89 protein-coding genes and 1 pseudogene (1 of these 90 running past the window's edge) are annotated in these 115343 nt (G+C 41.2%); 46 read left to right on the top strand and 44 right to left on the bottom strand.

Translation table 11 applies throughout. From position 1 onward, the window contains the following. Positions 1-1252, top strand: the 3' portion of a protein-coding gene (locus tag HUS61_RS13805) for a prolyl oligopeptidase family serine peptidase (protein ID WP_175082748.1). 1616 nt of this gene lie to the left of the window's left edge; only the last 1252 of its 2868 coding nucleotides appear in the window; the start codon falls outside the window, past its left edge; the stop codon is at positions 1250-1252. A gap of 85 nt (positions 1253-1337) precedes the next feature. Further along, positions 1338-2195, top strand: coding sequence for a GyrI-like domain-containing protein (locus tag HUS61_RS13800; protein WP_175082747.1), 858 nt, complete (start codon positions 1338-1340; stop codon positions 2193-2195). A gap of 254 nt (positions 2196-2449) precedes the next feature. Here HUS61_RS13800 and HUS61_RS13795 read toward each other — a convergent pair whose 3' ends face one another. Further along, on the bottom strand, positions 2450-4582 hold the full coding sequence (locus HUS61_RS13795; protein WP_175082746.1) for a TonB-dependent receptor: 2133 nt from the start codon (positions 4580-4582) through the stop codon (positions 2450-2452). A 104-nt stretch (positions 4583-4686) separates the two neighbouring features. Then, positions 4687-5538 carry a universal stress protein gene (locus HUS61_RS13790; RefSeq protein ID WP_175082745.1) on the bottom strand — a complete coding sequence of 284 codons (852 nt, stop codon included), beginning with the start codon at positions 5536-5538 and terminating at the stop codon, positions 4687-4689. A gap of 267 nt (positions 5539-5805) precedes the next feature. Between HUS61_RS13790 and HUS61_RS13785 the strand changes: the two genes are divergently transcribed. Next, complete coding sequence (locus HUS61_RS13785; protein WP_105181137.1) at positions 5806-6996, top strand: MFS transporter; 1191 nt, start codon at positions 5806-5808, stop codon at positions 6994-6996. 46 nt (positions 6997-7042) lie between these two features. Here HUS61_RS13785 and HUS61_RS13780 read toward each other — a convergent pair whose 3' ends face one another. Both HUS61_RS13780 and HUS61_RS13775 read right to left on the bottom strand, forming a co-directional pair. Beyond that, positions 7043-7234, bottom strand: coding sequence for a helix-turn-helix transcriptional regulator (locus tag HUS61_RS13780; protein ID WP_054551820.1), 192 nt, complete (start codon positions 7232-7234; stop codon positions 7043-7045). Further along, entirely contained in the window at positions 7231-7581 is a 351-nt protein-coding gene (locus tag HUS61_RS13775) for a hypothetical protein (RefSeq protein WP_181447765.1), read from the bottom strand. The genes HUS61_RS13780 and HUS61_RS13775 overlap by 4 nt, the downstream gene beginning before the upstream one ends. A gap of 478 nt (positions 7582-8059) precedes the next feature. On the opposite strand from HUS61_RS13775, the gene HUS61_RS13770 reads away from it, so the two are divergent. The 4 genes from HUS61_RS13770 to HUS61_RS13755 all read left to right on the top strand — a co-directional run bounded on the left by HUS61_RS13770 (position 8060) and on the right by HUS61_RS13755 (position 15501). Beyond that, positions 8060-11314: a winged helix-turn-helix domain-containing protein gene (locus tag HUS61_RS13770; protein WP_175082744.1), complete on the top strand. Its 3255-nt coding sequence runs from the start codon at positions 8060-8062 to the stop codon at positions 11312-11314. 23 nt (positions 11315-11337) lie between these two features. After that, the gene (locus HUS61_RS13765; RefSeq protein WP_175082743.1) at positions 11338-11715 is read left to right on the top strand and encodes a DP-EP family protein; all 378 of its coding nucleotides are present in this window, start codon (positions 11338-11340) and stop codon (positions 11713-11715) included. Positions 11716-11865: 150 nt separating this feature from the next. Beyond that, the gene (locus HUS61_RS13760) at positions 11866-12846 is read left to right on the top strand and encodes a sensor domain-containing diguanylate cyclase (protein ID WP_082423014.1); all 981 of its coding nucleotides are present in this window, start codon (positions 11866-11868) and stop codon (positions 12844-12846) included. A 135-nt stretch (positions 12847-12981) separates the two neighbouring features. Further along, positions 12982-15501 (top strand): TonB-dependent siderophore receptor, encoded by a 2520-nt coding sequence (locus tag HUS61_RS13755; protein WP_175082742.1) that lies wholly within the window; start codon positions 12982-12984, stop codon positions 15499-15501. A 63-nt stretch (positions 15502-15564) separates the two neighbouring features. Here HUS61_RS13755 and HUS61_RS13750 read toward each other — a convergent pair whose 3' ends face one another. Continuing rightward, on the bottom strand, positions 15565-16434 hold the full coding sequence (locus tag HUS61_RS13750) for an intradiol ring-cleavage dioxygenase (RefSeq protein ID WP_175082741.1): 870 nt from the start codon (positions 16432-16434) through the stop codon (positions 15565-15567). A 231-nt stretch (positions 16435-16665) separates the two neighbouring features. Here HUS61_RS13750 and HUS61_RS13745 point away from each other — a divergent pair, with 231 nt between their 5' ends. Genes HUS61_RS13745 through HUS61_RS13735 form a run of 3 tightly spaced genes read left to right on the top strand, consistent with a single transcriptional unit; the run spans position 16666 to position 19488 of the window. Then, a complete protein-coding gene (locus HUS61_RS13745) occupies positions 16666-18183 on the top strand; it encodes an ATP-binding protein (protein ID WP_175082740.1) in 1518 nt (505 codons plus the stop codon). A 1-nt stretch (position 18184) separates the two neighbouring features. Beyond that, complete coding sequence (locus tag HUS61_RS13740) at positions 18185-18880, top strand: response regulator (RefSeq protein ID WP_175082739.1); 696 nt, start codon at positions 18185-18187, stop codon at positions 18878-18880. Positions 18881-18939: 59 nt separating this feature from the next. Beyond that, positions 18940-19488 (top strand): hypothetical protein, encoded by a 549-nt coding sequence (locus HUS61_RS13735; RefSeq protein ID WP_175082738.1) that lies wholly within the window; start codon positions 18940-18942, stop codon positions 19486-19488. Here HUS61_RS13735 and HUS61_RS13730 read toward each other — a convergent pair. From HUS61_RS13730 to HUS61_RS13720, 3 genes are all read right to left on the bottom strand, one after another. Further along, complete coding sequence (locus HUS61_RS13730; protein WP_175082737.1) at positions 19485-20390, bottom strand: lipopolysaccharide assembly protein LapB; 906 nt, start codon at positions 20388-20390, stop codon at positions 19485-19487. The two genes, HUS61_RS13735 and HUS61_RS13730, sit on opposite strands and share 4 nt — an antisense overlap. Positions 20391-20457: 67 nt before the next feature. Beyond that, the gene (locus HUS61_RS13725; protein ID WP_175078572.1) at positions 20458-21195 is read right to left on the bottom strand and encodes a hypothetical protein; all 738 of its coding nucleotides are present in this window, start codon (positions 21193-21195) and stop codon (positions 20458-20460) included. Positions 21196-21289: 94 nt separating this feature from the next. Continuing rightward, positions 21290-22933 (bottom strand): amidohydrolase family protein, encoded by a 1644-nt coding sequence (locus HUS61_RS13720; RefSeq protein ID WP_175082736.1) that lies wholly within the window; start codon positions 22931-22933, stop codon positions 21290-21292. A 107-nt stretch (positions 22934-23040) separates the two neighbouring features. Here HUS61_RS13720 and HUS61_RS13715 point away from each other — a divergent pair, with 107 nt between their 5' ends. After that, positions 23041-23940 (top strand): LysR family transcriptional regulator, encoded by a 900-nt coding sequence (locus HUS61_RS13715; protein ID WP_175082735.1) that lies wholly within the window; start codon positions 23041-23043, stop codon positions 23938-23940. On the opposite strand, the gene HUS61_RS13710 is transcribed toward HUS61_RS13715, so the two are convergent. Further along, positions 23937-25289: a magnesium transporter gene (locus HUS61_RS13710; protein WP_054560666.1), complete on the bottom strand. Its 1353-nt coding sequence runs from the start codon at positions 25287-25289 to the stop codon at positions 23937-23939. The two genes, HUS61_RS13715 and HUS61_RS13710, sit on opposite strands and share 4 nt — an antisense overlap. 261 nt (positions 25290-25550) lie before the next feature. Between HUS61_RS13710 and HUS61_RS13705 the strand changes: the two genes are divergently transcribed. From HUS61_RS13705 to HUS61_RS13695, 3 genes are all read left to right on the top strand, one after another. Next, complete coding sequence (locus HUS61_RS13705; RefSeq protein ID WP_175082734.1) at positions 25551-28310, top strand: cadherin-like domain-containing protein; 2760 nt, start codon at positions 25551-25553, stop codon at positions 28308-28310. Positions 28311-28597: 287 nt separating this feature from the next. Next, positions 28598-31249 (top strand): TonB-dependent receptor plug domain-containing protein, encoded by a 2652-nt coding sequence (locus HUS61_RS13700; RefSeq protein WP_175082733.1) that lies wholly within the window; start codon positions 28598-28600, stop codon positions 31247-31249. Beyond that, positions 31242-32312 carry a cytochrome-c peroxidase gene (locus tag HUS61_RS13695; protein ID WP_175082732.1) on the top strand — a complete coding sequence of 357 codons (1071 nt, stop codon included), beginning with the start codon at positions 31242-31244 and terminating at the stop codon, positions 32310-32312. Before HUS61_RS13700 ends, HUS61_RS13695 begins: the two co-directional genes overlap by 8 nt. A gap of 36 nt (positions 32313-32348) precedes the next feature. Here HUS61_RS13695 and HUS61_RS13690 read toward each other — a convergent pair whose 3' ends face one another. Together HUS61_RS13690 and HUS61_RS13685 are read right to left on the bottom strand one after the other, a co-directional pair. Then, positions 32349-33347, bottom strand: a complete 999-nt coding sequence (locus tag HUS61_RS13690; RefSeq protein ID WP_175078576.1) for an AraC family transcriptional regulator ligand-binding domain-containing protein — start codon at positions 33345-33347, stop codon at positions 32349-32351. Beyond that, complete coding sequence (locus HUS61_RS13685) at positions 33331-34248, bottom strand: sensor domain-containing diguanylate cyclase (protein ID WP_130166939.1); 918 nt, start codon at positions 34246-34248, stop codon at positions 33331-33333. The genes HUS61_RS13690 and HUS61_RS13685 overlap by 17 nt, the downstream gene beginning before the upstream one ends. 284 nt (positions 34249-34532) lie before the next feature. Between HUS61_RS13685 and HUS61_RS13680 the strand changes: the two genes are divergently transcribed. Both HUS61_RS13680 and HUS61_RS13675 read left to right on the top strand, forming a co-directional pair. Beyond that, positions 34533-36833 (top strand): TonB-dependent siderophore receptor, encoded by a 2301-nt coding sequence (locus HUS61_RS13680; RefSeq protein WP_175082731.1) that lies wholly within the window; start codon positions 34533-34535, stop codon positions 36831-36833. 57 nt (positions 36834-36890) lie between these two features. Beyond that, positions 36891-38819, top strand: coding sequence for a phytase (locus tag HUS61_RS13675; protein WP_175082730.1), 1929 nt, complete (start codon positions 36891-36893; stop codon positions 38817-38819). A 57-nt stretch (positions 38820-38876) separates the two neighbouring features. Here HUS61_RS13675 and HUS61_RS13670 read toward each other — a convergent pair whose 3' ends face one another. The 3 genes from HUS61_RS13670 to HUS61_RS13660 form a co-directional block, all read right to left on the bottom strand. Then, positions 38877-40463 (bottom strand): L-lactate permease, encoded by a 1587-nt coding sequence (locus HUS61_RS13670; protein ID WP_175082729.1) that lies wholly within the window; start codon positions 40461-40463, stop codon positions 38877-38879. 81 nt (positions 40464-40544) lie between these two features. Continuing rightward, a complete protein-coding gene (locus HUS61_RS13665) occupies positions 40545-41129 on the bottom strand; it encodes a YqaA family protein (protein WP_055021262.1) in 585 nt (194 codons plus the stop codon). A 59-nt stretch (positions 41130-41188) separates the two neighbouring features. After that, the gene (locus HUS61_RS13660) at positions 41189-42097 is read right to left on the bottom strand and encodes a GGDEF domain-containing protein (protein ID WP_175078581.1); all 909 of its coding nucleotides are present in this window, start codon (positions 42095-42097) and stop codon (positions 41189-41191) included. A 236-nt stretch (positions 42098-42333) separates the two neighbouring features. On the opposite strand from HUS61_RS13660, the gene HUS61_RS13655 reads away from it, so the two are divergent. Both HUS61_RS13655 and HUS61_RS13650 read left to right on the top strand, forming a co-directional pair. Beyond that, on the top strand, positions 42334-43566 hold the full coding sequence (locus HUS61_RS13655) for a TMEM143 family protein (protein ID WP_175078582.1): 1233 nt from the start codon (positions 42334-42336) through the stop codon (positions 43564-43566). Positions 43567-43707: 141 nt separating this feature from the next. Then, on the top strand, positions 43708-45747 hold the full coding sequence (locus HUS61_RS13650; protein WP_175082728.1) for a S9 family peptidase: 2040 nt from the start codon (positions 43708-43710) through the stop codon (positions 45745-45747). 33 nt (positions 45748-45780) lie between these two features. Here HUS61_RS13650 and HUS61_RS13645 read toward each other — a convergent pair whose 3' ends face one another. Continuing rightward, a complete protein-coding gene (locus HUS61_RS13645) occupies positions 45781-46911 on the bottom strand; it encodes an ROK family transcriptional regulator (RefSeq protein ID WP_175082727.1) in 1131 nt (376 codons plus the stop codon). Between the two features lie 155 nt (positions 46912-47066). Here HUS61_RS13645 and fucP point away from each other — a divergent pair, with 155 nt between their 5' ends. The 8 genes from fucP (at position 47067) to HUS61_RS13605 (ending at position 56739) form a co-directional block, all read left to right on the top strand. Next, the gene (fucP, locus tag HUS61_RS13640) at positions 47067-48356 is read left to right on the top strand and encodes an L-fucose:H+ symporter permease (RefSeq protein ID WP_175082726.1); all 1290 of its coding nucleotides are present in this window, start codon (positions 47067-47069) and stop codon (positions 48354-48356) included. 80 nt (positions 48357-48436) lie between these two features. Then, entirely contained in the window at positions 48437-48787 is a 351-nt protein-coding gene (locus tag HUS61_RS13635; protein ID WP_175082774.1) for a hypothetical protein, read from the top strand. Further along, positions 48787-49167, top strand: a complete 381-nt coding sequence (locus tag HUS61_RS13630; RefSeq protein ID WP_054560682.1) for a hypothetical protein — start codon at positions 48787-48789, stop codon at positions 49165-49167. The genes HUS61_RS13635 and HUS61_RS13630 overlap by 1 nt, the downstream gene beginning before the upstream one ends. An 84-nt stretch (positions 49168-49251) precedes the next feature. Next, complete coding sequence (locus HUS61_RS13625) at positions 49252-50007, top strand: ABC transporter substrate-binding protein (RefSeq protein ID WP_175082725.1); 756 nt, start codon at positions 49252-49254, stop codon at positions 50005-50007. A gap of 2 nt (positions 50008-50009) precedes the next feature. Further along, positions 50010-52226, top strand: a complete 2217-nt coding sequence (locus tag HUS61_RS13620) for a tetratricopeptide repeat protein (protein ID WP_175082724.1) — start codon at positions 50010-50012, stop codon at positions 52224-52226. Positions 52227-52386: 160 nt separating this feature from the next. Beyond that, positions 52387-54270 (top strand): propionyl-CoA synthetase, encoded by a 1884-nt coding sequence (locus HUS61_RS13615; RefSeq protein WP_175082723.1) that lies wholly within the window; start codon positions 52387-52389, stop codon positions 54268-54270. A 112-nt stretch (positions 54271-54382) separates the two neighbouring features. Then, positions 54383-56050, top strand: coding sequence for an asparagine synthase-related protein (locus tag HUS61_RS13610; RefSeq protein ID WP_175082722.1), 1668 nt, complete (start codon positions 54383-54385; stop codon positions 56048-56050). Between the two features lie 119 nt (positions 56051-56169). Next, positions 56170-56739, top strand: a complete 570-nt coding sequence (locus HUS61_RS13605; RefSeq protein ID WP_175082721.1) for a DUF2799 domain-containing protein — start codon at positions 56170-56172, stop codon at positions 56737-56739. On the opposite strand, the gene HUS61_RS13600 is transcribed toward HUS61_RS13605, so the two are convergent. Together HUS61_RS13600 and HUS61_RS13595 are read right to left on the bottom strand one after the other, a co-directional pair. Then, positions 56725-58407, bottom strand: coding sequence for a sensor domain-containing diguanylate cyclase (locus HUS61_RS13600; protein WP_175082720.1), 1683 nt, complete (start codon positions 58405-58407; stop codon positions 56725-56727). The genes HUS61_RS13605 and HUS61_RS13600 overlap by 15 nt on opposite strands. 115 nt (positions 58408-58522) lie before the next feature. Next, positions 58523-59836 carry a DASH family cryptochrome gene (locus HUS61_RS13595; RefSeq protein WP_175082719.1) on the bottom strand — a complete coding sequence of 438 codons (1314 nt, stop codon included), beginning with the start codon at positions 59834-59836 and terminating at the stop codon, positions 58523-58525. 234 nt (positions 59837-60070) lie between these two features. Between HUS61_RS13595 and HUS61_RS13590 the strand changes: the two genes are divergently transcribed. After that, complete coding sequence (locus tag HUS61_RS13590) at positions 60071-61711, top strand: hypothetical protein (RefSeq protein WP_175082718.1); 1641 nt, start codon at positions 60071-60073, stop codon at positions 61709-61711. Here the strand turns inward: HUS61_RS13590 and HUS61_RS13585 are convergent. From HUS61_RS13585 to HUS61_RS13575, 3 genes are all read right to left on the bottom strand, one after another. Further along, the gene (locus tag HUS61_RS13585) at positions 61708-62181 is read right to left on the bottom strand and encodes a VOC family protein (protein WP_175082717.1); all 474 of its coding nucleotides are present in this window, start codon (positions 62179-62181) and stop codon (positions 61708-61710) included. The genes HUS61_RS13590 and HUS61_RS13585 overlap by 4 nt on opposite strands. 139 nt (positions 62182-62320) lie before the next feature. Continuing rightward, a complete protein-coding gene (locus tag HUS61_RS13580; RefSeq protein WP_175082716.1) occupies positions 62321-65881 on the bottom strand; it encodes an ImpA family metalloprotease in 3561 nt (1186 codons plus the stop codon). Between the two features lie 306 nt (positions 65882-66187). Continuing rightward, positions 66188-67441, bottom strand: a complete 1254-nt coding sequence (locus HUS61_RS13575) for an MFS transporter (RefSeq protein ID WP_175082715.1) — start codon at positions 67439-67441, stop codon at positions 66188-66190. 252 nt (positions 67442-67693) lie between these two features. On the opposite strand from HUS61_RS13575, the gene HUS61_RS13570 reads away from it, so the two are divergent. The 3 genes from HUS61_RS13570 to HUS61_RS13560 all read left to right on the top strand — a co-directional run bounded on the left by HUS61_RS13570 (position 67694) and on the right by HUS61_RS13560 (position 71874). Further along, positions 67694-70063 (top strand): TonB-dependent receptor domain-containing protein, encoded by a 2370-nt coding sequence (locus HUS61_RS13570; protein ID WP_175082714.1) that lies wholly within the window; start codon positions 67694-67696, stop codon positions 70061-70063. A gap of 154 nt (positions 70064-70217) precedes the next feature. After that, on the top strand, positions 70218-71138 hold the full coding sequence (locus tag HUS61_RS13565; RefSeq protein WP_175082713.1) for an alpha/beta fold hydrolase: 921 nt from the start codon (positions 70218-70220) through the stop codon (positions 71136-71138). Between the two features lie 43 nt (positions 71139-71181). Next, entirely contained in the window at positions 71182-71874 is a 693-nt protein-coding gene (locus HUS61_RS13560) for an ATP-dependent Clp protease proteolytic subunit (protein WP_175082712.1), read from the top strand. A gap of 14 nt (positions 71875-71888) precedes the next feature. On the opposite strand, the gene HUS61_RS13555 is transcribed toward HUS61_RS13560, so the two are convergent. Beyond that, the gene (locus HUS61_RS13555) at positions 71889-73256 is read right to left on the bottom strand and encodes an alkaline phosphatase PhoX (RefSeq protein ID WP_138599908.1); all 1368 of its coding nucleotides are present in this window, start codon (positions 73254-73256) and stop codon (positions 71889-71891) included. Positions 73257-73514: 258 nt separating this feature from the next. Here HUS61_RS13555 and HUS61_RS13550 point away from each other — a divergent pair, with 258 nt between their 5' ends. Together HUS61_RS13550 and HUS61_RS13545 are read left to right on the top strand one after the other, a co-directional pair. Continuing rightward, a complete protein-coding gene (locus HUS61_RS13550) occupies positions 73515-73985 on the top strand; it encodes a DUF4920 domain-containing protein (protein ID WP_175082711.1) in 471 nt (156 codons plus the stop codon). Next, on the top strand, positions 73978-74547 hold the full coding sequence (locus HUS61_RS13545; protein ID WP_175082710.1) for a PepSY-associated TM helix domain-containing protein: 570 nt from the start codon (positions 73978-73980) through the stop codon (positions 74545-74547). The genes HUS61_RS13550 and HUS61_RS13545 overlap by 8 nt, the downstream gene beginning before the upstream one ends. Positions 74548-74605: 58 nt before the next feature. Here the strand turns inward: HUS61_RS13545 and HUS61_RS13540 are convergent, their stop codons facing one another. Continuing rightward, positions 74606-75415 (bottom strand): hypothetical protein, encoded by an 810-nt coding sequence (locus HUS61_RS13540; RefSeq protein ID WP_175082709.1) that lies wholly within the window; start codon positions 75413-75415, stop codon positions 74606-74608. A 98-nt stretch (positions 75416-75513) separates the two neighbouring features. Next, positions 75514-75963 (bottom strand): Lrp/AsnC family transcriptional regulator, encoded by a 450-nt coding sequence (locus HUS61_RS13535; RefSeq protein ID WP_054551870.1) that lies wholly within the window; start codon positions 75961-75963, stop codon positions 75514-75516. 99 nt (positions 75964-76062) lie between these two features. On the opposite strand from HUS61_RS13535, the gene HUS61_RS13530 reads away from it, so the two are divergent. Together HUS61_RS13530 and HUS61_RS13525 are read left to right on the top strand one after the other, a co-directional pair. Next, complete coding sequence (locus tag HUS61_RS13530; RefSeq protein ID WP_175082708.1) at positions 76063-76653, top strand: LysE family translocator; 591 nt, start codon at positions 76063-76065, stop codon at positions 76651-76653. A 155-nt stretch (positions 76654-76808) separates the two neighbouring features. Continuing rightward, positions 76809-77944 (top strand): annotated as a pseudogene (locus HUS61_RS13525) (GGDEF domain-containing protein). On the opposite strand, the gene HUS61_RS13515 reads toward HUS61_RS13525, so the two are convergent. Together HUS61_RS13515 and HUS61_RS13510 are read right to left on the bottom strand one after the other, a co-directional pair. Continuing rightward, positions 77941-78462, bottom strand: coding sequence for a cytochrome b (locus HUS61_RS13515; RefSeq protein ID WP_175082706.1), 522 nt, complete (start codon positions 78460-78462; stop codon positions 77941-77943). The pseudogene HUS61_RS13525 and the gene HUS61_RS13515 sit on opposite strands and share 4 nt — an antisense overlap. An 82-nt stretch (positions 78463-78544) precedes the next feature. Continuing rightward, positions 78545-79348: a LytTR family DNA-binding domain-containing protein gene (locus tag HUS61_RS13510; RefSeq protein ID WP_175082705.1), complete on the bottom strand. Its 804-nt coding sequence runs from the start codon at positions 79346-79348 to the stop codon at positions 78545-78547. A 167-nt stretch (positions 79349-79515) separates the two neighbouring features. Between HUS61_RS13510 and HUS61_RS13505 the strand changes: the two genes are divergently transcribed. The 3 genes from HUS61_RS13505 to dps all read left to right on the top strand — a co-directional run bounded on the left by HUS61_RS13505 (position 79516) and on the right by dps (position 81769). Next, on the top strand, positions 79516-80526 hold the full coding sequence (locus HUS61_RS13505; protein WP_175082704.1) for a substrate-binding domain-containing protein: 1011 nt from the start codon (positions 79516-79518) through the stop codon (positions 80524-80526). Positions 80527-80605: 79 nt separating this feature from the next. After that, a complete protein-coding gene (locus HUS61_RS13500; RefSeq protein WP_175078603.1) occupies positions 80606-81025 on the top strand; it encodes an HPP family protein in 420 nt (139 codons plus the stop codon). A gap of 225 nt (positions 81026-81250) precedes the next feature. Then, positions 81251-81769 (top strand): DNA starvation/stationary phase protection protein Dps, encoded by a 519-nt coding sequence (dps, locus tag HUS61_RS13495; protein WP_175082703.1) that lies wholly within the window; start codon positions 81251-81253, stop codon positions 81767-81769. Positions 81770-81829: 60 nt separating this feature from the next. On the opposite strand, the gene corA is transcribed toward dps, so the two are convergent. From corA to HUS61_RS13465, 6 genes are all read right to left on the bottom strand, one after another. Continuing rightward, the gene (gene corA, locus HUS61_RS13490) at positions 81830-82786 is read right to left on the bottom strand and encodes a magnesium/cobalt transporter CorA (protein WP_054560713.1); all 957 of its coding nucleotides are present in this window, start codon (positions 82784-82786) and stop codon (positions 81830-81832) included. 121 nt (positions 82787-82907) lie between these two features. Continuing rightward, entirely contained in the window at positions 82908-84137 is a 1230-nt protein-coding gene (locus HUS61_RS13485; protein WP_175082702.1) for a serine hydrolase, read from the bottom strand. Positions 84138-84165: 28 nt separating this feature from the next. After that, positions 84166-84780, bottom strand: a complete 615-nt coding sequence (locus HUS61_RS13480; RefSeq protein ID WP_062565021.1) for a hypothetical protein — start codon at positions 84778-84780, stop codon at positions 84166-84168. Positions 84781-84811: 31 nt separating this feature from the next. Beyond that, a complete protein-coding gene (locus HUS61_RS13475; RefSeq protein ID WP_054560716.1) occupies positions 84812-85024 on the bottom strand; it encodes a helix-turn-helix transcriptional regulator in 213 nt (70 codons plus the stop codon). 167 nt (positions 85025-85191) lie between these two features. Further along, the gene (locus HUS61_RS13470) at positions 85192-85575 is read right to left on the bottom strand and encodes a hypothetical protein (RefSeq protein WP_055021296.1); all 384 of its coding nucleotides are present in this window, start codon (positions 85573-85575) and stop codon (positions 85192-85194) included. 384 nt (positions 85576-85959) lie between these two features. Further along, a complete protein-coding gene (locus HUS61_RS13465) occupies positions 85960-86208 on the bottom strand; it encodes a hypothetical protein (RefSeq protein ID WP_054560719.1) in 249 nt (82 codons plus the stop codon). 156 nt (positions 86209-86364) lie between these two features. On the opposite strand from HUS61_RS13465, the gene HUS61_RS13460 reads away from it, so the two are divergent. After that, positions 86365-87135, top strand: coding sequence for a helix-turn-helix domain-containing protein (locus HUS61_RS13460; RefSeq protein ID WP_175082701.1), 771 nt, complete (start codon positions 86365-86367; stop codon positions 87133-87135). On the opposite strand, the gene HUS61_RS13455 is transcribed toward HUS61_RS13460, so the two are convergent. From HUS61_RS13455 to HUS61_RS13445, 3 genes are read right to left on the bottom strand one after another with little or no spacing between them, the layout of a single operon-like run. Beyond that, on the bottom strand, positions 87132-87338 hold the full coding sequence (locus tag HUS61_RS13455) for a helix-turn-helix transcriptional regulator (protein WP_054560721.1): 207 nt from the start codon (positions 87336-87338) through the stop codon (positions 87132-87134). The genes HUS61_RS13460 and HUS61_RS13455 overlap by 4 nt on opposite strands. Then, positions 87338-87895: a DUF2975 domain-containing protein gene (locus HUS61_RS13450; protein WP_062565018.1), complete on the bottom strand. Its 558-nt coding sequence runs from the start codon at positions 87893-87895 to the stop codon at positions 87338-87340. Before HUS61_RS13450 ends, HUS61_RS13455 begins: the two co-directional genes overlap by 1 nt. Beyond that, on the bottom strand, positions 87892-88746 hold the full coding sequence (locus tag HUS61_RS13445; RefSeq protein ID WP_181447764.1) for an alpha/beta hydrolase: 855 nt from the start codon (positions 88744-88746) through the stop codon (positions 87892-87894). Before HUS61_RS13445 ends, HUS61_RS13450 begins: the two co-directional genes overlap by 4 nt. 264 nt (positions 88747-89010) lie before the next feature. Between HUS61_RS13445 and HUS61_RS13440 the strand changes: the two genes are divergently transcribed. Beyond that, positions 89011-90159: a hypothetical protein gene (locus tag HUS61_RS13440; RefSeq protein WP_175082699.1), complete on the top strand. Its 1149-nt coding sequence runs from the start codon at positions 89011-89013 to the stop codon at positions 90157-90159. A gap of 57 nt (positions 90160-90216) precedes the next feature. Here HUS61_RS13440 and HUS61_RS13435 read toward each other — a convergent pair whose 3' ends face one another. The 6 genes from HUS61_RS13435 to HUS61_RS13410 form a co-directional block, all read right to left on the bottom strand. Beyond that, a complete protein-coding gene (locus tag HUS61_RS13435) occupies positions 90217-91803 on the bottom strand; it encodes an RICIN domain-containing protein (protein ID WP_175082698.1) in 1587 nt (528 codons plus the stop codon). Positions 91804-91919: 116 nt separating this feature from the next. Continuing rightward, positions 91920-93524, bottom strand: a complete 1605-nt coding sequence (locus HUS61_RS13430) for a diguanylate cyclase (RefSeq protein ID WP_175082697.1) — start codon at positions 93522-93524, stop codon at positions 91920-91922. A gap of 486 nt (positions 93525-94010) precedes the next feature. Next, entirely contained in the window at positions 94011-95012 is a 1002-nt protein-coding gene (locus tag HUS61_RS13425; protein ID WP_175082696.1) for a family 43 glycosylhydrolase, read from the bottom strand. Between the two features lie 263 nt (positions 95013-95275). Next, positions 95276-96772, bottom strand: coding sequence for a hypothetical protein (locus HUS61_RS13420; RefSeq protein WP_175082695.1), 1497 nt, complete (start codon positions 96770-96772; stop codon positions 95276-95278). A gap of 262 nt (positions 96773-97034) precedes the next feature. Next, on the bottom strand, positions 97035-98810 hold the full coding sequence (locus HUS61_RS13415) for a sodium:solute symporter family protein (RefSeq protein ID WP_175082694.1): 1776 nt from the start codon (positions 98808-98810) through the stop codon (positions 97035-97037). A 19-nt stretch (positions 98811-98829) separates the two neighbouring features. Then, positions 98830-99972, bottom strand: coding sequence for a Gfo/Idh/MocA family protein (locus tag HUS61_RS13410; protein ID WP_175082693.1), 1143 nt, complete (start codon positions 99970-99972; stop codon positions 98830-98832). 432 nt (positions 99973-100404) lie between these two features. Here HUS61_RS13410 and HUS61_RS13405 point away from each other — a divergent pair, with 432 nt between their 5' ends. Next, complete coding sequence (locus HUS61_RS13405; protein ID WP_175082692.1) at positions 100405-101190, top strand: IclR family transcriptional regulator; 786 nt, start codon at positions 100405-100407, stop codon at positions 101188-101190. Between the two features lie 313 nt (positions 101191-101503). Then, on the top strand, positions 101504-104302 hold the full coding sequence (locus HUS61_RS13400; protein ID WP_175082691.1) for a TonB-dependent receptor: 2799 nt from the start codon (positions 101504-101506) through the stop codon (positions 104300-104302). A gap of 138 nt (positions 104303-104440) precedes the next feature. Here HUS61_RS13400 and HUS61_RS13395 read toward each other — a convergent pair whose 3' ends face one another. Next, complete coding sequence (locus HUS61_RS13395; protein WP_175082690.1) at positions 104441-107518, bottom strand: Ig-like domain-containing protein; 3078 nt, start codon at positions 107516-107518, stop codon at positions 104441-104443. 155 nt (positions 107519-107673) lie between these two features. After that, positions 107674-108660, bottom strand: a complete 987-nt coding sequence (locus tag HUS61_RS13390) for a kelch repeat-containing protein (RefSeq protein WP_175082689.1) — start codon at positions 108658-108660, stop codon at positions 107674-107676. A gap of 172 nt (positions 108661-108832) precedes the next feature. On the opposite strand from HUS61_RS13390, the gene zigA reads away from it, so the two are divergent. The 3 genes from zigA to HUS61_RS13375 all read left to right on the top strand — a co-directional run bounded on the left by zigA (position 108833) and on the right by HUS61_RS13375 (position 111603). Next, entirely contained in the window at positions 108833-110029 is a 1197-nt protein-coding gene (gene zigA / locus HUS61_RS13385) for a zinc metallochaperone GTPase ZigA (protein WP_175082688.1), read from the top strand. Then, positions 110029-110697, top strand: a complete 669-nt coding sequence (locus HUS61_RS13380) for a DUF1826 domain-containing protein (RefSeq protein WP_175082687.1) — start codon at positions 110029-110031, stop codon at positions 110695-110697. The genes zigA and HUS61_RS13380 overlap by 1 nt, the downstream gene beginning before the upstream one ends. Before the next feature lie 432 nt (positions 110698-111129). Continuing rightward, complete coding sequence (locus tag HUS61_RS13375) at positions 111130-111603, top strand: YqhA family protein (protein ID WP_063529685.1); 474 nt, start codon at positions 111130-111132, stop codon at positions 111601-111603. A 179-nt stretch (positions 111604-111782) separates the two neighbouring features. Here the strand turns inward: HUS61_RS13375 and HUS61_RS13370 are convergent, their stop codons facing one another. Together HUS61_RS13370 and HUS61_RS13365 are read right to left on the bottom strand one after the other, a co-directional pair. Next, positions 111783-112937, bottom strand: a complete 1155-nt coding sequence (locus HUS61_RS13370; protein WP_175082686.1) for an iron-containing alcohol dehydrogenase — start codon at positions 112935-112937, stop codon at positions 111783-111785. Positions 112938-112980: 43 nt separating this feature from the next. Then, a complete protein-coding gene (locus HUS61_RS13365) occupies positions 112981-113814 on the bottom strand; it encodes a type 1 glutamine amidotransferase domain-containing protein (RefSeq protein WP_175082685.1) in 834 nt (277 codons plus the stop codon). 106 nt (positions 113815-113920) lie between these two features. On the opposite strand from HUS61_RS13365, the gene HUS61_RS13360 reads away from it, so the two are divergent. Beyond that, entirely contained in the window at positions 113921-114820 is a 900-nt protein-coding gene (locus tag HUS61_RS13360; protein WP_175082684.1) for a LysR family transcriptional regulator, read from the top strand. A 115-nt stretch (positions 114821-114935) separates the two neighbouring features. After that, positions 114936-115244 carry a hypothetical protein gene (locus HUS61_RS13355; protein ID WP_058585610.1) on the top strand — a complete coding sequence of 103 codons (309 nt, stop codon included), beginning with the start codon at positions 114936-114938 and terminating at the stop codon, positions 115242-115244. Positions 115245-115343: the final 99 nt, after the last annotated feature.

Below are 115343 nucleotides of genomic sequence, written 5' to 3'. Positions count from 1 at the left end.
TTTAAAAGATATTTCCCCCGTCTATCAGGCTACATCTTTAAAAGCCCCTGTTCTTCTTATTGCTGGCAAACAAGATGAAATATCGGGCTTTGAGCAAAGTAATCGCTTTTACTATGTTTTAAAGCGTTTAGGTCATGATGTTGAAAAAGCGTTTTTCGAACGCTCTGGGCATGGTCATCAGATTTGGTATTACGATCAAGTAGAAGCAGCTTTAGCTAACGACTTTCTTGAAAGAAAACTTAACCTAAACAGTACATTAACTAATTATACTGAATCAGAAAAGAAAGCAGTTCAACGTGATGCCATATTGTTAGCAGATACATTTGACAGTAAAACAATAGAAACTGATCGTACAAAAGAAAGCTTTGACTACTACCAATTAGCTGCCAACTTAGATCATGATCGAGCCATGTTTAATGTCGGTAGTTATTATCATCGTGGCGATAATAGGCCTATTGATATTAAAAAAGCTATTGAGTATTACAGCCGCTCGGCGGAATTAGGCTATGAGAATGCAAAAGAAAGACTAAGTTTTATCTATTCCTACAGTTTACTTGTGGAGCCTGACTTCAAAAAAGCTCAAAAGTACTCTCAAGAACTTTATGATAAAGAGCAAACTGCTAAAAACACATTTAACTTAGCAGTAGTCAATTGCATTGCTGATATTAAATTTAGAAATACAGAAAAGTGTTTAAGCTTAATAGAAGAGTATGCTGAAAAAGTTGGCAATAACTCAAACGGAGAAGTTAGAGAGCAAATAGCCCTGCTAATGCTGGAAGGTCAATACTCGACTCAAGAGCGAGAAAGGCTTCAAAAAGTAATTAAAAAACTATATGGGCTTGATTATCCAAATGCGATTTTAGAGTTAGAACGGGCTGGATTATTTAAACTAGTTTTATCTGAAAAATTTAATGGCCGTTCTAGTGTCGAGCAACTCAATGATGATACGGAATTTTCATATACACTGAACGAAAAACAGCGCTTTGGAATCGAGTTTTCAATGAACCGCGAGGGTATTGATAATCGTAAGGATCGCTTGGTTATATTTACCAAATGGCACTTCAAACCAAGCTCTCCTGAAGAAAATGAAAATGTTTATTACCAAACTTTATGGGGCAGCCCTCTTGATGAATGGTTTACCTACCGCACTTTAGATGAAACATCGACGCCAGGTACGTGGACACTAGATGTGATGGGCGCAAACCAACAGTTGCTCTATCAAAACACCTTTAAAGTGACGGCTATCAACTAAACTCAAAATGCGCAATTTCAATCAGGTAACGACTTAGGGGCCATGGCAAACTGGCCCCACTTCTGAAAAGCATTGACGAGTAACCATGAAAACGAAGCAACAACAACGCATTGAGTTAGTCTGTGACTACATTAGCCAGCATCTTGATGAGCCTTTATCACTGGAGACACTCAGTGAGGTGGCATGTTGTTCGAAGTATCATTTTCATCGTTTATTTGTCGCTGGAGTTGGCCTAAGCGTTACCAAATATGCGCAGCTTGCGCGCTTAAAGCGTGCCTCATTTCGACTTGCATTTGAACATCAACTTAAAATTATTGATGTTGCATTAGAAGCACAATTTGATAGCCCAGAAGCATTTAGCCGTGCTTTTAAGCGCACCTTTACGCAGTCGCCAAGCGAATTCAGAAGCAAACCAAACTGGCCTAATTGGCACTCACAGTTTGAATTTTCATTACCTGACAAAAAGGTTTGCCCTATGAATGTAAACATTGTTGATTTTAAAGCACAGCCGGTGGCTTTACTAACCCACCAAGGCGCTGCTAATACCCTGATGAATACCGCTGCACAATTTATTGAGTGGCGCAAAGAATCAGGCTTCTCACCTGTTAAAACCAGTAACACATATGGGATCCCGTATAGCGATCCGGCCACCACTGAAGACCATGCATTTCGTTTTGACTTTGCAGGCAGTATCACCTCACCGATTACTGAAAACCCGCAAGGTGTGCGAAATGGTGAAATTCCAGCAGGACGCTGCGCCGTTGTTCGTCATAATGGCTCTCATGACACCATTAGCGAAACAGTTTACTACTTATACCGTGAATGGCTGGTGCAAAGCGGCGAAGAAGTCCGAGACTTCCCTTGCTTCTTTCATTATCTCAACCTCATCCATGAAGTTGATGAATGTGATCTGCAAACGGATATATATTTGCCGATAAAATGATTGCGAGTTTCGAGGCAAAGATTGTAGGCGCGATTTTACATCGCGCAATATAAAAAGATAACGCGCGAAATAAATTTCACGCCTACAACAGCTTATTTCACATTTGTATCAAGCACGTGACCTGACTTGCTAACTTTACTCTCGTAACTAGAAACTCTGGTTTTATGATCTGAAAGCTGACGGCTGATAGCTGAGAGCTCTCTTTCCCCTAGCAGCTTGCTAACTTTACTCTAGCAACTCGCTAACTCCCTTCTCTAAAACCTATAACTCACACTGGCATTATACGAGCGGCCTTGCCCTGCAAGTTGTTCAAAGCCATTACTCATATCTTGCTTATAATTAGCAATGCTTACTCCGCCAAGTGGCTGTTGGTAATATTCATCAAGTAAGTTGGTAATTGCTAACTTAAAGGTTAAATTTTGCCACGTTTTCTGACTTGATATAGCCAATAGCTGATAACTGTCGGTTTGGTTTTCTAAACGGCGCTCATCAACATGGGTTTTACTATCAACCCATTGCCAGCTCAGTGCGTTTTGCCAGCCTTTGTATTCGTGCTCTAGGCTCAGCTCAGTGTGCAGTGGCATAATTTGATATAAGTCTTCATTGCTATCATCACGTTCGCCATGAGTACTGGTTAGTGAGCCTTTTAATTGCCACTTTCCTGCTTGCTTTGTGTTGTAAAGTTCAATTAAGCCTGCCAGTTTTGCACCGTAAAGAGTGGCATCTAAATTCGTAAAGGTAAGAATATTACGCTTGGTATGCGCCATGTCAGTGCGATTAAAGCTCTTAGTCACTTCAGCATCAATATAATCATTTACTTGCGTGTACCAAACATTTGCCGTTACTTGCCAGCTGTCGTCTTTGGCTAATTTGGTGTAGCTAGAGCTCAATGTGTGAGCTGTTTCGGCTTCTAAATCTGGGTTACCAATGTAACCATTACCATCGCCAAACCAACCAATCATGGTGGTTGCCATCGTACCTACACCCCAGCTGTAACGCTCATATAAATTAGGTGCGCGGTTTTTACGAGCTAAACCAAATTGCAGCTCATCGTTATTCGATAATTGATAGCGAGCAAGCAAGCTGATATCAACTAAAGTGTCGTCACGTTTACGGTCTAATTGGTTAAATTCCATCGCAGCTTGGGCGTCGGTTTTTGACATATCCATCATTGAGCCCATATTAGCCATGCCGCTCATGCCACCTTCGTTATAAGCCTGCACTTCGCCAGCATCTGTGGTGACTTGCTCAACTCGAACACCTGCCGACACCCACCATGCTTGGTTTACTTGGTTTTGGTACTCAGCAAATGCCGCAAGGCGGTCACGTTTGCCATCGTTAATGTTTACGTATTCATTTGGGCCCATCATCATTGACCCTGCAACCGCCGGCCACCAATCATCAATTCGATAACCGTAATATTCTTGCCCTAGCATTAATGATGACTGTTTTGATAAGTCAGTGCGCCAATGAACTTGGTAACTGTAATCTTGTGCATCGGTATTCATTGGCATCATGCCGGTTTTCTCATTACTGAAAAAACCCATTTCGTGTTTTACATCATGCGCATTCACTTGCACCTGCAAATCACCATTTTCAAGCTCACGTTGATACTGAGCCACAAAACCATAGCTGGTGTTATCGGTCATATCCATGTATTGATTAGGAAAGCCTTGGTAAGGAATTTTTTGATGCGTCAGTTTAACTACAAGTTGTTGTTTCTCACCACGAACAGCGCCCGTTAACGCATGATTTTGCACTCGATATAAGGTATCAAGTACACGCTCACCATGCCCATCATCATAGCTGTTCGCATCTTCAAAGCTGCCTTGGTAAGACAAGCTAAACTGTTTGCTCGCAAGGCTAGCACCTAGCGCGTATGCTTGGCTGTCGTTAACGCTTTTGTATGCTGCTGTCACATAGCCTGCGTGCCAGTTCACTGAGTCTGAATCACTAAATTCAGGGGCAATCGTATTTACCCTAATAACGCCGGCAATATTATCACCGCCACTGCTTACCGGTGATACACCAGCAACGACACTGTAAGAGGCAATTTGGTTTGCCGACACATATGAGAGTGGCGGATTCATTTGGTTAGCACACGCTGCTGTAACATCAGCACCATCAACTAAAACTTTAACTCTATCGCCCATCATGCCGTTCATCACCGGCAAGTTAGACACCCCTCCGGCCGCTGAAAAATCAACACCTAAATCTTTCAGTAACGCGTCTGCAGAGCCAACTAATTGATGGTTATTTTGGGCATGACCTTGTACTTCTATCACTTCAATAGAATCATCAGCAAAGGCCGAAATACTTAATAAACAGCTAAGTGCTGCAGCAATTTTAGAAAATAAAAAACCAGGGCGAGAAGATTGCGTGTTCATAACTCTTTTAAAATCAAAGCAAATTATTAATGACGCTGATTATAAAACTCATTAATTAGTCTGAACACGTGACATATTGTCGCACCCTGTCACAGGTAAATAACTTAGCGCAACACCACTAAAGGAATACGGCTATCTTCAAGCATTTTTAAGGTCGTGCTGCCTAAAAAGAATTGTCGCCATTTAGAGTGACCAAATGCGCCCATCACCATTAAGTCAACGGCGTGGTCACTTTTATATCGCCACAGCGCTTGGTAAACATCGCCATCGAGCATGCGCGCTCTCACATTAAAGCCGTTTTCAGCCAACCTTGCTGAGGCAGTATCGAGTTTGTCTTGGCAGTGACCGTCTTGTTTATCAACCATCACCAAGTGGCAATCTAAGCCGGATAAAATCCCGCCCTTGATAATTTGTGTAATCGCTTTGTCGGTACTTTCGCTGCCATCATAAGCCAGCATAAAGTTTGTGGGCTCATGAAATTGCGGCGGCACAATAGCAACCGGGGTATGCACCTGACGGATCAGCGTTTCAATATGTGAGCCCAGTACTTTAAAATCATCGTAATGGCCTTTACCAGAGCGGCCAATAATCATCACACGGGCATTGTCTTCATGTTCAAGTAAGGCATCAACAAGACTCATTGAAAGCTGCTGTTGCTCAATCTCGCTTAGGCCTGCATGCTCGGCTTTTTTCATTGCTTCATCTAGCAATAATTGACCATGCTGCGACGCTACTTTGTTGCGCTCTTGTTCAAGTTTTGCCAATTGCTCTAACAATGAGGTTTGCGAACCTAAACCAATAATTGCGGTTAAATCATCACTGCCCTGTGGCAAAGGTGGCTCTAATGCATGCAGAAAATTAATTGGATGGCTGGAGCGCTTAGAAATCCAAATAGCCGCTTCTGTCACCGCATCGGTCATGCATGAACCGTCGATACAAGCAAATATCTTTTTCATTACACTCTCCTTCAAACCAATTTAATTCACCAAGTATAGTTGGCTTTTTCTCTGTATTTATTTTGAACAGCAAAGACTTAAGAAGTTCAGGTTATTTTCTTATAGCAAACAAATATAGAACGTTCCAAAAAGTACTGTATCAACCCCGTTAATTTGTATTACAATAGCGCTGGGCACACATCTCTACTCCAGAACAAAGTATTTGTTACTGGCATTTTCAATTATCAAAAATCTATTTTGTTTTTAAATTTATTTTAAAGGAATTACATGACTAACGTAGCCAACTCCCAAGGCAACGCAAGCACGTTTACCATTCTGATAGTATTGGCTTTAGGCACATTCATTTTAGGCCTATCAGAGTTTTCTATGATGCCAATGTTGCCCCTGATCAGCGAAACATTTTCGTCTACGCCAGCGCAAAGTGGTTATGCCATTAGTGCTTACGCGATAGGCGTAGTCGTCGGTGCGCCACTATTTATGATTACAACCGCCAACATGCGTAAGCGCAATGCCCTGTTGATGTTTGTCACTATGATGTTTTTATTCAATGGCTTAAGTGCTTTTGCAAACTCGCTTGAGCAACTTATTTTATTTCGCTTTTTAAGTGGTTTACCACACGGTGCCTACTTCGCCGCTGCTATTTTATTGGCAGCCGACATTGCCCCTGCCGATAAACGCGCAAGCTTTATGTCAAAAGTATTTATGGGTTTAACCATTGCCACTATTGTTGGTGTGCCCATGGTCACCTTAGTGGGGCAAAACTTTAGCTGGCGTTATTGTTTGGCAGGTACCGCTGTACTTGCATTAGTTGCCTTGGTATTGATTGTGAAATACGTACCTAACGTAAAAAATACCGCGCCAACATCGATTCTCGATGAGCTCAGTGTATTAAAGAACAAGCTCGTATGGACCATTCTGGGTATCATCATTATAGGTTTTGGTGGTGTATTTTGTGTTTACACTTACATTGCCGACACTATTTTAGAAGTCACCCATACCCCTGCTTACACTATCTCTATTGCTATGATCATGTTTGGTATTGGCTGTACTTTAGGTAACTATGTATTAGGTAAAGCCGCCGACCACTCACCGCTGAAAACCACAGGCGCAGCGCTAATTGGTGCTGTAGTATTTGCAGCCAGTTATGTAAGCGCAAGCCATAATATTTGGCTGTTATACGCGGTGATTTTCTTTATTGGTTTTAGTGTTGGTTTAGGTACCGTGATCCAATCGCTATTAATGGATGTATCACCACAAGGGCATGCCATGATTGGTGCACTGGTGCAGTGTGCGTTTAATACAGCTAATGCGATTGGCCCTTGGCTTGGCGGTATGGCTATTGCCGAAGGCGCACTCCCTAGTCAAACAGGCTATGTTTCGGCCGCACTATTCTTAGGTGGTTTTTTAATGTGGTCGTTAAGTGCGATGCAGATGAAAAAACAAAGCTGTAAGCCTTAAGCTGTCAGCTGTAAGTCTGATCGCTGAAGGCTGAAGGCAATCAGACTTACTCATCCTGAAATATCTCTTCGATACTCAGGTTAAATAAACGCGCGGCTTTAAATGCTAATGGCAAACTTGGGTCAAATTTACCTTTTTCAATCGCATTAATAGTTTGCCTAGACACATCCAAAAGCTCTGCGAGTTTCGCTTGGGTATAGTTGTGCTCAGCACGGAGCACTTTCAAGCGGTTTTTCATTCTTCGCCCTCGTCGTTTAACTGCTTATTCATCATTAAAAGACTCACTAAATAGGTTAAGCCCATAAAGAGCACGAGGTGCGATATATCTTCTTTAAAGCTAATTAAACCGCTTGATTGCACCACCGAGTAAGCTAAACCAAATACCAAGCTTGCACCCAAGGTAATGGCCATTGCATTAAGCTGCATACGCTGCTGCAGCTCATCCATTCCTTGTAGTTGTCGTTTGTTCGATAAAATCATCATGATGCCAACTACTACATTAATTAAGATTGCCACAACACTAAAAACAGCCTGCTCTTGCCATAAAAGATGCGGCCCAAATGAGGCAATTGCTAAAGTAATCACCCATGCAGATGTCCATTTAGCGAGGTTTAGCGTGTTCTGCTTATTACGTTTTTAAAGGTTAATCCTGTTTGATTCATTATTCTCACCTTAAAAGTAAAGTAAACTTGACTAAAGATTAACCTAGCAACACAAAAAGTCAAACAAACTTTACAAAAAGTTTTATATAGACGACAACAATATGATTTTTTAATGTCAGAAAAGGCAAGGCGCTTGCTGTTAATCTCATAATATTGTATTAATCAAAGTGTTCCGTAATACCAATTTGCTTAATTAAGTGAGCTATTTTGAGGCAATAAAACCTCGTTGATAACAAGGCAAAAATTTTGTTGTTTAGTTGCTCTAAATGAGAAATTTTTAACGCAGTTAGCGACAGGTTTAATCCCTCAAAATGATTAAGTATTATTGCAAGTTGGTATGATCTTATAAAAAATCGGTCCACTCGGACTGCGTTTCTAACAATAACAATGAAGATAACACTATGAATACGGCACTGTTTTTCGTTGGCGAATGGCAAGTTACCCCGGCCACCAACTCAATCCGACGCGGTGAACAAACAAAGCATCTTGAACCAAAGGCGATGGATGTATTACTGCTGCTATGCGAAAAACAAGGTGAGCTACTAACAAGTGAAGAAATTATCAGCCATTGCTGGCCAAATGTAGCGCTGGGTGACAACCCCCTACATAAAGTGATCACCCAATTACGTAAAGCCTTTGACGATAAAGCAAGTGATCCGCATTACATAGAAACCATTCGTAAACGTGGTTATCGGGTTATTGCCGAAATCAACTTTCCACTCAACGAAGAACAAAAAGCCAGCCAAACCAGTTGGCAAGGTGATTCGCCCTTTGTTGGCTTAAGTGCGTTTGCACCAGAGCAAGCCGATGTATTTTTTGGTCGTCACAAACAAATTGCCACTTTGCTACAGCGAGTGTCGGCTCAAATAGAATTTGGTCGCGCATTTTGCTTAATTTTGGGAGCCAGTGGTTCAGGTAAATCGTCATTAGTTAACGCAGGTGTATTGCCCGCTTTAATGTCGAGTAATGGCTACGATGGCATTAGAGTACACAGTTACTGCCAACTCGACTTTGCCGATGTCAGCAAAGAGCGCTTACTGCTTGATTTAGCCTCAACCTTGCTCGATTTAGAAATAAACGACGCACCTGTACTTAGCGATATAAGCGCCGATGCGTTGGCTGAATTGTTACTAACAGATCCAGAACAGGTTATTTCTCGCTGTAAAGCAGCACTTGCAGCGCTAAATAAAGAGCGCACTACGCCCTTTTTATTTTTATTTATCGACAGGCTCGAAGTGCTATTGTCATCGCCGCTATTTAGCGATGACGAGCGCAACCAGCTGTTAGCACTTATTGAGCGCTTAGCAACAAGTGGCTGCATGATCATTTTTAGTGCCTGTCGTAATGACTTTTACCCGCAAGTAGTGAGTCAACCAAGTTTAATGGCAGGTAAAGCAAATGGCGCACACTTTGATTTATTAGCGCCAACTCGCTCTGAGCTAAAGCAAATGATCCGTTTGCCAGCACTTGCAGCAGGCTTAAGTTGGCAACATCACCCAGAGCATCACACACCGCTTGATGAACAACTTTGTAACGATACTGCCAATAACCCAGATGCATTGCCAATGCTGCAATACACCTTGCAGCAGCTTTACTTGCAGCGCAGCCCAGACAACGAATTATTGTTTTCTGAATACCAAGCGCTTGGCACCATCGAAGGAGCCATCGGCCAAAAAGCCGAACAGGTATTTTGCCAATTACCCAAAGACCAACAAACTGAACTTGCCGCAGTCCTTTCTAAACTGATCACCTTAAACCCAGATGGCGAAACGCTCACCAGCCGTGCAGCACATTGGAGCGAATTAACCAGCCCTGCTGCGACCAAGCTTGTTCAGGCTATGGTCGATAGTCGCTTGTTTGTGTCGCACCTTAAAAATGAGCAAGCCTGCTTTAGCCTTGCCCACGAAGCGCTGCTGCGCCATTGGCAACGCGCCATAGATTGGGTGCAAGAACACCAACAAAGCTTAGCAATTCAAAGCCGTGTGCAACTAGCCACCGAGCGCTGGCTGCTTGAACATAAACACAGCGACTTTTTATTAGCGCAAGGCAAACCGCTGCAAGAAGCACAAAGCCTTGTGAGTAACCCTATGTTTAGCTTATCGAGTGACGAACAAGCGTTAATTAAAGCTTCTAACAACAAAGCCAAACGTAAAAAGCGCGTGTTACAAATAACGGCGGCTGCACTTGTGTGCTTAACCTTTATTGCCACATTTATGAGCGTGCGCAGCTATCACGCCGAACAAGTAGCAAAACAAAAACGCCAAGAAGCGGAGAGTTTATTGGGTTTTATGGTTGGTGAATTTGCCGATAAACTCAGAAGCGTTGAACGTATGGATTTACTGGATGGTATCAGCAATAAAGCCCTTGAGTATTTTACCAACCAAGACGAAGAAACAGCGTCGTTGTTTGACTTTAGCGATAAACAAGCCCAGTTTAATAACCGTTTTCAATACGCTCAAACCTTAGAGGCCATGGGCGAAGTCGCCTACTCTCGTGACAAAACCGACGAAGCCTTCACCGCCTTTGAAAATGCGCGAACGCGCCTAGAATCATTACTAAAAATTCAACCCAACAACCTAGATGTTTTAATGCTCGCAGGGGCCAATGCTTTTTGGCTTGGTAATTTAACTTATGAGCAAAGTAATTATTTAGCGACTGAGCCAATGTTCAAACGTTACTTGGCTTACAGTGAAAAGATGTATCAACTTGCCCCTAATGACTTTAATTCAATTATGGAGCTATCTTACTCACACAATTCACTTGGCTCGCTGTATTTAAAACAGTTTAATTACGCACTTGCAAAACAAAGTTTTACTGAATCTTTAAAACTTAAAAACCAAGCTCTTGAGCTTAAACCTAATAACAAAAATTTATTACGCGATAAGACAGATACTATCAGCTGGATTGCAACCACAGAAGAAAGGCTCGGTAATTTAAACGCAGCACTCGAAATGCTTGAGCAAGCCTCTCAACAGCTAGTCAACATGCTTAAAACGTCACCTAATGATGCAAGTTTGCAAAGTCATTTAGCAAACACTTATATGCAGCAAAGCTTTTTATTGAGCTACTTCCCAAACAAGAAAGCGGCATTTTTAAAAGCAGAAAAAGCAACCAATGCGATTAATCAAGCAAGAATACAAGATCCAAAAAATCAAAACTTTCAACGCACCTTTTATAGAACGCTTGCATACCAATTAATGCTGTTAGATAAAAATAAAACTAGTGAAAGGGTAAAAGATGTTTTGAGTTACATTGATAACCAAGGGTTTTCAAATACAACTTTAATAAACATTCAAATAGGTGTCATTCATTATTTAATAAATAGAAATCTTTTAAGTGAAGCCGAATCCCATTTATTAAAACTAGAAAGAAACTCAGATTTCATTGAGAGATTATCTGATACTAAAAAAATAGAAAACAACTCTATTCTAATAAAGATTAACTTAATTAAAGCAAAGCTTGCTGAAGACAAAATAGCAAAACAACAAGCATGCCAAGAAGCTATTAATGCAATTGAAGAAAACAACAATGGTAATAAAAGCATAAAAAGAACTTACCCACTTATTCAAGCTTACACCTGTTTAAATAAGGTAAGTGAGGTAAGCGCGGTTAAAAATAAACTAATAGAGTTAGGCATTACTAACTTTGAACTATAAAAAACAACTAGAAGGTAATAACAATGAGCGAAAGTCAAACTTACAATTTTACAGTGAACGTTACACTTAACACTGAAAATGAAGCTGTATTCACATACTTCCAAGACGGTCAGAAAGTTTCTGGTGGCGGTACTGTCAATGAAAGAAACAGCCTAGGTATTTATACACTTGATAACGCAACAGTTGAAGCGGGCTTTCAATTTACAGGTGCTAAATTTGCAAACCTTGAAGGTAATTGCGAGCAAGACTTTAGCTTTAAAGTCACTAACAATGGTCAAACAATTGAGATTGCCGATACAGATGATAATAGCGGTACTGCGTGTATGATTTTCATCGTAGAGTGCAATGGCACAAGCTATGAAAGTGCCGACCCGCAAGTAAAAAATGATAAAGAAGACTAAATACCTCTCGTGAAAAGCTCCTTATTAGGAGCTTTTTTACATTACAAAACAACAAATTAAAACCAGAAGATTACCAGAAGGTTAATTTGCACTTTTTTAAGTAACTTTATAGACACCAAAACCGTTTGCATCGGCAAAAAGGAAACGAACGTGTCTACTAACAAAAATGAACAACCAAGCACTGCAAAACCAGAAGCGAAAAACGCACTACCGCAGTCTATCAATTCAGAGCAACTTGCGCTGATTGCCCAAATGTTTCAGAACATTCCTGAGGGAGTGTTTATCATTAATGGCCAAGGCACGTTTGAATTTGCAAACCCGATGGCAGCACAGCTTTTAGGTGACAACCAAGAAGCGTTAATCGGGCAAAACATTTTACATTACCTACACGACACCGACCGTGATAAATACATGTATACCCTACTCAGTTGGTTAGACCATAAAGACTCGCCGATAAGTCTTGGGCCAAACGAAGTTAAAATAAACCGCGCCGATAGTAAAACCCTTGAGGCGGATTTATGTATATCGAGCCTGCCAAAAAACATTGCCGTTGCAGAAAATTTATTTATTTGTGTATTACACGATTTATCATCACACAAAGAGCAATATAATCGTTTAATTAAACAGGCTACCACTGACCATTTAACCGGCCTTGCAAATAGATTAACCCTTGAGGAATCATTAAAAGAGCATTGGCAAGAAAGCGTACAAACCAACCAAGCTATTAGCACTATATTAATCGACATTGATTACTTTAAATTATTCAACGACCGATTTGGTCATGTAAAAGGCGATAAATGCTTACAAAAAGTAGCCAGTATAATCGCAGAATCACTCCCTTCTCGAGATTGTTTAGCTGCGCGTTATGGTGGTGAAGAATTCGCCATTATATTACCCCGCTGCCAAAAAGACACGGCCGCCGCCATTGCTAAACATATTCAAATAAAAGTAAATAACATGCCATTTACTGATATAGGTTTACCAAGTGATTTTAGAATAAGTGTAAGCCAAGGAATTGCTTGCGAATTTAATAATCAATATCGTACTTCAGAGGCATTAATTTGTGCAGCAGATACTGCTTTATACCGAGCAAAAACAGAGGGCAGAAATAAAATAAGCATTAGCGCTTAACCAAGTTAATATAATGTAAACACAGTGAGCTAAACAGCTTGTTTAGATAATCATATAGTATACTTTTATGTTATTTGTTTGTTCCTTTTTTATTGATAGACTGCGAAGCGAAATCAACGTCAGAAGGGATCAACAATGACATTTTTTAAAAAAGTACCTTTGCAACTCGCAATTGCAAGTACACTCGCTACATCAGTGACTGCAATCGCTGCTGAGCAAACAACTGACAACACCGCTCAAGATGTTGAAGTTATTTCTGTTACTGGTACTCGCCGAAGCCTTCGTAGTATTTCTGAAAGTACCGTGCCTGTCGATTTATTAACAAGCCGCGATTTATCAAGCACAGGTCAGCTTGATATGAGCCAAGTATTAGCATCACAGTTACCAAGCTTTAACTATCCAAGTGCCACCATTGCTGATGGTACTGACCACGCAAAACCAGCTGTTTTACGTGGCCTTGCTCCTGATCACACATTAGTGCTGATTAATGGTAAACGCCGCCATGCCGGTGCATTATTAAACTTAAATGGTACGGTTGGCCGTGGTTCAACGGCCGTAGATTTAAATAATATTCCGACTTCTGCGATTAAACGTGTTGAAATTCTGCGTGATGGCGCTGCAGCTCAATACGGTTCTGACGCGATTGCCGGTGTGATCAATATTGTATTAAAAGATGCCGATGAAGGCGGTAGCGTGAGCTTCACATACGGTGAATACGACACACAAATGGCAGGCTCTCCTCAGCTACTAAACACCACAACGGATAGCGAAGGCAACTTAAGCTTTGAAACTGGCAGCGACCGTGAAGTAAACGACGGCATTACGCGCACAGCAAGTGCTAATGCAGGCTTTGCACTAGGCGATAATGGCTTTATTAACGTGTCGATTGAGTCTCGTAATAACGAGCCAACAAACCGCTCTGGCTTTGATACACGTGAGCAATATAGCCGTGATGAGAATGGCGATTTAGATTCGCGTGAGTTTGACTTTGACCGCTATAACCACCGCTTTGGTAAAGCCGATATCGAAGACTTCGCACTTTTTTATAACCTAGGTTATGAGTTTGAAAACTCGCTATCGCTTTACTCATTTGCTAGTTACTCAAACCGTAAAGGTAACTCAGGTGGTTTTTATCGTCGCGCCAACGATTCTCGTAACTTAACTGAAGTGTATCCTGACGGTTTCTTACCACAAATTGATACCGATGTTGATGACTACTCATTTGCGATTGGCTTAAATGGCGAAACCAATAATTGGGCTTGGGATGTAAGCACCAATTATGGTCGCAACGATTTTGGTATTGGCGTAAGCAACAGCTTAAATACCTCGATGGGTGTTAGCAGCCCAACAGAATTTGATGATGGCTCGCTTGTTTATGAACAATACCTAGTGAATATGGATGCTAGCAACACACTAGATTTAGGTTTACCTGATGATGTGTTTGTTACGATTGGTGCTGAGTATCGTCACGAAAACTACCAAATTAAAGCAGGTGAAACAGCCTCTTACCTCACTGTATTAGATGGCGATGGTAACCCTGTTGCTGCCGGTGGCGCGCAAGTGTTACCTGGTTTCTCGCCAGAAAGTGCAACCGATAAAAGCCGTCATAACATTGCGGTGTTTGCAGAGTTTGATACTTACCTAACGACAGATTGGAACCTTGTTTTAGCAGGTCGTTTTGAAGATTACAGTGATTTTGGTAGTACTTTTACCTCTAAACTTGCTTCGCGCTACAGCATTAACGAGTCGCTGTCGCTACGTGGTGCAATTAGCACAGGTTTTAGAGCGCCTTCACTGGCCCAAACATCTTATAAATCAGTAAGCACTGTTTTTGAAAATGGTGTGCCAAATGAAGTGGGCTTATTCCCTGTTGATGAGCCAGCAGCGCAAGCACTGGGAGCTCGTGATTTAGACGCTGAAGAGTCAGTTAATATGACGGCGGGCTTCATCTTTACGCAAGGCGGCTTTAGCTTAACCCTAGATGCGTATCGCATTGAAATTGACGACCGTATCGTATTGTCTGAAAACTTAAGCGGCCCTGAAGTTGAAGCGATTTTAGCCGAAGCAGGCGAAGTAAATACGCAGCGCGTTCGTTACTTTACTAATGCCATTGATTCACGTACGCAAGGTGTTGATATTGTTGCGACCTACTCACTAGGCTTAGAAAACTATGGTGATTTACGCTTAAGTGCAGCGGTTAACTTTAACGACACTGAAGTAACACACGTTAAAGAAAATCCACCTGAATTAGAGGCGCTTGGCGATAGCTACGAGTATTTCTCTCGTCGCGAAATCACACGCTTTGAAAAAGGTACTCCAGCCGATAAATGGAACCTATCTGCAACATGGGATTATGAAAACTTCCAAACTACATTACGAGCAACTCGTTATGGTGAAGTAGTTGATACTGCAAGCAGTGAAGATGGTGATGAAGTACTTGATGCTAAATGGATTGCTGACTTAGAAGTGGCTTACCGCCCTGATGAGCAGTGGAAGTTTGCACTAGGCGCCAATAACCTATTCGATCAGTACCCTCAAGATACTGTAAGTAATATTGGTTACAGCGATTTCAACCAAATTTTCCCTTATAGTGGCTTTGCGCCATACAGCTTAGATGGCCGTTTTATTTACGGTAACATCACTTATAGCTTCTAAAAAAATAGGGCGTGAAAGCAGTAATTGCTAACACGCCCTAACCTACAATGATGAGTGAATAAATTAACTAATTTGAATAGTGTGATACGCCAATAAAGTGCCATCACTATTTTGTGCTGTGTTTAAAATAAACTGCTCATAATCACTACCAAACACGTTATCGATGCTAGCAAGAGTTGTATCTTGTTCACCGCGTGATTTGTAATCGCTGTGAGTGGTACAAATTTCTTTTGCAAACGCATCAGTAAAACAGAACTGGCTAATTACATAGTCGTTATTGTTGTTTGCTACTTTAAAGTGAATATGAATAGTACGGCCAGCATACCAACCTGGGAAATGCGTTTTAAAGTTCACACGACCACTGCTATCTGTGATCAATGAACCACGGTACCAAGTACTTGCCTCAGCTTCGGCATCGCCATCAGTACAGAAATCACCGGCAAAACGTGAGCTATCAGAACTACTGCTAGTATCGCCCGAGTAAATACCGCTGGTATCACAGTGCCAAACCGAGATTTCGTAATTTGCTAATGGGTTACAGTCGCTATCAATTAACTGTAAGCACAACATCATAGGTAAACCGGTTAAGCCATCCGAAATATCTTCGTCTGAATCAGCTTGGAAGTAACATGGGCCTTCGGTTGTTGCTTGAGTCAGAGCTAACACACATGCGGTTGATGTTTCAAAAATACTGTCATCAGGAAAGTCATCAGTAATAAGCGCTGTTGTGCCCGATACATAATCACTGTCGTTCGTGGTTGTTGTATCGTCTGTTTCTGTGCCTGTTGAAGTGTCTGTATCTGATGTTGTATCTGTTGACGATACTGTATCTGAGTTACAGCCTAAAAACGCCAACATAGGCACAGCAGCAACTGAAACACCTAATGTTTTAAGCATTTTTCTACGAGTATAAAGTTCAGGTTTTAAAGTCATCTTGTGCCCCTTCGCTAACATGAGTAATTAGCATCGAGTATAAAGAACAAATGTAGAGACTTTGTGTAGAAAAAGTGGTGCTTTTATAGAGTGACTAGGATGCGCATGCCAAAAAATAGACATTTATAGTATATTCATTTCTGGCTGTTACATTTTACTATTACATCTATGAAGTTAATTCACAAACTCTTAATTACCAATCTTATTATTACGTTATTGCTGGTATTGACCATGTTTGGTCTAAATGCAATTTCCAATAAGCGTATGCTCAATAATGTATTTGAAGATATAGATAACGAAGCATTTAACCGTATAGCCACTGAAATTAGCCTGCAGTATCAGCAAACGGGTTCGATTGGGATGTTTATCGATTCTAAAGCCCTGTGGTATGAATTAATTAACCGTAATTTTCATTCAAGCCGTTTATTGTTTTCGCCCAATAGCCCCAAACCAGGAGAGCCTGGCCCTTTTCCATTAAATGGCCCTCCTGAAAAGCATATGCAAAATGAGGCGATGCCACCCCCCGATGACTTTGCGATGCCACCATCGTTCGATCAGCCACCTGAATTTGACCCATCAACTGAGTTTAACGAGCTTGCAAACTTTGCTGACATGCGTGAGCCACCGTCTCGCAATAAACCCATGGCTGATGACTTTATACCCTTTGAAAAACGCCTAAGTTTACTTGATGCAAAAGGCGAAATACTGATTGCTGGCAATACCGAAACTGAGGTCGTGAACGAGCAACAAATCACCCATAATGGCGAGGTTGTTGCGGTGCTTCAGCTGCATGCTAACCGCAGTCATGTTAGCGCACTTACTCAGCATTACCTTAATACCCAAATTAATATCAGTTTGTGGACAGCAGGGATTGGTTTATTAATTGCGTTATTGTTTAGTTACTTACTCGCACGTCATTTTACTAACCCTATTTCGCAGCTGAAAAAAGGCGCAAAAGCCCTTGCTGAACGCGAGTTTGAGACCCAAATAACTGTCAACAGCAGTGATGAATTTGCGACCTTAGCGGATGATTTTAATCGTATTGCCACAGAGCTCAGACGCTTTGAATCGCTGCAAAGCCAATGGATCATGGATATTTCTCATGAGCTGCGCACGCCTTTAACTATTTTAGAGGGTGAACTAGAGGCTATTAACGATGGCATTATCGAACCAAACCAAAAAGCAATAAGCTCACTTCAAGAAGAAGTGGCGCTGTTAAGCCGACTTGTGAACGACTTACATAAAGTCAGCTCACTCGACAGACACAGCTTTAACTATCACATGGAAGCCATTGATTTTAATGCCTTAGTGGCCCTACAAGCGCATAAGTATGCGTTTAAATTTCAATCCAAAAACATCACGCTTAATGCCACCTTACCAGAGCAAACGGTAATGGTTTTGGCTGACCAAAATCGTATTACACAAGTTCTACAAAACATTTTAGAAAATAATTTACGCTACACCGATAAACAGCAAAAAGTCTGGTTAGATTTAACCGTGTCTAACCATCATGTATTTTTGTCGATAGAAGATTCAGGCCCTGGTGTTCCTGATGAAGCCCTTGAAAAACTATTTGATCGTTTATATCGCACCGATAGTTCTCGTAACAGAAAAACCGGCGGTTTTGGCTTAGGCTTGGCAATTTGCCAAACAATTGTTGAAGCCCACCTGGGAAAAATAAATGCAACTAAAAGCCGTTTAGGCGGCCTGTGTATAACGTTAAAACTCCCGCTTGCAGAGGCGCACTAATATGTCAGAAACCTTAGCTAAACAGCATATTCTCGTTATTGAAGACGAAGTTAAAATTGCCGAATTAATAGAAAAGTATTTATATCTTGAAGGGTTTAAAACAAGCCTAATTCACGATGGCAACTGCGCACTGGATGCTGTAAATGAGCTAAACCCTGATTTGATTATTCTCGATATCATGCTGCCTGGCACAAATGGCATCGAGTTGTGTAGCAAAATAAGACAATTCAGTGATGTGCCTATTATTATGCTTACAGCACGGGTTGAAGAAATTGATCATTTAATTGGTTTTGATGTTGGTGCCGATGACTATGTTACTAAACCATTCAAACCAAAAGAGTTAATGGCGCGTGTGAAAGCCATTTTAAAACGACGCCGAATGCCAAATAGCAAACCGAGTACATTCACAGCAGGCAACATTATTGTTGATCCGAGCGAATACAAAGTGTTGGTAAAAAATGAAGAACTGAAACTAACAATTAATGAATTTAGCTTGTTAAAAATATTAATTGCCTCTCCTAATAAGGTTTTTTCACGCCAAGATTTACTAACCATGACTCAAGGTAAGTACTTTGAGAGCTACGAGCGCAGTATTGATTCACACATTAAAAACTTGCGTAAAAAGCTGACTCAAGCCGACCCTGATAGTCATTACATTGAGTCAATTTATGGCGTGGGATATAAATTTAAAATTTAAACAACCTTTTTCACACTTGCGACGACTAACTAAATAACATAACCCATTAGGACATCATTATGAATTTAGTACGTATTAGCGTAAGTGCACTCTTAATCACGGCCACTACTGCTTGTATTGGCCTCTCTAATGCCAGCACAACAAACAACCAGGGTGATTATCGCGTTATCACTTTTAAAGACTGTAAAAAGGTAAGCGAAAGTCCCCTCAATAACGAGCAAATTGCAGCATACCTAGAGCTTGAGCGTGAACAAGTAAAACTTGAAGCACTTGAGCAACCAATTAATGACATAGAGCTACAAGTTACTGAGTACTCTGAGCAAATAGAAGCAATCACCGAAGAAGCAGTTGTTGAAGACGAGAACCACTTGCGAATTAATAAAAGTTTATTAAAAGAGCAAGATAAGCTGGCTAAAGAGCTTAATAAACTTATGGCTGCTCATGATGCCGATTTTAAAGCACTGGAACAGCAAGCAAAATTAATTGAACATGCCGCTAAGCAGTTTGATAAAACTATGAAGCCTTTGATGGAACAAGGTGAGTCAACCCATCTACAAATTTTAGCGCCAGGTGAAGAAGAAAAACTAGAGTGTTTTTACACTATCTAAAGCACGTTACCTAGGTGTGCATAAAGTTTCGCATGTGATTGCCGAATGTCTTCTTTATGCACTTGCTTAAACCATTTTAATGCTTGATCTTGCTTTCCTGCTTGCCAATTGATTTCAGCAAGACGTAACTTATAAATAGCAATCACATGTCGATCTGAATCTGTATCCATGTACTTAAGAGACTGTACATAAACTCCATCGGCTTGCTCATAATTTGCCAGAAGTTGGTGGGTACGAGCTAAATTACCTAAAGCAACAGAGATTTTGCGGTTATGGTTGGTTTTTAAAATCCAATCAGCGGCAGTTTTTCGATTTGCAAGTGCACCGTCTATATCACCTAATGAGTGATAAACATTTGCTTTATTCGAAGCCAGTTCAAAGTGGAAAATGGGATCTTTGCTTTTGCCAAAGCGTCGCTCTGCCCTATCAAGAATTTGCAATGCCGTTTCTTTGTTGCCAAACACGTATTGTAGATTAGCCAATTCAACCATACGCATAGGGTTACCAAAGGAGTCGAAGATTGCTTGCAGTTTTTCAAATGCTTTTGTGGCATATTTACGACCAGTTTCAAAGTCGCCTAAATAATGCATTGATTTGGCATAATAAAAGTAAACTTGCACCTGAAATACAACAGGTAACTCTTCACTGGTAATGAAAGGCTCAGTGCTATCTTTCAAGATTTGATATTCCATTTTGTCGTAGAAATAATCAAACTGATAAGATTTAATCTCATACCAACGCGCAGAGCCAAGCTCACTGCTTGCTAGCTGTTGATTAATGTAATCTAAGCAACTAATTTGTGATTGTTGCTCACAAAACATCTCATGATCACTAAAGTTTTCAGAGGCATTGGCATTAAGGCTCGATAATCCTAACAATAACAAGGCTAACTTTTTCTTCATGCTCTATTTTCTCAGCGATAACTCACTCAGAAAACTAACAAAATTTAACAGCTTATAACAGTAATTTTTAATTAAATTGATAAGTGTAACCCAGCACTAAGTTTTGATCTGAGCCGTAATCACTGTCTTCTGTTGCAGCAAATAGCTTGAAACTTTGTTGTTTATCAAATTGATAACTTGCACCAATGGCTGCGAAATAACCTGAATAATCGTTAGACCCCACCGAATACGCTGCGGCAGTCATTAATGTCCATTTTTCGGATAATGGCTTTAAAGCAAACGCCCCCAAATAACCACCATCACTACTGTTTGGAATAAGCACCCAACCTTCAGGGCCAGGTATTTCTGTTGTTAAACACGCCCCTTGCCCTGCTAAACACGCAATTTCACCATCAACATGGCTATAACCACCCATAGCGAAAATTTGCCAACCATAGGGCGCAATATCAAAGTAACTCAGTGGCATAAAGGTGCCAACACTATAGGTTGTACGCTCAGCTCCTTGATCATAACTTTGCTTACCAAAGTTAAAATTAACAATGCCAATATCAAATAGCCACGAGCCACCAACACGCCATTCATCGCCATTGGCACTCACACTGGCATTAAGCTTTTTAACTGCTCCCAAACTCAGCGAACCGGTGATCCTTAATTCATCTGAATAACTTGCACCAAACTGAGTAACGACCTTGGTGGGATCTTCACTCAGTTTAGTTTGTTCACCCGAAGCGGTTTGTGCTGCTGATGCGCTAAACACTGAAACTACCGATAAAGCAGCGAGTGCTGCTTTTTTACCTAATACCATATTAACGTCCTTTTAGTTTGACTGAGTCACAATTCATAATAACTGTGTATTAGGTAAATAAAAGTGTTTATTTTATGTTCGCTTAAAATTTTAGCTACAACGCAGCGATACACTCCACTTCAACCTTTGCGCCAAGTGCCAAGCCACTGGCTGCAAAAGCACTTCTGGCGGGTAACTTAGTAAAAAATGGCGTGTAGGCTTGATTGGCTAAAGGCCAGTCTTTTATATCTGCCAACATAAGAGTGCATTTAACAATATCGTTAAAATCTAAATTGTGATCTTGCAAAACCAAGCCAATGTTTCTCATTGCCTGCGTCATTTGGGTGCTGATGTCATTGCCAGCCAACGCCATGGTGGTTGGCAAGTTGCCTAATTGCCCCGATAAAAATAATAACCCAGCCGCTTCACGCGCCATCACAAACGGTAATTTTTCATTATCACCCAAATGGATAAACTGACCATTTTTAATTACATGAACAATATTTTGGCTGTTGGTGATTTCAATACTTGGGTCACTGTTAAGTACCACAAGATTCGCCGTTTTACCTGCCTTTATTGAACCAGTTTGCTTCTCAATGCCAATCACTTTTGCACCATTAATGGTTGCAGCCTGTAAAGCTTCTAAAGGTGTTAAACCTGCCCGTTCAACTAATAATTGCATTTCATGGTGTACCATAGGCATCACTGTATTAAACCTATCACTGGTCACATCGGTACCTGCAGCAATAGTTACACCGGCTTGATGAGCCAATTGCGTAAACAGCCCGCCCCACTCATTGAGCAATAACCCTTTTTCACCACGAGAGGCTTTGGTTTTATCAAATACCGTTAAGGTTGAGTCTAGAATTGTGCCCTTATTTTTCATCTGTTTTATAAGTGATTGATAAGCTTCTAGTTGCTTTGCATCGCTTTTTTGCTGCTCTGTTAAGGCAACATTTTTACGGCGCATTTCATAGAAATTTTCAATTACTTGCGCGGCAAAATCGGCAGCATGTGAAATTGTTTCAACCCCACCATTAACCGCTTCAAGCGGTGTTGCTGGGCCAATAAAAGCATGCGACCACACCTTGAGGTCATGTTTTTTAGCAGCTTGAGATAGCTTTGCTACTACTGTTCCTGGCACATTTGCATAAATTTTGATGCCGGTTGCCCCCAACCCTTTGCTACGTAGCATAATGGCATCAAAGTTACTGTGTTCATCAACGGCACGCATCCAGTCCACAGCACCGGGGATTTCACCTTTTGCAGAGGCGACTGTACGGGGGTCCGAAAAGAACGCTTTACCACCAATAATCACAGAATAATAAATATCCGGTGATTGAATAATATCGTTATCGGCTCGTCTTTTAAGTGAACTCAAAGCACGGGTATCACCACCCATATCACGTACACTTGTCACACCTCCCTGTAAAAGCTGACGCAAGCGAGTGCGCGTGATTTCATCATTATCTGAATCATCAGGCGAAGTAGCATGGTGCACATGAGTATCTATTAAACCGGGTATTACATACTTACCTGCTAAATCGATTTTAATGACACCATCGGCAAAGCGACGAGATCTTGAAGGAACAATATGTTTGATTTTGTCATCTTCTATGATGATGGTTTGTGCTTTATTAACCGACAAGGTTTCCACGTCGATTAGGTTCACATTTTGTAATGCAATGGTTTGAGCCATCACCGACGACGATAAACCCAATGCAATGCTGGCAAGTAATGTGTTGATGCCCGATTTCATAATCACCTCTTATTCTTGTTTTAACTCCCAACTTACACCTGAATTACTTGGTTTTACATCTCACAAAAGTTTATAGTGTATGAACTTATAGTTTAAAAATAATAACAATGAACAAACTAGAAGCCGTTAGAGCCTTATGCTTAGTCGCTGAATATAAAAGCTTTACGCGGGCTGCTAAGCAGATGCAGCTGTCTACCACCATGGTAAGCCGCCATGTTAAACAGTTAGAGCAAAACTTAGGCTGCTTGCTGCTAAAGCGAAACACTCGTAAAGTTTGCTTAACTGATGCAGGACAAAACTATGTTCTGCAAATGAAGCCTTTACTGAATAAATTTAATGAAGTTGATGAAGAGATAAGCGGGCTCAGTCAAGCGCCTAGCGGCAAGCTGGCTATTTCCGCCAGTATTGAATTTGGTTGCCAATATTTAACACCTTTGATCAGCCAATATCAGCATGCTTTTCCCGATGTTAAATTAGATATTGTATTGTCTAATACGCCCGTTGATTTATTTGATAGCCAAATTGATCTGGCATTTAGAGTTGCTCCTTCATTACCTGATGCCAGCCATATAGCGCAGACAGTTTGCCATTCATCATTATCTTTGTGGGCAAGTCCTGCCTACTTAAAAAAGCATGGCACGCCAATAGATATAGCGTCCTTATCTGAGCATAGATTACTGTTTTTCAGTCATCATATTCGTCATGACCAATGGATTTTTTTGCTAGATGGTCAGCATGTTTGCCGCAAGTTTAACTGGGCAATGACTTCTAATAATGGCCGATTTTTAAATGAAGCAGCGGCAGCGGGTGATGGGATCATTCAAGCCCCTCGTTATTCAGTAGCCCCGTTTATAAAATCAGGCGAATTAGTCGAAGTGTTAGCACAGCACACCCTAAATCCACTAACGATTGCTGCGGTTTATCCGCATAGGTATGCGCTGTCAAATCGGGTGAAATCATTTGTTGAGCTGGCTAAACACTACTTTAGCCAGCATCCGATCCCTTAAAGAAGGAGTAAACTACCTAAACCTAGGAAGGTGACAAAGCCAACGATGTCGGTGACTGTGGTCAGGATCACAGACCCTGAAAGGGCTGGATCGATTTTAAGCTTATCTAAAATCGATGGGATCACCACCCCTGATAACGAAGCAGCAACCAAGTTAAGTAAAATAGCGATAGTAATTGTTAAACTTAACATGCCATCGTTGAACCAAAAATAAGTAAGCACACCAATCACAAAGGCCCAAACACAGCCATTTAACGCCCCTACTCTTAGCTCTTTTTTCAGCAGTGCTCTACGGTTGGAGTCGGTAACCTGACCAAGCGCTAAACCGCGTACAATTACCGTTAACGTCTGACTACCTGCAATACCGCCCATAGAAGCGACAACCGGCATTAATACCGCCAGCGCAACCACTTGCTCGATAGTTGCACCAAACAAACCGATAAACCAAGAGGCCAAAAACGCCGTTGCTAGGTTAATACCAAGCCAAATACCGCGGTTTTTTGCCGATTTAGTGACGCTTGAGAACAGATCCTCGTCTTCACGTAGACCACCGGCTTTTGCAGCAGCTTCGTCGGTGACTTCTTGGCGTAATTCATAAGCTGATGACACTGATAACCGGCCTAATAGTTTGTTGTCGGCATTCACAACTGGCATCGCCATTTGCTCACTGTGAATAACCACTTCAGCTGCTTCGTATAAGTCGTCATCAGCATGTAAAGCCGATACATCAAGGTTCGCGTAATCCAGCAGGCTGTCGTTATCATTGGCTTTAAATAAAGCATTGATAGCCACTTCACCAATGAGAGTGCCCTTACGGCTGACTAAATAAATCACCTCGGTATATTGCGGTAAACCTTTTTGAAAAATTTTACGCGCCCCTGCCACTGTGAGTTTTTCTGACACTTTTAGCGCATCAAAATCGAGCCAGTGACCTAACTGCTCTGGATTATATTGCTGTGCAAGGTCGTACTGTTTTGTTTGAACTTCATCGAGTTGTCTGCGTGCATAATCAACAAAGCGCTCAGGAATAATTTCTTCAAGTTCAAGTAACTCTTCTACGCTTACTTCGTCAAGTAGCTTAAAGCCTTCGGCTTCTTCTAGACTTTGCAATAACCAGCGACAGCTATCGCCACCTAAGTTAATGAAGATTTCATGTTGTGTATCTTCATCGAGTAATTGCCAAATCTCTAAACGCTGTTCTTTAGGTAATGCTTCAAACAATAACGATAGATGTTCTGTAGAAAGCTTTTCTTTAGCATCAGCAAGTAACTTATTTTTGCGTGTTGTGGTGTCACACTGAAGCAAGTCATCAATTAACTGGGGAAGTTGGTCAACAGGATACTCAATCATTTGAGACCTCGGTTAATTACATCAATAACAATAGTCTAACGCAGCTCAGGAAAAATAACTGCTCTGAAAAGGTATATTTTTTGAAACCAAACAATTATCCCTAGCTGTAAAACATCGTTTTTAAATCACTGTTTCAAGCTAGAGAATCAAAATTGCATAAAAAAGCACACCCAAACACAATTAAGATCTATTATCATTCGCATTATAGTGATAACATTTCAGCCCTCCTTAACTTTCTCAATAATAAATACGGGTATCAGCATGAAAAACAGAATAAAGTATTTACCACTTGTGATTGCATTTGCACTCACTGGATGTGGTGGTTCAGATAGTAATAATGCACCTGAGTTCACCAGCAACTTAACATTCACATTAGATGAAGATACATCTATTACGGGCCAAGTTGTGGCAGCAGATGATGACGCTGTTAGCTATACCCTCGGCTCTGCAGCAAGTAACGGACTATTTGCTTTAAATGCTGATGGTACATTTACCTATACCCCAAAAGAAAATTTTGCAGGCCAAGACACAGTAACCGTTACCGCCACTGACGGCAGCTTAAGTACTGATGCAGTACTTACTTTTACGGTTAACAACGTTAACGATGCACCAACGCTTACGAGCCAGTCAATCACTGTAACCACCTCAACAACAACTGAAGGTTCATTAACTTTTAATGATGCCGACGGTGACACTGTAACTGTTTCTTTAGTAACGCCTCCTACCAACGGTACCCTTACTCTAGATGAACAAACAGGGGCATTTACATTTACCGCAGAAACGCTGTCAGAAATTAACGATAGTTTTGTTATTGAATTTACCGATGGCAATATTAGCTCGCCTATCAGCGCAACCATTGAATTAAAACCTTCGTATGTTACGAACGAAGATAAGCTCAATTACTACTACAGCTCAGATAAGTCTCATTTAAAACAAGCTGAAGCGATTAGTGAAAATATCAATGACGATGTGTATTTGAATACAATTAATGCAAGCTTAGGTCTTGGCTATGTTGTTGCTGGTTTCGAAGAAAAATCAAATCAACACTTTAATGCTATTACCAGCTTAGATGAAAAAGCCAGAGCTTACAGAAGCACATCTTCACAATATGACTCCTTTGGGGAGTATGACATAGCAGCCGAGTTTCGTGCTAAATCTGTCATAGCCTACAACCAGTACCTTGCAGAAAAAGGGCTAAATAATATCAGTTCAGACGATCCTGATTTTTATCAGAATGTCATCAAACTATATAATCGTGCAGGTCAAACAAATTTAGCAAAGGAATTACTCAATACCCTCACTACTTTTGCAAACGAAATAAAAAGCGATGAATACACAGTCGCATACGCAAAATATTTAGCTTCTTTTTACAAAACATCTAACTCATTAAGAGAAGACTACTACTCTGATAGAACAGAAGAAAAAAGACAGCAAGCAATTGAGAGCGTTATTGCTATGGGTGAACTAGCTGAGCAAACAGGTTACTTCATCGAAAAAAGTGGTGACTTTAAAGGCTTACCTAGTGATCGAATTAAAGCACTATACGTCTTAAGGGCAGCTGAAGCTTTATTGCGTCTAAACGAAACAGAGCTTGCCAAAAAGTATGTTAATTTAGCTTTATCACTATATGGTATTACAGGCTTAGATAGTAACTATGTGTACCAAGCCAGTCCCTACTATGAAGCAACCAAACATCAATATCAATTTCCCTTAGAAAGCCTTACAGGACTCATTCACGGCCTTTACAACATACCTCTCGACGAAAACCCTGCTTTGAAATTAATGACAAAAGAAGCAAATATAAGTGACGCACTTGAGTACAGTATGGGACAAGACATTGCTAAAAACCTCATTGCAGGTCAGGAAATTGACGATGCAGTATCATACGCAAAGACTTATTTTACAGAAGATAGCAAAGTTAATATAACCAGCTTTTACAAAGCTTTAACCTGGGAATCTAACCAAGATGGCGCTGTACTTGTACTTGAAGCTAGAGGAGAAAACGAACTCGCGTTGCAGGTTCTAGACTATGCTGCAGACATCTTATTTTCTGAAGCTTTCATTACAGAGCAAAAATATGCAAGATATATTACAGGCACTTATGGATGTGCAGGGATAGTACAAAAAGCTATCTCTTTAGGTGGCTTAGATCATGCTAAAAGTTATGCAAGCAGATGTAAAACTATGCTAGCGACTTATTTATCTCCGAACTCAGAGCTATTCACCACGAAAATGGCACTGGAGGCTTATCGTAATTTAATTAATATATACGACTTTATTAATGATAACTCTGAGCTAACAGCTGCATTAGAGATAATTAATCAACATATTGCATTACTCTCTGATGATAGTGAAAAAGTTAAAGCATACTTAGCGATCACTGGTTACTTAGTTAAAGCAGGCGAAGTAGAGGTAGCTAAGCAACAACTACTACAAACATATTTTATTATCTCAAATCTCAAAACATCTTTAGAATTTGAAGATTACATAGATTTAGTAGAAAAGGCGGCAATAGCCTCAATAAGTGATGCCCCAATAACTACAGGAGTTTATTATCAAGATTCGTTTGTTACATCTTTGAAAAAATACCAAACGTCCAACTCTCAATATTTGTCAATTTATAATGAAGTTATAGCTGCACTTCATGATTTAGCTAATGATGCAAATCAGGCATTAATGAAGCAATCTGAAAAATTAGTCATAGATAACACTGCTATGCTAGTCACTCTATTTGCAAGACTTGAAGACGATGCAGCAGTTACTGAGCTAATTAATCAATCTGTACTTGGTGAAGCCGATAAATTAGCGCTTTATGCAAATTTTGCTGCAATTCGAGCAACTAAAAATGACTTCCCTACATCTTCGATTGCGAGTATCGATACGGACCACGATGGTAAACCCAACTTCTTCTTATCAGGCGCATCAGAGCAAGCAATTGCCGACTCAGGTTTAATTGCAGATAACGATGCTGACAATGATGGTATTGAAGACAGTATCGATGTGACTCCTTTAGGAGAATAATACATCCATAATACGGCGAGGCAGCTCTGCCTCGCCCGCCATGTTAAACCCCAACAAATTCAAAATATACTCAACTATGGGAATTTAATATTCCTTAAAAAGTTAAAAACCCAACAAATGCAATTGAGATCTATTTATATTCGCGTTTTTAATTGATACAATCACCCGCTCTTACCTTTGTGCAAAATATGCAACAAATTAAGCTATTTAATAAAGGTAATTAACTATTGTCAGCTCTTAAGCGGCCTTCTCTTTAATCTAATTGGTACTATTTCAGGAGTTTTACCATGCAAATGCGCTACTTATCAGCGTGTTTGATGCTTTTACTTAATGCCCCTTTACACGCTAATGAAGTAAAGCAACAAACAACAAATCCTCAATGTAACGATAAGAACAATAAGCAATGCAAAGAGATAGAGCGCATTACTGTTAAAGGGCAATACATCGGAATTGAAGTACCTGAGGTGATAGGTCGTGCCTATTTAGATAGAAACTTTATCGAAGCAACCCCCAAAGGTAATGGTGATATCAACGAATTGATTGCCTTACTACCAGGCGTGCAATTAAGTGAAGACTACTACTCGATTGATAACCTTGCTGAAATTAGCGCCCCTGAAATAAGTATCTCGGGTGCAAAGCCTTGGCAAACAGGCTTTATGATTGATGGCATGAATTATAACAACCGTCTTGATCCTGCCAGTGCGAGCCGTATTGGCGCCTCTGAAAATGAGGTGTCAGGCGGTGTGCAGAGCATGAACATTAACAGTCAAATTGTTGAGTCGATTACTGTTTACGATCATAACATTCCAGCAGACTTTGGTGACTTTTCTGGTGGCGTTGTCGATGCCGAAACTATTTCACCTTTTTCTACAGATACTCGTGTGAGCTTTGGTATTCGTGGTAACCGCAGCGACTGGGGTGAATACCATATAATCGATAACGATGAGCCAGATGACACTACTGAAGGGCAAGACGCCATTGAACCACCGGTTTATGAAAAAACTAATATCGATTTTTCAATACAAAAAAAGTTAAATGAACAGCATGCTTTACTAATGAGCGTAAGCTATTTAAAAAGTGATATTTCGGATATTTCGCTCTCAGCACAGAAGGTAGAAAGTAGAGAAAACATCAACGCCCTACTGAAATACAGCTATCGCGATGGCTGGGTTGATTCACTTGATTTAAGCGTTATGTATGCCCCTTATACTTCAGACTCGTACTTGAAAGACGTTCTCAATAGTGACTATCAAGTTGAAGGGGGAAGTTTTGGTTTTACTGCAAATTTAGCTGAAGAAACTCGCTTTGGTCACTTCAGCAGCAAATTTAATATGAGTCAAAGTGATAACAACCGTACAGGGCCTGCGCATTTTTATACTTGGCTTCAAGCAAAAGGTAAAGAGTGGGGTCAATTAGCAGATCAAAGCGCCGACTCAACTCCTGTTTCAGAGTACGGCGGCTATGGCAATCTTGATAATACGCAAACCAGCTTTAATTGGCGAAATACCTTAACACTTGAGCGTAAAAAGTGGGGCAATACTGAACACGCAATTCGCGTTGGCGCTGAACTTAACCATCAAAACTATGAGCGTACTCGCCAACAAAACTATTATAAGTATGACTCGCCAATTCAATACTCATCAACCAACGAACAACTTAATTGTAGTGGCTATACCCTTGATTGTGTTGAGCAAAGCTTTTATGTCGATTTAGATACCCTTGCCGAACAATTAGGTGGCAGTATCGACTTTAATAACCCAGAGCACTTACTTGCCTACTCTAATAACGTAGCCACAACAGCCCAGTATTTTAACTCTCGTCTTGTCACACCAAGTGAAAATATCGATGTAAGCTTAAATAAAGCAGCCCTGTATGCTACCGATGTGATCACCTGGAAGCAGTTTGATTTTCATTTAGGTGTTAGATACGACTACGATGATTTTTTCAAAAATCACAATATCGCGCCACGCTTATCAATGGGTTATGACGTATTTAACGATGGCAATACACTACTGACTGCGGGTTTAAACCGTTATTACGATGCAGGCCTACTCGGTTATAAAATTAAAGAGCAACAAAAGTTCGCTTATCGTGAATACCGTCCTATTCAAAGTGGTTACTTACAAGCTTGGCTTCCTTCTTCTTACACAGGTAACTTTCGTTATATTTTTGACGATGTGAAAAGCCCTTACGATGATGAAATTGCGCTAGGTCTTCGCCATGCTACCGAGAGTTTCGGTAACTTTGCAGTGAAATACGTACATCGCGACAAAAAAGACCAGCTATCTAGAAATGAAGAAACCAACCTAAAAAACGATGGTTATCAATATATTACTATTTATAATAATGGTACTGGTGAAAGCGAACGTTACTCACTGTCTTGGGATGCAAAATTTGGCGACCATTCAATATGGGCCAATGCATCTTATAGTCAAAGTAGTGAAAGCAATAGTGACTACACTGCAACACCCGACAACACCCCTATTGAGTCACTGGTTTACTATGAGGGTGAGCTCATGAGCTTATCTGAGTTAGATACCCTAAAAGCGAATTTTGGTCGCCCAGTAACTGCTAACTTTGGTTGGAATACAGATTGGACTGATACTTTTTCAACTGGTTTAACAGCAACTTACAGCGGCAGTTACACAACTGCAATTAAGTCTAGTAGCGATCAACGAATTGGTATTGGTAGTGAGTGTACTACGTGTGAAGCAGTTGAAATATTTGTGCCAAAGTACGAAGCACATACCTTTGACTCTCGCATTATGTTTGCCTTAAGTAGCCGTTGGAATTATCAAATAAGTCAATCTCAATCTCTTGAAGTTCGCCTTGATATCAGCAACTTATTCAACGCACGTAGTCATGCTATTACAGAAGGGAACTCTGGTATTGAACCCGGTAGAATGTTTTGGTTAGGGGTGTCGTATAACTATGAATAAATGGTTATTTCTCTTTACGTGCAGCATTTTTACAGCGAGCGCCTTTGCGCAAGAGCAGTCATTACGAGAATTATACGCAAAGCCACAGCATGACTGGCCAGCTATTATTAGCAGTAAAGATGTGCCAGCTGCACCGCTCAAACCTTTAAAAGCCAAGCCGATTAATCAAAGTGATGAGATCATCGCATTAGGTGAAAAACTATTTAACGATACCCGTTTGTCGCGAGATAACACGGTAAGCTGCGCAAGTTGTCATGAGTCTCGTTTAGCGTTTTCAGACAGGCGAAAGTTAGCTGTCGGCATTGACGGTCAAGTCGGCACACGAAACACCCAAGCCATTATTGGTATTGATCATTGGCAAAGCTTCTTTTGGGATGGCAGAGCTAAAACTGCAGCTCAGCAAGCATTAATGCCAATTGAAAACCCAATAGAAATGGGCAGTTCGGTTGAGCTAGTGCTTAATAAAATAAACAGGGCTGAGGACTATAAAAAACCAATACTCAATGCCTTTGGCAAAGAAGCGCTTAATAAGGAGCTATTAGCTCTATCGCTTGTTGCTTTTGAACGTACGTTTGATGTTCCTGAATCATTATTCACGCGGTTTATCGATAAAGCGCAAACGAGTCCTAGTGAAGCTGTCGCACTTTTAGACGATCAACAACTTGAAGGCTTACATTTATTTAGAACCAAGGCGAGGTGTATGACTTGTCATGAAGGTGCTTTACTCAGCGACAATGAATTCCATGTTACGGGGCTACATTTTTATGGTAGAAAACTTCAAGATTTAGGCCGTTTTGATGCCACCCAAGACTCCGCTGATATTGGCAAGTTTAGAACCCCTTCTCTTTTAGCGTTACAACAAAGTACGCCTTGGATGCACCATGGTGGCTTTCAAAGTTTGCTAGGGATAGTCAACTTCTACAACGCAGGTGGAGCAAGGCCAAAACCGAGAAAAAAATTTAAAGATGATCCAAACTACCCACAGACAACTGAGTTACTGCATAAGTTAGAGCTCAGTAAGGATGAAAAAAATGCACTCATCGCATTTTTAGAAACCCTTTAACTGCACGCTCGCTCTTAGCGATAAGAGCGGGCTTTCTTACCCCTTCAATTGACTTGGCGTAAGCCCGGTCCAGCGTTTAAACGCTCGTCTGAAATTAGCAATATCATAAAATGATAAGCGCATGGCAACTTGCTCATTGCATTGTTCCCGTATGGCAAGCAGGTAAATCGCTTTGCGCTTACTTTGCTCATCATACAAGGTAGAAAAACGTACGCCATGAGCTTTTAATTTACGCTTGAAGGTTGCAGGGCTCATGGCAAATTGGCTGGCTACTTGATCTAAATTTAACGCCGGAGTTTGATAAATTAATCGGCTTACGGCTTCCACAAAAGTGCTATTTGCAGAATTTAATGCCGCTAGTTGCGAGTTAATTTGTGAGAACCTAAAACTACTAAACGCGGGGTTAGTGAGCCTAAGCGCGTTTTTATTCAATACCCAACGGGTTATGGGCTTTTCAAAAGCGACTTTAAGGCCCAAATACTGCTCGTATTCTTGGCTATGTCTGGCGCGTTTATAGGCAAACTCAAACTGACAAGGGACTCGCTCACCCGCCACCTTTTTTAGAACTTGGTAAAACGCGGCGCTGTAAATTTCCATTACGTACTGGCTTATTTCATCATCCAAGCCCACAGCATTTTGCAGCACAATGTAATACTGCTCGTTATGCACATAACTGTAACTAAATAACAAAGGTGCCAGTTGCATGCGCAAATTGTGTAACTGCTTTAAAGCTTGGCCGATGTGCGCTGCATGTAACACGCCTTGGGCGGCAACAGAGGTATCGTTTGCCAGTTGACTGCCTAATAAAAAACCGCTGTCGGCAGATTTCATCAACTGCTTAAACTGCGTCAATAAACGCACTTGCTGTGAAATACTAAACTGATGCTGCACACTCATTAAGTCTTGCTCAAACACCCCAGTGCCTCTGAGTAACTTATGCAGTGCAATGCCGCGACTTAAGGCCAGCTCCACCAGCGTGGTGATCAGGCCCTGTGCGGTGAGGTATTTGTCATCTTGATTAAGATACGGCTTCACAATGGCTGACTCTTTGTTGTTTTTGTTGTTGTAACTTAGCGTGTAAACGCGAGCTTAAACTTTGTGGTGTATCGCCTTGTATACTGCCTACTAAGGCCGCTGTTACATCTTGAAACTTTGCGTGTTTTGCACCTTCGACCTTAAATGCACAATGGCTCAGCGCCGAGGTAATTTGCGCCACCAGCTCTTTTGCTTGTACTGCGCTGGTATTTGGCATTAGCACCATAAAGCAGTCTCCTGCATAGCGACACACCACATCGCTAAGGCGGCAATTCATCAATAAAAGCTCGCTAACTTCACCCAGTAAGCGGTCGCCTTCGATAAAACCAAATTCAGCGTTAAAATCAGCAAAACCTCGAATATCAATGGCGGCCAGTTGCAGAGGCTGTGGCTCACTTAACTGCTCTTTTAGCACTGCTTGTAAATAATCAGCCTTATACAGCCCTGTTATTGAGCACACTAACTCATGCTCACGATGCTGTGCTTCACGGCGCTTTAACTGCCTATTCAGTACGTATTGCTCTTGATGCCACTGATAAAGCCCAAGGCTTGTAAAAATCATGCCAATCGGCGCAGGCAATGATTCAATCCAAGTAAGCCATGTGTTGGTGGGTTGATGTAACCACTCATCAAATAAATCAAGGGAAGCTGAAAACATAAAAAGCCCAAGCCCTAGCACTAAAAAGCTGGTGACTTTGCCGGGCGGCCTCGAAATAAGCAGCGCAGCTATCCAAGTAAGGGTCATTAGCACAATGCCACCCTCACCTAAAATATCTAACCACGCGATATCAGCAAGAGGCTTTAATTCTCCTGCTTGTGCGCTTAGCAAAAACGCAATTACAAACAGAGCAATAACTGCATTGGTTAAAAATCGATGATGAGTAAAAGGGTTATATCGCATTCTCAGTACCTAACAATAATTCACGCTGCCATGCTAACTCGTTAGCGTTTAAAGCAGCAGGGTCATATTAGCTCAATGATGTGACAGCAAAACGACAGTCAAACCTTGTTAAACCCTTTAAGTACTGTAATTGCCTTAAAAAGATGGGGTTATTGCAGCTCAAAAGTACTTTTAAATCCCTCTAATCACTTGTTTTTACTGGCTGTTAGCGATTTTCTGTCACATTTGCGTCATTTAAGCTGCGTACTTTGCTCATCAAACCAAGGACAACCAGGAGCAAACCCATGAAACAATTTAAAACGAAGGCGTTAGTAAGCGCCCTCGCCTTATGCCAATTTGCCGCTTACGCACAAGACGAACAAAGCAGCGATGAGAAAAAAGTAAAAGTCTCTGAAGAGCTTGTTGTATACGGTGAAATTGGTTATCGCAACCGCTCACAAGAGCTAGCACCGACGCTTGAATACTCACAAGAATACTTTCAACGTTTTGAACCGCTGACTGCCGGTGATGCATTAAAACGTGTACCGAGTGTGACGTTTTTATCGGATGTTTTAGAGTCTGATGGCGCGCGTATGCGTGGCTTAAGCCCAGCTTACACAAAGGTACTTATTAACGGTGAAGAAGTACCTGGTGCAGGTGCTGACCGCTCATTCTTTGTTGACCGTATTCCTGCTGAGCTAATTGAGCGTGTAGAAATTATTCGTGCTTCAAGTGCAAACCGCTCTGCCGATGCCATTGCCGGTACGCTAAACATTGTATTGCGTGACGGTTACAGCCTAGATGGTGGTTACCTTCGTGCGGGTGGCCTGCGTTATGACGATGGCGAATTAAAAGAAAGCTTTGCAGGTGTTTACGGCACTGAGTTTGCTGGCGGCCGTTTACTACTTGGTGCGAACTTACAAGGTCGTTATAACCCAAAACAAAAATCAAGCCTACGCTATGGCGACAGCCCAGAGAATAACGCTAATTACAAAACCGAAGAATTCGATAACCGCGAAGATCAATCAGATATTCGCGACGGTGACGACACCTCGCTAAACGCCAGCTACGAAATAGCTTTTGATGACGGCAGCAAGTTCGATATCAGCGCAATTTGGGTTGATACCGACCGTACTGAAGATGAGCGTTCATTTGAATATGACGATCCAACAGCAATCAATAACTCAATTGTTGAAGGCGGTAACCTTGAGACCGACAACGCCAATGTGTCTTTCATCGATCAAACCAACTACAACATCAACTCGGGTTATGAGTTACCCATTTTTGGTGGCACTAGTAAATTCAAACTTGGTTTTGCAAGCTTTGAAGAGTCTGTTTACGAGCAAGAAGTAGAAATCGATACCTCTGAGCTACCTATGGTTTTTGAGGAAGAAGAAGAAACCGTAGACCTTGATGACAAAGAATGGTCATTACAATGGCAACATAGCTTATTTGCAGGCGAGAGCAAAACGATTCAATTCGGTGCCTTTGTCCAAGGTAAAGAACGCGATACTGCGGTTTATCAAGCCGAAGGTGAAAGCGAACAAAGCTTTACCAGCTGGGATCAGTTCAGCAAAACACCACTGTCACTGGCAGGCTTTAACAACGAGTTTGAAGCAGCCGCTGGTGGCGTCAATAAACTCGAAGAAGACCGCCTAGATGTATTTGCATTAGTTAAGCACGAAGACCAAGACTTCTCGTGGGAGTTAGGTGTGCGCTACGAAACAACCGACTCAACCATTACTGACAAAGCAGAAGGTGTAAGCGCTAAAAACGATTATGACTTCTTCTTACCATCGGCACATTTACGCTACAACGTCTCTGAAAACGGCCGCGTCAGTGCATCGGTTGCTCGCAGCTTACGTCGTCCTGATTTTGATTACATCACCCCAGCTCTACTTGAAAAAGAGTTAGGCGATAACGACTTTTTAGGAAACCCAGACCTACAACCAGAATCATCGTGGGGTATGGACTTAGGTTATGAGTATCGCTTAGGTAAAAGCGGCGTCGTAGGTATCAATGTGTTCTATCGCGATGTCACTGACCTTATCGAAATAGCCAATACAGGCCAACAAGGTTCAGAAGGTGATGGTACTTACATTTTGCAACCGCGTAACACCGGTGATGGCAACGTAAAAGGTATCGAGCTTGATTTATCAACGCCGCTAAGCGCTATTAGCATGCCAAACACAGGGGTATTCTTTAACTACTCATGGCTTGATTCAGAAGTAGATGACACTTTCGGTAGCCGTAAATTCAACGACCAATCTGACTACGTGTTTAACGTTGGTTTTATTCAAGACCTACCTGATTTAGGCGCTTCGTTCGGTGCAACTTACCGTAAACAAGGTGATGCTTATGGCCGTATCGTGGGTGAAGAAGTAACCACACACTACGGCGCAGACCTTGAACTATTCGTAGAAAAACGCTGGCAAGACGTCACGCTTCGTTTAGTGGGCTCAAACCTATTAGATGCAAGTAAAGACGAAACCTTTAACAAGTTCGACACGGTTGATGACCAAATCAACCGCGACTTTGACGAGTATGAACTGGAGTCTGAAGAAGCAGGCCCTGTTATTCAGTTAATGCTGCGCTACGCATTTTAATACACAAAAAGTTATTAAGGCAGCGCATTGCTGCCTTGTAGTATATTTGGGGATCCCATGAATTTTAAAAAACCACTTAATCTTGTTGCCAGTGCAGTAATGCTAAGCACCCTAGCTGCGTGTAGCCAAACAACGGCAACCGAGGCACCAAGTAAAAACAAATTAACAGCTTTTAGCACAACTGAAAATATGCAAGGCTCACAAGCGGCAGCCCTTGCTGATGACGCTTGGCTATTGAGCTCACAAAGCCAAGGCCTGCAACTTATTGATGCCACAGGTAAACAGCACGGATTACAAAAAGGTAATTTCGAAGCGTTATCTGTTAAGGCGATCAACAAAAACAGCTATCTTGTTGCTAGTATCGACAACGAAGCCGACCAAGCGGTGATTTTTAGCTTACAAAAAGCAGCTAAATGGCAGCTAGCTGAAATTAGCCGTATCAGCCCACCAAAAGCAAAACCTGAGGCGGTGTGTTTATTTGCTAACCCGACAACTCAAGCAGTTTCGGCATTTGTGGCAGACGCTCGTGGTCTTATCCGCGAAACACTGGTGTTTGATATGGCAAACAAACGCGCATTAAACCTTGAATTACGTGAGTTTGCTGGCGTAAGTGAAACATCAGGCTGTGCGGTTGATGATAACAGTAAAACTCTTTATTTAAGTGAAGGCGAGCTAGGCATTTGGCAAATTAACGCAGATGCTGAATCGCGCGCCGATAAAAAGCCCGTGGCTTTGATGTCGCCATTTGGCAGCTTAGCGCCTGAAGTTGGCGGTTTAAGCACAACAGATGATGGTAGCTTATGGTTCACCACCTCTGAAGATAACCAATTACATCGCTACGAAAAGAGTACTAAACGTTTTAGCAGCTGGCAATTTGCTGGTGAACTGGCGATTGAATCTGCCGCAGTGCGCTTTAACAATAAGCAAGCTGATATCGTGTTATACGATGATGAATCAGGTCATTATGTAAAAGGTCAAATAGATGGGCAGGCTAAACAACATAATAGCGCTAAAACAGCCGCTGTTACTTACATCAATGCACAAGCGCAAACCGATGCAGTACGTGCTTTTGGTGATGCCGCCGATGACCCTGCTATTTGGGTAAACCCTAAAAATGCAGCAAAAAGCCTGATCTTAGGTACCGATAAACGCCGTGGTTTAATGGTGTATGACCTTGCAGGCAAAGAGCTACAAGCGCTAGAAACAGGCCGTTTAAATAATGTTGATGTGCGCCAACATGAAAGTATCAACAATGTAACGAATACCTGGATTACAGGTAGTAACCGTACTCACAACAGCATCAGTGTTTATAGCGTCGATACTCACAATCAGGTGCAACATCTTGCTGAGCTGCCAACGACTCTAAAAGAAATTTACGGTATGTGTATGTACTCATCAAACACAGGCAACTATGTGTTTATGAATGACAAATCAGGCCTATTTCAGCAATACAAACTAACTGGTAATAATGAGAGCGTATCAGCACAACTAGTGCGCGAATTTAGTGTTCCAAGCCAACCTGAAGGTTGCAGTGCAGATGATAAAACCGCACAGCTATTTTTAGGTGAAGAAGACGAAGGTATTTGGTTTATTGGCGCTGAGCCAACAGCAGGAAATAAACCTGTAATGCTGCAAACCGTGAACGATATGTTGGTTGATGATGTAGAAGGCATGGAAATTTACCACGCAAAAGATGCCCGCTATTTAGTGGTTTCTAGCCAAGGTGATTACAGCTATGTGCTTTATAAAATTATTGATGGCAATACCCCTAGCCTAGAGTTTGCGGGTAAATTTGCAATCAGCAATAACCTAGAGTTAGCAATAGATGGCGTATCAGAAACTGATGGCCTAACGGTAACACCGGCTGCGTTACCGGGCTACCCTGAAGGGGTGCTAATTGTGCAAGATGGTTACAACCGTATGCCACAGGCACCGCAAAACTTTAAGATTATTGACTGGCGCGAAGTAAAAAAAGCTATTCAATAAATTACTCCGTAAGGGTGCTCGGTTTATCTGGGCACCTTTTTATCTGAACATGTTTAATCAGTAAAAAAGATAACTAAAACACCCAACTATTGCACCGTAAATTAGCATAGGCAAAAAGGTTTTCTTAAGCACTGGCCCTTCTTGATTATTCACTCCAACAATACTGGCTACAGCAATAATATTGCTAATGCAGATCATATTCCCCATCGCCGCCCCCGTTGATTGCAACGCAAGCACTAAGGTTTCTGACAAGCCCACTTGCTGTGCAATACCATATTGAATACCGCCAAAGGTAAGATTAGACACGGTTGCAGAGCCTGAAAAGAAAGTACCGAGTGCCCCCAAGTACGAGGCAAATAACACCCAGTGTTCGCCGCTTAAATCAGCAAAGGTACTCGCCATATAAAATATGGGCGCATTATGGCCACCTTGCATTAAAACATTCACCATCACCAGCGCCCCGATCAAAGCAATACATGGCATAGCAATACGGCCTAAGGTGTCGGAGCACATTTGCTTTACTTGTGACTTGCTCATTTTAAGTAACGGCACACAGATCAACACCACTAATACAAACGGGATCAACGCTGGTACAAACAAGGTTTTATATGACCACCCCACTGAGGTGCCGAATATCTCATGTAAAGATAAGATCAGTGCTTTGCTTAATTCAAATTGTGCAAAGCCCAAATGAATACTCAGCCAGAGCGTTTCGTCGTTAAGCAATGCTTTAATGCCCAACTGATGAATACGGGTTATCACCAGCACAACTATCAAAAGTAATAATGGTAATAATGCTAAAAATAGCGCTTTGGGTGTGAGCTCAGCTTTGCCTTTCGTGCTTTGTGCATTTACAGCTGACTTATCTAACCCCACTCCCCTACTTGCTAAATAGATAGTCACTAATAGACCCACTGCACCACCTATCAACGATGGAAATTCATAGTTCCACTGGGCAAACAACCAATAAGGCAAAACACATGAAAACACACTCAAATAAATGAATACGCTATTTTGACGCACCTTTTTTAGTGGTAAAACAAGACACAGCGCAATCATAGGAATAACCAAAGCAGCAATAACATGACAAAGCGCCGTCCATCTTGAGATAGCCAGCACTTGTCCGTCATCTAAGTTTAGCGCCGAAAAGCCAAACCATGTTGGTGTGCCAACTGCACCAAAAGATACGGGGATCGAGTTTAAAATAAGAGTGAAAATAATCACTTTAAAAGGCGAGAAACCAAGCCCGACCAAAATAGGCGCCGCGATGGCCGCAGGCGTGCCAAAGCCCGATGCGCCTTCGAGCATAAATGCAAACGCCCAACCAATGATCATCAACTGCGCAACTTGATTACTGCTAATTGATTCGAGCCAGTGTTTTATCGTGGTTTCGGCCCCTGATATTGCCAACATGCGGTTAAGTAAAATAGCCCCTGCAATAATCGAAATGGGCGTCATAACAGACAACACACCAGCAAACGAATTAGCAAGCAACAGCCTTAAATCAGCTTGAAAGTAAAACAGTTGCAGTAAAGCAGCAAGTAGCGCTGTGATGGGTAAGGCAATATAAGAAGCGATGGGGCTGCGTTTTACCATCATCCAGATCAGTACCAAAATAGGCAGTGCAGCCACTAGGGTATTCATGGGTCATCCTGTTGTTTTTATTAAGCGCTTTCCTTAATTCAAAGTATAGACAGGATAACCATAATCAGTATTTTTTATTTATTAAATAAGAGTACTGAGCCACCAAAGTAACAGTACTAACACAGAAATAGCGACTAAAGCTTTGGTTTTGTGCTTTTGAATAACTCGCTCTGCCTGATTACCTGCGTAATAAACAACGGCAGCAAGGGCAAAGTAGCGGATTGAACGAGCAATAACCGTTGCCAGTAAAAATAGAAAAATTGAATACTTAGTTGCTCCAGCGGCAAGCATGGCAATTTGAAATGGGATGGGCACAATGCCGAGCGTCAATACAAACCAAAAGCCTTGTGCCTGCATTTTTTGCTTAACTTGCTCGAACTGCTCTGGGTTTGAGAAGGTATTAATCACCCAGTCCCCCACTACATCAAATAGATAGTAGCCGAGGGCATAACCAAAAATAGCACCAATAATACAACCAATGGTCGCCATTAATGCGATTAACCAAAGCTTTTCGCGACGGGCTTGCATTAACGGAACAAGCACAGCTTCAAGAGGAATAGGCACTATGGTTGACTCTAAAAATGATGCCACCGTTATTGATTTGAGCATATGTTTAGAGTCGATAAACTGCCGTGTTTTTTGCTTTAACTTTTTAGCAATTGCCATTATTCATCCCTTGGAGTTTTGTTGCGATATAGGTTACAACAAAAACCCTTAACCGTCCCTTACGGTTTATGAACATAACGGCTACGGCCTTGGTTTTTTGCCAAATAAAGCGCTTGGTCGGCACGTTTCATGGTGTTACTAAATGTCTCTGTGGCACGTTTTATAGCCGAACCCACACTCACGCTGAGCGTTTTACTCGGCGTCACCATCACATTATTAGCAAGGCTGAGCAGTTGCTCACAGGTAGCACGTAACTCATCAGCGTCGTCGGTGGCTACATAAAGTGCAAACTCCTCACCGCCGATTCGTGCAAATAGAATGTCTTCATCTAATGCTTGATGACACTGATAAACAAAATCTATCAATACCTGATCACCAACATCATGGCCATATTCATCATTAATCGCCTTAAAGTGATCGATATCAGCTATCACTAGGCTATGTGGCTTATCTTGGTTTTGCTGCACATAATGATAAAAATAACGACGGTTATACGCCTTTGTTAATACATCGGTTTTTAGTTCTTCTTCAAGCTGTTCGCGGGTTTTAGCTAAGTCTGTAAGGGCAAGATAAAGACCAAACCCAGTTACTAGCATCCCTAAAGTGCGGGTAATATCTTCGATATAAATGCCAACCCAGATTGGTTGAAATACCAGCTCGTCTAAAAAATCAAAAGTAAGCCCAACACTCCAAAGGAAGATACCCACACTTAAAAATAAGTAACTGCGCTTAGCAACCACCGAGGTTTGCACAAACGCGAAAATACAAATCAAAATAAGCAAATTGATGGCGTCACTTAGCACGCCATTTAAGTAGATATCGTTTTCGAGCCGATTAAAGTAATACAGATAAGTGATAACTATCAGCAACAAAAAGACAATAAAAGAACTAATAAATAACTGCTTTATTATGAGTGGTACTGAGTTTAACTCAGCCTTTACTTCTGGGGGAGAGACTTGCTTATTCATAACTAATCACGACAACACACTGCAATGACCTCAACATTAGCAAAGCAAATTTAAAAGTGCATGATAAAGCCGCTTTAAAGGGCAAAAACCAGCGTTTTTACTGGAGTAAAAAGTCTAAAAATAAGCCGTTTTAGTCAGTAAAAAAGTCTAAGTTCATGCTATTTGCCACTAACGGTCGCAATTCTGCTGTTATTTTTTTATCATCGCTGACAATTTAAATGACACAGCAAGAATCAATGAGCGACGCACGATTTATTCCTTTTCGAAAACACGACATCATTAACCTTTGCCAAGCCTATTTAGGTGAATCGCAATCAGGTTCGTTTATGGAGTTTGCTACACTTTTGCAAAGCGTGACTCATTACCAATATCACGAGCTGCTGGAGTCATTAAAAAACAACTATGCGCCATTTGACCCAAATAGCGACACCCGCACCCTAACACCGATTACTAACGAGCAACGTGCCAACTACCAATCTGCCTTTGCAAAAGACTTTGCCACCGTACTCAATGCTGCCAATTTTGAAACCATTACCAATCAAGACTTGCAAGATGCATTGAATGAAGAGTCTTTATTTAAAGTGCGTTTAGCCGTTGAGTTTGATGACTTCGCAGAAGTGGTCTTTTACCGCCGCGGCGAATCGCAAAAAACTGAGACGCTGCGCAGTTTTTGGGGTCTAAAGAAAAAGCAGATTCAATTTACTAACTATGACCGCGTTGCCATATTCATCCGCTTTAAAGACAAACAGTACTTTTTAGAAAAAGGCAAAATGCCAGTGGGCTTTGAACCAAATTCAACTATTGTCAAATTATTTCAGAATGTGCCAAAAGCCGATTTAGAAATGCTGTTTCCGAATAGCGAAGTAAAAATGCGCCCAATAGATAAACTGATTATAGGTTCATCAGCATTGATTGGCGGTGCTGTGGTGTTGGTAACAAAATTAGGCGCGTCCATTTTACTACTGATTGCTCTGATTGCCTTTTGGGGTGGTTGGCGCAGTGAAGAAGTGCATATGAGTCAGCAACACTTTATTACCTTTGCAATCGGCATGGGGGTATTTGGCAGCTTTATTTTTAAAGAATGGAGCAAGTTTAAAAACCGTAAAATTCGCTTTATGAAAGCACTAGCCGACAACTTGTATTTTAAAAACCTCGATAACAATGCAGGTGTTTTCCATACTCTAGTTGATGCAGCTGAAGAAGAAGATGTTAAAGAGGCGCTGCTTGCCTACACCTTTTTACTAAAAAGCGAATCAGCGATGACTGCAGAGCAATTAGATAATCAAATTGAGCAATGGTTCAAGGAGCAACATAATTGCCAGCTCGACTTTGAAATTGATGACGCTTTAAACAAACTCGTAAAGCTTGATCTAGTTAATCAGCAAAGTGATCTTTATTCAGCGGTTGATTTAGATGAGGCCAAACAGCGCTTAGATGCGCGCTGGGATGACTATTTTAAGTTTGCCTAAGCCTTTAAAATCAGCTACTAGCAAGTACAAATCGAGTTTGAGTCTATTTAACTCTCGTTACGGCATTTTGGTCTCAATGTGCTTGCGCAGTAAATGGTCTGCTTTTAGGATAAAATTTTACGGCTAAAAAAAGACCATTCCATGCAATTAAAAAAAACAATCCTTATTGGAGCAAGCTTGCTGTGCGCAGCAACAACAGCTCAAGTATATGCTAACGACAAATTTGTCTCTGAAGATATTTTTCAACTTGAATACGCAGGCGACCCACAAATAAGCCCAGACGGTAAAAAAATCGTTTATGTTCGCAGCGGCTACGACATCATGAAAGATGGTAATAAGCGTAGCTTTTGGCTGTACGATATAAAGTCTGGTCAACACACACCACTGTTTTCTGATGAGCATAACTATAGCCAACCTACTTGGTCTCCAGATAGCAAGAAAATTGCCTTTACCAGCAACTCAAGTGGCTCAAATCAACTTCACGTTTATTGGTTAGCACAAGACAAACAAGCATTATTAACGCAACTACCAAAATCAGTACGTAACTTAACTTGGTCGAATGACTCTGCACAAATTGCTTTCACCATGAGCATCCCTGAAGGTAAATCTGCGTTCGCTAAATCAGTAAAATTGCCGAAAAAACCAAAAGGCGCTGAGTGGTCAAAACCAGTGAGAGTGTTTGAAAAAGCACGCTATCAAGCTGATGGCGCAGGCTTTTTAGAGCCTTCATATCGTCACGTTTTTGTTATTCCTGTTTCGGGTGGCACACCACGCCAATTAACATCGGGTGATTATCAGCACTATGGCCCACTTGCTTGGGATCCAAGTAACACAAAACTCGCTTTTTCTGCTGATCGCAATGATGAGTGGGAATATCGCACAACTGAGTCAGACCTATATGAAATTAATGTAAAATCAGGCGAGCTTACGCAACTAACCGATTTACCAGGTCGCGAAAGCAACCCGCGTTACGCACAAGACGGTGATGAACTTGCCTTTGTTGCGCGTGACAACGCCCCTGTGCCTTACATTAACTCGACACTATCTATGCTCGATTTAGACGATAAATCAATCAAGCATATTACTGAAAAATTAGACCGCTCAGTGGCTGATTATAAGTGGTCAGGCGATGGTGACTTTGTTATTCAGTACGATGATTTTGGTAAGCGTAAGCTCGCTAAAGTAAACAGCCGCGGTAAGGTCACTGACTTAACTGATACCGTATCGGGCACTTCAATTGGTCGTCCGTATATCAGTGGTAGTTTCAGCATGGCCAATAATGGCGCTATTGCGTACACCACAGGCAGTGAATACCGCCCAGCTGATTTAGGCTACATCTACAGAGGTAAAAGTAAAACGCTAACTTCATTAAACGAAGATGTATTAGGCCATAAGAAGCTTGGTAAAGTGCATGAGCTGAATGTTAAGTCGCAGTTCGACGGCCAAGCCATTCAAGGTTGGTATATCACACCACCTGACTTTGATGAAAACAAACAATACCCATTAATGGTCGAAATTCACGGCGGCCCACATCTTGCCTATGGCCCAAGCTTTACTGCTGAATTACAACGTTATGCCGCTGAAGGTTACGTGGTTGTGTATGTGAATTACCGTGGTTCAACAAGTTACGGTAAAGACTTTGCACTACTGCTAGATGGTAAATACAGCTCTGAAGAAGACTTTGCCGATCACAACTCGGCAGTTGATGCCATGATTGCTAAAGGCTTTATCGACAAAGATAACCTATTTATTGCTGGTGGTTCAGCAGGTGGTATTGCAACGGCTTATGCGGTTGGTTTAACAAACCGCTTCAACGCTGCGGCAATTACCAAGCCTGTGATCAACTGGTTAAGTAAAACTCTTTCAGCCGACAGCTATATTGGTCAAATTCGTAACCAATTCCCTGGTATGCCATGGGATAATGTTGAGCACTACTGGAAACGTTCGCCGCTTTCATTAGTGGGTAACGTAACCACGCCATCATTGATCATGACAGGTGAAGAAGACCGCCGTACGCCTATTTCAGAATCAGAGCAGTTCTATCAAGCATTAAAACTGCAAAAGGTAGATACCGTGCTTATTCGTGTGCCGGGCTCACCACATGGTATTGCGGGTCGTCCATCACGTATGATTTCGAAAATTGAATACACGCTTGCGTGGTTCAAACAATATCAGAAGTAATGAATTAAGCAGGAGTGAGCTGCTCACTCCTGCTTAAAAATAATGATGACTAAGCGCAAGTTGAGCAGAACCTATCGACTGCGCTTTTTCCCCGCACACGCCCAAACCCACTTCACAGCTACGTAGTCCACGACTATCTAAACGTGCAAATGCTGCAATTGATAACTGCTTGAGCTGTTCAAGCGCTTTACTCGGTAAAGGCGAATCAATAATCACAGCTTGCATATCTAATAAACTTAAACTGTTATGCATGGCAATACTGATAGCCTCAGAAGATTTTTCAAGCCAAGGCTGAACTAGCAATTTATGCGTTGTAAACTGACTGTCGGTAAGCTCATACACTGAAATGCTAAGTTGCTGCTTATCAAACTCGCTTTGCAATGATAGTAATGAACATTGACTAAGTAACTGCTCCCGATCAGCGTTTAGCATTGAGCCTATAGCACCGGCATTACCACTTTTACCTTCGAGAAGTTGGTGGTTAATCACCACTGCTCCACCTAAAAAAGCCCCCAAATAAACATACAAAAAATCGCTGTAGTTATTAGGGTTACCAAGGCTTAGTTCTGCACAGCAGGCAGCGTTATTATCGTTACTAATATAAACCGGTAAATTAAACTGACTTTCTAAGTAACCTTTTAAGTCGAAATTTTGCCATTGGCTAAGGGTATTTGTTGCAGTATCTGAAGCGGCTTGCCATTGCCAAATATCAAACGGCATAGCGACCCCTAGCCCACACACATGTGAGCGCAGTTCAGGTTCTAATTGACTGATTAATTGTGGGATATGTGTTTCTAAGAATGATTTAAGCTCATCGACAGATGCTTCATTCACCTCAACAGATACCGATGCTCTTTGCGTGCTTTGTAAGTCAACGAGTATCAGGTCGAAGCGTCGTCGCCCGATTTTCAAACCAAAACTAAATGCGCCATCTGGATTGAGCCTAAACGGCACGCTTGGCTGCCCTACTCGTCCTTTTACAGGTGCATCACGAAGCAATAGCTTATCTTCTTCGAGCTTGTTGATGTTCACTGTTGCAGCCTGAGCAGACAAGGCTAACGCTTTCGCTATTTGCGCTTTAGGCATGCTTTGCTGTTGCCTAATTAAACTTAAAATTGCGCGCTCGTTCTTGCTTCTTGGTGCTCGCGATAAACTGCTCTTCATAACATCCTTCTTGATATAAGCTTGATAAGCGGCCTATTAGACCTGTTTGGCGTACTATCTACCAGTCAAAATAATAAATCAACTAGGTTGATTTATTATTTATAGTCGTGAATACTGTCGGCCACAACAATATGAACACATTAATCCGGTGAACTATGCAAACACAGCCTGCTATTGTATCGCGCCAAATGCTTTGGCCTTTTATTCTGCTTACAATTTGCTTTGCTGCTTGGGGTACTGCGGCCAATATGACAGACCCATTAGTAAAAGTTTTTAGCAAAACATTTTCGATGAGTGCGTTGCAATCAGCACTGGTGCAGTTTAGTTATTACGGCGCTTATTTTTGCTTAGCTTTACCGGCAGCCATGATCAATAGACGGTTTAATTATAAAACGGGGCTGTTAGTGGGTTTAGCTATGGCCGCCTGTGGTGCCTTATTGTTTTACCCTGCTAGCCAAACCATGCTCTATAGCCACTTTTTACTGGCCTTGTTTATTCTTGCTGGTGGCTTGTCTATTTTAGAAACCTCGGCAAACCCCTATGTCATGCAGTTAGGATGCGAGCAAACAGCAACCCGTAGACTTAACCTCGCACAAGCTTTCAACCCCGTTGGTACTAATATTGGTGTGTTTTTAGCGGCGACGTTGATCTTACCGAACTTAAATCAAGCTGATAGCGCAAGCCGTGCCCTGATGAGTGAAGCGCAATTAAAAACCGTTGTGAGTGCAGAACTCGATGCTGTGATGGTGCCGTATGTGGGTATGGCCTGTTGCTTAATCTTACTATGGCTATGTATCTTTTTTAGCCGCTCTCCTGCCACAGTAACAAAAGCCGCAGCGCAGCCGCGTAAACTTAAAAAAACCTTTCAACATTTGTATCAAAATAAGCACTACCGATTTGGTGTGCTGGCACAGTTTTTTAATGTTGGCGCACAAACCTGTGTATGGACCTACACCATTGGTTACACAATGGAAGCACTTAACACTACAGAAGTTACTGGCGGTCAGGTGTTACAATATTCTATGCTGGTGTTTTTAGTGTCTCGCTTCATTATGACTTGGCTAATGCGCTTTATTAGCGGCGCTAAATTACTGCGTTTTATGGCTTTAGTTGCAGCCGTGCTTTGTTTTATTGTTACCACCCAAATTAATTTAGTGGGCGTAGTCGCACTTGTCGCTATTTCAAGCTGTCTATCTTTGATGTTTCCAACCATTTACGGCACAGCACTTGAAGGCCTCGGCGAAGATGCAAAAGTTGGTGCGGCAGGTTTAGTAATGGCAATTTTAGGGGGCGCATTTTTACCTCTGATCCAAGCCGCAACTATAGATGCCTTTAACACTGCGGTTTCGTTTGTTGTACCACTTGTTTGCTTTTTAATTGTTGCTTTGTACGGCCACCATACTAAAGTATCAGCAATACCCGCCAAAGCGCAGTTGCAGGACTAAACGCATCAATGAGATAATGCACCTCGTTTACCTACTTAAGCGAGGTGTATCGTCAATTAATGGCACATATTACATTTTTCATGGTCAAGTTTTTGGCCTTTTCTGTTGGCTGTTTTTCCTGCTTTTTACTTCATGACCAAGCCAATGTTGCCCTTGTGTTATCTGCTGCATTTACCGGATTAGTTGGCACATTTATTCCTTTTCCTGCTCGTTTTGGTAACCATCCTTATGCAGCCATTTACGCTGGTAGTTTTGCTGGTATGTGCTCATCGATTTTAATCAACAGCTACTGGGAGCTGAGTTTTATCTCTTTAATTGGTGCCAGCCTTTACGTATTAACTATGAACCTATTTGCAGGTTTTGGTGGTCGTCTTGGTAGCGTTGCTTTTGCCAGTGTGGCGCTTTACATGCTTGCAAAAGGAGTCTTTTAATGGATTTGTTTATTACAATTACCGCTTTACTTGGTGCCTACTCTACTTACTTTTTAGCGCATCATAACCGCTTTGATGGCATTCGCGCCTCAGCCGCCACTAGCATTATTGCATTTGCAATTTTAAGCCTATTCCCTGTTGATGTAGAACTTTACAGCGTGGCGTTTTTTGGGGGGACTTTCATTGGCATGAGCGCACCAAAACGCTTTGGCATTTTTACATTAGCCATTGCTTCAATATTGTTTGCTTTGTTGTTTGAATACCTTGTGCCGCGCTTGCATGGCTATGGTGGTGCATTGGGCTTGAGTGCTTTTCTATCTGTGTGTGTTTGCCATATCGGTATCTTGCTAGGGGCACCCCGCAGTAAAAAAAGCAACTAAATCTGACTTGGCAATTAAAAACCTATACCTTTTCACTAAGATTCTTTAGTATGTTAAATACTTGTTTAAGGATAAAGGATCTTTATGCTGTTTCGCTCATTACTGATTGCTACCATGCTTTGTTTCATCAGTTGTGCAACGGCTGCGAAAACACTGACCTTTATCGCTGAAGATCTACCTCCTTACCATTTTAAAAATCAGCAAGGCGAAGCCGATGGTGCACTTGTTGAAGTAGTAAAAACCGCCTTAGCACACGCAAACATCCCTAGCGAATTCGCAATTATGCCTATGGCGCGAGCTTTTCATGAGCTCGAAAACAATCCAAACATGTTAATGATTTCGCTACTAAAAAACCCAGCTCGCGAAAACCGCTTTCAGTGGTTAGCACAAACCTATTTTTCGGACGCTTACCTCGTTGACCTTGCGAGCAAAAGCCACAAAATATTTAGTTTAAAGCAAGCTCAGCAGTACCGTGTCGCGACTATTCGAGGCTATTCAAGTGAGCATTACTTGAAGCATGCCGGTTTTAATGAAGATAAAAATTTGGTGCTAGTCAGTCATTACCATCAACTTTGGCAATTGCTTGAAAAAGAGCGCATAGACTTTGTGCTGACCAACACCCTGACCTTGCAAAACGAACTGGCATTATCTGGGGTTGATCCGAGTGATATTCATAAAAGCCTACACTTAGATGACTTTCCTTCAGGTCTTTATTTAGCTGCAAATCTTAATTTAGATAAACAACTCGCTGTGCAATTAAGTAACGCGATTGAAGCTTTGAAGCAAAGTGGTCAATACCAAGCAATATTACAAAAATGGCAGTTGCCTTTACCTAATTAAAAATGAAAAACACTCCATTATTTTATAAAAGCTTAGCCTTAGCTTGTGCCCTTAGCTGTCTAACGCTAAGTGCCTATGCTATCACCCCTAAACAAGCGTTAGAAAAGCTAAACGAAGCCCAGTCACTACGCAATAGTAACCCAAACCAAGCCACTGAAATATTTGAGCAGTTAACTAACGACTCAACTCTCGTCAATGAGCCTAACATCATACAAGAGGCATTCGAATCGCTGGCATTTATGAATGTCAGCAGTGGTGATTATGATCAAGCACTGAGCTATGCAGAGCAGCTGCTGGAGTACGGACAAAAGCAAAGTAATCAGGCTATCGCAGTACGAGCAATGCTTATTCAGGGCTACGCACAGGGCAGAAAAAGTAACTTTCTAACAGCAGAGCAGCACTACCGAGATGCATTAGCTATTGCCAAACAGATAAAAGATTCAGTACTAATTGCCCAGTCTTATGAGCGATTAGCTGCCATTTTACGCTGGCAAGATAAATACATAGCCGCCCTTAATGAGGCACAAAAATCTGTTAATATCTTACATGAGTTTGATGATGAAAAATCGTATGCATCGGCATTACTAAACTTAGGAATAATCGAAGCCATTATTGGCGATCACAATGCGGCGCTTGCAAGTTTAACTCAATCATTTTCTTTGCACCAAAAGCTTGATGACAAAAAAGGCATAGCCGATTCGCTTTACGAAATTGGCGAAGTTTACCGCCGTATGGGCGACAGTGCTCAATCGTTAAAGCACTTTAAAATGTCTCACGTGTTGGATTTAGAAATTGGCTCAAAAGTCGACATCGGTAACAGTGCCATGAAGGTCGGCTACGCTGCGCTAAAACAAGGCGAACTTGCTACAGCCACAGATTACGCAGAAAAGTCGATTAGCTATTATCAGCAATCATCTTCAAACACAGGGCTATGTCGCTCGTACGATTTAATGGCGTTAATTGCTTTAAAACAAAATAACATAAGTGAAGCGCAAGCCTATATCAACCGCGCTTTAGCAATCGCTACTGACTATAATTTTCGCTCACACTTGGTATTTTTAGGGATCACCCAAACACGTATTTATCAAGCCCTTGATGATCACGCTGAAGCAATTAAAACCGCAGAGCAGGCTTTAAAACAGGCTGATGAGCTGCAAGATGTTGAAGATCAAATTAGCTTAAATAAGTTACTCACTGACTCTTACCTTGCTTTACAACTGTATAAACAAGCATTTGAATCGCAAAACCGCTATCAAACCCTTGAAGATAGTACCGGTAAAAATCAGCACGACTTAACCGTGGCCGCGATGCAAAGCCAAGTAGCTTTTATGCGAAATCAACAAGAAATCAACCAATTGAGTGCTGAAAAGCAAATTCAAGCGGCTCAACTAAGCGAAAGTGAATGGCAATTTAAAGCATGGTTATTGGGCTTAAGCTGCGTGATTTTATTGATATCTGGCTTTGGTTACCGCTCATTTAAAAAGCGTAAACTTGCTAGTGAACGAGCACAGCTACTGCAAGAAGTCGTTGATAAAAAGAACCGCTTACTAGCCGATGTGTCTCATGAAATTCGCACGCCTCTCACAGCACTGCAATTGCAAGTTGAAGCATTGCAATACAATATCGCCAAAGACGTTGATGCCTCTTACGATGCCATTAATCGAAAACTTACCGATATTAATGTACTGATCCGTGATATCCATCAGCTAGCACAAGCAGACTCAGATAGCCTCTATCTGAACTTAAAACCCTATTTACTCGCTGATGTATTATCCGTTTGGCAGCAAGACTTTACTACTTTTGTAGAAAACAAAGGCTTTGAATTTACTAGTAACATTCACCTTGCTGCAGATATCAAAGTTACATGGGATATAGATAAAATTAAGCAAGTACTGACGAACCTTTTATCAAACAGTACTTTTTATACTGATAAACCCGGCAAAATTAAATTTATAGCAACGGCCTCAGAGCAGAGTATTACTTTTAGTATTGAAGATACCCCACCCGGCGTTACCGATAATCAGTTAGTTGAAATATTCGAACGTTTATACCGCGTTGATAAGTCGCGCAGCCGTCAAACAGGCGGCTCAGGCCTTGGGCTTGCAATTTGTAAAAGCCTGATTGAAACACACAAAGGCACTATTAAAGCTGAGCATAGTGAGCTTGGTGGCATTAAGATCATTATTTGCTTACCGCTTATTAGTGAACAACAGGTTTAATTAGCACTACGATTCCCTAAAATCGCCCCTAAACAGGGCGATTTCACTACATTTAGCTCAATTAATGCCGACCAAGGTCGCATATTATTTAATCAAAAACCGCCCTATATTTTTTAGTACGTTGTACAAATCTCTCACTAAAAAGTATAGGAGCCTCACAATGGCGGGCGAATATCAACAACAATATCAACAGTTCCAGCGCGATCCGGGTCAGTTTTGGCTTGAGCAAAGTAAACGAATTCCTTGGTTTAAAGAGCCAAGTGCCCCTTATCAATATGACGATAATGATTTTTACCATTGGTTTGCCGATGGTCAGTTAAACACTTGTTACCTAGCCCTCGACCAACACGTCGAAGCAGGCTATGGCGACCAAACTGCACTGATTTACGACTCCCCTGTTACCAATACCAAACAACAATACACTTATGGCGAGTTACAAACTCAAGTTGCTAAATTTGCAGGGCTCATGCAATCCCTTGGCGTAAGCAAAGGTGACCGTGTAGTCATTTATATGCCAATGATCCCACAAGCAGTTATTGGTATGCTGGCGTGTGCGCGCCTTGGTGCCATTCACTCCGTTGTATTTGGTGGTTTTGCACCACACGAACTCGCGGTGCGAATTGATGATGCAAAGCCTAAGCTTTTGCTTACTGCGTCTTGCGGGGTCGAAATTAATCATGTGATTGAATATAAGCCCCTGCTTGATGAAGCACTCGAAAACGCCAAGCATGCTGTTGAACACTGTATTGTATTTCAGCGTGAACAAGCCGTTGCCGAGATGCAAGATGGCAGAGACATCGATTGGCAATCAGCCTCTGATACAGCAAGTGCAGTCGATGCAGTGCCTGTTGCAGGTGACGACCCGCTTTATATTCTTTACACATCAGGCACCACAGGAACACCTAAAGGGGTGGTTCGAGAAAACGGTGGTCACGCAGTTGCAATGCATTACAGCATGGAAACCGTGTATGGCATGAAACCCGGCGAGGTATTTTGGGCAGCTTCCGATATTGGCTGGGTGGTTGGTCACTCATACATTGTATATGCACCGCTCATTTATCGCTGTGCCACCGTACTTTATGAAGGAAAACCAATAAGAACTCCTGATGCCAGTGCATTTTGGCGTGTTGTAGAAGATTATCAAGTCACTGCTTTATTCAGTGCTCCAACTGCATTTCGCGCAATTAAAAAAGAAGACCCCACCGCCGATGGCTTTAAACAATACGATACCTCAAGTTTAAAACGTTTATTCTTGGCCGGTGAGCGCCTAGATCCACCTACGTATGAGTGGCTGAAAGACAACACCGGCTTGCCCGTACTCGACCACTGGTGGCAAACAGAAACAGGTTGGGCAATTGCGTGTAACCCAATTGGTATTGAACAACTTGCCACTAAGCCGGGTAGCTCAACAGTGCCAACACCGGGCTTTGATGTACAAATTCTTGATATGAATGGTGAGCAGTGCGCCGCAAACGAAAGCGGCGCAGTGGTTATTAAACTACCTTTACCTCCTGGCTGCTTACCAACAATTTGGCAAAACAATGAACGCTTTCGTGCGGGCTACTTAAGTGAGTACCCTGGTTATTACCTCTCTGGTGATGGCGGCTATATTGATGACGATGGGTATCTATTTATTATGGGTCGTACCGATGATGTGATTAACGTTGCAGGTCATCGCTTATCAACCGGTGAAATGGAAGAGATTGTAGCAGCCCACCCTGCTGTTGCTGAATGCGCAGTATTTGGTGTTAACGATGCACTCAAAGGGCAATTACCCATGGCGATGATAGTACTCAAAGACGATTATCTTGGCGATAGCAAAGAAGTTGAGCAACAGTTAGTTCACTCGGTAAGAAATCAAATTGGCGCCATTGCCTGCTTGAAAAACATTTTGCATGTTGAGCGCTTACCAAAAACCCGCTCAGGGAAAATACTCAGAAAGAACTTACGCCAATTGGTCGATGGTGAAGAACTGCAAATTCCATCTACCATTGATGACGCGAGTATTTTTGATGAAATCAACCAACAACTTAACAATCGCTGATCTGCGTTTGTAATTTTGTAATGTTACCAAAGGCCTTGTTTAAGGCCTTTATTCGTTTTGGCCTATGGCTTGCAACTTTACATGTAAGTTAGCAAACGAAAAGGTGGTTAACATGGCTGTTATCGCAGGTTATATCCAATTCAATGAATTAGGCAAAACAGAATTTCATTATATTAATCAACTAGCTGATGTATTTAATCGCTATAAAAAAGCAGATGTTCAGCGCTTTGATTGCGATAATGGAGCTATTTTTCACTATGACTTTGATGCTTACCAACAAGCGAGTTGGTTGCAAACTGAGTCGCAAATTGCAACGCTGATTGGTCATCCTTTACTCAGCAGCTCGCGCAGTGATGATTTAAAAGCCATGGCCAATTCAGCTTCGCTCAACACTTGCTTACAGCAATGTGAAGGGGTATTTAGCTTTTGCCAGTTTAATAGCCAATTAGGCAGCTTAGTACTTGCCACCGACCCACTTGGCTTAAAACCGTTTTACACCTTAAAAACGGCGCAAGGTTTACTGTTTTCAACCAACTTGGGGATATTTAAACAACTGAGTATTGAGCTTGAAAGCGATGCCGAAGCACTCACAGAGCTTGCTGTGCTTGGTTACCCGCTATTAGATCACACGCCTTACAAAAACATCAAATGCTCATACCCAGGCGAAATATTACGTTTTGATGCCAGCCACGGCGTGGTAAAACAACGTTACTTTGATTGGGTCGCCCTTGCCAAACAAAACCGAGAGGTGACCGATGCAATTGAAGGCGTTACTCAGGCTTTTCGCAGTGTTGTAACAAAAGCGATGCACACCGATAAAAAAGTGCTGAGCACTCTGTCAGGTGGCCTTGATTCACGGTTAATTAACTGCGAGCTATTACGCCAAGGTGTTGAGCTTAAGTCGTTTAATTTTTCGCAATCAGATAGCCAAGATCTCTACTGCGCAAAACAATATGCTTCGCAAAATGCCCTTAAACTTGAAGTTGTGCAAGTACGCGACACGCAAAAACTCTCCGTTGAGCAGCGCCTTGGCAAATACTGGCGCAAAGCACATCACAATGAATATAAAACCGTTTCAAGACCCCAAATTAGTTGGTCTGGTAATGGTGGCAGTGTTGGCTTAGGTGCCGTGTTTTATGGCGACGCTATTTATGATGCGGCAAAAGAAAACAATCTTGATAAGCTCATTCAAGCTTATTTAGATCAGCAGTACGCTTATTTGCCAAAGTCAGTGGTTCATAATGCGTCACTACTACAACAAAAACTAATTGATAACCTAAAACTTAGTTTTAACCCCTTGGCTGAATTACCACTCGAAAAAGCATTCCAATTGTTTTTACTACTCAATGATCAACACCATCATTTAAGCATTCCGAACGAGCAAGTATGCGAATTTAAAATGGAGTTCTTCCATCCGTTTTATTCGTGGAAAGTACTGCAATATCCTCTAGCTGTCCCAGTTGAATATGTACGTAAACACCGCTTTTATCAGCGTTGGCTGAAAACCAGTTACCCACGAGCTATGCTTGCACCATGGCAAGCTTATCCGGGCCATATGCCTTGCCCTATCAAGGTAAATTACCAATCACAGTGGCAGTTTAACAATAACAATCTGATGCGTTTTGGCGAGCTGTTTAAGCTGTGGTACGAGATCATGCGCTTTGACCGCCACCAGTTGATCAAACGCAGTCACTTTACCGCGTTATGCTTATTACAGTTAGCTCACTTAAAAAATGCGCAGCCAAATATTCGCATAGCTCAGCGGTTCTGTCAGTGGTAATTGATAGTCATAATGCCCTCATCTGAGGGCATTATTATGAAATACAAAAACTACTTTCTAAAAAATAATATTACAGGCTAGAATCAAGTTAGTTATTAATAATTTAAGCTGAGACTTTAATGAGAAAATGGACACTTCCTCTACTGCCATTAATCGTATTAGCAGGCTGCACCTCAGTCAGTAAAGATGAATGTTTACAAGCCAATTGGCATAGTATTGGTTATAAACATGGTGCAGATGGCACTGAGTATCGTGATGGCATCGATGCCTTATCACAATGCAGCGAATATGGCGTAAGTGCCGATATTGCTGAATATAAAGTGGGATACGATCAAGGTCTGGCAGTATATTGTGAGCCCGAAAATGGCTTTACCCTTGGCATGCAAGGGGCATCTTACAATGGCGTTTGTAACAGCACAGCGTTTCGTAAAGCATGGCAAGAAGGTAACGACAGATATCAAGTACAGCAAAGGCTGATATACATTGATGACCGAATTGACGACATAGACCGTCGCCTAAAAGGTATTCGCGCAGAGCTTAACAGCAATCAACTTGATAATAACCAGCAAAAAGCGCTATATCGAGAGCGTAAAGACTTAGAAAACGAGCGCAAAGACTTACGCAAAGAGCGCGCTTTACTTCCGCTTTTAAATAAATTGCCGAGTGTCGAAATATCAACCGAGTGGTGATGCTTTATGTTTAAGCTTCATCTTATACATTTGCTCGTCAGCTGTGGCGAGTAACTCTTTGGCGTTTTTACCATCTTCTGGGTAAAGCGCGATACCAAAACTCGCACTCACAGGCACTTTTGTTGCGTAGCGCTTTGCTACGCCTTCAACTGCTTTTTGGCAGCGTCCAGCAATGTCTTGGCAAACAGAGAGTTTTGCTAACGTTGGCAACACAATCACAAACTCATCGCCACCAATGCGCGCTAATATGTCTTTATCACGCAGCTGAAGTGAAAGCTGCTCACTGATTTCAAGAAGTAGATTATCGCCCTGCTCGTGACCAAAGGTATCATTTACCAGTTTAAAGTTATCAAGGTCGACATAAATCAACGAAAACTGGTTACCTTCATTCGCCGCATGATGAGAAAATGAGTGTAACTGAATATCTAAACCACGCCGATTTAACAGCTTAGTCAGTGGGTCTTGATTGACTAATTCATCAAGCAGTTGGCGCTTTTCTACTGCCTGCGAAATATCATCAAATGCACCAATGTAATGACTCACTTGGCCATGTTCATCATACATGGCATCTATGGTTAACAACTCAGGAAAAACTTCACCGGTTTTGCGCTTGTTCCATATTTCACCTTGCCAGCGCCCATTGTGTATTAAACGCTCCCACATCAACTCAAAGAACTCTGTGGGTTGCTGCTTAGCTGAGAGAATAGATGGGTTTTTATCAAGCACTTCTGCCTTACTAAAGCCTGTAATTTGCTCAAAAGCAGGGTTAACATCCACAATTTTAGGCTCAGGGGTGGTTATTAATATACCGCGGCTTGTTGTTGAGAAAACGGCTGTAAGCAGCTGTATTTTTTCGTTGCTTTTAACTTCTTCAGTGACATCTTCTGAATAACCATTCCACTCAACACTGCCATTAGCACGGGCAATAGGTGAGGATTTTCCTTCAACCCAAATCCCCCCTTTAGTTGGGTGATTGACTCTATATACCTCATGCCACTCGCATAATTCGATTCGCGATTTCTCAATGCTTTTAACGACTCGCTCTAAATCATCTGGGTGAATCGTTTGCATGATTAAATCTGCAGAATTTTTTATATCATCTGCTGTGCAGCCATAAATGTTGAAGACTTTGGAGCTGGCAAAAGGAAAGTATGCGGTGCCATCATTTTCGACCACATACTGATAAACAAACCCCGGTAAGTTATCAGTAAATTTTTGCAACTTAGCATGTAAAAACTCAATTTCACGCTCTTTTAACCACTGTTCAGTAATATCGATATGAACGCCTAACATCCACTCAGGGTTGCCATTTTCATCCCAACTTTGCACTTTGCCTTTATCGAGCACTTTAACCCAGTGCCCTTGTTTATGCTTCATTCGTGCTTCGCAAATATAGCGCTCAGAGTCACCTTTAAAGTGAGCGTTTAATAGCTGTTCCGATTTTGACAGGTCGTCAGGGTGAGCAAAGCTGAGCCAAGTTTCAATTGAAACTGGCAATAATTCTTGCAGTGAATAACCGATAATATCGGCCCACTTATCATTAAAAATGGTTTCGCCTGTTTGTACATTCCAAAGCCAGATCCCCGCATCCCCACTGTCGAGAATTAGCTGAGCAATGTCTAATCCAAGCTGCGATTTAATCGCATCATACCCTTCACTAAATGCCATAATTAGCCTTGTTAACTAGCTCACCCGAAATAAAAGTAAGCCTTAATCATTATTTTAGTTAACAAAATAAAAAAACACTAAAAATCCGTGAAGAATATTGATCTAACGCAGGCTATTACATTTTTGGCCAATCCACCTCATCAACACTGTCGATTGTACTTACTATGCTTTGATCTCCTTGCCATTTTCGAATGTAACGCGCCAGAGGATCATAAAGGGCTGTTTGCTTATTAATATGAAAATGTCGACCACCTCTGGGGTCAACGCCGACCCCCGCTATATATTGCCAATTACCCCAGTTTGCAGCCACGTCGTAATCGATGAGTTGCTGTTCGAAATACGCTGCACCATAGCGCCAATCAAGTTCAAGCTCGTTAACTAAACAACTTGCCGCTATTTGCCGAGAGCGGTTAGCAATATAGCCTGTCGCATTAAGCTCATGCATTATTGCATTAACCAAAGCAAATGGCGTGCGACCTTGGCACCACGCATTAAAGCGCTGGCTGTTAAAAGTCGTCAGCGGTGCACTGTGCTTTTGCCCTTTAAACTGGAAGAGTGTTGCGCCAGAGCGCATTGCATGCCACTTAAAATATTCGCGCCACAGTAATTCAAACTTTATCCAATAACTCGACTCATTTGCACCGTTTTGTAACTCATACACTTCCACTTCTCGGTACAGCTGTTTTGCGCTAATTGTGCCACCAGCGAGCCATACACTGAACTTAGTACTGTTACTAAAGCCGTCTAACTCATTGCGTGTTTCTTTATAACTGCTTGGCGCTTGAGATGAAAAGTACGCATTACAATGCTGCTGAGCTGCAATTAAGCCACCTTTAAAACTTCCTGAGTGAACAGGGACAACATCTATAGCTTGCTCAGGGCATAGTTGAACTGGGTGAGGTAAGTAGCTAACCGCTTGCTGTGGCGCCGCTATAAAGGTTGGCTCAGCTTCTACCTTTTTGCGAAAGGCAGTAAAGTTTTTAGGTAAGTCATCAAGCTGAAAAGGCAAATCCGTTGCTTTAAACAAGGTATCTTGCTGATAGGTTTTTACTGTCACTTCTGGGCATAACACTTTGATTTTATCGAGCTGTTTTTGCTCATAAACGCCAACTTGCTCGGTACAAACCAATGTTTCAATATCATACTTTTGTAATCGCTGACTGATTACTTGCTCAGGCTCACCACTTAGCACATGGAGTGTTTGCCCCAGCTTCTCAACAGCTTGTGCAAATGCTGCTAGGCTTTCACGTAAAAAATGGTGTCTATGCGTGCCATACGGTTTTGATTGATAGTTAGTTTGCCTAAACCAGCGCGGCTCAATCACAAACACTAAATCAAGCTCGCCATCAAAATCAGCTAACTCAGATAGAATTTCATTGTCGACTAGGCGTAAATCATTTTGCAGCCAATATAAAACACGCTTTTTCATTATTTACTCTATTAGAAACCTTAAGAAATTATACGTAAGCCAGCTATTTATCGATTAACTTCGCCACAGTTAGTTAGCATAACTTTTATTAATCATAAACTTACAATCTTCAATGAAGTTTAAGTTTTAGTTAAGTTTTTCTTAAGTTAGCGATTTTATGCTGATAATTGTAAAGAATTTAAAGGTTGATAAAGCCAAACATGCTGCGTCTCCTTGGTATTTAGTAGGCATAAAATGATGAATAAAATAACACCAGTTTTATTAATAACATGCACTGCTACAGGGACTGTTTATGCAAACGAGCCTTTAAGCTTAGATGTGGTTTGTGAAGTAAAAAGCAAAACCACTGCAGAATTAAGTGAAGACAAAGACATCACGGTTGATAAACTCAACATTGATACGCATACGATTTTCGATCCAAATGACCCCGAGACAACCGCCCTACATCGCTTTATAAACTGGCTGCACATAGATACCAAAAACAAAGTTGTTAGTGAACAAATGACCTTTAAAGAAGGTGACCAAGTCAGTGAGCGTCAGCTACAAGAAGCTGAGCGTATTCTGCGCAGCAAAAAATACTTAAGAGATGCCAAGGTTAGCTATACAAAAGATTGCCTTGAAGATGAGCCTCGCGTGGTGCAAATCGATACCTGGGATACATGGAGTTTATTGCCAACCATTAATTTTGGCCGTAGTAGCGGTAATAATAAATACAGCTTAGGCTTTAAAGAAGAAAACTTTTTAGGCTACGGTATTCGCGCATCATTAAAGTATAAATCAGATCATGAACGCTCAGGCTACCACTCAGTGCTGCAAATGCCAGTGCCTTGGCAGCCTCATGCAACCCTCACTTTACAAGCTGATGATTACGATGACGGGCAAGTCTTTTTAGTGGATTATCATCAGCCTTTTTATCAACGCAGCAGTGACGCACTAATGCGCTACTTTGCTAAATCACAAAAGCAAAAAAGTTATATTTATCAAAATGGTATAACCCTTTCAGAGTTCTTTACCGATGAATTAATCGCCCAGTTTGCTTACGGCGGAATTTTATCGCAAGACAGTCAGCAAACCTTTCACTGGCTTGCCGGGATTGATTACCAAGATGTCAGTTACCGCCCTTTTGAAACAGAACCTTTGCTTGACGGCCTTAACGATTACACCATTGCAGCGCCTTGGGTCGGATTACATTGGCTAGAGGACAATTACGCCGTATTGCACGATATTGACCTAATAAACCACAACGAAGACGTTAACCTCGGTTGGGAGCTAAATTCAAAGTTTGCCATCGATACCGTAAATTTTGGCCAAGGCTTTTTATTTGATACAAACCTTACCAAAGCGTGGTTTAACAATAACGCCTTGTATCGATTTGCCGCTGGCATCAAAGGCAATGTCGGAACTGAGCTTGATGACCGTTTAGCGCTTTATTCAAAAGCACAAATGAACTATCGCTGGTCAGACTCATTTGCCTTTTATGCGCATCTAAATGGTCATTGGCAAAACCATGAGTTTGCTGATAAACCACTGGCTGTTGGCGGTGAAGAAGGTATGCGTGGCTTCCCAGAAAGTTACCAACATGGTACTTCAAGCTTACAAGCAACGGCGGAACTAAGAATGTACCCTAACATCAATCTGTATCAGTTTGTAGATGTAGGCTTTGTTGGCTTTGTTGATGTAGGCCAAGCTTTTGGCAGCACTGAAACTGCGAATATTTCAGATTCAATACTAACCAGTGCAGGCGTTGGTATTCGCCTATATTCATCGCGCTCAAGTAACGACAATGTGATCCATATCGACTTTAGTACGCCTCTGGGCAGTTACCAAGACGTTGATTCATGGCAAATAGGAATGTCGGTTGAAACAACTTTTTAAGCATCTTGCTCTTTACTCATAAGCTCGCCCATACGCTGCATAAGTTCTTGTTCACTGAGGTCTTCTTTGTGTGTGCCTATAGTCCAAATGTGACCAAAAGGGTCTTCTAAAGTCCCTGATCTGTCACCATAAAATTGGTCATGTACTGGGCGCAGCTCTTTTGCCCCAAGCGACAAAGCTTTAGCAAAAACAGCATCGACATCTTCAACATACAGCATAATGCTCACCGGTGTACCGCCAAGTTGTTGAGGCGACTTAAATTGCACATCAGGGCAATTATCAGAAAGCATAATATGAGAGTCGGCTATTTTTATTTCAGCATGCGCCACTCCACCATCAGGCAAGGGCATTTGCATTACAAGCTCTGCATTAAAAGCGTTTTTGTAGAACTCTATCGCCTTAGTGGCACCTTCAATAACCAAATATGGGGTTACCGCATGGAAGCCTTTTGGGATTGCAGAAACAGCCATGTTACACCTCAACGTTTAATGTGTGAGTTATAAAGGTAGCAGTTGTAGCTAATTTCACTAATCTAATGGTAAGAACGCCAGCGAAATCTTTCGCTGGCGTTTTAAATACAAATACCAATCAACTTAACAAAGCGGTGTATTATTCAGGCCAGCTTTGAGCCCCATCAATTGCAACCTCTGTTTGATTTAACGTCGTGCAATAACCTGTGGCAGATGAGGCATAGTAAACATCACCTAATACCGTGTAGTTTTTTGCTTTAACCTGCTGTTTTGCTTTGTCTGACGTTGCCATGCCCCACATGCTGAAGTAGTTGCTCAAATCGAGCTCGGTTGCTTCTGAAAGCGCTATTAATAACCAATCATTGTTGCCTATGCTTTGTGCCTCCGACAAGCTGTAGCTTGAAAAGCCAAGTGCATCTTTTTGTGCCTGCCAATTAGTCTCGCTGTTATCAGCTAGATTAAACGCACGCTCCAAAATGTGTAAGCGAGGGTATAAATGCCAGCCGTTTTCAAGCTTATTGTGTGCCTGTGCGGCCATCATAATTTGTAAATAAATAGCGTGGCTTTGCGACCACTGAGACATTGCTAAATCTTGCATATAAGCAAATGCATCTGCACTTTGTTTACTGGCTTGTAAATGATCAAACAAGTTCTCGAATGGCAAGTTTTGGCACGATGCCGAAAAGCCCGTTTCATCTTCAAACTTCGACTTACTGTAGTAAGAGTAAAAATTGGTATTTGAATGGCCACCAAACCCTTCGATACGGAAGCGCCCTCTTTCAAGACCATGTCCTAATTCATGGATATCGCCATGCCCAGTTGGATTAAAATTCCAACCTGCGTCATACGGATTACCAGAACAACCCCAACCACAGGTCGGTTGGTCTGCATTCATATGTTTTACAATATCTATTGTTTGCACTTCGATATTGCGTGCACTCGCAAAGTCATGAATTTCGCTAACCACATCGATGCCCGGCCCTTTGAAACCAGCAAGTACATGCGGATAGTTATGAGTATAACGCTCTACTGCATGGGCGAAGTCAGACGCTACAGGCCAATAACCATCGTTAATTGAAATACGCATTTTCTCGAGCTTTGAATGCACTTCAAAGCCACCGGTTGCGACCTCAGCCCAATCATAGTCACCTTTTTCAAGCAACTCAGCAAAGCGCTCATCATCACTGCTGCTGCGCCAATACGGGTGCTCACCTACATTACTAAATTCAAAGCTGACATCTAAATCATTTTGATCAAACTCAATTTGAATTGGCCCACCATAAGGTGACGTAAAATAGACCGTTTCATTTGTCTGTATAGGCACATGAACCGACTGCAATTTAGCGGGTCGATTATAGCCATTGCTGCTCATGTAATGTGTTGCGCCATCACGCAGAGTATTAACAAACACCTTAGTATTCACTGCTTGATTATCGGTGCGTTTAATAGCAAACGTTTGCCCCGGCAAGGCATACACACCCGTTGAGCGAAAATACGCCTTACTCTGCATATTCACGGTGACGGTTTTAGGCGTTACATGACTAAAATCAGTACGGCTGAAATTACCCATATCAACTTGAAGTGGATTAACTTTACGTATATTTAATACCGCATGATCAGTAAACAGGGCACGAAAGAAGCTTGTATTCTCGGTGCTTAGCTTATCCATCGGGAAGCTCACAACTTGGCGATAATGATCTGCAAGCAGCGCCAGTAACTGGTAAAAGCGATAGCCCTGCTCTGTAAAGATATCTATTTTCGCTTGGTCAAAACCTCTAAAAACCGAATTAATGATAGTTGCCGCATCACTAAACTGTTGCTGATATTGGCTTTCAGCTGGGCAACTACGGTTATCACAGGCACTTAAATCAACACTAAATTCGCTGCTTTTAAAGCGACTAAGTAAGTCTTTAATAGTTTGCGCATCGGTTGGCAAGCTGTCGTTAATAGCAATTGGGTTCCACTGTGCCAATTCTAATCGGTGCCAATAGTTATCACCTGCAACACTCACATGGAGTAATTCAAATAACGCTCTACCTAGTGCAGTTTGGCTTCCATCACGCTGAATATAGATCACCGCTATATCATTTGCTTGAGCTTGCTTTACTGCAGCCACAACATTCTCAATATTTAATCCTTCACGCTCATGCTGAGAGATAATCAGTACATCCGTGTCAGTTGTTAAACACGCCGCTAAAGCGTCGTTGTCACAAATTGTATTGTCGTTATAGCTCACCATGCCTTCATATTGACTATCAAACCATTCTCGCGTTTTGCTCCTATCTTGAAAGTAATAGCTTTGATCAAGTTGCGCTAATACAAGTTTGAGTGGCTGCTCTGTGGTTATTTCTCTACCAGCTAACCAGGTGGTGCTGTTTTTCAAAAACTGAGTCATTTGCTCGTTAATGGTATTTCGATATGGGTTACTACCAAATACTAAGTAACGGCCCTGCTCCCCATCACTAGTACCGACAACGGCAAGGTTTCTGACTTTTGTCTCGTAACCATCTTGCCAACTATTGTTGGTAAGTAGAACTGGCTCATTGAATGGATAAGTGGCATTTAATAACGTTGCATCCCATGTTGGATACCAGCTTAATTCATCAAGAGCGGAGCTTGAGCCAAAAGCAAATAAGCTATTTTTAATGTTTTGAAAGCGCGCTTTGTGGCTATCAATTTCATTAATGGTCGCATCAAGTAGCAACTCACTGTTTGGCACAACCAGCGCATTACCTGTTTCTAGTGCCTCAGCTACATAGCTTTGAGTAATGTTTAACATAAACTCGAAGCTTGCTTGTACACGTGAATCAGAGGCTGTGATTGTGAATTTATGTTCACCAAGGTCTTCATTACTCGCGGTGCCTGATAAGATGCTAGTTTGCTCATCAAAACTTAGCCACGTAGGTAAACCTGTTACGGTTAAGCTCACTTCATCGTTGTCTGTATCGGTACTTATTAACTGCACACTCAATGCCTGCTCAGCACGCGCTTCACTACTCAGTGGAGACACCACAGGCGCTGAGTTTGCTCTGGCAGCGATGTTAAATGTTTGCTCTGCCTGCTGCGTCACTTCGCCATCTGAATAACGAAAACGAATTTGCTGTTCGCCCGTATTCGCAAACAAGGGCGTGCCGCTAAAACTGAGGTTAGTCGCATCAAAGCTAAGCCAATCAGGTTTACTAACTTCACTTACTACCACAGTGTCATTTTGTGCATCAGTAAATGTTAGCTGGTAAGTATAAGCTTGGCCTTCATTGCTATCTGATGGGGTAGAGGTGAGCGTTGGCGGTGTATTCTCAATAAGTTTGCCTTCTACATTAATATCAATCAAAAGCTTTGCAGATAGCTGCCCATCTGTGACCGTAAACTCAATGTTTGCATACTTACCTACTTGCTCAGGCGTGCCACTGATACTTGCTGAGGCTTCATTAAAACTTAGCCAACTTGGTAAGTTTGTTACAGACAAAGTAAGTGGGTCATTATCTGGATCAGAGACTTCAGGGCTAAAACTCAAGGTTTCACCAACACGTAAAGTCTGTGATTGACCGCTGATTTGCGGCGCTTGATTTTGTGGTGTTTCGGTTACAGGAGGGGTTGTTGTTTGTTTTTCATCTGAGCCTGAGCCGCCACAAGCAGCAAGTGTTAGCAATACAGCCGAGCATAATAGCGAGCGCTTGCACAAAGAGTAAGGTGCGTTCATTGAGTTCTTATCGGTGTGGTAAACAATTTTTTAACATTATAAGCCGATACTACAAACTAATATCTCGGAAAAAATACGTAAATTGATATCGCTGTCATTAATTGTTTATACCAATCCGCTTAATTAAGTAGTCTATTTTGAGGCAATGAAACCTCGTTGATAACAAGGCAAAAATTTCGTTATTTAGTTGTTCTAAATGAGAAATTTTTAACGCAGTTAGCGACAGGTTTAATCCCTCAAAATGATTAAGTATTATTGCGGGTTGGTATTAAGCCGTAAAAAGCCCCATAAAGGGCTATTTAAGGGTTACGAGCTTGGGTTTGCAAAATCGGGTCTGGGTAACTTTTCGAGTATGGCGTATAAGTAAATCACCACAAGGCAAAGCCCTCCCGCTACAAAGAATAAGGTTGGGCCATCGTAATAATCTAAAATTAAACCACCACCGAGTGGTGCTAAAGCAAATCCTAAATCATAAAACGAAGCAGCACCAAAGTAGGCTCCACGTAAGTGTGATGGTGCAAGCCTATCAAGGTGAACGTTCATCGTCGGAAACAAAATGGTTTCGGCCAAACTCATTACCACTATCGCACCAATCCAGCCCCAGAATAAATCGATTGGATTAAGTGCGAGCCAAAACTGCGACACCATTAATAGCACCAAGCCTATTTGTATTCGCACCGTTAGGCTAAATCGCGCCATCATTTTTAACAGCAGAAATTGACTTGAAATGATCACTAACGCATTGGTAAATATCAGCGCAGAAATCAATGCAAGTAGGTCGGGTGCCTCTGCACGAGTTAGGTATTGTATGAGTGAACTATCCATTTGCGCATAAATAAACATGCACAAAATATTGGCTAAAATTAAACACTGCAGCAGCTTATCTGCAAATAGAATACGTAAGATTTGCTTGCCCTGTACAGCTGGTTTTTTCTCTTCAGGCTCGTCGATTGCGGCAGTATTTTTGGCGGCTTTATCACTAAAATTAAAGCCCCAAACAAGCAGCACCAATAAAATAGCAAATGCCCCTGCGGTAATATAAAAGCTCGACTGCTCACCGGTTAAACCTAGCCATACCCCAGCTAATGGACCCACCGCACAGCCCACATTAACAATAAAGTACAGCGACTGCATGGCCAGCTCACGAGTTTGTGAATCCTCAATAATATCGCCAATTGCCGCACTGGTTAATGGTCGCCAAAGTGCAGTCGCAATCGAGCATAACGTCATTACAATCACATAACCGGCCACGGTTTCTACCTCAGCCAACAGCGAGAAAGAAATGATATACAGCACACCAGTAATGTACATCAGCGTATGCCGGCCCACTTTATCTGAGAGGCTACTGCCAATAAAACTGGTAAACACCGAAATCACCGCAGCACTGGTAAGTACCAAACCGACTTCTGTCGCCGATAAAGCAAACTTTTCGTACAAAATCACCGCGAGAAATGGCCACACCATGTAATAGCTGCCACGGGTAATAAACGAGCCAAATAAGAAGATCCACATAAGCACAGGAAACTGCTTAAAGCGCGCTAAAGAGATATCTGAATTCATTATTTTAATTTTTATGATGATGATTAAAACACTATACAGGAACTGAATCTGCCTTGGGTATTTAATCTAAAACTTGTTTGTAACAGCGTATTAATTAGCTAAAAAACAAACGCAACTTAATTGTGAATAATGTTAAGCCAACTTGAAAAAGATTAATCTAAATAAGAATAGTTATTGATTGTATTTTTCATTTGTGTAGTATACGCAGCGTTCCTCAAAGGGATAACCAACAAAAAGAACTGGAAACCTACAATGAAATCAATAAAACCAAGCTTACTGGCACTTGCCATAGCAACACATTTTTCAGCCTTTGCTGATGACGCTAAGCCGAAACAAGATATGGAACGCTTAGTTATCACTGCAACAGGTTTTGAGCAAAAAGTTACCGAAGCACCTGCAAGTATTTCGATCATCACCAATGAAGATATTAAGTCTCATGCCTTCACCTCAGTACTTGATGCTGTGCAGTATTTAGAAGGTATCGACATTGGCACAACTCGTGATAAAACAGGCCAAGGCAGTGTAAGTATGCGTGGTTTAACAGGTGAATACACCCTGTTACTTATTGATGGTAAACGCCAAAATAACCATGGCGATATTTATCCAAACAACTTTGGTGGTAACGCGTTTAACCACGTACCACCAGTCGATGCCATTGAGCGCGTTGAAGTAATTCGCGGCCCTGCATCAACGCTTTATGGTGCAGATGCACTGGGTGGTGTAATTAATATCATCACTAAAAAGCACACAGACAGCTGGAGTGGTGCAGTATCTTTTAGCCGTTCATTACAACAAAACGATGATTTTGGTGATGACATTACCACTGACTTTAGTGTGATGGGTCCGCTTATCAAAGACGTATTAAGCTTAGGTGTGCGTGGCAGTGTTTACGAGCAACAAGCATCATCGCCAACATTTGAACCAGCAACTGATCCCAATGGTGTTATTCATACTCGTTCATTAGGTTTTGGTAGTGGCGGTCGTACCGTTGATAACACAAACGAGCAGTATGGTTTTACTTTAACTTATACCCCGTTTGAGTCGCATCATTTACGTTTTGATTATGATAACTCAAGCCAAGTGTACGACAACACGCCAAGCTACGACATCGAATCAGGCACCATTACTTACCCGCTTGGTACTAAAGATAACATTGAATCAATTTGGCAAGACCGCCGCGGCCAAGTAAACCCGCGCGCAGGTTATGCGGCAGACCAAGAGTTTGACCGTGAATGGTGGTCACTCAGCTACGATGGTGAACTTAATTGGGCAACGGTTAAGGCCTCTGTATCTTATGTTGATACGCAAAACAATGGCCGTACTTTACCACTGAGTGTAAGCGAGCGATTAGAGCTGCAAGCTATGTACGATGGTACTGGCGAATACGAGGGAATGGACGAACAAGCACGTAAAGATTTAGCTGAAGAAACATTCTTACCGCGCCCTGCTCGCCCACTTGAAAGCAGCCAATATACTTATGACTTACGCTTTGATATTCCTATCACAGGCAGCTTTGGTAGCCATAACCTAGCAATTGGTGGCCAGCTTATCGACGGTGAATTAAAAGACGGCGTATTTGGCCTTGAAAGTGACCAAGCAGGTCAAGTGCAAGAGCAAAACATGTACTCAATCTTTGCCGAAGATAACTGGATGGCAACTGACAACTTTACCTTTACATTAGGTGCTCGTTACGATGACCATGATGTATTTGGCAGCCAAGTATCACCGCGCGTTTACGGTGTATATAACCTCTCTGACACTTGGACCTTAAAAGGTGGTGTAAGTACAGGTTATAAAACGCCACAAACCACAGATCTTTACGACGGTATCACCGGATTTGGTGGTCAGGGCACAAGCCCATTTGCGGGTAACCCAGATTTAGAACCAGAAACCAGTGTGAACTCTGAAGTTGCACTTTATTGGACTTCGCTTGATGGCGATCACAACATTAATGTGACTTACTACAACACCAAGTTTGAAGACAAAATTGCCCGCGGCGACACTATTTTAAGCTGTGAACAAACTAACGATGTACGTCCTTGTGTGAACTTAGGTCAGTACGATCAACTTGGCTACGATAGCTACAGCCAAAAGATCAATATCGACGAAGTAGACCTTCAAGGTGTTGAAATTGCGGGTCAATACACTATCACTAAAACAGTGTCTGTTAACGGTAACTACACGTGGACTGATAGCGAACAAAAAAGCGGTCCTGAACAAGGTCAACCATTAACTAACTCAGCTGAGCACATGGCAAACCTTACCCTAAACTGGGAAGCGACTGACTTTATGAACTTATACCTACAAGGTGTATATCGTTCAGACCGTTACCGCGGTTGGGATAACGTGCACGATAAAGCGCTGTACTACAAAAACTACAACCTACTTAATTTAGGTGCGCAGTTTTATGTAAATGAATACGTGCAAATCAATGCCCGTGTAAACAACCTATTAGACGAAGATTTCACCTCGTATAGCACAAGCTATACCGACCTAAATGGCGATGGTGAGTATGAATACCTAACAGGTCGCGGTGTAGTTAGCGAAGTCACATTCACAGACGACTACAACGTTAAAGATAAAGGCCGTAATTTCTGGATTGGCGTTACTGCTTACTTCTAAGAAAACTCCCTGAAAATAGACAGCATGCAGTCATGTGCTGTCTATTTTTCTAACTACACTATTACTCTTACTGTCAGTATTCTTTTTACTGTCACTAAACTGCCAACTTCACACACTAAGCTGATGATACCTGCGTAAGCTTATTTGTCAGTCTATGGAACATATCCTTACAGCCAGCGGTATCTGTATTAGTTATCAAGATGAAGGCGATAAAAATGCGCCAGTGATCATCTTAATTATTGGCTTAGGTGCTCAATTTACCGTTTGGCCAGAGTCGCTATATTTTGGCTTGGTCGAAAAAGGCTTTCGGGTTATTCGTTTTGATAATCGTGATGCAGGGCTGTCCTCATCGTTAGATGAGTTAGGCAAGCCGAGTCTCGTAAAGCATTGGCTTAGCCGCCGATTACCCATTCGCTCAAAGCTGCCCTATTCGCTCGATGACATGGCTCGCGATGTAAAAGAATTAATGGATGCACTTACTATCAAAAAAGCGCACTTAGTGGGGGCTTCGATGGGTGGCATGATTGCGCAAATTGCCGCGGCAAAGTATAAAAAACGTGTACTGAGCTTAACTTCAATTATGTCGAGTAGCTCGCCGTTATCGTTTTCGGGTTCAAACATTAATCTGCTAGTAAAGCTCGCTAAAATACGCCCCCGAAGCAGTAATAAAGAAGCCGCGATTGATTACAATGTTAGGCTCAACCAACTCATTGGCAGCCCAGCCTACCCACAAGATGAACACGCTTTATACGCCAACGCAGAACGCTATATTGAGCGGGCCCACACGAATCAAACAGGCTTTAAACGTCAGCTTGCAGCCATTGCCGCAACGCCTTATCGCGAGCAATTACTAAAAAAGATTAAAGCCCCCACATTAGTAATTCATGGCAGCGCTGATCCTGTTATGCCACTGTCTGCGGGTATCAACACCGCACTGTTAATAAAGCGCAGTAAGTTAAAAGTTGTGCCTGGAATGGGCCATGATTTTCCGCCCGCTTTAATGAAAAAAATGACTAAGTGGATTGCTAAACACGCAGCTAAAGTCAACGCCAAAAAAGCCGCTAAAAAACCCTAAAAGCATGATAGAATTATCATACAATTTATAAGGTTAGCGTTTTATGTTGCGTGTATTTTTTAGTCTGTTTTTAATTATTCCTTGGTTAAGCTTTGCCGGTGTGTCACTAAGCGAGCAGCGCATTATTTATCAGGGCGAAATTAGTGCCAAAAACAATCAACTTGTTGCACAGCTTTTGGTTGAGCAGCCAAACATAAACAGCATACAAATCACCAGTGGTGGTGGAAACGTTGATTTGGGTATGGATCTCGCCGAATTGATTTTGGCGCATAATTTAAAGGTTCATGTAAAACAATTTTGCTTTTCGTCGTGTGCTAATTACGTATTGCTTGCAGGAAACCCTACTACCATAGCTAATAACGCCATTGTCGGTTGGCACGGCGATGCCGCTTCGGCTCGCTGGCGAGATAGCGATATTGATGCCATGGTAACGCATTTAAAAGAGCCAGAAAAAACAACCAAGTGGCAGGCTTTACGCACTCAATACGATGAAATAATCGTAAAAGCCGTGGCTCGTGAAAAAGCCTTTTATGCAAAACGCGGTGTTAATCATGACTTGCTAACCATTGGTTTATCTGAAGAGCTAAAGCGTGCAGCTGTGGCACAAAAAGCCAGAGGCTGGAGCTACTCAAAAAAAGCACTCAATACACTGAATGTCAGCAATATTGAGTTTGCAGATTGGCAGCCCCGCTCGGCAAAAAACTTTCCGTTACTAATAATTGATGAATTAGAGTAAAGCTCTTTTACTTGTTAAACACTAAACTGATGCCATGGGCCTGTTATAGCAAGTGTTTTTGAAGGTGAGTAAACGTTCACAAACAAAGTGCTACCATCTGGTGAAAAACAGGCACCAGCCAGCTCGGTTTGCGCCACTAAGCGGGCAAAATTATAAACTTGGCCTTGGGGTGTCACACCACGAAGATGATTATCAACCACATCGGTGTACTGGTCTTCACAAACTATTAAATGACCATTAGGTGACACGGTCAGGTTATCGCCAAAGTTGTATAGGGTTTTGCTAGTACTTTCTACAAACAACGAGATTTTACCAGGTTGCTGTGCTTCTTTATCTGTGCCCTCAAATTCTGATGGCTGATATTTCATAACCTGACCAAGTTGTTTTTTACCGCCATTGGTACAGCAGAAATAAAGCTCTTTATCTCCCCAGTGAATACCTTCACCGCGAGCAAATAGTGCCGCCCCTTGTTTGTATCCGCGCAGGCGCAGGTCGTCTTTCGGGCTTTCAGGGTTATCTAGATTGACCCACTCAACCTCAAGCTCTTGATGTAGCCCCATGGCTTTATTATTCCAGTTACGGCTATCGAATTGTGGCTTACCTTTTACCACCATCGCTTGTAATTGCCCGCCTTTATGCAGCTTGCCATATTCATTTGGAATAAAACGATAAAAGACGCTATCACCTTTGTCTTCTGTTAAATAAACAATGCCGGTGCGCGGGTCAACGGCAGCCGCTTCGTGGTTAAATCGACCCATGGCTTTTAATGGCTCAGGTTTAATTAAGCCTTTGCTATTTGCGGGTACTTCAAAGATATAACCATGGTCTTGGTTAAATCCATCGGCTTTGGTATCTGTGGTTTCTTCGCACGTAAGCCAGGTGCCCCATGGCGTAATACCACCAGAACAATTACGAATAGTGCCGACCAATGACAAGTATTCTTGCTCTTTTTGATGGGTTTTTAAGTTATAAACGATATGACTTGTGCCACCCGGTAACGCCACACCGTCACTGTTAGTATCAAAAGCCAGAGGTGTTTTATGATTGGCAATACTTGCTTCAGCTTTCGCTAAGTCTTTTGGCTTTAGCTCATGGTTTCGCACTAATGCAACACGGTCATTACCAAGCGCTAGGCAACCCATGCCATCGGCTTTATCGGGTACCGTAAACCCATCAGACATTTTCTCACCAAGGCTTGAAACGACTTGATAACTAAAGCCCTCGGGTAAGTCGAGCAGTTTATCTGGATCGGGAATTAACGGGCCAAAACCGACAGCCGTTGTTTTTAAATCACCTAACGACACTTTACCTATGGCACTTTTTGATAATCCTAAAAAGGCTAATGTGCCCGCCCCTACTAAAAACTCTCGACGTGAAACCATGCTAACTCCAAGCTAAAAACCAGCTTTATCATACAAATAAAAAAGGTATTATAAAGCAATGAAACGATAAAAAGTTACATTATCACAATATTCACGAAATTGTCATAAAGCTTGATTTAACTGATAAAACACGTAAAACATTAAAGCAATTGCCCTACAGGAACCTCAATTGCAAATCATTTTTAATCGCATTAAGCTTTTATCATACAAGTAAATAGCTTAAACTAAGGCTTAATTTTATTTCAAGAAGCAACGGCTATGTTACTAAAATCAAAAACATTTATTGCATTTTCATTGGCGTTTTTAAGCTTTAGCCAACACGCCTTTAGCTTACAGTTTGGCAATCCAGTCGACAGTGACAAACTCATTAAAATTTCGACGGTTATGGCCTCACCAGACGATTACCTTGCAAGTCCAATTACCGTGGAAGGGACTATCACTGGGGTTTGCGAAAAACGTGGTTGCTGGATGACGCTTGCATCTGACAAACGCTTTGAAAACTTACGTATCAAAGTTGAAGATGGCGACATGGTATTCCCGATGACGGCTAAAGGCAGTAAAGCTATCGTAACCGGTAAGCTCGATAAAATTCAGCTTAGTCTTGGCCGCACTAAAGCGTTACTTGCTCACAAAGCACAACAAGCTGGCGAAAGTTTTGATGTAAACTCTGTGACTAAAGCAATGGCTATTTATCAGCTCGTCCCGAGCGGAGTTGAAATCATTGAGTAATAAATCAAGTATCAACTGGTTTAAGTTAAACAGAAACTTACACCGCGATATTGGTTACTTTTGTGTTGGTTTAGTGATTATCTTTGCGGTTTCTGGCATTGCAGTGAACCACAAAGATGATTGGAACCCAAACTACAAAGTAAGCCACCAGCAAATCAGTGTGAACGATGAAACTTGGCAATTAGATAATGACGAGTTGTTGATTGAGCAAATTATCTCCCATGCTGATATAAGCGAGCCGGTAAAGGCTTCTTATTGGGTGTCGCCGCAAGAATTTAAGGTGTTTTTAAAAAACGGTAACAACCTCAGCCTTAAACTCAATAAAGATGTCATAAGCTATGAAGCTATTGAGCCTCGTCATGTATTGCAAGCATTTAACCGCTTACACTTGAACGAGACAAAAGCTTCTTGGGTGATTTTTTCTGATATTTTTGCTGGGCTGCTGCTGTTTTTAGCAATCAGCGGCTTGTTTATGATCAAGGGTAAAAATAGCCCATGGGGCAGCCGTTCAGTATTAGTGATTAGCGGTATGCTACTCCCCGCTGCTTATGTATTTTTATAACAATCATTACAAAAAAGGCACTAGCGATTGCTAATGCCTTTTTCTCGAAAAGCAGAACCTAGAACCTAAATTCAAAGTTTACATTTGCCGCTGTCTCGCTTTCACTGCGATCAAACCAATTCATCGATTTATAAACTGCTTCACCTGTAATAGCGAACCAATGCGTAAATGCATATTCAAGTGCAATGCTGACACCTGCATTATGACCGTCGTGATCAGCGCTAAAATCAAGGCATTGCTCTGGCGTATCACTGCACGCTCGAGTTAACATAGCCCCTTCTTCGCTGGCAAGGTAATACATCTGTGTATAATCAACATCGATCGTGCCTTTTTGATAAAAGACACTGCCGTATAACAAGGCTTTTGAGCTTAATCGGTATCCTGAAATAAGTGCAATATCATAAGTATCGTGCGATAAATCCCAATCATAGGTATCGTCATCATAATTACCTGCTAATAGTGGACCATACCCCGCATCTTCACTGCGAATATAGCCAAGGCTGACAGCCATAGAGAAGTTTTTCTCGACGGCCGATTCTAAAGGGCTGCCATAAAACTGATGCTTAATAGCATATTTTTCATAATCATGATCGCCACCAATACCAGCCCCTACGGTAAGCTCCGTCGAATAACCTAAGGTCATACTCATCGAAGTCGTTATCGCTGTACTCGTTGAAGTACTCTCGCTGGTATCTTTCGCAATGATCTTGCTTGTATCTGTACCAACGGTTGCACGAAAATGAAAGGGGTCACTGTTGATCTCTGGGCTCTCAAAGCGTGCCATCGATACACCTGTTTCGGTTGTAGATTGACAGCCTGCTAATAAACCTAAAGCTATAAACGCCAAAAAAGGCTTAAACGTTTTCACGTAATTTCCTTATATATTATTATTTTAACGCGAAGATTCTAGACTAAGGCCTTATAGCTCGCAATAAATTAATGACAAAAAAGGTACAAACTCTATTGTTAAGCGCGTTCATCCTTCGGTGATTCCATCACGACATGAGTGGTAATGGTTCGTACCTGTGGAATTGAGCCGAGCACATCTGCATGAAACGCTTTGTAGGACTTGAGATCCGCCGTCTCAACCCTCAGCAAATATTCGAACGAGCCAGTTACATTGTGGCACTCTTTTACTTCATCAATAAACTCAAGAGCGTGTTCGAATGCTCGCTGAGATACTGTTGAGTGCTCATTTAAACCAACCCCAACATAAGCGATAAATCCTAAGCCAACAGCCTGATTATTAATAACCGCCCGATACCCAGCAATAACCCCAAGCTTTTCTAGCTCTTGCACTCTACGAAGGCATGCCGATGGCGATAAACCCACTTTATCTGCCAGCTCGGCATTGGCAATTCGGCCATTGCGTTTAAGCTCATGCAATATTCTGTCGTTAATTTTATCTTTTTTCATTTTTGATTGTGAACCTTAAACATACACAACAATATTAAGCGCAAAAATTGCGCGCATTACAACTTATAATTGCATCTTAATTTAAATGGAGAGATAGCGATGAGTTTTGAAATTTTAACAGCCTTGGCATTATTTGCTTTGGTGTCATCAATTACCCCTGGACCAAATAACTTAATGTTGATGAGCTCAGGTGCTAACTTTGGCTTTAAAAGAAGCACACCACACTTACTTGGCGTGACGCTTGGCTTTATGTTGATGCTGGTTTTAGTAGGCCTTGGAATCATGCAGCTATTTGACTTGTTTCCACCAAGCTACTTGATATTAAAGGTATTTTGCATTGCTTACTTGCTCTATCTGGCGTTTAAAATTGCCACAAGTAACGCACAACAAAAAGCCTGTAGTGAAAGTAAACCGTTTACTTTTATTCAGGCTGCACTATTTCAATGGGTGAACCCAAAAGCGTGGGCAATGGCATTAAGCGCGGTTAGTTTGTATGCCCCAGACAAAAACCTCACCTCAGTGTTAATCGTAAGCCTCGTATTTGGCTTAATTAACCTGCCATGCGTCAGCTCGTGGACTTTACTTGGCGAAAAGCTGCAACACTGGCTTGCCAGCCCAAAGCGCTTAAAAGCATTTAACTACCTAATGGCAATACTATTAATCGCTTCAGTGATGTTTAGTTTGTTTTAATTTGAGCAAGCTTTGCTTGGCAGTAGTGTATTGAAAGCTTAGCTATCAATAAATGAACTAACGATTAAAGCATTTTTGAATCATAGGTAGGATTTAAAGGTGAGTAATTTTTCCTGTGCTAAGCTTTATTTACCTAGAGCTTTTCAGTGCGACTCATGGCTAGTAACGTAGAGAATTACTTTTACCACGGCTTTTTTGTCTTCTTACTCATTACGGTAGTAACCTGCTCCATTATAGCCACGCGCCTGATGCGCAGTAGTTTTAATAACCGCTCGATTTACTTATTTAACCTGTTTTTTTACCTTGGTGTAATTGGCTTTGCATGGCTGTGGATCCAAGACTTATTAGACCTTACGCCAAGTTTTCGCTCTGGTGTGGTGATTTATATGATCTCCATGACATTACTGCAATTATCCATTTATAACCATGATGAACCCAGCCGCTTTAATAAGATAATCATTGCGCATGGTGCTATTTTTTCTGTATTTGCCCTCCTTACTCAAAATATAAATCAACTTGCCCTTGTTGAAGCCTGTTTTACGCTAAGCGTGTTACCTGCACTTATTTACTACACAACAAAGCGCGCTGTCTGTGAGAAGAACATAGGCAATACAGTGTTGTCGATGGCGCAGTGTATTCTTCTTTTGGTGCCTATTTCACAGCTGAGTATTATTACCCATGAACACAACTTAGCGACCTTATACTCTCTCACGGTTATTGCCCATGCAACCGTGTTTGTTATGACTGGCCTCGGTCTCATCACTACCCTGTTAGTGGATGAAAAAAAACGCTATTTGGAGCTGTCTTTAAAAGATCCACTTACCGGGCTTTACAATCGCCGCGGACTACAATTCATTATCGAACAGCAGCAACTATTCAGCCCAAGTCAAACATCTAGCTTATTCGCCTGCGTAGTTGATATTGATTACTTCAAACGTATTAATGATAGTTACGGGCATGATGGCGGTGACCTAGTACTCGAAGTGTTCTCTGATCTAATGAAACACCATTTGAAAAAGAAGACTTATGTTGCAGGCTCGGCGGTGAAGAATTTTTACTGTTGTTCTTTGCTACCGACATCAAGTCAGCGACACAATTTTTAGAAGGCCTTCGTAAAACCATCGAAGGCAGTCAAATAGCTTATCGAGAACATCGTATATCGGTTACTGCTAGCTTTGGTTTAACCAACTGGCAGTCAAATGACAGCTTTGAAAGCTTAGTAAACCGCGCAGACAAAGCTGTTTATGAGGCGAAAGATAATGGTCGAAACCAAATTAAAATAAACGCTTAAAGCATATTCTTTAGTGTCGTATCTTTATCTATGAAGTGATGTTTAAGCGCAGCTAAAATATGGATTGAAAGAGCAGCTGATAACATATAGCCAAATAAAATATGAATTTGCCAGCCAAAATCGCTTAACCAGGCGCTTGACGCAACGGCCTGACCCGCTTCGTTATAATTACTAGCCACTAACTGCCATGAAAAAACCGCAATACCAAAGCCGCCGAAACCACTATAAAAAGCACCAGACAGTAACATTACAGCTAGCAAGATTAGCAAGCCCCAATGATATAAATGCAACCACTTAGTTAAGCTTGTTTGTACAGTAGATTGAAACGGCTGATAGAGCCTATAAACTATTCTTAACAGCCAGACGATGGCAATGATCACCGCAATTGATTTATGCCAATGATACAAACTGTAGTCAGTCACCCAGGTCATGTAGTAACCCAAAACAAGTACGCTAATGACTAATAGCGCACTGAGCCAATGCAAAAACTTATGTGTTTTCTGTGTATTTATTGTCATGAATTTTATCCTTAAAAACTGTATTCATGACTTAATAGTAAAGATTAAGCTTCTGTTTTAAATAAGATTGTGACGAAACCCTTCATTCTGTGACGAATACATTTGGCTCACTTAATACATTTGCTAATGCTGGTTTAAAAGTTTTGCTAACAGGAATGCTAAACCCTAGTTTCATATTTAAAGTTGCATTTGCTTTATGAAGATTAAAATCTTCAATATGAGCTAAGTTTACAAGGTAGCTGCGGTGCACTTGCTTAAATTCATTGCAAGGTAAGTGAGCTTGAATGTTTTTGATGGTATCTCTTTTTAAAAAGCATTCGGTTAATGTTTGTATTTCTACATAGTTACCGGCAGCTTTTATAAATAATACTGATTCTGGGGAGAGTCTCTTAACAACCCCTTTATGGTTTATTTCAATATATTCGGATAGACCTTTCTCTGGCTTGTCGTTCTTTGCTTTTGACAAGAGCGACATGCTACATACTCGCCATAACGCCAAAACCAAACAACATGCGATTAAGTACTTTGGTAAAAGCTGAATGAATGAAGCAGCTATTGCATAGCCATAAAAAGAGTAATCAACAAAAATACGTAACATCACCAAAGAACAAATAGTCACTGCGCACGTAATAATAAAAACAAATAAGTTGCTATTAATCCTGGCTTTTAAATCAACAAAAGCCACCAGAACAATATTTAAAGTACATAAAGCCCCCCACTCTTTTAGCCAAAAAATTTGTGAGTCAATAAACTGATATTGGCCTCCCGCAATTAAATGACGCCAAAAAAAGCAATATGCATTAAATAGAATAAAAAAAGCCCCCCATAAAAAAGTGGCCTTTTGCCAAAGTGTTGTTAATTGCTGCCAGTATTTATATATGATCATAGCCACTCCATTTGAGTCATAAAAGGTAGCAAAAATAGCCGCTTCCCTAAAAAGGCTTTTTCATTATATGTTAAAGCCAGTTGATTGATGCAAATGCTGACTGGTAAATTCGAACTCTGCCACTATAATTAGCTCGTGCTTATACTTAACTTGCAATATGTAGTGCTATGTCTTTAAAAGTATTATTAAATTTTAAATTAAACTGGGTACTTTTGTGTGCCAGTTTTTGGCTTTTTGCCCTGCCAATTCAGGCTAAATATGTGGTGGCTGTTGTAGGTAAAACCAAAAACGATAGCTTTTATCAGCAAGCCTTTAAAGGGTGTGAGCAATTTGCAAAACAGCATCTCGATTTTGAATGTATTTACGACGGCCCCAAAGACTTTCAAGATATTCGCACGCAAGTATTAGTGATCACCGACCTAGTTCGCAGAAACAACATTAGTGGTTTATTAATCGCAACCACAGATTCCAATTACCTTGTTGAAAGAGCATTAAAAAAGCTTAAAGATAACAACATTCCTGTGATCACGTTTGACTCTGATCTGCTCGAGAAAGATCAGCAGTACCGTTTAACCTACGTAGGTACCAATAATTTTGATTATGGTGTGGCCTTAGGTAACGAATTAAAAAAATTCACCAACAAAGAAAATAACCAGGTTTGTATTCAATCAGGGCACTCAACAACACCTAATTTAAACAAGCGTATTGAAGGTGTTCGCTATGCGTTATCTGGGCAAAAAGATAAACGTTTAAGCGGTGAAAATGGCTGGAGTGAGTTCGATAGATGCCCTTTATATAGCTTAGGCAAGCGAGAAGTCTCCCTCGGTCAACTCGACAAACTGCTTAACCTTGAAAATCCACCACTATTTTTAGCGGTAGCGGGTTTTGCTCAATTTAACTCTAACTATGCAAACGTGATTGCTAAACATAAACAACGCATTGCCAATCAAGAGGTGGTGATCGTTTCTGCTGATACTGAGCAAATGCAATTAGAAGTATTACAGCAAGGATTATCATCGGCCAATATTGGTCAAAACCCTTTTGAAATGGGCCGACTTTCTACCGAGTTGATGTATCAATACCTCACTAAAGGTGAACGCCCAGCTAAGTCTCACTATTATTTAGACTTTCACTATTGTCAGCAAAGTAATGCAGGTACTTGCACCGTTAATCACTAAAACTTTGATCTCACTAAAGTGCAATTAACTCGATAAGCGCTAGACTTACCACAACTTGATTAATTGTAAGGATTTAGCCATGACACACCTAGTTAGTGATTTGATGACGCCAGACCCATTCGCCATAAGTGCGCAAAATACCCTGCATGACGCGCATAATCTAATGAAAGAGAAGAATGTTCGCCATATTCCAGTGATCAATGAGCACGGTGGCTTAGTTGGCATGTTAACGCAAAAAATCATGATTGCTCAGGTAATGAATATCATGGCTAATTACAGCGCCAGCGCCCTTGAACGCAAAGAAAAGCAAACTAAAGTAGTTGATATTATGGCTACCGATTTTACTAGTATCTCGCCAGAGCAACCGCTTCACGAAGTTGCTAAGTTTTTTGTTGAAAACCGTCATGGCTGCATGCCTGTGGTTGATAAAGAAAACAACCTAGTGGGAATTCTAACTTCATCTGATTTTGTTCGTTTAGCAGCTGCATTGCTTTCTTAAGTCGTAAATTTGTATCTGCACACTGAATTTTTTACAGAAGGTGTGCAGAGTTTTCATACTCATACCTCACCACAACCACTCCACCTCAAAACAGAATCAAATTAAACCTTAAAATTCAATAATTTAACGTTATGTTTATTTTAGGCACAGCGCTTGCTTCTACCTAATCAAGCGCGCTTTTAAACTAAAAGCGAAAGGAATTTTATAGATAATCTCGGAGGAGTAATGAGTAATTCATCATCAAAAATCGCAGAATTTACAGCACCCGGTGTTAAAGACCAAGCTGCAGCTGACACGATTGCTATTCTAGACCAGCGCATGGTCGCTTTAATCGATTTACACCTCACTTTAAAACACATTCATTGGAATGTTGTTGGTCCTAATTTTATTGGTGTACACGAAATGTTAGACCCGCAAGTAAGCGCAGTGCAAGAGATGACTGACACGATTGCAGAGCGTATTGCAACTATGGGCGGCGTACCTGTTGGCACACCACAATCAATTGTAGAACGCCGTACTTGGCAAGATTATTCAATTGGTAAAGGCTTAGTTACTGACCATCTAACAGCCCTTGATAAAGTATATAACGGAGTCAATAAAGACCACCGTTCAGCTATCGATAAGCTTGGTGAGCTAGACCCAGTTTCTGAAGATATGATCACCGGCCAACTGGCTGATTTAGAACAATTTCAATGGTTTGTTCGTGCACATATCGAATCTTCTACCGGCGAATTGAAAGGTTAAACCCCCTAGGTCTATCCGAAGACCCCTTGCCCAGCAATTGCTGGGCTTTTTTATGCTTTGTTACAACCAACCTTTATGTTTAAAGAACAAGTATGGTGCAAAGCCAGACAGCAACATAATGCCAATTGCAAACGGGTAACCCCATGCCCATTGCAGTTCAGGCATGCTATTAAAATTCATTCCATAAATACTGGCGACGACGGTCGGCGGTAAAAACACCACAGAGGCAATTGAGAAAGTTTTGATAATTTGGTTTTGTTCGATGTTAATAAAACCCTGAGTCGAGTCCATTAAGAAATTAACCTTATCAAACAAAAATGTACAGTGAGACATGAGGGTATCAATATCAAGCACAATTTCACGTAGTGATTCTCGATCTTCTGTAGGCGCTCCTAGGTGGCGCAGTAAAAACGAGATATTCCGGCGAGTATCCATCAAACATAAACGCACCTTACCGTTATTATCTTCAAGGCGAGAAATTCGGCTAACAGCTTCTTCTAAATCAGAATCATCTTCTTCAAGTACGTAGGCACTGAGTTTTTCTAATTGGTGATGCATGTCTTCAAGCATATCAGCGTGGTTTTCGACTTTTTGGTCAAATAAAGTCACCAAAAGTTGCTTTGGATTATCACACGCTACTTGCCCTTTACGAGCACGCAGTCGTAATAGACGAAAATCGGCTAGTTCATCATCGCGGATTGTCAGCAAGCAGTTGTCTTGTAGCAAACAAGCCACGGTTACCGTATTAAAGCGCCCTTCATTTGGTGACATGAAAAGCGCATGCACATGCAAGCCTTCATGGTCAATAAAACAACGGGAAGAGGCTTCGATTTCTTCAACATCATCAGCACCAGGTAGTGTGATATTAAGCGTGCTTGCCAGCGCTTGTCGTTCTTCTTCGGTTGGATTTATGGTATCAATCCAGTGGGCATTTTTTATGGCGGTTGCAAGAGGCGTATCTGCAGCTGGCTCAGTTTCTGTGATCACACCTTGGTCTATAGAAAAAAATCGTAACATGCGCCCTACCCTGAATAATCAATGTAAAGCAAATACTATAGCTGTTCACGTTAATGAACAATGACAATGCTACTAATTACTGGGTAAAGCAGAAAAATAATTTAAACCTAACATCAATTGCTTATTTCGCTTTTTTGAAACGCACCAAAAGCATACCTATCAAGATGATGCCAAGGCCTATTAAGCAAGGTACAAAAGCACTTTGCAAGGCAACATCAAACGCTAAAAAGTCGGGGTAACCGGTTTGCCAAAGCGTCCATTCATAACCGAGCTTTGATGCAATATGTTCACCGCCGCTACTAAGTACGATGATTGCATCATTGTTATCTGGGTTGATGCGAAGTGTGCTATTTATTGCTGGCTCATTCGCGCCATCATGGCCAAACACAAAATCTCCCGATGCTGTTGGTGCATAAAGCATGGTACCTAGCCCCCAAATTGGTGCGCCTAAGCTAATTGCCAAAGGCGCTCGCATGGTACTGATCATTTGCGGGCTTAACTGCCCTGTTTGAGGTGATGTTAATGCTTGCACTAAAGCGATTAAGTCATGGCTACTTGCCAGTAAGCCTGTTGCCGCTGCCGATGCGTATTGAAAATGCCCCGCAGCTTGACCGCTTTTATCATAAGCAGGTGCGATGTTGTCTAACTCAGTGAGTACATCGTAACTAGCATCAGTCATATTGACTGGCTTAAAGACGTTATCAGCCATCCAAGTTGCAAAGCGTTGATTCGTTTTTTCTTCGACCAGCAGCTCCAGTATCAAATAGCCGCCCCCAGAATACTGAAAATCGCCCACAGGCTTGGTGACTTTAATTTCACGCACACCCGTTGATGATAGCGGCTTGTTTAGCGACGCAAGCAAGCTTGGTACGGTTTCATTTAGCTCAATATCAGCAAAGCCCAAACCATCGCCAAGCCCAGCAGTATGAGATAACAGATGAGCAAGGCTAACTGATTGATTATCAAACTCTGATTCAGGTAACTGCCAACCCGTCAGTTGCTCATTAATCGCCTGATCTAAACGAACTTGTTGTTGCTCAGCCAGAGTCATCACACCATAGGCGGTAATAAATTTACTGAGCGATGCCACGGGGAACAAAGTATTTGCGGTTATTTCATCTTTGCTTTTTGAGTAATCTTGAAAAACCACTTGGCCATTTTCAATCAAAACATAAGCAATGTTTGCGTGATTGTTGGCAATCTGCGCCTGACTATTAGCAATAAATTGCTCAGTATTGCCCGTTTCGGCAATGGGTTTTAAAAACCAACCACTGACACCACCATACACACAGGTAGCAGCCCAAACAAATGACAAAAATAGCGTTAACAGAATCGTTTTAAACCAGCTCATACCCTATTCCTTGTGTTACAAAGCGTTGTTAAATCACTTCGATTTGCTCAGGCTTTTTGATAAAGAACACCATTAAAATTAATAATGCTGCTGGGAATAAAAACACATTCAAGTAAGCAAAAATCACCGTTAGCTGTAAGATGCACATTAGCAACAATAGGATAGAAAACACCGTTAGCAACGATGACATTCCATGGCGCTTTGTTAGTAATAACGCGGCTGTGATCAAACCCACTAAGGCATACAAGCCTAAACTTCCAGCCGAGACCACCATGGCAATAATTGAAATACTTTCTACTACATCATTCGATGCTTTATCACCAGCTACGGCAAGATAAACATCACATAACACAGTGGCATGAAAAGCTAATACCAGCACCGCAAGCACACATAACAGTATGCGTACACCTTCAACATCGAACATATCTTTTAGTGCTTTGCGTAAACTCAGGTACACGTAAATTTCAAGTGCACCGATGAGCACGAACACAAGGTCTGAAAAGTTTAAGCTTTGTAAATCAAGCTTAAGCGCCTCTCCTAAGCCATCGAGTGTTTCGCCAAATACTGAAATCCAGTACATGGGAAAAATCACAGCGAGTAATCCTGCTGCTATGCCGGGTAGTAAATAGTCACGGTTGAGCATATGCCCTCCAAAATCCTGTTGCGTTGTAAAGTTATTCGCTATCGCGTTCGTACACCAAAATATCGCCGGGTTGGCAATTAAGCTCTTCACAAATAGCTTCAAGGGTACTAAAGCGGATCGCTTTCACTTTTCCGTTTTTTAGTAATGATAAATTGGTCATAGAAATATCAATGCGCTGAGATAGCTCTTTCAGCTGCATTTTGTTCTTTGCCAATTCTATATCTAGGTTGATTCGTATTTTCATAGTCTAAAAAGTACACAGTGGATTTATGATTGTCAAACTTTATTTTACGATTATCATAAAATAAAGAATGAAAAACATAATAACTCAGTAAGTAATTAAACCCATATTTTGACCATTTCAGGCATAAAAAAAGCCAGTAAATACTGGCTTTTCGCTCTATTTATAAGTTAGACATTGGCTTGGTAAGCAGGGATAGCTATCGCCGCTACAATACCCAATAAAAATATGCCACCAATGATCAACACGCCCCAAAATGACCATTGTTTTTGTACTCGTTGAAAATGCTCAACGCTATCCCAACGTTTATTTTGCCATGCCATTTCTCGGCCTTTAAAACCCAGATAAATCGACACAATAAAACCAACATAAGGCACTAAGGCCAATAAGCCAATCCAAGTGCTGTTGCCAATTGCCCAAATCCAACTTAGCAAGAAAGCGCCCCAACTAAAGCCTTTAATGCCCTCGGGTAAATCGTCTACCTTCCCCTGCCCTGAGTTATTTTCAGATGCCATCTGAAGGCTTGCTTCAGGTGGTGTGTAATTGTCTGCCATGAGTTTTTCCTTATTATTAATTAAACAGAAACCCTAACTTATAGTACTGGGTGTATTTTAAGCAAGCTAAAGATAAGTACCTAAAGCAGATAATTGTTACCTGATGTGTTTTGTAACATTTATCTCGTTTCCTTTTCACTTTAAATCACCTAGTCTGGGCACATAACTGCAAGGAGAGAACAATGAAAGACTTACAAAAGTTAGTGGGTAATTTAAATAAATCAGGATTGATTTAAACCAAGCTATTTCTAAACACTACTTAGACACGCTCGCTAATCAATTATGCATTCCTAATGAACTGGTAATGAGCATTCACAGAGAGCTTGCCGACTACCAATAAAAATGGGGCGTCTTCGCCCCATTTTTATTGGTAAACAGTGATTATTAATGCGGCTTTTTAGTGCCGTAACGTACCATATCTTTACCGTTTTCATACACTTCACTAGTCACGTAACGGCCAAGTAAAAGTTGATGTTTATCATCAAGTACCGCAATAAATGGGCGGCCATCACTATTATTGGTTGCAAGAGCAACACCGGTTACATTCTCTAGCCCTAAACCGCCAGTTTCAACTAGGCGTAAAAATGTTTCTAACTCGTCTAATGTTTCAATTACATCGTTATCGTTAATCATCTCAAATACTCAGTGATTGCTAATGGGCGTAGCATAGCAGGATTAAAAACAGGGTGCGAATAACAGCCCCTAATCTAGCTTACTTTTGGACTAAAAATTGACACAACGCTATTCAATTGATGATACTTTCGCTATCGATAGAGGCAGTGAAGTTTAATGAGTAACCATTTAACGCTCGAATTAATGATCCCAAAGGGCAATCTTGCCGATAGCATACAAGCTATTTGGTATGCCACAGCGCACTCTCAAGGAGAGCAATGGCTTGCCTGCGATGGTGCCACAGGGCTTGTGTTTCCTGTTGTTGGTGAAGTTTTACTTGATGACAAGCCGCTTGCTGCCCCTTATGCAGTGCAAGAAACATCGACTCAGGCATCTAAAGTCACATTTTCACACGATGCACAGTTTTGTGGTATTCGTTTTAACCCAACCGTATTGTCTGAACTAAAGCGAAACGCTCACCCACTCCTTGCAGAGCAGTCCCTATGTGAAATTGCACTAGGTCTGCAAAATAATGCCAGCTTAGCCGCGTTTGTTACGCTTATTAGCCGCCACTTTACTGATAATAAAAACATTAACCACAGCAACAGGCACTCAAAACACCTAATCCGTAACCTTATAGAGTTAACGCCACTCGAAACTGCCTACCAACTTGCCCCACTCAGTCAACGCCAGCTCGAAAGGCAAGTTAAGGATCAATGCGGCGTCACCCCTAAGTATTTTGAGCGTATCTACCGAGTAAAACTTGCTAAACAAGCAATTAAAGACAACCCTGAAATAAGCTTTGCAGATATTGCACTTGAATGTGGCTTTACCGATCAGCCTCATTTAATCAAAGAATTCAAAGCAATAATGCACATCACCCCAGCAAAATACCGCAAGTTATTAAAAGACTCTCAAACTAAACAAACAAAGCTTATTTTTCGTTAGTCATCCTCAAAACGCAGAATATCACCAGGCTGACAACCTAAGTGCTTACAAATTGCATCTAAGGTCGTAAAGCGCACAGCCTTAGCTCGTCCAGCTCTAAGAACTGATAAGTTTTGTGGCGTAATACCTATCGCTTCAGCTAATTCTGCAGACTTCATTTTTCGCTTAGCTAACACTACATCTAAATCAATAATAATCGCCATTAAATCACTAACTCTTGCTCTTTTTGTAGCTGCTGCGCTTGACCCATGATCCAACCAATAACATAAATAATTAATCCCATCACTAAGCCTATAATATCAGTATCTTGTATAGCCACGACCCTTCCGATATCTGATCCTGTTGCCAAGTTAAGAAGAGTTATAAGTAGTGACGGGTAGCACACAACTAGTGCAAATTGCGCCAATAATACGCCACCTAACCATTTAAAACATTGTATATTTTCAATAGCGAAGAAGGATCCACGTCGGTAAAGCAAAAATAACCGAATCAAAATTATGTTGATCAGAATAAACGGTAGCAATTGCACAAGACCAAGCCATAAAACACTATCAAAACCATGCTCATTTAATGTTTGTGCAACTCCTTGCCAAGAGCCGCTGACTTCAAGACCAATCCACATATGCGCACCATTACTTTGTGTAAAACTTAAAACATTACTGTCACTGAAAAGCACAATAATGCTTGTTACTAACAAGCTAATAAGCGTAAAAAATAGCAGGCTTAGGATAAACGAACTCATCCAAACAATTTTTTTCATGACGATTTACTCAGTGTTATTTGTTTTAGAAGTTGCTCATAATGAGTCGCTAACTGCTTACCTGTTAACGCATTAGAATGGTGCTTCCCTTTTGCAATGTAAATCTGCTTTTGCTGAGATTTTGCATGTTGATATAGTGACTTAGCTAACTCAGGTGGAGTTTGAGTGTCTTTTTCACCGGTAATTATTAATAGCGGTGCTTGATAAACTTGTAACGCTTTTAAATTATCGACTTGTTTAATCTCTTCACTAAACTCAACACTAACAAACGGTTTAGCAAACCACGGAATTCGTGCTGCTGTCATCTGTTCAACATTTGTCACACTCCCTTCGAGTACCAGAGCATCAACGTTACGCTGACTGGCAAGATAACCGGCAATCATACTTCCTAAAGAATGACCATGGATCACCACAGGCAAAGTATTTAGGTCTGATCTGCCTTTTACATAATCAAATACCTGTAATGCATCAGCTTGCAGATTAGCTACGCTAGGTACTCCAGAACTAAGCCCATAACCACGATGATCCATCATTAAAATATTAACTTGAAAAGGTAAAAGTAGCTTGGCAGGTTCCCCACCTGCTGCACTAACGCGAAACTGGTTACCACCGAAGTAAATTACCGTAGCACGAGCATCTGCAACTTTAATAAGGGTACCCTTAAGTCTAGTACCCTCATCGGTGTTTAAAGTTATCTCCTGCGTTTTGGCGGTGACATCAACACTTTGTATTTCCCGCATCGTTATTTTTTTATCCGGATATAAAAAGTGAGATTCCTCAACTTTAATTGTCGTACAACCAGTTAATAACAGCACAATCAGCGAAACCACTGCAATAGAACCAAATTTCATTTTCACGATCCTTCTAGTAAAAAAACTACTATGGCACTAGATAAGTTAAAAAACAAACTAAAATTACCGAAAAACGATAATTAATTATTTAATATCGAACATTAAAAGCCCTTCATTTGAGAAATAACTTTGATCAAAAGCGCTATCTCCTTTAATTCATTATTTTTCAAATTCTGTGTTGAGCGATTTTATTTGCGCTCGGCATTTATCCATAGGATAGTTAACGCAAGCCTACTAAACGTGCTGTAACTAAATAGGATAATCATGAAAAAAGTTTTACTTGCCACCGGCTTAATCGCCTCGTCATTTACTGCATTTGCAGCCAATTTAACCGTTGAAGAACTGCGTATTGAAAAAGCCAGCAAAGCCATGCCAAAGGTGTTGAGTGCTTTTTCTGATGAAGTGAACCAATTTGAAAAACAGTGGCAAGCGGCTGCTAGTTATCAGCAAGCAAGTGACCTTATTGATGATTACGCTAAACAATTATGGCGCGATGCCAAAGCGCGTATAATTAAAACCAACAGCTTCGACGACCGAGAGCTATATTGGGCGCGTTTACTTTCAAGCAAAATTATTCGTACCAGCAAACCCCAGTTTGCAATGACCGACAGCGAACAAACCGCGTTATTAACAATGCTCGAAAATGGCAGCCGTGGACGCACCGACCTTGATTACAGTAAAAAAACCGACAAACGCATTTTAATTACAGGTTTTGATCCCTTCTTATTAGATAGAAATATTAATCAAAGTAACCCATCCGGTGTTGCAGCATTATTACTTGATGGCCAAGTAATTAATTACAATGGTATTAGCGCCGAGATCAATACGGTGATGGTGCCAGTACGCTACGAAGACTTTGACCAAGGTATTATCGAATCATTACTTGCGCCATATTATGCACTTAACAATGTCGATATGATTGCCACTATCAGTATGGGCAGCAAAGACTTTGACCTTGAACGCTTTCCGGGTAAACGCCGCAGTGTAACGGCGCCCGATAACGCCAATATTGTGTATGGCGGCACAGCCACCGCACCGAAAATTTCGAGCCTAAACGACCGCCCTCTTCCGGGCAATGAGTTTGTAACGTTCAGCTTACCAGTTAAGCAAATGCAACAAGCAAAAGGGCCATTCCCAATCAACGACAATCACAAAGTCGCTACGCTTGAAAAAGCATTTGAGCCACAATCACTTAAAGAATTAGAAGGTGCGATTGCAGTAAAAGGCGGTGGCGGCGGCTACTTATCAAATGAAATTTCGTATCGTAGTATTCGCCTACGTGATGAGCTTAATTCAGACATCCCTACAGGGCATATTCACACCCCACGTATTCAACAATTTGAGCCAGAAACAGAAGCAAAAATTGTTAAGCAAATTAAAGCAATGCTTGAGCAGAGCTTGGTTGCAATTTAAAGCGTTAAGCTCAGCTATAAAGCAATAGCTGAGCTTTTTCCAATTCACAATTGATACTTATTGTGGACCTGTTCCGCCATTCACTTTACTGCCCAAAGAACTTGGATCATCTAATCGATATGGGTAAAGTTGAATATCACCGAATACTGTTGCCCCGCTATCACGATATTGATCAGTTGCAGAACTTCCAGTGTAAACATTTCCTGAGGCACTAAAATAACCAGAGCCTTGATTCCAGTGAGGTTTCGCTGAATTTTCAAAGTAATTATTTTCCACTAAAACCTCAGCGCCATTCCCCGCACTAATTGAAAAATAAGTAATGTTCTTCCAGTAATTATTAAACATATGCACACGAGAGTTATAGCCATCTACTTTAGGGTTTCGCCCTGCAGCTGTATCCCAAAAATTGTGATGCGCTGTTATTTGAGAGTTTCTGAATAAATGAGTATACCAATGCTGGTTAGCGCAAACTTGAGGGTTATATCCATAAAAACGATTCCAACTTAAAGTAACGTTTTGACTATTGTCTACATCAATATATCCATCACTGATTTTATTAAATGCCATGTGATCAACCCATACATGACTACTATCATCTATTGAAATAGCATCACCTGCTTCTACAAGGGCTGGGTTAATACCCTCAAGCATAATGTTCTTAATAATAATATTTCGCTGCTTGCTAATAACGAGGCTGGCACCAATTATTTTCGAGTTTTTACCTAACCCTTGCAGCGTTTTATTTGATTGCACAATGATACGCCTATCATTACGGGTAACATTCACGGTTGAGTTTGAGCTACTTCCCAACTCACTACAGCTTTGATTACCAACGGGAATTCTGTACCACGTCTTACCGTAATCTCCCCATTGACCACAATCAAGTGGACAAGCCGGTACCGTTCTATTGGCGGTTCGACAATCAATCACTGTGTTATCTGGGACCTGAATAACCGCAGCAGAGCCAGAACTCAATGCAGTACTTAAATCATCACAGCTATATACTGTGATGGCAGTGTTATTACCACCACCGGTCGTTGTGCTCAATCCATCTTGACCTGCTTGAGATGCAAAGCCTATTAAGTCACTAGGAGTGGTTCCGGTAGTCCCACAGTCGCCATTTACTGGATTAATAAACCATCTTTGTGAACTGATCCCAGCATCATCATTTTGATAAACATTTGCAGTATTATTTGAGCCTGCAACTGTCAAAGATTTACCAGTTAACTTATTGACGATATTGAAGCCGCCCGATGAAGATGCTTTTAACAACCAACGTTGATTAGCCCCTTGCCAATCATCATAAGCAATTATATTTGCACCATTTGATTGCGATGAGTTCAACACATCAAGAACTTTATTGTTAAATTTAGAGCGTATAATCCAATAGCCATCTGCTTCTTGAATAAGCTGAAACTTTTGGTTATTTCCACCCCAGTATTCGTAGCTAATAATATTCGGGGCTGAGCTAGAATCACTGGTATTTACATCAAGTGCAAGGCCAGAGCCTCTATTAATAATGGAATATACAGTGCCAGATTCAGGCATAGCACTACACTGTTGTGCATGAACAGCACTTTGAGCAAAACACGCAACTGCTAGTAGGCATAATGCTAACAGTTTAGTTTGGTTTAAAATCTTCAAGACTATCTCCTTTATTACATTTGTAATATAAAATTACATTATTAAAGAGATAGTTTAATTTATCCGTACCCAAAAGCACTTATTTATGTTTATTTTATGTAAACAAATGTTAAAAACTATCCAACAACGCAGCAGTTTCGACCTTGCTTTTTCGCTTTATAAAGCGCGTCATCTGCTATTTTAAACAAGCTATCTGAATCAAACGCCTCATTAGCAGCCTTACTAGCAACACCTATCGATAAGGTAACATAGCTTAAGTCTGCACGGCCTTGGTGAGTTATGTGAGCTGATGCAACGGCGTTTCGTAGCGTTTCAGCCACTTTGAGTGCCTCCTGCTTATCTGTATTGCTGAGCACAATTACAAATTCTTCGCCGCCATAGCGGGCAACAAAGTGACTGTCTGGATTGGTATTATATTTAAGAATATTGGCAACTTCACAAAGCGCTTTGTCACCTTGATCATGTCCATAATAGTCATTGTAGAGTTTAAAATGATCAATATCGGCGACAATCATTGAGATAGGCTGCGATGCTAACTCTGCATCGCTGGCAAGCTTTGCAAAATGTTTATCTAATGCCCGACGATTGGCAAGCGTCGTCATTGAATCGGTGTTACTGATATGCTTTAACTTCTGGTGGCGCTCTAATATTTCTGCGCGTTGATTTTCTATCAAAGTAAATAACTCATTCATACCTCGCCCGAGCTGGTGCAATTCGTTATTGCCAAAATACTCATCCCGAGCGCTAAAATCGTTATTACGTATTGCTGAATTTACCAATGTATAAAGCTTTCTGAGTGGCCTTAAAACCTGTTGATTTATATATAAATAAAACAAAATAAACACAGAGCCAGAGATCAATAAACCGGTAATTAAAGAGCTATCAAACAAGCTTCGGTCGTAAGTCCGTTCACGAGATGCGATAGATAGCACAAAAAGTAAGTCACCTGCTTGATCATTGACTCCTAAGTAAAGCCGTCGATTGTGTTGAGTCGTCTCAACTGCACTCCTTTTTTCACCAAACACCCTAATTAGATGTTCCTTATATTTTGGTGCTTCATCAGTGCCATAAAAGCTAATATCATTTGCTAACCCAGGTGTTAGATTTTCGATAAAGCCTTCATCAATAAAGCTCCAAAGCAGTAAAGTACCAACAAATTCGCCTGTGCCATCAGACCTAGTTACATTGTAAGCAACCGTCACGGCTGGCGTTTTATCTATAGTAATAAACCGGACTTTATGAATTGACTCAGATTGGCTAGTAGTTATATCGTCAGATAAGATTATTAGGTTGTTTTTTATCAACAAATTGGGGGTTTCTAAAACCGTTGGTGAGTAAGGCTGATAATCACTATTAAAGCTGCCACCGCCAATTATATTTGCCTGCGTATCATATAAATACCAACCATTTACGTCTAACCGCTGTAGTGCGTCAGCGATAACATAATCACTATTAAACCACTGAGTATCACGTTGCTGTGCAGCTTCATACATGGTATCCCAAGCTGAGCTATCGAAGACCATTTTTGACAACGCATCAAGCTCTTGCTGAAGCTGTGACTCCACTCGCTGAATATCAATCCGGTCATTTTGTCTTGTCATCGCTTCAAATGTTGGCAATATCCAAAAATGCCTGATGATTGTTTGCGCCAACAAAATAGTAAAACACGCAGCAGTAAAAGCAAGTAATAAGCGTTTTTTGAGCCTCGCACCAATCACCATAAAATACCAAACCCAACAGAATCAAAAGTACATTAGTACTAAAAAGTATAACCTTGTTTGGTCAGTTTGCTTGCTAGGCTTTAATTTTTCAGCAAATGTGGAACTCTATCCATACTAAAGTTCAACGGTGAAAAATTGTAAAATTTCTCATTACATCTAAACTTTTAGTATTGAATTTTGTTGAGCTACTGTATGAAAGGTATCGTCTTTACCGTGCTTTTAGAAATGGTCGAAAAAACTCTTTTAATTTTATTTTGATGGGCTGCCAAATGCCAAAAATGGATGGATAGTTTGATAATTGAAAAACGACACACACAATCGGCAGAGTTTCTTCGTTTTAACGGCCATGTGTTTGTTGTTGCTCCGTACAGCGGGAAAGCTTGTATCCCGCTTTATTGCTTAACTAAGCCCTAAATAACAGAGCCTAGAAACAACAAAGCCACCTTAAGTTGGTGGCTTTGTGCTTTATATCTGATTCACAGTAAATTAATACAGTTCAAATAGTGGACGTCCATTTTCGTTGTACTTCACTTCCATAACTCGAGCGTGGCGGTTTGGATCGTAAAGCGGATCTTTTACAATCTCTTCAAGTGGACGGGTATCTGTTTTTGGCACCACACTTGGTTCACCAACTGCGTGCTCATAGTCACGAGCATGGTAAATACACAGTGGTGTTTCACCATCTTCAGCTACTGTAAAACAGTTATGACCTGGGCCGAAAATTTTCTTTTCAACACTTGTTTCAAGCACTGGCATACGTGTTTTAGTCCACGAATTACGATCAAGTAAATCGCTGTTTTCATCGGCTTCCATATAGCCCATACAGTAACATGCACCTGTTGCGCTTGCAGAGAAAGCAATGAAGATTTTACCGTTATTTTTAAGTACTGCCGGGCCTTCGTTTACCCAAAAGTCGACACGTTCCCAATCGTAATCTGGTGTCGTCAGCATAAACTGTGCTGTTTTTAACTTAATTGGCGATTCCATCTCCGCTAAATAAAGGTTTGATGCAGCAAATTGACCGCCGGTTTTCTCTGCCCAGCAAAAGTAGCGCTTACCGTTATTTTCAAAAATGGTGGCATCTAAAGAAAAATCAGTGAACGACTTTTCATCGCCCTCAGCCGCTTGCATCATGCCAAGCTCAACCCACTCATCATTTAGCGGATCTTGGCCTTTACACTCAAGTACATACGGGCGTAATGCCCAAATATCATCTTCTTCACTGGCAGCAAAGTAGATATACCATTTGCCATCGAGGTAATGAATTTCAGGAGCCCAGATATGGCGACTCATTGGGCCGCTGTCATGTTTAAACCAAATATCAAAGGTTTCAGCGTCTTTTAAGCCCTCTAATGTCGCAGACTTACGAAGTTCAATGCGGTCATAAGTTGGTACAGAACCTGTAAAATAATAAAAACCATCGCTGTGCTTATGCACAAACGGATCGGCACGCTGCTCTACTAACGGACTGTTTGTTTGTATTGTCATCTTGAAACCTGATCGTTAAATTTTAATTTGTATTATTTTATTACTTTTAAGTAAGAACACAAATATAACATTATTTTTAACAGACAGTGAAAAGAAATGTAAGGACAGGCTATAAGATGCCCAAGCTTTATTGGCAAAAATTAAGGAATAGCATTACATGGAATAGGTTTAATATGGAGCAGCAAGCTTAAGGCTTCTCAGTTAAACCTCAAACTTGCTTGAATAAAAAGGGGGATCCCCATCCACCCTTGATTTAGGTATCGCTAAAGCGATTTGGCTTTATATATTTTCTTTGCTTTTGTCGAAAGCACCACATCAACAGGCATAACATCTCCCGATACTTTTTTAACCGTTAAAGTATGCGCTCCCGCTGCTAAATCATGTTTTTCAAACACAATACTTTGTACTTGGCGGTAGTTGTTACCATCAAAAATAGAGTATATGCCTTGTGATTTACCATCTAAGAAAACCTCAACGTTCCCATGGTTAATGTCCTTTGAAGTCGCAAAGACAATACTCGAACCACTAAAGTCATAACTAAACGACGCACCATTGACAGTAGTCATATGCAAATCTTGCTTATATTCGCCAGTATTTGTTTGCTCAGATCTCACCCAGTTGCCATTTTCGCTATACTGAATTCGAGGATCATCATCGTTTACAAGCTCTAAGCCTGAATAAGTGGTATCAGATGTTGTGCCAACCGTGTTTCCTACCGTTTGAATTTGCACTAAGCGGTCAACTATCCAGCTGCCGTTTGGATTAATAGCCACATCTAAAGTTGTGACACCCCCAGCCCTTGCGATGTCTTTTACTCGGTTTGCTACCTCATTATTACTGTATTTTAAGCTGCGCTTAACTTGCCCCCAGCCACCAAATAATGGATCTTCTTGCGAGGTATACGTAAAGCCATGCCATTGCACTTTTGTACCGAGCGCCGTGGTTACTTCACCTGATTTTGGAATAGGCGGTAGCTCATTATGCTCACCTTGAGTGTAATTACTTTGTGGGTCATTCGGAATAAAGCTGTACTCAAAACCATCACTAATAGTAATCACTGCATTCGGGTTACCACTACGCACTGATTTCGCTAGCTGATCAGCTACTGGGTAGTCATTATTAGCCGCAAGTTCTTGCTGCGATTCATCTGCTTGATACCAACCATCAAACCACCAACCGGCAATATTATCACCCCAGGTTTGGGCTCTTTCACTCACAAAGCCATTGATAAACCAGTCTGGATATGGCGCTTTCACTTTTTTGCCCGTCCATCTATCACCCAAGTGTGAAGGTAGATATGCAATTAGCTTGATGCCTTTTGCTTTAAGCGCCAGCGCCAAATCCAGAACAAGGTCACGGGTTGGCGTATAATCAGCCTGATTAGAATTAACTTGTGTGATACAACCCGGTGCAATTTGTTTACTTGGACATGCAGGTGAGTGTAAATCGTAAATATCACTGGTCGTAGATAAGTAACCACGGTTTTGGGTAATGGTAAAAATTACATAACGATAACCAAGCTTGGCGGCTTTATCAGCATAATCGTTGACATCAAAACCATTAACGTAGTTATTCCACTCGTTATAGTCTGTAATTTGGTACCACGCATTATCCATAGTGCCACCAGCAAGATAGTGATGACTAATCCCCCACTTGGCATCTTGCATCCATTTAACTTCTTTAGGTAACTCTGCAGCACCCACATTAATACTACTTGCTAAGGCAACACCAGATAGGATTTTATGGATTTTACTATTCATAGCAACTAAACCACATGAAAATAAGGAATGTAACGAGCCTATTAAATTTACAAGCGAGCAACAATTAAATTACACAAAAACAAGCAACTACCATTCATTCGTTTCATATTTAACGCTTTAAAATTATTGGTATTTTAAAAATGAAATATTCTTATCAATATGAATTTTCTTATTTACCAATTAAAAAATGTTAATAAAAAAGCCATACGATGCTTATTTAAAAACAACGTATGGCTTGCGACACAACTAGGAGTTTAAATTGTTATACTTCTTGCCTTAATGAGGCTATCACTTTCGGCATTTTACGCTTTACAACCCAACCAGAGGCCACAATCACAATTAAGTAATAGCCAAAGGTTTGCCAATCTTCAAATAAGGCATTACCAATACCGAGCAGTAGCGAGTAAATAAATGCAATACTCGCAACACAAGCAATAGCGTTATCTTTAATCCCCGCCGCAATTGGTTCAATGCCTGTTAAATCTCTGACTTTTTTCCAGCCGCGGCCGTGGATTTTTAAGCGACTATAAAACTCAATGGTTTTTGGGCTTGGGGTTTTACTTGAGGCCATTAAGGTAACAACTAAGCACACAACCAAGGTTGTCATCGTGGTTGCTAGCATGCGCACGGCAAACCACTTAGCCTCGCCTTCATCGGGTAATATGTACATCATCGCATTACCGACAATAACGGCAGTAATAAGCGCGCTAATTTCAGACCACACATTTATTCGCCACCAATACCAGCGAGCGATGAGTACCACAGAGATTGGAATGATGATTACCGAAATATATTCATAAGCGCCTAGAATACTTTCAAGTTGCGTCGTTACAATCAACGCAAAAAGAGTTAGAGCTAACATGCTGATCCGAGCAGCCTTAATGTAATGTGCTTTTTCTCGGCCTTTAACTAAGTAAGGCTCGTAAACATCATTGACTAAATAAGACGAGCCCCAGTTAAGTTGAGTATCGAGCGTACTCATAAAAGCAGCAAGTAAAGAGGCGACCATAATGCCTTTTAAACCAACTGGTAAGAATTCATCTATCATCATTGGGTATGATTGCTCTGCATCTACCAACGACGGAAAGTAAACCAAAGAGGCAACACCCACGATAATCCAAGGCCAACTTCTTAATACGAGATGGCAAAAAGCAAACCAATATAAGCTTAACATGGCATCTTTTTCACTGCGGGCAGCAAGTGTGCGTTGTAAGAAAAAGCCAAACCCAGGCGCGTAATTTAGCCAGCCGATACACACTAAAATAACAAAAGTTGAGGTTTTTAGATCCCATTCAAAGTCGGGGATCATTTTGAGTGTATCGCTATTAAACCCAGGAGAGGCCTCTACCGCAGCAACGATGCCACCGTGATCTTGTAAGTCGACATAAACGATAACAGCTAATACCACAGAGCCGACAATAGCTAAGGCAAACTGAATTAAATCGGTATACACAACACCATATAAACCAGACATCGCGGTATACACGACCGCTGCAACAGCTAGCATAATCAAAATAAGCGTGGTCGCTGTGATAGCACCAAACAGAGGAATGTCGAATAGGGGTTCAGGGGAGAGGCCCAAAATCACCACAATAATTTTCGACATAGCGAGAGTCACTGAGGCAATGATAATACAGTTAACAAATACACCATCAAAAATAGCTTTAAAAATTCTTAAAAAATCAGTGGCTTTACTCTTATCATATCGCTGTGAGATAAGCTCAATTTCGGTCAGTGCTTTTGATCTTCGCCATAAATTAGCAAAGAAGAACACCGAAATTATCACGCCAATTACACTCACCCACCAAATCCAGTTTGCGTAAATGCCTTGCTCTCGCACAGCTCCTGCTACAAACAAGGGTGTATCAGATGAAAAGGTGGTGGCCACCATGGATGTGCCCGCGATATACCAAGGTAAAGATCGCCCTGCGACAAAAAAATCAGCCGTACTTTCACTGGCCTTTTTTGTAAAGAGCATCCCGATAACAACCGCTGCTACTACATAAAATGCAACTATTAACCAATCAATTAAGACCATGTGAATCCCCCGATGTGTTTTAATTTTTATTTAGGTAGCTATCAAATTTTTTCCATGTTTCTGTCATATCGATAATCGAACCTGTTTGCCTAGCTTCATCTAACTTGATGGCGGTGAGCCCCGCTTGCAAAGCGTCAACAATGGATACCGGTAAAGGAGTCCCCCTTTCAAAATAGGCTATCCAATCTGCCGCCATTTCTTCTTCAGCGCCGTAGTGCATCGAAATTGAATCATCGTGTAAGTACGTTTTATCAATCAATGCCCCTGAGGTAATACAGTCATGCACTTTGAAATAGTTACGCACAAAGTCACCTTCAGCCATACCGAGTGTGCCAAATACACTAAAGTGTCGGTAATCGTTCGGTACATTTAAGTTAGTATGAAAACTCAGATTTATGCCATTTTCATATTGAATGAGTGCGGTTTGGTGATCCACCAGCTCAGAATCGTTATCAAACACTTCATCTATGCCATTCCAGCGTGACTTGCGCTGATGATAGACAGGATGCTTGCCTAAGTGCTTGTTCTCAGGCGTAAAGGTTCTTCGACCACCAAAACTGGCAAGTTTAGCTGGGCGACTTTTCACAATGCCCTGATAAAGATCTAAGTCGTGACAGCATTTTTCTAATAAGAAGCCGCCCGATAGCCCTTGATGTCTGCGCCAATCTCGCATAAAAAACGCACCATGCTCTGGCGGAATATGCTCTGATGCCTCAATACTGGTGATTTCACCCAGTAATTTAGATGATAAGGCTGCGACCAAATCTTTATACAAAGGCGCATAACGAAGCACCATACCCACTAAAATTTTATCGAAGGCATTATGTTTAGCGATAAGCTCAAGCACGTCGTAGGTCTGCTGCTCAGACATCACAATAGGTTTCTCTGCAAAAATGAGTAATCCTGCTTCAATGCCAAGGCGTAAGTGCTCTAAATGCATATGATTTGGAGAGCCAATCATCAGCATATCAAGCTGCTCATTTTGCAACATCTCTGCAAGTTCGTCATAAGCGCGCATCGAAATACCATGCGACTGCATATACTCAACTTTTACAGACTCAGGGTCGGCATAAGCAACCAAATCAAAATTTGGAATAAGCTCATGCATCACTTTGGCAACATAACTTAACCGGTCGCCTAAACCACAAATTCCTACTTTCACAATTTTATTCCTACAAGGTACGTTAATAACTCAAGTTAGTTACCTTGCACTTGAACAGTCAATCACTTGTCTGCGCTTTGTGAGTGGGATTTTTTTTATGAAATTCAGCTCAACATGGGTTTTACATACAAAACAATCTTCAATTAATAAAGGTTCTAGTTAGCTGTACGTTAAATAATCTCATCAAACTAGAGGCGGCATATACGCTCTCTTTCATAACAAAAAATTTACGTTGAACGTTGTTCAAAAATTACTTCAACCATTTAATTTTTAAATAAAAATCAGAAAACCTTTATTGACCAAAACAAAACAGTTGGGATATACAAGCTACTTTATTACCAAATTCAGGTGATATTTCAGTGCATAAGCGCTCTTTGAGACTACACTTATGTATAAGGTTTTAATCTAAGAATAAGTAATTAGAAGTACCCGATGACAGAGAAAGAAACTAAATATAAAGCGCCCGCTCTTGAGAAAGGCATGGCGATTATAGAATTACTCGCAAGAACCCCGGAAGGGTTAAATCTGACACAAATTTCTGACTCATTAGGGAAATCAAAAGCTGAAATTTTTCGTATGGTGGCGGTTCTAAATGATCTCCACTACCTTGAGTTTTTTCAAACTGAACGCGTTTATAGGCTCTCACTCAAGCTTTATCGGCTTACTCACCGCTACGCGCCAGTTCACCACCTAAATAATGTTGCCTTTCCTATCATCCAAGAATTGTGTAGTGAAATTCAACAATCTTGCCACTTAGTGGTGTATTCAGACGGTGGTGGATTAATTTTGTCTCACCAAGATTACGACACTAACAGTAATTGTTTAACCCTACCCGTTGGAGGAAGAGGCCCCCTTACCGATAACTGTGCCGGTCACGTGCTATTAGCATTTGCATCGTACGACAACCGAGAACGAATGCTCAAAGCATACCAAGAAAATCACCCTGACTTGTCTCTTGATTTAATGGCACTGCGAAATATTTGGCTACGCGTAAAAGAACAAGGTCACGAAGCCATGCCAAGCCCCGTCCTCGCCGGCGTATATGATATAGGCGTGCCCATCTTTGATTATTATCATAATGCCGTCGCTGTGCTACTCACTTCAATTCTTATGTACCGAGACGAATCTCGAAATGCCGACTTTGAACATGTGATAAATAAGTTAAAAGAAACCTCACTTCATATTTCACAGAAAATGGGCTTTGATGAAGAGACCTAAACCATAGTGCTTTTCTTATGATTTTCCATTCTTACAACTACTCAAGCAATATACTGGTCTTTTGGTATGCGCAATTCTTTTGGTGAATACGCAACTAGCTAATACTATTTTAGGAATTTTCCCAAAATAACCGTTAACACAAATTCAACCATTTTGTTTCATTTATAAAACATCACTCTTTACGAAATTTTAACTAAGAAATCTTGATAACGCAGCCTGCAAAGCGTGTTGACGGTTTTTTAGTCTTTATATATCACTGAATGGACATTTGAACATTCACGAGAATAATTCGCCAAGAGCGATGGGGGTCAATATGATGAAATTCACCAAAAGCCAAATAGCCTTATCTGTTGCTTTATCCCTGATGGGTAGCACAGCAATGGCAGAGGAACAAAGTACAGCTAAGGATGTTGCACAAGATGATATTGAAGTAATCGCTGTCAGCGGTGTGAGACTGAGTTTAAAAGAAGCTATCGCAACCAAGCGTGGCTCTGACAAAATTCTCGACTCTATTGCTGCCGAAGATATGGGTAAATTCCCAGATGAAAACGTCGCTCAGTCTCTGCAACGTGTGCCAGGTATTTCAATTGACCGCCCTCGCGGTAGTCCAAATGGGGGGACTAATGGCAGTACCGATGGTCGACTAGGTGGTCAATATGTACAAATCCGTGGCTTACCAGTTGATTTTACACAGGTTACATTAAATGGCCGCTCTTTAGCATCAGGTCGCAGTATTGGTCGTCAATTTTCTTTAGATGTACTGCCTTCAGAGCTTATTGGTCAGTTAGACGTTTATAAAACAGTTTCAGCAGACCAACTCGAAGGCGGTATTGGTGGCAATGCAGACATTAAAACCCGTAAACCGCTAGATGCAGATGAAGTTGGCTTTTCTGGAGCTTGGTCAGCTGAAGGTGTGTACAGTGAGCTGCCAGATTCAACCGACCCACGCATTTCAGGCATTGTGAACTGGAAATCAGACGATGAAAAGCTCGGTGTACTGGTAGGTGTAACCTACTCAGAGCGTCAAACCCGTGAAGACGAATATTTCTCTTGGGGTAATGTAAACTTTGGTCCAGGCACTGGAGATGGTGTTGAAATTCGCCCTGACCTTGCAACCGTTCCAGGTGGTACAGATGATGGTAGTATCGATTACCCTAATTCTCTTTACCCTATCGAACCCCTTACTCAATACTATGGTGATGAGCGAACTCGTACTGGCTTAAATGCTGTTATCGAGTTTCAACCTAGCGACGAGTTAAACATCACATTTGATGGTTTATATGCAACATTCGATGTAGATGAAACAGCGCTACAGTTACCTGCTCGTTTCCAATTCCGTGGCCCACAAGACCCTAGCCTGTGGGTTGCAGCCGACCTAAATGACCCAAACGGTCGTGGTGTAGGCGGTATTTTCCCATTCCTCGTAACCGAAGCTGTGGTAGAAAACGATAACCTGGTTTATGCCGTTGCACCGCAAACCCAGTTCCGTAGTGTATCCGAGTTAACTAAGATTGAGTCAGATACGCTTGCTTTAGGTACTCATGTAAATTGGGCGCCAAATGATGATTGGGAACTTGATTTTGATATTGGTTACTCTAAAGGTGAGCAAACACGCGACCTTAAAAGCGTGCTATTACAAGCATTTGCTGACGTAGTGTATGATGCGCGTAATCCAGATAATGGTATCCCTGACCTATATGTTACTGGTACTGACTTAAATGACCCTGATAACTACCGTGTAGCGTTTGGTAACTCAAATGCACGTGACGTAAAAGATACATCTCTGTCGTTTGCCGTTGACGCAAAGTACTTCTTAGACAATGAGTACTTCACAAGCCTAGAAACAGGTGTACGTTACACACAACGTTCAAAAGAAATCAAAGCCTATGTAGGTAACAGCTTCACAGGCTCGAACGGGGTACCTGATGTACTGCCAACATCTGCAATTAATCTACTTGATTTCCCTGTTGATGATTTCTTAGGTGAAGCTCCAAACGCCAATGTTATCCGCAGCTTTGTGATTGGTGATCCAACTGACTTCCACAATAAATACGGTGTTGAGCAACAATTTGATAGCATCAGCTCATTCAAAGTTGAAGAAGATATTGCAGCGGCATACGTAAAAGCGAACATGGCCTTTGATGTTGCAGACATTCCAGTAAAAGGTAATGTGGGTGTGCGTGCAGTAACTACCGACGTTGAAGCAACGGGTGCATTACCTGTTGAAATCGTTATCCGCAGTGCTGGTGACTTCGATGTAGTTGGTGAAACCAGCTCAACAGGCAGTAGTTACACCAATGTGTTACCAAGCTTAAGCTTAAATGCAGAGCTAACTGACGAAGTGTACTTACGCTTTGGGGCTAGCAAAACAGTAACGCGTCCTACACTTTCGCAGTTATCGCCACGCTTTACTTTTAGCACCACCACACTAACAGGCTCTGCGGGTAACCCGGCGCTTGAACCATTTGAGTCTGATTCACTCGACTTATCACTTGAGTGGTACTTCAATGATACAGGTTTAGCAAGTGTTGCTTTGTTCCAAAAAGACATTGATGGCTTTGTATTTAACTCAAGCTCACCAGAAACAATTGCCGGAATTGATTGGGCATCGGTAGACCGTCCACGTAATGCGGCATCGGCAACAATCAATGGTGCAGAGCTTAGCTTCCAAACTGCTTTTGATTTCTTACCAGCGCCATTCGATGGCTTAGGTATGCTCGCAAACTATACTTACACAGACAGTGACACTGACTTTGGTGATGGCTTTGAAGGTCAAACATTCAGCTATACTGGCTTGTCTAAAAATGTATATAACCTAGTTGGTTACTATGAAAAAGGCCCAGCGTCAGTACGTTTATCTTACAACTATCGTGAGAAATACTTACTTGAACCTTCTTTCGGTTTCTTCGCTGGTCCTCGTCATGTAAACGACTACCAACAGCTTGATTTAAGTACGTCTTACAAAATCAATGACAACTACTCATTGACCTTTAACGTGACCAACTTAACCAATGAGCGTTTCGACCGTTACTTCAATAACGACGAATCAATCATTGCGACAACCAACTTTACAGGTCGCCAATACTTCGTAGGTATTCGCGGAACCTTCTAACCCATTATGTTGTTGTAGGTGATGAACCTAACCCAAAGCCTCCTAACGGAGGCTTTTTTTATGAAACCAACTAAAAAAATGCTGCACCAACATCATTGGTAAAGCACCTTAAAATTTAAGTATTTAAAAAGTACCTGTTTATACTTTAAATTTACGTCTACAGGCAACCATAGCAATTAATAAAGACATTAAGTAGTAAAGACTACCGCCTGAGTCTGAGCTGGAATCAGAGCTTGGTCCTGAATTATCTGTTTTACCAACAATGTTTATAACTACTGTTTTAGTATCTGATGAAGCAAATCTATCTTTTGCTCGATAACTAAAGTTTACTGAGTAAGAAGACTCCCCTGTCGGTTCGTATACAAATAATCCAGTATCTTTATCAAAACTAAGCTCACCAGAGCTTGGGCTCGTTACTAGTTCAAATTCTAACTTATCACTATCTTCGTCATTACCAATAAAACGACCATTAACTACCGTTGAGTAATATGTTTCATAACTTAAATCTGTAGCCGTCGGTGTTGTATTTGTTAATTCAACAACAACATTGGCAAGCGCAGTCTCTTCAAGCGAGTCTTTCGCGGTAAAAGTAATTGAAACAGGCTGTAAAGATTCACCACTCGGCGTGTATTTTATTTCACCCGTATTTTGATCAAGTAATTCAATTTGACCATGTTGAGGCTCATTTTTCACAGTAAAAATAAGTGGCTCATCATCTGCATCTGAGGCAGGCAAATTAAGAATCAAAGGTGTATTCCAGTGCGTTGTGATCGTAGAGTTCTCAACGACCGGAGCCTGATTAGTTAACGTAACTGTAAACTTTGCAAGCTCAGAACGTGAACGACCTTTTACTGTATAAAACGCTAATTCATCAACACCTACAGTGCCGTTAGGCGTATATGTGAACTGTCCTGTTTGACGATCAATAAACGTTAACTGGCCAAGGCTAGGACTACTTTCAAAAACCACAAAGTCAATATCACTCAAATTAAGGTTAACTTCGAGCGGCGAAAGCACATGGGATGTTACCTCGCTATCTTGCGGTTTAGCTAAAGGGGCTGGGGCTTCATTCGAGAAAACCTCTATAGATTTTCCTGATAGCAATGAATAATCCACACCATTATAAGTTGCACTTACTATAGAACTACGTTGATTTGCACGCGTTACTTCATAAAGCAGTTCATCATTATTTAAATCGTACTCTCCAAACTTATCTTCACAACTAAATAAGATGAAGCCTGCACGTTTAGATACTATATTGTTTAGTGAATTGTCACATAATTTAGCAACTTCAGACTTTTCTCCAGTTTCCGTCAAAGAGAATAAAAGGCCATATTGATTGGCAGCATATAGTGCTTTTTCACCACCGATAACAACCCCCTCTAGCGACTTAAAATAGTCGTTTAAAGAGTAATTAGTTACACTATTATCAGTGTAATTATATTTGACTAATTGGTTACCGGTTAAAGCAAATAATTCTTTACTGCTTTGTTGTGTATCTATGCCTGCAACTATGCCAGAAACCCCACTCCAAAAGTCATGTAAACGAGGTGAACGCTTAATTAGTTCACCAGTTTGTCCGTTAAAAACTCGTATGTATGAGCCTTCACTTCCGGTATGCGATGCGCCATTGCCAACAATTAGCTCTAAGAAACCATCTTGGTTAATATCATAAGCTTCAATTGTTGAAATTTGGTCGCCACTTTCAAAAGGTACCGTATACAGTAAATTTCCATTATCTGGGGAAAATACTTGTATGTTCCCTGCGTAAGACCTTGATCCTGCAACGATTAAATAGTTTTTATCATCATTGAATAAATCAGCAGTAATCACATACTGGTAGTCATTCCAGCCATCGGTTAAATCGACATTGGTTAGTAATTGCTCGTTTGTTTCGATATCAACAACTTGAAGTTTATTTGTACCATTTTCAGAAAAAACAACATCAATTCCACCTTTACCGTCAATATCTGCAAGACCTAATAAAAACTGCGAGTAACTAAAGATCGTTTGCGACCATTGCTTAGACTTATCTTCTACAGTATGAATATGAAACCCATCATCACCTGAAGACGTATAACCAGCTCCCCACGCAATATCTGTTTTACCATCAAGATTAAAATCGTCTACTAAAATACTTGAAACACTGTGTTCAGGGTTATTGATCTGCCAAAACTCCTGACCAGTACTTAAAGATAAAGCATGGATTTGCCCCCATTGACCATCGCCATATACTAGGTCTTGAGCGCCATCATTATTAATATCTGCGACTATAATTCTTGAAATGTCTAATTCGCTATTAGCTGTCCACATGACACTGTCTGTATTTGGGCTAATTAATTCAATCGAATACCAACCATTCCCATTGATTACTTCATCTAAACCATCTTGGTTAGTATCAACACTTTGTAAATGGATACCTGTTAGTTGCGTGCTCAATGTTTTTGTATAATCTATTGTATTTTCAGAGATACGATACAACTTGCCATCTTCAAGCATTAATTCATGAGCATTTTGTTCGGTAAACGAACCAACAACAAATTTGTTACCGTAATACTCAAGTTGGGAAATAACAGACAGGTCTGACTGATCTAGTACCAAGATCTGACTATTGGCAATTGCAATAAGCTCGTCCTGACCGTCGTTATTAATATCTCTTGCCATAACTGATTGGCTAGAAAATATCTCCTTTGTACTTTCAACTTTCATTGTTAGTAAATTAATTTTTACTATCTGATTGCTCGTCATAAGTATTAAATAATAAGTATCATCGGCAATGCTTTTTAACAATGTACTATCAGTGATGTAATCCTGAGAATCGAAACCTTCAACGACTGAATATTGATTATCTTTATACTCAATAATATTAAAATCGTTTTGTTGCACCGAAATAATTTGCTTATTACCGTTACCGAGCAAGTCTACAGAATAAAGGCCATTTAGACCTGTTGAATTACCTAAAGAGTAACGACGAAATACAGATGTTAAATCTGGGCTTTCATCTGCAAGGGTATTGGATAAGTTAATCCCTGAAGCTCTGTCTAAATCTGCTTGCGAATTGTTTTTATCGCGGCTAGTAAAATAAGTTTTTTCGTAATTAATCTGTTGCGAATTTAAAAGTGTCGCATCACCATATTGGTTATAATGTGCAGTATTTTCTGTGGCTAAAAGTGATTGCGAGCAAAATAGCAACGCAAGGTATGGAAGCTTGGTCATTTCCCTATCCTAAACAACTTATAATTTTTATTTTACTCACAACAAAAAACTGTTTTCTTATTATGAGATTAAGCAGACGATTTTCCTCTATTAGAGACATTTATTCAAGAATTAGATTATGAACTCTTAACTAAAAGTATCTAATTAAAAGCAAGCTATTGTTCGACTAACTTTCTTAATGAAGTCACTTCACGGCTTGTTTCAGAAAGCCCTACCTTTGTGGCACCACCCACTAGCCAAATTTCGCCGTCTAATGTAACAGCTCCTAAACCGTGGCGAGGTGTTTGCCATTCGAAAGTTTTGTGCCATTGCTGCTTGGTTAAATCATATTTATAAACCTCACGGTCAACTCCTTGGCTATGTTCACCACCAAACACAGTAATAGCATTATCAATAACTGCCGCCGCATGCCCTGCTCGTGCTTTAGGGAGTGCTGCATGTGCTTGCCAGGTGTTTGTTTCGGGTAGGTATTCGAGCATGTCAGTGATAGGCTCGCCGCCAATGGTTCTGCCACCTAACACAAACCAACGGCCGTTTACTTGTGCACTTGCCGCACTGTTTCTAGCCGAAGGTAAGGGTGCAGCTTCTTTGAAGGTGAAGCTTTTAGGATCAAAAATTAAATGCGCACTCACATCTAAACTATGCTGCCATTGGCCATTTTTCTCACTGCTTGGGCTACGTCCACCTGCTAAGTGCACTTTACCATTAAGCACTGCGCCCACAGTCTCACTTAACGCAAAAGGCAAACTCGCCACCTTTTGCCATGCTTTAGCGCCTTTATCTAGCATTAGCACATCACGGCTATTGGTCCATTGGCCTTGGCTATTAACAAAACCACCAAAGGCAAATAGTCTGTTTTCTACTGCGATTAAATACGTGTGATGACGCCCTTCAGGCAAACTAGGAGCTGATTGCCAACTAGAATACTCAGGCGACCAATAATGGACTTTTGCAGTCATCTTACCCGCTGATGCTGGTAGCTCAGTAGAGATGCCCCCAGCAACCCAAATTTGTTGATTCATTACTGTAGGGTAAATTTCTTGTATAGCCTCAGGGAGCTTTGGTGCTAACAGCTCTTTTGCCGATAACGTATAAGGTAAACAAGTAATAGAAAATGCTAACAACAATTTGGCTAAACGCATATAAATCCTTAATAAGCAGTTGATTAGCTAAAGACTAAGCCAGCTGTACCTATTCGTACACTGCCAAATAGTCTTACTCGAACAACGATTACTATTCCTAAATGACACTAAATTGATATATTATAACAAAACACTTAGCGTATTTTGTTTAATCTTATTAAGGGTCACTACTATGAGCAAACTTCCCGTCACCGTGCTCTCTGGCTTTTTAGGTGCAGGTAAAACCACTGTGCTCAGCCATATTTTAAATAACCGTGAAGACAAAAAAGTGGCTGTAATCGTCAATGATATTAGCGAAATAAACATTGATGCTGCAACAGTTAAAAACGATGTTTCGCTTAGCCGCGGCGAAGAAAAACTAGTAGAAATGAGCAATGGCTGTATCTGCTGCACACTACGTGAAGACTTACTCATTGAAGTACGCGCTTTAGCACAAACGGGCCAATTTGATTATTTAGTTATTGAGTCAACGGGTATTTCAGAACCCCTTCCGGTTGCCGAAACATTTACCTTTGCCGATGAGGATGGCGTGTCACTTTCTGATGTTGCAAGGCTTGATACCATGGTCACGGTCGTTGATGCCGTTAACTTTTTAAACGACTTTAACGAAGCCAAATTTTTACAAGAAACCAACGAGCATTTAGGTGATGAAGATGAGCGAAGCGTAGCCGACTTACTTATTGATCAAGTTGAGTTTGCTGATGTCATTTTAATTAGTAAAACAGACCTAATTAGTGCCGATGAACTTGAGAGTTTAAAAGCCATTTTAAGCTCATTAAATACTTCCGCAGAGCTTATTGCCATTGAAAATGGCCAAGTTGATATCAACACAATTTTGGGCACGGGCCTGTTTAACTTTGAAAAAGCTCAGCAAGCACCTGGCTGGCTAAAAGAACTGCGCGGCGAGCATACCCCAGAAACCGAAGAATACGGTATTAGCAGCTTTACTTACGGGGCCCGCCGCCCTTTTCACCCTGAAAAATTTTATAACTTTATTCATAACAATCAACACGAAGGGAAATTACTTCGCTCCAAGGGCTACTTTTGGTTAGCCTCTCGACCACAATTTGCTTGCCAATGGAATCAAGCTGGCGGCATAGCCCGCTATGGTTTTGGCGGGATATTTTGGAAAGCCTTACCGAAAGATCAGTGGCCAACAGATAGCGACTACTTAGATTCAATTAACCAAGTATGGCAAGAACCCTTTGGTGATATGCGCCAAGAGCTGGTTTTTATTGGTCAAAACCTCAATCAAGCAGCGATCATTCAAGCTCTCGATAACTGCTTACTTAGCGACGATGAACTATTAGCAGGCAAAGCGCTTTGGCAAACCCTGCCCGATCCATTTCCTGTTTGGGAGGAAGCATAATGACAGCCTACGCATTAGAGCATGACACTGATAACCTACCATCAGCGGCAGCAACAGCGCTAAGCCCTGTGGTGTTTTCACAAATATATAAACCTGAGCATAACATTGCAATTTGGCAGCGTAACTTAACTGAACAGCTGCAATCAGAAGTAGCTGAGAGTATTACAGCCAACCCAGAACTCAGTATTAACGCTGTGATCAATCAAAATACCATTGTGACTGACATAAATAAGGCCCTTGAAAAACTACCTCAAGCAGAAGAGCTTAAGGCCGACCTGGCTCAGCTCGTTGATATGTTTTGTTATTTATTTGAATTAAAGCGCATCGGATTACGCCTAAGAGTACTTGAACGTGCCATGTGCCCACGTTTTCATGTTGACAGAGTCCCTTGCCGGTTAGTCAGCACCTATTGTGGTAGTGGCTCACAGTGGTTGCAAAATGCAGGACTTGATCGCACTAAACTTGGCGCAGGGCATCAAGGATTAAGCGATGAAGAATCAGGCTTAATGACAGCAAATACTAAAATTCACTCTCTAAATGTCGGTGATGTAGCCCTATTAAAAGGCGAAACTTGGCAAGATAACGAAGGCAAAGGCCTTGTGCACCGCTCACCAGCACTCGCTGCTGGCGAAAAACGGCTACTTGTAACCCTCGACTTTATTGCTTAATACGAGCGTACCAACTGCGTCTATTAATTCTAATAGGCGCTATTTCATTCAAGAACACACAACAACTGCTCATGGCTTTAAATTAACGAAAAGCATACTAAGCGCACTTGCAATTGCTGATAGAGCAAACATCCTTAGTAACAAAATTAAGACATTCCCCGCACCACCAGCAAAAGTGCCTTTCGAAACCATTTTTTATCATTTAAATCTAGTTCTAGTGAGTGCTTAGCCATCGAGCCCATAAAAATCCCTTTTGTATTAATGCTTAATAGAAGCAACCTTTTTGTTCCTTAAACTTACACACAACCAAAGCTCGCACGTAAATACTCAAAGAACTAATAAGTTAAGTCCCCTTAGCTAATGGCCGTGCTGTATTTAATCAAAAACCAGCTAAGCTTCGTATAACAAAGAAATTAATTTGTGTGAGTTGATATGGAGCGCCTTTTTCAAAATAGTCGGTTTTTAGTCATCATCGCGATTATCACTACAGCAATTTCATCGTTACTTGTTTATATAACCTGTGTGAACATCGTTTTTAATGTTGTTAAAACAACGATTATATCTTTGCCTGACTCTGCTAAGGGAGGGAAAGAGATGATAGTCGAGCTTTTAAAAATTCTCGACCTATTACTGATTGGTATTACTCTTCAAGTTATTACCATCAGCCTTTACCGGCTATTCATTTCGCCTGCAACCACAAAGAGTAGCCAGTTTTTGGCCGCCTTTCATATCGAAGATTTTCATGACTTAAAAATTACCTTAGTGCAGGTAACATCCGTCATTTTAGTGATTCTGTTTTTAGAACACGCCGTTGAATTCGGCGGCACAATAGAAACCCTCTACCTTGGTATTTCTATTGCGATTGTAGTTGCCGCCTCGACCTTTGCATGGCGCTCAATGAAATAGTGAACACTCACAAACGTTAGTTTACTTTTTCAGGGTAACGTAGCTGATATTGCTCTTTCATCACGCATTAAACTGCTCAAGTAAACCGCTCTTTTGGCTATCTTTAGCCAGTTCTAGCAAATCGATTTTTAAGCACTAAAAAGGCGTAACACTTCATGTTACGCCTTTAAATTTAAGCCCTAAAGTGCAAGCGCTAATATTTGCTTAACCTTCGCTAAGTCAATATCACCGTGTTCACCTAGCGTTGTTATCTCATTCTTTTCTAAGTTTTTAACAACCGCGTCGATTGCTTGTTCATCAAGGTCATAGTCAGCAAGGCGTGTTTTAACAGCCACTGCTTCAAAGAAGTCTTGCACTGCTTTAATCGTTTTATCGATTTGCTCAGCTTCATCGTTATAATTAAAACCAAACACTCGCTCACCAAGCTGTTGTATTTTAATAGACTTTTGCTCTTTTTGAACATGCATTAGCGCAGGTAAAACAATCGCCAACGTTTGTGCGTGATCAAGATTGTAAAGTGCTGTTAATTCATGACCAATCATATGCGTAGACCAATCTTGCGGTACACCTTGACCAATCAAACCATTCAGTGCCATTGTAGCCGACCACATAACATTGGCTCTTACATCATAGTTTTGCGGCTCGCTCAGCGCTTTAGGTCCTTCGCTAATCAAAGTTTGTAAAATACCTTCTGCAAAACGGTCTTGTAATGGCGCATTTACTGGGTAAGTTAAGTACTGCTCAATAACGTGTACAAATGCATCTACAACACCATTACTTACTTGGCGCTCTGGTAACGAAAAAGTATATTCAGGATCAAGTACTGCAAAAACAGGTTGCACACTCGGTGATGAAAAAGCACGTTTTTGCGACGTCTCTTTTTTAGTAACCACTGAGTTACCGTTACTCTCAGAGCCAGTTGCAGGTAAAGTTAAAACTGCACCAATAGGAAGCGGGTTACTAAACTCAGCACCTTTAACAAGGATATCCCACGGCTCACCTACAAAGTTATAAGCTGCTGCAACAAACTTAGCGCCATCAATAACGCTGCCACCGCCAACAGCTAGAATAAAGTTAACATTCTGCTCTTTAGCAGTTGCCACAGCTTGCATCAGCGTTTCGTATGTTGGGTTAGGTTCAACACCACCAAACTCAATCACGTCAACATCGGCTAATGCACTCATTGCTTGGTCGTATACGCCATTTTTCTTAATTGAGCCACCACCAAAAAGTAATAGTACTTTAGCGTTTTCTGGTAAACGTGACGTGATCTCACTCATTTGACCTTTACCAAACAAAATTTCGGTTTGATTTTTATAAATAAAGTTCAACATTTAAATGCCCCTTAAATTAGGTTTAAATTGCTAATTAGCTAATTTACTTAGCTAACATTTCTAAAAGCTTTTCTGCTAATAATTTATCTGAAAACGGGTTTTGCCCCGTAATGAGTTCGCGGTCAACAACCACATTAGGCTGCCACTCACTAGCGAATGCCATATTTCCACCGGCCTTTTCCATTGCCATAGCAGGATAGAACTTAAGCTTTTTACCTTCTAAACTGCTTTCAAAAACACGTTCTTCAGGGTCTGAAAAAATAGTCATTTTATAGCCGTCATAAATCCAGTTATTGGCTGATGCTTTTTCGCCATCTTTTATCGCTTGATAATAAGAATTTGGCTGAACTTGTGCCGACAACAACGTAATTGGGCCATGGCAAATTGCCGCTGTTGGTTTACCTTGCTTATTAAAATGACGCAAAATCTCACCCACTTCAGGGTTGTTTGCTAAATCAATTAAAGGCGCATGGCCGCCTGGGATAAACACAGCCTCATATTGGCTTAAGTCACCCGCTAAAATTTCGCTTAAACTTGCGGTATCTTTGATATCTGGTAGCGATGCTACAAAACGCTGAATGCTCTGCATTTTAGCTTCATTACCATCAAAGTAGTCGGTACTCACTGATTTTTTATCTACTTGAGGCGCATTACCTTTGGGTGTTGCAAGGACAAGCTCATAACCCGCATCGACTAATGCTTTCGCAGGCACACCAAATTCATTTAAGTAGTAGCCTGTTTCAATACTCTGGCCGTCAGCTAAATCCATGGTTGTTTCACTTGATAAAATAACCAAAACTTCGCCTTCACCCGCCACTGAAAACATCGACATAGTTGATGCAGCAACAAGCGTTAGTCGCTGTAATATCTTTTTCATAACTCGTCCTCTTAGAAAGTGAAGCCATCATAGTTGGTTTGCGGGGCGAGTAGAATTCGGATAAATTAAGAGGAGCAATCAGAATATTTATGGCTCGTACAGTTACATGTCTTATCTCACGCAATTAAAAACCTTTGTTGAAGTTTATCGTTGTAAAAATATTACGAAGGCAGCGGCTAATTTAGGCTTATCTCAGCCTTCGGTGACTTCCCATATTCAAGCAATGGAAGCTGTAGTCGGTAAATCTTTATTTGAGCGTAAAGCCCGCGGTGTTACCCCCACTGCAGCGGCACATGATTTAGCGCTGCAGGTTTCTGGTCATATCGATATATTAGAGCAAAAGATCATGTCGATAAGGGCACGTTCTGATGCCGCACATGGCACTATAAATATCGCAGGACCTGCCGAATATATTAGTAGTGTGTCAGGGCCACAAATTGCCAACTTACTGCAATCTGGCAATGTAAACCTTGTTCTGCATATTGGTAATAAAGTAAGTATTTTTGACGCATTGCAATCAGGTACTGCAGATATTGCTATTGCCGCATCAGCGCCTGATCCAGCACTATTTGATAGCCTAGTGCTCGACAAAGAAAAGCTAATTTTGGTGATGAACCGTCTACATGGAAGAGAAATCAAAGACAGCACCATTACCGCAGATTTACTCTCTAGCTACAATGTTGTTGCTTATGATGAAGAGCTGCCTTTGATAAGACAATACTTTGAAGCTGTATTCAACGCAAAATGCCACTCAAACGTCATTGCTATTTGCCCAGACATACGTGCTATTAGCAATATTATTCGCTCAGGCATTGGCTATTCTGTATTACCCGATTACCTTTGTCGCGATCAGATAAAAGCCGGAGAGCTTGTGCAACTAGGACCCGAAGGCCCAGAAAACATAATTTACTTAGTTTGGAACAAAGGGGCACTAAAGCACCCCCGTATTGCATTTGCCAAAGATGTTATTTCGGCCTTTGCAAATATTAATTACTTTGCAAACTAAGCAAGGCCTGCTTTGCGTTATCAGTTTGGTTTATCACCGCGAGACTGGCGTAATGCATTCCGCCAAACATAAAGCTTAGGTATAATTAGCTTTTCGACTAGATTTTGGTTTTTAAATGAAAAAGCTTTCTAAAGTACAATTAAAACAGCAAGCCCTTGTATTAAATGTTGCCGACGCCCTTGAAGAGCAAGGTCGCGCAGAGCTTGAAGGCATGTTGCAATGCTGGTTTGATGTGGAATACCACTTATTCCCAGGCTCATTGCTATTATGTTTTCAATTTGAAAACCAGCAATCACTCGATGCAGCGACCCCAGAACTATTAAAATGGCAAAAACGCCTAAGTGGCGCAATGCTGAAAAAAGGCGTGATTTTAAAAGACATGCGCAGGCATTTAGTATTTACCCTAAAAGGCCCAGACGATTAAATGGGGTGAGGGGTGAGTTGCGAGTTAGCAAGTTAGCAAGTTAGCAAGTTAGCAAGTTAGCAAGTTAGCAAGTTAGCAAGTTAGCAAGTTAGCAAGTTA

Origin of the sequence: Pseudoalteromonas sp. 0802, from assembly GCF_013350085.1 — a bacterium.
Taxonomy (GTDB): Bacteria; Pseudomonadota; Gammaproteobacteria; order Enterobacterales; family Alteromonadaceae; genus Pseudoalteromonas.
The sequence above is the reverse complement of the archived record's forward strand: the minus strand, read 5'-3'. Positions and strand labels throughout refer to the sequence as shown.

What these genes read in the sequence shown, in the direction of transcription:
- HUS61_RS13750 (WP_175082741.1), bottom strand. Translation starts at nt 16,434, where the DNA reads ATGACTTTAAAACCTGAACTTTATACTCGTAGAAAAATGCTTAAAACA.
- HUS61_RS13570 (WP_175082714.1), top strand. Translation starts at nt 67,694, where the DNA reads ATGAAATCAATAAAACCAAGCTTACTGGCACTTGCCATAGCAACACAT.
- HUS61_RS13445 (WP_181447764.1), bottom strand. Translation starts at nt 88,746, where the DNA reads ATGAAATTTGGTTCTATTGCAGTGGTTTCGCTGATTGTGCTGTTATTA.
- HUS61_RS13440 (WP_175082699.1), top strand. Translation starts at nt 89,011, where the DNA reads ATGAAAAAAGTTTTACTTGCCACCGGCTTAATCGCCTCGTCATTTACT.
- HUS61_RS13745 (WP_175082740.1), top strand. Translation starts at nt 16,666, where the DNA reads ATGTTTGGTCTAAATGCAATTTCCAATAAGCGTATGCTCAATAATGTA.
- HUS61_RS13730 (WP_175082737.1), bottom strand. Translation starts at nt 20,390, where the DNA reads ATGAAGAAAAAGTTAGCCTTGTTATTGTTAGGATTATCGAGCCTTAAT.
- HUS61_RS13405 (WP_175082692.1), top strand. Translation starts at nt 100,405, where the DNA reads ATGACAGAGAAAGAAACTAAATATAAAGCGCCCGCTCTTGAGAAAGGC.
- HUS61_RS13595 (WP_175082719.1), bottom strand. Translation starts at nt 59,836, where the DNA reads ATGAAAAAGCGTGTTTTATATTGGCTGCAAAATGATTTACGCCTAGTC.
- HUS61_RS13740 (WP_175082739.1), top strand. Translation starts at nt 18,185, where the DNA reads ATGTCAGAAACCTTAGCTAAACAGCATATTCTCGTTATTGAAGACGAA.
- HUS61_RS13550 (WP_175082711.1), top strand. Translation starts at nt 73,515, where the DNA reads ATGTTACTAAAATCAAAAACATTTATTGCATTTTCATTGGCGTTTTTA.
- HUS61_RS13400 (WP_175082691.1), top strand. Translation starts at nt 101,504, where the DNA reads ATGATGAAATTCACCAAAAGCCAAATAGCCTTATCTGTTGCTTTATCC.
- HUS61_RS13700 (WP_175082733.1), top strand. Translation starts at nt 28,598, where the DNA reads ATGCAAATGCGCTACTTATCAGCGTGTTTGATGCTTTTACTTAATGCC.
- HUS61_RS13670 (WP_175082729.1), bottom strand. Translation starts at nt 40,463, where the DNA reads ATGAATACCCTAGTGGCTGCACTGCCTATTTTGGTACTGATCTGGATG.
- HUS61_RS13475 (WP_054560716.1), bottom strand. Translation starts at nt 85,024, where the DNA reads ATGAAAATACGAATCAACCTAGATATAGAATTGGCAAAGAACAAAATG.
- HUS61_RS13465 (WP_054560719.1), bottom strand. Translation starts at nt 86,208, where the DNA reads ATGATTAACGATAACGATGTAATTGAAACATTAGACGAGTTAGAAACA.
- HUS61_RS13755 (WP_175082742.1), top strand. Translation starts at nt 12,982, where the DNA reads ATGACATTTTTTAAAAAAGTACCTTTGCAACTCGCAATTGCAAGTACA.
- HUS61_RS13370 (WP_175082686.1), bottom strand. Translation starts at nt 112,937, where the DNA reads ATGTTGAACTTTATTTATAAAAATCAAACCGAAATTTTGTTTGGTAAA.
- HUS61_RS13705 (WP_175082734.1), top strand. Translation starts at nt 25,551, where the DNA reads ATGAAAAACAGAATAAAGTATTTACCACTTGTGATTGCATTTGCACTC.
- HUS61_RS13590 (WP_175082718.1), top strand. Translation starts at nt 60,071, where the DNA reads ATGATGAATAAAATAACACCAGTTTTATTAATAACATGCACTGCTACA.
- corA (WP_054560713.1), bottom strand. Translation starts at nt 82,786, where the DNA reads ATGTTACGATTTTTTTCTATAGACCAAGGTGTGATCACAGAAACTGAG.
- HUS61_RS13650 (WP_175082728.1), top strand. Translation starts at nt 43,708, where the DNA reads ATGCAATTAAAAAAAACAATCCTTATTGGAGCAAGCTTGCTGTGCGCA.
- HUS61_RS13355 (WP_058585610.1), top strand. Translation starts at nt 114,936, where the DNA reads ATGAAAAAGCTTTCTAAAGTACAATTAAAACAGCAAGCCCTTGTATTA.
- HUS61_RS13610 (WP_175082722.1), top strand. Translation starts at nt 54,383, where the DNA reads ATGGCTGTTATCGCAGGTTATATCCAATTCAATGAATTAGGCAAAACA.
- HUS61_RS13725 (WP_175078572.1), bottom strand. Translation starts at nt 21,195, where the DNA reads ATGGTATTAGGTAAAAAAGCAGCACTCGCTGCTTTATCGGTAGTTTCA.
- HUS61_RS13615 (WP_175082723.1), top strand. Translation starts at nt 52,387, where the DNA reads ATGGCGGGCGAATATCAACAACAATATCAACAGTTCCAGCGCGATCCG.
- HUS61_RS13485 (WP_175082702.1), bottom strand. Translation starts at nt 84,137, where the DNA reads ATGAGCTGGTTTAAAACGATTCTGTTAACGCTATTTTTGTCATTTGTT.
- zigA (WP_175082688.1), top strand. Translation starts at nt 108,833, where the DNA reads ATGAGCAAACTTCCCGTCACCGTGCTCTCTGGCTTTTTAGGTGCAGGT.
- HUS61_RS13790 (WP_175082745.1), bottom strand. Translation starts at nt 5,538, where the DNA reads ATGAAAAAGATATTTGCTTGTATCGACGGTTCATGCATGACCGATGCG.
- HUS61_RS13470 (WP_055021296.1), bottom strand. Translation starts at nt 85,575, where the DNA reads ATGGCAGACAATTACACACCACCTGAAGCAAGCCTTCAGATGGCATCT.
- HUS61_RS13460 (WP_175082701.1), top strand. Translation starts at nt 86,365, where the DNA reads ATGAGTAACCATTTAACGCTCGAATTAATGATCCCAAAGGGCAATCTT.
- HUS61_RS13770 (WP_175082744.1), top strand. Translation starts at nt 8,060, where the DNA reads ATGAATACGGCACTGTTTTTCGTTGGCGAATGGCAAGTTACCCCGGCC.
- HUS61_RS13365 (WP_175082685.1), bottom strand. Translation starts at nt 113,814, where the DNA reads ATGAAAAAGATATTACAGCGACTAACGCTTGTTGCTGCATCAACTATG.
- HUS61_RS13510 (WP_175082705.1), bottom strand. Translation starts at nt 79,348, where the DNA reads ATGATCATATATAAATACTGGCAGCAATTAACAACACTTTGGCAAAAG.
- HUS61_RS13395 (WP_175082690.1), bottom strand. Translation starts at nt 107,518, where the DNA reads ATGACCAAGCTTCCATACCTTGCGTTGCTATTTTGCTCGCAATCACTT.
- HUS61_RS13675 (WP_175082730.1), top strand. Translation starts at nt 36,891, where the DNA reads ATGAATTTTAAAAAACCACTTAATCTTGTTGCCAGTGCAGTAATGCTA.
- HUS61_RS13630 (WP_054560682.1), top strand. Translation starts at nt 48,787, where the DNA reads ATGGATTTGTTTATTACAATTACCGCTTTACTTGGTGCCTACTCTACT.
- HUS61_RS13580 (WP_175082716.1), bottom strand. Translation starts at nt 65,881, where the DNA reads ATGAACGCACCTTACTCTTTGTGCAAGCGCTCGCTATTATGCTCGGCT.
- HUS61_RS13780 (WP_054551820.1), bottom strand. Translation starts at nt 7,234, where the DNA reads ATGAAAAACCGCTTGAAAGTGCTCCGTGCTGAGCACAACTATACCCAA.
- HUS61_RS13560 (WP_175082712.1), top strand. Translation starts at nt 71,182, where the DNA reads ATGTTGCGTGTATTTTTTAGTCTGTTTTTAATTATTCCTTGGTTAAGC.
- HUS61_RS13480 (WP_062565021.1), bottom strand. Translation starts at nt 84,780, where the DNA reads ATGCTCAACCGTGACTATTTACTACCCGGCATAGCAGCAGGATTACTC.
- HUS61_RS13785 (WP_105181137.1), top strand. Translation starts at nt 5,806, where the DNA reads ATGACTAACGTAGCCAACTCCCAAGGCAACGCAAGCACGTTTACCATT.
- HUS61_RS13635 (WP_175082774.1), top strand. Translation starts at nt 48,437, where the DNA reads ATGGTCAAGTTTTTGGCCTTTTCTGTTGGCTGTTTTTCCTGCTTTTTA.
- HUS61_RS13710 (WP_054560666.1), bottom strand. Translation starts at nt 25,289, where the DNA reads ATGATTGAGTATCCTGTTGACCAACTTCCCCAGTTAATTGATGACTTG.
- HUS61_RS13505 (WP_175082704.1), top strand. Translation starts at nt 79,516, where the DNA reads ATGTCTTTAAAAGTATTATTAAATTTTAAATTAAACTGGGTACTTTTG.
- HUS61_RS13645 (WP_175082727.1), bottom strand. Translation starts at nt 46,911, where the DNA reads ATGAAGAGCAGTTTATCGCGAGCACCAAGAAGCAAGAACGAGCGCGCA.
- HUS61_RS13375 (WP_063529685.1), top strand. Translation starts at nt 111,130, where the DNA reads ATGGAGCGCCTTTTTCAAAATAGTCGGTTTTTAGTCATCATCGCGATT.
- HUS61_RS13600 (WP_175082720.1), bottom strand. Translation starts at nt 58,407, where the DNA reads ATGGCATTTAGTGAAGGGTATGATGCGATTAAATCGCAGCTTGGATTA.
- HUS61_RS13535 (WP_054551870.1), bottom strand. Translation starts at nt 75,963, where the DNA reads ATGAAAAAAGATAAAATTAACGACAGAATATTGCATGAGCTTAAACGC.
- HUS61_RS13685 (WP_130166939.1), bottom strand. Translation starts at nt 34,248, where the DNA reads ATGCGATATAACCCTTTTACTCATCATCGATTTTTAACCAATGCAGTT.
- HUS61_RS13390 (WP_175082689.1), bottom strand. Translation starts at nt 108,660, where the DNA reads ATGCGTTTAGCCAAATTGTTGTTAGCATTTTCTATTACTTGTTTACCT.
- HUS61_RS13800 (WP_175082747.1), top strand. Translation starts at nt 1,338, where the DNA reads ATGAAAACGAAGCAACAACAACGCATTGAGTTAGTCTGTGACTACATT.
- HUS61_RS13655 (WP_175078582.1), top strand. Translation starts at nt 42,334, where the DNA reads ATGAGCGACGCACGATTTATTCCTTTTCGAAAACACGACATCATTAAC.
- HUS61_RS13735 (WP_175082738.1), top strand. Translation starts at nt 18,940, where the DNA reads ATGAATTTAGTACGTATTAGCGTAAGTGCACTCTTAATCACGGCCACT.
- HUS61_RS13455 (WP_054560721.1), bottom strand. Translation starts at nt 87,338, where the DNA reads ATGGCGATTATTATTGATTTAGATGTAGTGTTAGCTAAGCGAAAAATG.
- HUS61_RS13795 (WP_175082746.1), bottom strand. Translation starts at nt 4,582, where the DNA reads ATGAACACGCAATCTTCTCGCCCTGGTTTTTTATTTTCTAAAATTGCT.
- HUS61_RS13565 (WP_175082713.1), top strand. Translation starts at nt 70,218, where the DNA reads ATGGAACATATCCTTACAGCCAGCGGTATCTGTATTAGTTATCAAGAT.
- fucP (WP_175082726.1), top strand. Translation starts at nt 47,067, where the DNA reads ATGCAAACACAGCCTGCTATTGTATCGCGCCAAATGCTTTGGCCTTTT.
- HUS61_RS13605 (WP_175082721.1), top strand. Translation starts at nt 56,170, where the DNA reads ATGAGAAAATGGACACTTCCTCTACTGCCATTAATCGTATTAGCAGGC.
- HUS61_RS13695 (WP_175082732.1), top strand. Translation starts at nt 31,242, where the DNA reads ATGAATAAATGGTTATTTCTCTTTACGTGCAGCATTTTTACAGCGAGC.
- HUS61_RS13500 (WP_175078603.1), top strand. Translation starts at nt 80,606, where the DNA reads ATGACACACCTAGTTAGTGATTTGATGACGCCAGACCCATTCGCCATA.
- HUS61_RS13720 (WP_175082736.1), bottom strand. Translation starts at nt 22,933, where the DNA reads ATGAAATCGGGCATCAACACATTACTTGCCAGCATTGCATTGGGTTTA.
- HUS61_RS13680 (WP_175082731.1), top strand. Translation starts at nt 34,533, where the DNA reads ATGAAACAATTTAAAACGAAGGCGTTAGTAAGCGCCCTCGCCTTATGC.
- HUS61_RS13415 (WP_175082694.1), bottom strand. Translation starts at nt 98,810, where the DNA reads ATGGTCTTAATTGATTGGTTAATAGTTGCATTTTATGTAGTAGCAGCG.
- HUS61_RS13555 (WP_138599908.1), bottom strand. Translation starts at nt 73,256, where the DNA reads ATGGTTTCACGTCGAGAGTTTTTAGTAGGGGCGGGCACATTAGCCTTT.
- HUS61_RS13530 (WP_175082708.1), top strand. Translation starts at nt 76,063, where the DNA reads ATGAGTTTTGAAATTTTAACAGCCTTGGCATTATTTGCTTTGGTGTCA.
- HUS61_RS13425 (WP_175082696.1), bottom strand. Translation starts at nt 95,012, where the DNA reads ATGACAATACAAACAAACAGTCCGTTAGTAGAGCAGCGTGCCGATCCG.
- HUS61_RS13625 (WP_175082725.1), top strand. Translation starts at nt 49,252, where the DNA reads ATGCTGTTTCGCTCATTACTGATTGCTACCATGCTTTGTTTCATCAGT.
- HUS61_RS13585 (WP_175082717.1), bottom strand. Translation starts at nt 62,181, where the DNA reads ATGGCTGTTTCTGCAATCCCAAAAGGCTTCCATGCGGTAACCCCATAT.
- HUS61_RS13765 (WP_175082743.1), top strand. Translation starts at nt 11,338, where the DNA reads ATGAGCGAAAGTCAAACTTACAATTTTACAGTGAACGTTACACTTAAC.
- HUS61_RS13430 (WP_175082697.1), bottom strand. Translation starts at nt 93,524, where the DNA reads ATGGTGATTGGTGCGAGGCTCAAAAAACGCTTATTACTTGCTTTTACT.
- HUS61_RS13420 (WP_175082695.1), bottom strand. Translation starts at nt 96,772, where the DNA reads ATGAATAGTAAAATCCATAAAATCCTATCTGGTGTTGCCTTAGCAAGT.
- HUS61_RS13660 (WP_175078581.1), bottom strand. Translation starts at nt 42,097, where the DNA reads ATGAATAAGCAAGTCTCTCCCCCAGAAGTAAAGGCTGAGTTAAACTCA.
- HUS61_RS13450 (WP_062565018.1), bottom strand. Translation starts at nt 87,895, where the DNA reads ATGAAAAAAATTGTTTGGATGAGTTCGTTTATCCTAAGCCTGCTATTT.
- HUS61_RS13360 (WP_175082684.1), top strand. Translation starts at nt 113,921, where the DNA reads ATGTCTTATCTCACGCAATTAAAAACCTTTGTTGAAGTTTATCGTTGT.
- HUS61_RS13715 (WP_175082735.1), top strand. Translation starts at nt 23,041, where the DNA reads ATGAACAAACTAGAAGCCGTTAGAGCCTTATGCTTAGTCGCTGAATAT.
- HUS61_RS13620 (WP_175082724.1), top strand. Translation starts at nt 50,010, where the DNA reads ATGAAAAACACTCCATTATTTTATAAAAGCTTAGCCTTAGCTTGTGCC.
- dps (WP_175082703.1), top strand. Translation starts at nt 81,251, where the DNA reads ATGAGTAATTCATCATCAAAAATCGCAGAATTTACAGCACCCGGTGTT.
- HUS61_RS13515 (WP_175082706.1), bottom strand. Translation starts at nt 78,462, where the DNA reads ATGACAATAAATACACAGAAAACACATAAGTTTTTGCATTGGCTCAGT.
- HUS61_RS13665 (WP_055021262.1), bottom strand. Translation starts at nt 41,129, where the DNA reads ATGGCAATTGCTAAAAAGTTAAAGCAAAAAACACGGCAGTTTATCGAC.
- HUS61_RS13380 (WP_175082687.1), top strand. Translation starts at nt 110,029, where the DNA reads ATGACAGCCTACGCATTAGAGCATGACACTGATAACCTACCATCAGCG.
- HUS61_RS13575 (WP_175082715.1), bottom strand. Translation starts at nt 67,441, where the DNA reads ATGAATTCAGATATCTCTTTAGCGCGCTTTAAGCAGTTTCCTGTGCTT.